We start from the raw sequence: 115,343 nt of genomic DNA, 5'->3' as shown, positions 1-115,343 counted from the left end.
CTTCCTTGGCTTACACCATCAATATGTAAACTCATTACGCCCTGGGTTTGCAAGTCGCTTTGTACCAGGAAAAAGGCGGCACAGCTCACTTTTGGGCCTTTCTCGGTAACGAAAAATTTATGCATCAGGAGGTTGAATAGCAAGGCTACAGCGACCAAGGTGAGAGCAACCAACCCGATGAACCTGCCTGAGCGATTATTTAGCGAAAGCATAGACGGCCTTACAGTCAGAGAAATGAGACAGGGTGTGATCACTATTGGTGCAACGGGTTATGAATGCTCTGCCAGACCGTTGGTAGGCATAGTGTTCACCTGAGTGAAAAATAAATATCTCATTGTTGACGCACGGAGCATGCACAGCAGCCAACTCTTCGGCCAGTTTTTCCTTGCGTGCAGCGACGTCAGGCGAGCTAGCGCTAAGCGCATAGACAGGGCAGGTCGCTATATTGCCAATTTTATACAGCGTAGACTTCGGGAAACGGTAATCCAGGTGGCCAGTAGCGGAGCGGAAAGGCTGCAGAACCAATAAGGTTGAGATAATCAAGCTGATGGCGAGCAATGCGGGTTTATACCCTCTGCGTAGCCTTGATTGCTCTATTGCAGGCTGAACTTTGGTGCTTGTGGTTTCGACGTTGTGCGGTGTCTCCGAGCTGGCAGACACCATTTCCCGGGCGATATAAAAGCCGACTCGAGGAATGGTTTTAATGATTTCTTCGTCACAGCCTAACTCACTCAATGACTTACGGATCAGCGAAATATACTGATTGACCGAGTTATTCGAAGGTTCCAGACCATATTTATTCCAGATATTATTGAGTAATTCTTCCCGGCTTACCATTTTATCGGCGTTTTCCAACAGGTAGGTGAACAACCGGGTAGGAATGGTAGTGAAGGAGAGCCTTCTGTCGGGCTGTGCAATGTTCCACATCGCCCCGTCTTCGCTTCTGAACGCAATCATGTTAAAAATCGTAAAAACCATGTCCACCTCTGTAGGTTAAGACCTGACTCTGCCTCATTAAACCAGCCTACTCTGCTGCCGGGCTACAGTACAGCGCCGCAATCTCACAATATTATATTATAGCCGATATTGTTCCCCGCTTGTGGCATGTCGGGATGCGGGGGAGGGGAGAACGCTCAACCCGCAACGGGAAGTTGCACAAATGTAAAATGTAGGGCGTCAATATACTTCATACTGATAATAGTGATAAAAAAATTCTGAAAATAGACATTTTTTTGCTTTTTTTACTAGCAATAAATGCTTATTTAAAACGCATTATTAAGATATTTCCTGGTATATACATATACTTGCTGAGTTGTTCGCTAAGTTGTCTTTTTTTATAAGACAGCAAGAGAAAACAAAGAGGAATGTCCTATATAAGTATTTTCCTGTGACGGTATTATAGCGCCAATCCTAAGCAACGGAAATATTGTTGGGTAGTGATAAAAGGCGTGGCAGTGTACTTCACAGTCCGCCTAACATTTTAGTTAATATATAAATCATAGGAACGGATTTCATGAAAGTTAAAGCAATTGCAATGATCATTGGCGCTTCCCTGGTGGCTAGCACGGCTTACGCAGCTAACCAAGGCGAAGGCAAGATCACCTTTACCGGGTCTATCACTGATGCACCTTGCTCTATCGCTGCCGGTTCGCTGGATCAGGTTATCCCATTGGGTGCCGTGTCCAACGTTGCTCTGGCAGCTAACGATAATACCGGTGTTTCTACGCCAGAAGCTTTCAGCATTGAGCTGAAAGACTGTGTCATTGCTACCAAAGGTACTAAAGACAAAGTCTCCGTGACTTTCACCGGTGCGGCTTCTTCATATGACGCTAGCAGCCTGGGCCTGATCGGTACTGCTGAAGGTGCTTACATTCTGATGTCTCAGGCTGACGGTGCCAAAGTGGCTCTGAACACCCCTACCGCAGCTCAGACTGTGACTAATGGTACCAACAACACCCTGAGCTTCACTGCTGCTCTGAAAGGTGGTGGCGAAGATGCTGTGATCAAACCAGGTAGCTTCCAGGTTCCAACCAACTTCGTACTGTCCTACCAGTAAGTTTGTTGCGTAGTGCTGAACAACCTGCGGCGGCTCTGCCGCAGGTTTTTTTGCGACCCATGGAGTTGGTTAATGAAATGGACTTATGGCGTTTCACCCTGTGAGGTGCCTTCCCTGCTGATGTGTTGTGCCCTGGCATTTTCCGGGAGTGCATTTTCCGCTGATGTGCTTGGGCAGGGGCGCGTCAGCATGGAAGGTGCCATTGTTGAGACGCCGTGTGCAATTGAAGTCGGGGACCGTGACCAGAGTCTGGTTATGGACACCCTCCCGGTCAGCCAACTGATCCGGGACGGTCGCGGGCCAGAAAAAGATTTTGCCATCCGCCTGGTGGATTGCGTGCTGGTCCGTGTTGACGCGACAGCCCCCGACTGGCAGCGCTTTCAGGTGACCTTTGACGGTGATGACGATCGCGGTCACTTCGGAGTGAGCGGAGAGGCACGCGGCGTGGCGTTGATGATACGTGATGCCAGAGGTGAGGTAGCAGCACCGGGGGATGCCTTGCGGGCCGGAGCCATGACCCCGGGAGAGATGCAACTGCATTACACCCTGAGCCTGGTGGGTAACCAACAGACGTTGCGAGCAGGGGATTACCGTTCGGCTATACGGTTCAGAATGGATTATTACTAAAGGGACTCTCTTCATGGCGCGTTATTTTTCCCGCTCCCTGCTTGCCATCTTGTGTCAAGCCGGCTTGGGCAGCAGCGTATTGCTCGGTGCGGTGAACGTGGCCCAGGCAAAAGATATCCAGTTCAACACGGATGTCCTGGATCTCAAAGATCGTGACAACATTGATTTAGGCCAGTTTTCGCACCAGGGTTTTATCCTGCCGGGCACTTATGACCTTGCTTTAAGCCTGAATAACCAGGTGCAACCGGCACGCCCGATAACGTTCTTGGCACCGGACGACGATCCGAAAGGTAGCCAGGTCTGTCTGAGCAAAGAGATGGTGGAGCAGTTGGGGCTGACCAAGGCCGCACTGGTCGGGTTGACCTGGTGGCATCAGGGCGAGTGTCTGGATCTGGCTAGCCTGGATGGGCTTCAGGCCCGTACCGATCTCGGTACCAACACGCTGTACCTCAGTATCCCGCAGGCTTATCTGGAATACAGCAGTGCGAACTGGGATCCGCCGTCGCGCTGGGAAGAGGGGATCCCTGGCATTCTGCTGGACTACAACCTTAATACCCAGGTTCAGCGGCAGAACCGGGATGGTACTCAAGGGTATAACTTCAGCGGCAACGGAGTGACCGGGGCCAATCTGGGAGCCTGGCGGCTGCGGGCCAGTTGGCAGGCCAGGATCGACCATCAGAGCGATTCGGCGAAAGAGAATACCCGCAGTTTTGACTGGACGCAGTACACCGCCTACCGGGCTATTACACCGCTTCGCGCCAAGCTGACGCTAGGGGAAGATTTCCTTAATTCCGACATCTTCGACAGCTTCCGTTTCACCGGGGGCAGCCTGGTCTCGGATGACAACATGTTGCCGCCGAATTTGCGTGGTTATGCGCCAGAAGTCACCGGTGTGGCACGCGGCAACGCCAAGGTAGTGATTAGCCAGCAGGGGCGGGTGATTAAGGAAGTCCTGGTCGCATCCGGGCCATTCCGTATTCAGGATCTGGATAGCGCGGTCTCTGGCGCACTGGATGTACGGGTTGAAGAAGCGGATGGCAGCGTGCAGCGTTTCCAGGTGGATACCGCCACCATTCCATACCTGACACGACCCGGGCAGGTGCGTTTCAAGCTGGCGGCAGGCCGTCCATCTGACTGGCAACATAAGATCAATGGGCCGATGTTTGCCACGGGTGAGTTCTCCTGGGGCGTGAGTAACGGCTGGTCGCTGTACGGCGGCGGGCTGGGCGGGGATGAATACTCGGCCCTGTCACTGGGAATTGGGCGTGATTTGATGGTTTTTGGGGCCTTGTCTGCGGACGTGACGCAGTCCCGGGCTCGGCTACCGGATCAAGGCACTCAGCAGGGGGGCTCCTACCGCCTGAGCTACTCGAAGCGCTTTGATGATACCGGCAGCCAGGTCACCTTTGCCGGCTACCGCTTCTCCGACAGTGGTTTTATGTCGATGGCGGACTACCTGAGTGCCAAGGATAACGTCAATGGGGTAAGCCCTGGGCGTAGCAAGGAGATGTACACCCTGTCCTTCAGCCAGCAGTTCGAGTCGTTGGCGATGAGTGGGTACCTTAACTACAACCACCAGACCTATTGGAACCAGGCCACCAGTGACCGCTATGACATGACGCTGGCGCGCTATTTTGATATTGGCCGCTTTCGTAACGTCAATCTGTCGCTGACGGCTTATCGCAACAATTTCAGCAACACCAAGGATGACGGCATGTATCTGTCGCTGTCCATGCCATGGGGAAGCAGCGGCATGCTGGGCTATAACGGGTCTTACGCTGCGGGAGACAATACCAACTCGGTCAACTATTCAGATCGGGTCGGTGATACCGACAACTATACGGTCCGGGCTGGGATGGCGAATAGCGATGCTGATATCAGCGGCTATTACTCACACCGTGGAACCCTGGCACAGGTGAATGGCATGGCCAGTTACCGCTCTGGGCAGTATAGCTCGGCAGGGATGTCGATGTCGGGCGGAGCTACCCTGACGGGCGAAGGTGGTGCTTTGCATCGTACATCGCTAATGGGCGGGACGCGGATGCTGATTGATACCGATGGCGTTGCAGGGGTGCCAGTGGGCGGTTATGGCAACACGGTCAACTCCAATATCTTTGGTAAAGCGGTGGTGGCGGATGTGAACAGTTATTACCGCAGCAGCGTACGTATCGACGTAGACAAACTGGCGGACAACGCCCAAGCCACCGGCTCAGTGCTGCAAGGCACGCTGACCGAAGGGGCTATTGGCTATCGTCACTTTGAAGTCGTAGCGGGTGAGAAGGCGATGGCGGTAATACGTCTGGCCGATGGTTCGGTACCGCCTTTCGGTGCCACAGTGCTCAACGCCAAGCAACAGGAAACCGGCATGGTGAACGATGCGGGCAACGTCTACCTCAGCGGTATCAAGCCGGGTGAGACCATGACGGTGCACTGGAACAGTGCCGAACAGTGCCGCATTACGCTGCCGAAGGAAATACCGGCGGGGATGACCGCCAACCTGCTGCTGCCTTGTGTAAACGGATAATGGCAGCTAATGAAACCCAATGAACAGTCAAGGGCGTCATCGTCCGCAGGCTTTTGAGCCTGTCGAGATGGCGTCCGTTAGGAAAAGTATAGGTAATGATGATGAAAAGATTTTTTGTGATGAGCCTGTTGGCAGGAGTCGCGTTAGCCACATTGGTTCCGTCTGCGCAGGCGGCCATTTCGCTGGATCGGACCCGCGTAGTGTTCCCGGGGAATGAGAAGTCAGTGAGCCTGACCGTACGCAACCAGAACCCGGAACTGCCATACCTGGCTCAGGGTTGGCTGGAGGACGCCCACGGTACCAAGCTTGAAGGGAACAGCGCGTTTACCGTGCTGCCACCGGTACAGCGTGTTGAACCAAAAGGGCAGACGCAGGTGAAAATCCAGGCAACGCCGGGAGCCAACATGTTGCCACAGGATCGTGAATCGTTGTTCTTCTTCAACCTGCGGGAAATCCCGCCAAAAAGCGACAAGTCGAACGTATTGCAGATAGCGCTGCAAACGCGCATCAAGATGTTCTATCGCCCGGCTGCACTAGCCGAAGCGGCGGCCATGCAGCAGGCGACGCCGTATCAGGAGCAACTGACGCTGAGCAAAAATGGTGACCAATACACCGTCAACAACCCAACGCCGTATTTTGTGACGTTGATTGGTGCCAGCGCCAAGAAAGAAGGTGAAGTGGTGAAAGGTTTTGAACCGGTGATGGTGCCACCAAAGGGCAGCGTCAAACTGGGCGGCAGTGCGGCGGCGTTAGGGGCGACCCCGGTGCTGGTGTATGTCAATGACTACGGCGGTCAACCGGCGCTGACCTTCCGCTGCGGGGGTAACAGCTGCCAAGTGGATGAAAGCAAGCGCGACAAATAATCACCCGGCGTCAGTGATGGTGATGGGGGGGGCCCGGCGGGCATGAACCGTGAAGGAAGAACAAGGAAAGCAATCATGGAAAAGAGAAGACTGCCCGGCCAGGTGGCAAAGTACTGCGTCCAGAGCGGAATGGTACTGGCTGCGCTGCTTTCTCCGGTGGCGCAGGCTGCTACGGGGTTGATCGACGGTGAGCACGGTGTGCTGCGCGTGTCGGGAGCGCTGACCGAAAGCGCCTGCCGCCTGGAGATGAGCAGTGCCGACCAGTCGGTCGAGTTGGGGGATGTGGGAACGGGTCGCCTGCAACACGTTGGCGATCGGGGAACGGCGGTGGCGGTACAACTGCGTTTGCAAGACTGCCTGCGTAGCGCGGCCAACAATCGTGACCAGCAGGGCAACCTGACCTGGAGCACCAATCAGCCCGCAGTGTCGTTGACCTTTACCGGCGTGCAGGATAGCCACGAGCCCAATCTGTTCCTGGCGCGCGGTGTGGGCGGTATGGGGCTGCGCCTGACGGACGCCTCCCGCCGTGACGTCGTGCCCGGGTTGGCTGGGCAACCGCAATTACTGACACCTGGCAGCAACGTGCTGACCTACTATATCGCGCCGGAGCGCACCGGGGCGCCGCTACAAGCGGGCGCGTATCTGGCCCATGTCAACTTCAGGCTGAGCTATGAATAGGTTGGTTTATCGGCTTAAGGGGCGCTCCGTTCTCAGGAGCCTAATGTGTACTGCCCTCGGTACGGCGGGGAGTCTGGCATTGTGCCTGGCTACGGCACAGGCCAGCAACCAGCTTGCGCTCACCATCAAGGGTATCGTGATGACGGGACCCGCTTGCATAGTGAATGGCAACACCACGATTGACGTGAACTTTGGCAGTGCCTTGCAGACCACCAGCATTGATGGCAACAACTATGCCACGCCAGTGCCGTTTTCCCTGAGCTGTACCGGCAGCACTTCCAGCTTGCGTCTGCGGTTCCAGGGTTCGGTCAGCGGCTTTGATTCCGACGTGTTGGCAACCAACTTTACGGATCTGGGGATCAAGCTGTTGAAACCGGACAACAGTGCGTTAGCGCTGGGTGAATGGTTTACCTTCAGCTATTCGGCCACGCCGCCTGCCATCAGTGCCGTGCCGGTGAAACGGCCGGGGGCCATTTTACCAGGCGGGGTATTCAACAGTACGGCAACGCTGCTGGTGGAGGTGTTATGAAACAGCTCACAGCGTTATGGCCTGTTTTGGCCCTGACGACCGCTTTGGGTAGCGCGTTACCGGCACAGGCCGTGGACGTCAAGTTCACCGGTACCTTGGTGGTGCCACCGCCCTGTGTGATTAACAGCAATAGCGATATTTCAGTGGATTTTGACACCGATATGCTGGCCGGGCGGATAAATGGGGTTAATTACGAAAAGCCCATCACTTATACGCTGGACTGTAGTGGCGCGACCTCCGTAACGCTGAAACTGCAATTTCAGGGCGGTGGGGCAGGTTTTGATGCCAGCGTGCTCGGTACCAGCAAAGCCAATCTGGGCCTGGAGTTGCGCAGTGACGGCACCAAGCTGCCGATGAATACCTGGCTCAATTTTACCAACCCGGCTCGCCCTGCACTGACGGCAGTCCCGGTTAAGGCTACGTCCAGCACCCTGAGTGGGGGAACCTTTACCGCGGTTACCACGCTGTTGGTGGACTATCAGTGAGGGATGAATAATGACGGGTAAAACAGTTTCTCTGGCTATGTTGCTGGGCATGCTGGTGCAGCCAGCACAGGCGGTGCAGGTGAACTTTCAGGGCGGCCTGGTGGAGGCACTGCCCTGCACTATCAATAACGGCGAAACGATCGAAGTGGATTTTGGCGATAATCTGGTGATCCGCAATCTCGACGGGGTTCGCTACAGCAAGCCGATTCCTTACCAGATTGATTGCAGTGCGGCAGGGGTGGTTAAGTTGAGTTTCAAGGGGACCCCGAGCAGTTTTGACGCCACTGCCATTCAAACCAATCTGACGGGGTTGGGTATCCGTATTCTGCTTGAGGGTGGCTTACCGTTCCCTTGGCAGAACTCGTATTTTAATAATGTTAACGTGCAATCACTCCCGGGGCTGAGCGCAGTGCCGGTAGCAGATCCGGCGCAGCCACCGGTCCCCGGGGCATTTACTGCCCGTGCCACATTGCTGGCGGAATATCAATAGGAGCCGCTTGATGAAGCAATGGCAAGAGTTACCACGGATCGGTCTGGCACTGCTGTTGACCTGCCCATTTTTATTCTGCGCACCGGCGCAGGCGGTCGAGAACGTGGAATTCAGAGGGGCGTTGGTAAATGCACCCTGCACCCTGCGCCCAGGTGACGAGGCGATAGAGCTGAATTTTGGCACGCTGGTTAACAAGTTCCTTTACACCAATACGCGCACCCCGAGCCAAGCGTTCTCGTTACATCTGGATGACTGTGATACGGCGGTGGCAACAGGTGTGAAGCTGACGTTTATGGGTACTGAGAGCACGGCATTGCCTGGGTTGTTGGCGCTGGATGCTGCCAGCGTGGCCCGCGGAGTGGCGGTGGGGATGGAAACGGGGGCTGGCCAGGCGTTGCCGCTCAATATCCAGAGCTCCACCACGCCGCTGACGCAGGGCAATATGGTGATTGCGCTTCAGGCGTATGTGCAGGCAGAACCCGCGGCCAAGGCCAACCAAGGGATAGTCGAAGGGGCATTTACGGCCACGGCGACTTTTGCTCTGGAGTACCAGTAGCAACTGTTCCTCCGCTTAGCTGCCTGCCTATTCTACAATCGAGACTAACTTTATGTACGACATCGTGAAACGAATGAAATCGCTAATTGCTTTACTCTGCCTGATGACCAGTACGTCCAGTTTTGCTGCGTTCGTCATCACCAGCGCGCAATTCGACCAAACAACACAAGAGATGTTTTTCACCTATACCGACGGTGTCGAACAATACGATACAACAAACATCCGCCCGGGCACGACCTCGTTCTTTGACGTGTGTGTGACCAAGAATAATGTTGGATGGAATGCTTATGCCACAGATACCTACTGTGCCTTTAGTTATTCTACTCAAGGCTACGCTAAGAATTACTATTACTGGTCGGATTTCCAAAAGGAATTAATGAAGAGAACGGGGCTAGGATCTGGCGGGAGCTGGAAGGGTAAGGCTAGCAGGATTAATGCGAACACAGGAAATACTCGCACCTGTGTTGTCTATGAAGGTCCTAACAGCACGAACGCGAGGCTGACAACTTCGTGCGTAAATACGAATAACAAACCCTTCACCACCGGGTGCGATATAACCGGGCCCACAGTTCTCGACCACGGGCTGGTGGACGGCACTGCCATAGCAGGGAATACCGCGAGTCTGACGGCGACGATAACTTGCCCGACGCCAGCTAAAGTTGTGATAACTGTCCCTGCGCTCTCGGATAACACCACCAGTTTCGGCAATGGAATACAATCGACTATCACCATCAATGGCTCGAAATTCCCACCGCCAATCACCATTAATGGCTCGGAAAATGTGCAGATTGCATCTACTCTCGCCCCCACGGGGGGGACTGTAAAGGCTGGCGCGTTTAGCGGGTCTGCGGTTGTTGTGGTGGATGTTCTATAAGCACGCCACGGCGATGTCATCACCGGAGGAAAGAGACTCTTTCCTCCGGTTTTTTGTTTTTGCCATTCGATCCCAGCGTTAAAGAGTCGTCTCCACAACGCGAAACTCGTTAACGTCAAACAGCCCTTTGCTGGTCACCTATCTCCGTATCGCAGCATTTCACTTACGTGCACAGTAAAATGACGGCACCTGCCCGGTAGAAAAAATGTACCCATCTTGGGTTGTAGGGTAAGCGGTGAAGTCGAACTTCAGCCCCGGTTCCAGGTAAAAAAGAGGGAGGTAACGGGCGAGAGCTTTGGTGTCGCTGTTGTCGGCCGGTGTGGTCACTGCCGAGATTGACTTAAGGTGATAAACTGTTTTTATCTGACTGAAATCAAAATAGTTTCTTCTGCTTACGCTAGTGGTCTTGTCGCCCTCCTTAAGGGTTCCCTTCAGACTGACGATGCCATTATTACCTTGGAAGATAAAGTTAACCATAAGGGCCAGCTCCGCATCATCTTTGTGAACCAGCAGCATGGCTTCGCAGTTAAAATGGGTTTGCTGATATTGGCTATAGAGGTGGTATGCCCCCAACGCGAGTAACAGGAACAACAAAGAGAGTAGTGTAAATACGCCGAACAGTTGGGGCTTATTCATTATGCTGCCACTCCAGATAATATTCAGAAATACAGAGATTCTTTGTCCCTGAAGCAAATGGCCATTCGCAGCGAATTACTGAGGCACGTGGAACCAATGGGTTGGCGGTAAAGTAGACAACTTCCTGTTTTTTGCAGGTGAAGTTGTTTTGCGCAATAAATTGCATGTAGGACTGCAACGATGTCTGGCCGTTATGGAGATAGACCGAACACTGCTCTATATTCCCTACGAAGTTAAAATTAGAGAAGAAATTCTTATTCTCTGAGCTATTCCATGCAGCTGACAGCACAATACCGATACCAAAAGAGAGACTAAGCAATATTGCCCACACGTGGCGAGGCCGAGAGGATGCTTTTTTATCCACTTTGCTTGAGGTTAGCGGTTGGTTTTCCTCCACAAGAGGTGTTTCTCCGGCAGAGGCTGTACTCATTTCCGGTATTATTCTTGCAACCGGAACCATTGAGGGAATGGTAAGGCCCTGGCGGGGCACTGTTTTTATCACTGCTTGCTCATAGCCGGCAAGCTTTAATCCTTTACGTAACATAAGGATGTTTTGGTAAAAGGTATTGTTAGACACCTCTAAGCCATTTTTTTGCCATCCGGCTTCAAACAGATCCCGCTGAGGAACCAGCTCACCTTGTTGGCTTAATAAAAGCTGAAGGCAGCGTGAGGCTGCGATAAATAGCGTGATTTTCTCACCATTGACACGAGAGTAAAGCAAGTTTTCCTCAGGCCAGAACTCAACGTTGTCACCGATGAGATAATAATAACCGCTACAGTTACTAGTCATTTCGTTTACTTCCTTGTTCAAAATCACAAGCGTTATTAAAACAAAAAACAACGGATAGCATACAATTTATTAAATGAGATTTTTCTTGTTGATTGTTAAAGCATCACCGTTGAGCTGCCAGGAACCAGGCTCTTCCTGGTCTTGCGTTATAAAACTTATCAAGATTTTTCTGATTAGTAAATTGATTAATGTCGATTAATGCTCAAATATACCGATCTAGGCATCTTCTTAAGGTTGGTTGATCTTAAGTGAAATTTTTTACAATCATATGATTTAATTGATTTTTTTATATTACTTAAATGAAATTTCACAGGTTGATATAAATTGATTATGGCATTTCTGAGTCGGTCGCTAACATGCATCCAACTTTTCAGCGATAGTGGCGGGAAGCAGATGTACGATAGCCGATATGGATTTGGCGATAAGTTTGGTAGCGTTATGGACGACGGGTACGGTGTGGGTGAATATGATTTCGACTATCATAGTGAAGATATAAGTGAGATTTCATTCCATATCTCCAGCAATAATAGCTACTTTTTACAAGGTATCAGATGTAGCTTGCTTAAGTTGCAGCAACAGCATAGTCATGTTGCCTTTGAACATTCGATATCGGATGGTTCGGCACGCAGTGCATTGCTGATTAGCGAAATGATACGTGAAAAGAAAAGCCGAACGTTGATGGTAGTGATTGCCAGTACTGCGTTATTGAATATATTGTCGCTAAGCATTGAGCAACGCTACAGAGACCGAGTTGTTTTTATTGCAACCAATGAGTGTTCTAATGCACTGCTGAAACAAATTGCCGATTCACCAAATACAACATGGGCAAAACGCGACAAGTTTATCCCTAAAGGGACCTTGGCTGCGTTAAGCAACAGAGAAAAACGGATTTGCTATTATCTTTTTCGCGGTTACACGCCAAAAATGATCGGTGCGATTTTAGGGATTAATATTAAAACGGTCAGCAGTCATCGCGTGTCCGTTATGAGAAAAATTGGTTGTACCAACAAGATAGGTTTATATAAGACCTTGCGGGTCTATTACGGTACCAGTGTGGAAGGCTGACCGTTATAACCTATTTTGAGTGCCGAAAGTATAAAGAATGAAGCGTATCCCTATTGGATAATGGGCGGTCGCCTCATGTTTTTTGCAGTCCCCAGACCATGTTTGACATGGATGGTTATTAGTCGTTTATATCAATTTATTTAATAAAGGAATAGAAATATGAAACTGAACAAATTCATGGTTGCCGCAATCGCTTTGGGTTTTGTTTCTGCTGCCAATGCTGCACAGGACGCGGGCCATGGCACAATCGAATTCTACGGTTCCATCATTGATGCACCTTGCTCTATCGCCCCAGGTGATGACAACCAGCGTATCCCAATGGGCCAGATCGCTAACGTGGCGTTGAAAGACGGTGGTAAATCTACCCCTGAAAACTTCTACATCCACCTGGAAAACTGTGATGCATCTACCCTTAAAACGGTAACCACCACCTTCACAGGTCCAACTTCTGCGGGTAACGCCGATCTGCTGGGCATCACCGGTACTGCTCGTGGCGCTAGCCTGGCTATCACCGACGGTAGCGGCACGCTGATCAAACTGGGTCAACCAACTGCTCCACAGGGCATCCAGGATCAAACCAACATCCTGAACTTCTCTGCTTACCTGCAGGGCGACATGGGTGTTGACGGTAAAACTGCTGCAGAAATCGTCCCAGGCGACTTCAGCACCACCACTACCTTTACCCTGGCTTATCAGTAAGGTTTTAACCGGTTAAACGGTCACACATGCGGGGAAACCCGCATGTTTATTCTTAAGGTCATGGTGTCGAAGGGAATTAACAGCGTGAACAAAATGGAATATATCGTGGCGAGTTGCCTGCTCTGCGCTCTGTTTAGCGTAACCGCAGCGGCGGATACGTTTTTGGGACGGGGCCGTGTCGTCATGGAAGGCAGCATTATTGAAACTGCCTGCGCCATTGAGATGAGCAGCCGTGAGCAAGTGATTGAGATGATCACCGTTCCTGCGTCACAGATTGCTCATGATGGGCAAGGTATCGCTAAACCTTTTGTCATTCGCTTAATTAACTGCACCTTGCCACGCTTCGATCCCACGATGCCCGATTGGCAGGCATTCCGCGTGACCTTTGATGGTTTGAAGGATGGCGCCTTACTGGGTATTGAAGGCGAGGCCCAAGGCGTTGGGCTACAGATCAAAGACCAATCAGGCAACATCGCATTACCCGGCGTAGCTATGCCACTGTCAGAGTTAAGCTCCGGAGATAAGCTGCTGCAATACACCATAAACCTGTTGCCGAATCACCAAATACTGCGAGCCGGTGAGTACCGTTCCACCGTGCGTTTCAAAATGGATTATTACTGATAAACGGAATTTTTATCGATGGCCAAACCTGTTGCGAATTCTACTTTCCGGCTGCGCGGATTGTGGGTCTGTATTGCTTTATCGCTGGGAAGCCCGGTTTATCTTACGCATGCCGCAGAGGATATTCAGTTCAATACCGATGTGTTGGATATTAAAGATCGGGAAAATCTCGATCTCAGTCATTTCTCCCGTGGCGGCTATATTATGCCAGGGACTTACACCATGGCGGTGTTTCTCAACCGGCAGCAAATAGCGGAGCGTTCAATCACCTTCGCGCCATCTAAAGCAGATCCTAAAAGCAGCGAACCTTGCCTGACGCCTGAATTGATAGAGCTGTTTGGCCTGAGAGACAGCGTGCTCAAGGACATTGTCTGGGAAGACGATGGGCAGTGTATCGATCTGCAAAGCATTCCAGGATTGACGGTTCAGGGTGACCTGGCGACTTCGTCCCTGCAGCTCAGCGTGCCACAAGCCTATCTTGAATACAGTTCGGAAAATTGGGATCCGCCTTCCCGTTGGGACAACGGCATTACCGGTGCGTTGTTTGACTATAACCTGAATTTCCTGACCACGCGCCAGCAGCACCAGGATCAGGCCTATAGCCTGAGTGGTAATGGGACCACCGGGGCCAACTTTGGTCCTTGGCGTCTGCGTGCGGATTGGCAGTTGCAGATGCGCAATCAGTCTGGCACCAACGGCGAAAATAGCCTGGATTGGAGCCGTTATTACGCTTATCGCGCCTTGCCCAAGCTGCTTGCCCGCCTGACGCTCGGAGAGAATTTTCTTAATTCAGATATTTTCGACAGCTTCCGTTTCACCGGCGTTACGCTCAATACCGATGACAACATGCTGCCACCTAACCTGCGCGGCTATGCCCCGGAAGTGAGTGGCGTTGCCAAAAGCAATGCCAAGGTGACTATTAGCCAACAGGGCCGGGTGTTGTATGAAACTCAGGTCGCGCCAGGCCCATACCGCATTCAGGATTTGAATGATGCGGTTTCCGGCCAACTGCAGGTTCGCGTTGAGGAACAGGATGGCAGCGTGCAGGAGTTCGCCGTGAACACCGCCAGCATCCCCTATCTGACTCGTCCAGGTTCGTTGCGCTATAAACTCGCGGCTGGCCGGCCGACCGATTGGAAACATAACGTCACCGGGCCACTGTTCTCCACCGGCGAATTCTCCTGGGGGGTTAGCAACGGCTGGTCACTGTACGGTGGCGGCGTGGGGAGCGACGACTATAACGCGTTGGCGTTGGGGGTTGGCCGCGATCTGATGATGCTGGGCGCACTGTCGTTCGATGTCACCCAATCCCGGGCTAATTTGCCGCAGGAGAGCTCGTTGTTTGGTAACTCTTACCGCCTCAGTTATTCCAAACGTTTTGACGATTATGACAGCCAGGTGACGTTCGCTGGCTATCGCTTCTCCGAACGCAACTTTATGAACATGAGCGAATTTTTGGACGCACGGACTACCGGTTACCGCACCCAGAGCAGCAAGGAGATGTACACCGTTACGTTCAATAAGCAGTTTGTCGAGCTGGGCCTGAGCACTTTTATCAATTACAGCCACCAGACCTATTGGAATGACAGTGCCAACGATCATTACAACCTGTCGCTGGCGAGATACTTCGATCTGGGCAAGTTCAAGGATCTTAACCTCTCGTTGACCGCCTATCGCAACAAATTTAACGGCACCAACGACGACGGCATGTATCTGGCGATCACCATTCCCTGGGGCCACTCTGGTTCCATCAGTTACAGCGGGTCATGGGATCGCAATGAAAATACTCACCAGGTGGGCTATTTCGGCCGCGTGAATGATGCCGACTCCTATCAGATCAGTGCAGGTAGTGCCCGCCAAGGCGCGGTTGCCAGCGGTTACTACACCCACTTGGGCAACGACGCGCAGGTGAGTGCCAACGCGGGTTATCAAGCTGGACGCTCCAGTTCCATGGGCCTGTTGTTGCAAGGTGGGGTGACGGCGACCGGGGAGGGCGTGGCCATGCATCGGATTGGCATGCCTGGCGGAACGCGCATTTTATTGGATACCGATGGAGTCGCAGGCGTTCCTGTGCGTGGCTATGGTGCCACCACCTTATCCAACCGCTTTGGTAAAGCCGTGGTGTCCGATCTCAACAGCTACTACCGCAACCAGGTCAGCATCGATCTGAACGCGCTGGATGACAAGACCGAAGCGCTCAGCTCGGTGCAGCAAGCGACATTGACCGAAGGGGCGATTGGTCTACGGCGTTTTGAAGTGGTGGCTGGTGAAAAAGCGATGGCGGTGGTTCGTCTGGCCGATGGGTCATCACCGCCTTTCGGTGCCACGGTACAAAATAGCAAGAAACGGGACGTCGGCATTATCAACGATGACGGTAGCGTTTATCTGAGTGGTATTCAGCCCGGGGCCAAGATGACCACCCATTGGAATGGCATCACCCAGTGCGAAATAACGCTGCCAACGCATATCCCACAACATGGGACACAGAATTTACTGCTGCCTTGTCGGCCAATCGCCGCAGGGGAAAATCCGGAAACGGAAAACAGAAGCTGAACGGAAAAAGACTGATGAAATTAACGACCACACATGTATTAACCGCTGGCGCACTGCTGCTGGCCATCTTTACCTCGCAGGCCAATGCGGCGATTGCCCTGGATCGTACCCGGGTGATTTATAACGCTTCCAACAAGTCTGTCAGCATGAACGTCAGCAATGAAAACAAACACCTGCCTTATCTGGCCCAGGGGTGGATTGAGGATGAGCAGGGCAATAAGATCACCAGCCCGCTGATCGTTCTGCCTCCGGTGCAGCGTATTGAGTCTGGTGCCAAAAGCCAGGTGAAAGTGCAGGGGCTGCCTGCTTTGCAGCAATTACCACAGGATCGTGAATCGCTGTTTTATTTCAACCTGCGTGAAATTCCACCGCGCAGCGACAAGCCGAACACGCTGCAAATTGCGTTGCAGACACGCATTAAACTGTTCTACCGCCCGCAGGCGATTGAACCGACCAAGGAACAGATGAGTACGCCGTGGCAGGAAAAAATGACGCTGACGCGCCAAGGCGATCGCTATGTGGTCAACAACCCGACGCCGTATTACATCACCATCGTTGAGGCTAGCACCACTAAAGGTGGCCAGAGCGCCAAAGGGTTTGTGCCGTTGATGGTCCCCCCTAAATCCAATGCACCGCTAAGTGCCAGCGTCAGTGCTTTAGGTAGCGCGCCGGTGCTGACCTACGTGAATGACTTCGGTGGCCGCCCAGAACTTATTTTCCGCTGTGCGGGTGATACCTGTCAGGCAGAACCTGGCAAACGTAACTCATAGCCTACGCGCAACAGAGGTGAACTATGCCGTGGAAAACGTCGACGGGATTTGCAGGTTTGATACTGGTTTTGGGCATGTCATCAGCGGTGGCTGCGACGTCCAACCTGACTATCTCGGGCAATATTTTACTGCCGCCGCCCTGCGTGATTAACGGGGATCAAACCATCACGGTGGATTTTACCAACGAGGTGATGACGACCCGGGTTGATGGTATCAACTACCGCCAGCCGGTGCCTTACACATTGGAATGCTCGGCAGGCAACACCAACGCGTTAAAAATGCAGATCCAGGGCATGGACGCCGGTTTTGCCGGTGCTCTGCAAACCTCGAAAGGCGATTTGGGGATTGCCTTATCGAGTGACAGCCAGGCAATGCCAGTGAATAGCTGGCTGAATTTCACGTTGCCGGATCAGCCAAAGCTGTTTGCCACTTTAGTGAAGCGCCCAGGGACCACCCTGACCGCTGGCTACTTTACGTCGGCAGCCACCATGGTGGTCGACTACCAGTGAAACGGGAGAAAGGAATGAGATCGGTTGCAGGGATGTCACTATTGCTATCGTTTGCTCTGCTGGCCATAAGCCCGTCGCAAGCGGCGGAAAACATGAGCTTTAGCGGTACGTTGATTGAGCCACCTCCTTGTCTGGTGAACAACGACAAAGACATTGATGTGCCTTTTGACCGGATCGGCGTCAAGAGCGTGGATGGGGTGAAGCACCGTCGACAGGTTGATTACGTGCTGGACTGTACGGCGGGACCAGCCTGGAGCATGGTGCTGACGCTGCTCGGCCCGGTCGCCGCCTTTGAGCCGGCTACGCTGCAGACCAATATTGCCAATCTGGGCATCAAAATTTACCAGAACGGCGAGCCGTTTGAGCTCGGTACGCCTATCGCTGTTGACCCGCTCAATCCACCGTTGTTAGAAGCTGTGCCGGTTAAAAAACCGGGCACCGAACTGACTGAAGGGACGTTTGAAGTCACGGCAACGCTGCTTGCGGATTACCAATAAGGAGCTGATATGCGGCAAATACTGAGATATCTCTGTGCCACCGTCGCTCTGCTTGCACTGAGCCAGGGCGTTCAGGCGGCAAACATGCGCTTACATGGCACGCTGGTGGCGGAACCTTGCATCATCCCGCCGGGTGAGGAAACCGTCCAACTGGATTTTGGTACGGTAATCGACAAACAGCTGTATCACAATCAAAGAACTACCAGTTGGGAGTTCAAACTGCACCTGAGCAACTGCGATCTGACGCTAGGCAAATCGGTGCAGGTCACGTTCACCGGAGTGGAAAATCCCGCCTTGCCGGGATTACTGGCGCTGGATGCCTCCAGCCAGGCATCGGGCATTGGTATTGGTATTGAGTCAGAAAATGGCGCTCCTTTGCCATTGAACCAGTTAGGCCCCTATCGCTACCCATTAGCGGCAGGGGACAACTATCTGCGCATGATGGCCTATGTGCAAGGTGAGCCAGACGCGATTACCAACCGAACCATTAATCGTGGTCCTTTCAGTGCCAGCATGACCTTTGCATTGACCTATGACTAAGGGCTGACGCCGCTAGGCCTCTGTGAAGAGGCTAATCAGCAATAGCGCAGAGCAATAAGGAACAGAGATGAAGTTAATAGGGACAGCACAGCTTAAAAAAACGGCCGTGATTATCGGCCTGATAATGCCCGTATATGGTCACGCTCTCGGGATCGATGTGAGCTGGACGGGGCCAAAGCAATTAACCATTAGTGCCCAACCTGATGGGATCGGTGGATCCACCACTACATGTAGAACCGGCACTACAGTTAACTTTTACGCTATATTGGGTACCAGTTCGGGGATGTACCAACGCTTTCTTGTGTCAGCTAGGGGAGTGGCAAGTGGCAACTGTAGTGAGGTTTTGGCGTCAATACTCCCTATCACGTATACATTGCAAGGCGATGAAAAGTATTTCTTCGGACTGGGTAAAGAAATAGGCAAACGTCCTGCTGATGGTCCGTCTATGAACGTTTCTCTCGAACATGGTAGTGGAACCGGTGACGCCTGGAAACCTCAGCCACCGCCAGGCCCCGCCTGTTCACTGGTAGGCACTTCGGTAGACATCAGCTATGGGGATATTCAGGCCGATAGTGTGCCAGGATTGAAAAAAACCTCGGACTTGTACGTTAAATGCACCGCCAGTGCTACGGTTAAAGTCACGCTGGTCGGCTACACCTCTAGCGGTATCAAACTGCGTACGGATGGTTCACTGGCGGCGGATGTGCTTGTGCGTGACCAGCCAGCCAATGTCGGCAGCCTTGAAAAGATCGAGGTCAACCAAACGATTGCCGTGCCTATCTCTTCGATATTGAAGGTTAACGGTAATCTGGCGGGGGGGGATTTCCGCGGCTCGGCAGTGATTAACGTGGATATTCTTTAACGTTCTCCCCTGAAGACGTCAGCCTGCGTTTTGCGGGGTGACGTCCCCTGCCGTTTCTGACTTGTTCCACGATTGTCTCGCGGGCGGTTTATTTATTACCGCTTGTTTGCCTTCCCTTTATCTGAACTTCCCAATCAATAAACCAGGTACGCATCTTTAGCGAATGTATTATCGCTAAGGCTATGTGACATTCTGGTTGGTTAAAAATAACATGGTGAACAATTGATTAGCAAAATAGCGTGACGGCATTTTCATCTTATTACAAAATTTAAAATTCTATTTAGCTAATTTTTGTCTAGCAGGGTGATTAGGAGAAAACCTAGTTTGGGCTTGAAGTGGCAGGCTGGCTCTGGCTTTGCTTAAAAAACACCCTTTTGATGAGATAAATCTTAGGCTTGTAAGGTGTGGAAAATAACCCGTTGAATTTTTATGGTCTTGTTGTTTTTTTAGTTTTAGCCTGCGGGTGAGTAAAGCTATTTTTATTTGGTAATCATTCATCACAATAGGCTATGCTTTAAACAATCTGTCAGCGACAGATTTTATTAATTCTTGAGCGAGTAATATCCAGTCTAATTGCAATAGGAGTTTTTTGTGGCACAACGTAAATTTCTCACTCTCACCGAAGTTAACAACCTGATGAGTGCAGCCCGGAATAAACAGACCGGGGTACGGGACAGTTGCCTTATCCTGCTTGCCTTCCGCCATGGGTTTCGTATCAGCGAGTTGTTGAACTTGCGTTATCATGACCTGGAAATGATTGAAGGACGGATAAATATACGCCGGCTTAAGAATGGATTCTCTACCGTTCATCCTCTGATGAGTGATGAATGCAAGGCGATTATGGAGTGGAACCAGGTCAGGGCGCAGTGGAAGCCTGCTGTGGATCCACAGATTGTTTTTATCTCCCAGCGTGGTACTCAGCTATCGCGCGGTCAGGCTTGGCGCATTATCCGTCAGGCTGGGGAAATGGCGGGTACCGCTACCCAAACGCATCCCCATATGCTGCGCCATGCCTGCGGCTATGAACTGGCGGAAAGGGGCACCGATACTCGTTTGATTCAGGATTATCTGGGGCATCGTAACATCAGGCATACCGTCCGCTATACCGCCAGCAACGCGGCGCGCTTTGTCGGGATGTGGGATCGTAACGGATTGGTTATAAAGGATTTATTGGTAAATAATCAGGCGCAAGATGGAACAATTGGGGCTAAACTGTTCCTAATTCTTAAACGAAAGATAAGAATTTGCAATGCCCTGTATTAGAATATTCCTTGATCGAGATCTATCTAACTGAAAAATAAAGTTATATTTTTACCTCCGCAAATCGCTATCCCCACCCCCTAAATCTTGGCCATTACACCAGCCCGCTGTTGCAAAACCCCAAAACACCTAAAATCACATTGCCCCGGCAATGGCAAAGCATTTAATTTCTTATTTTAAAAATTAAATAATAAAAAATAGTCGATTAATTCAATATTTATTTATTTACCGTTTTTTTATAGGGTGCGACAAAATAGCCCCAAATGTCTCATGTTGCTGGCGAAAACTGAACGGAATAGGGAGGTCCGGCCGTGAGTAGAAATGAAGTCTGTGCGGTTGCCCGCCAGGGGAATCGACCTCCACACTTTTTCATGGTTATGAAACATTATGTGTTCAAAGGAAAATAGTATGAAAATCAAATCACTGGTTGCTGGTATTGCCGCAGTTCTTTCTCTGGCTGGCGTCGCTAATGCGGCAACGGTTACTACCGTCAACGGTGGCCCTATCCATTTTAAAGGGGAAGTTGTTAATGCGGCTTGCGCCGTGGATGCCGGTTCTATTGGCCAGACAGTGCAATTGGGGCAGGTTAAAACGACTTCACTGGCTACCGCTGGTGATGTTAGCTCCGCTACCGGGTTCAACATCCAACTGAATGATTGTGATTCTACCGTTGCTACCCAGGCAGCTGTCGCTTTCAGCGGCACAGCGGTTAACGCCACCTATCCTACCGCGCTGGCCCTGCAAGGCTCTGCGGCGGGTAATGCAACTAACGTCGGCGTTCAGATCCTTGATCGCACCGGTACTGCGTTAGCGGTTGATGGCGCTACCTTCAGTGCGGCTACTACGCTCTCTGATGGCACCGTTATTGTTCCATTCCAGGCTCGTTATATCGCGACCGGCGTAGCCACTGCCGGTATTGCCAACGCTGATGCGACCTTCAAGGTGCAGTATCAGTAAGCTGAATTAGCTTATCAAGGATGATGATTACAGGCCAGGGAGGCCTGATTTTCAGCTACCGGAGGCAAGGAGTGTGTGATGTGGAGAATGGGAGCGGGACTCCTGCTAACCCTGCTGTTGGCGGGGAAGGTCGTTGCTGACGATCGTTGGGAGGAACAACCTCTCGGTGGCCTGATGCGCTTTCAGGGTGAAGTGATCGCTGAAACCTGCTCGGTGGAAGCCGGAGATCGCAACTTGACGGTATCGATGGGGAATATCACCACCGACCGGTTTCGTATGCCTGGCGATGAGGCCGATCCAGTCCCCTTTGATTTACATCTGCAGAACTGCACTACCGCGGTCAGCCGTAACGTGGGAGTCATGTTCCATGGCATGGCAGACAGCAATAATCCGCAGGTGCTTTCTGTTGGTGAAGGGCCTGGTGTCGCCTCTGGCGTAGCCGTGGCGTTGTTCGACGACAGAGGCCGATTTATTCCACTCAATACTGCGCCGCGGTACTGGGTGCCGTTGCAAGAGGGGCCGGTGATCCTGCATTTCGTAGCGAAATACCGCGCCACCGGACAGCCGGTGAACAATGGTTTGGCTAACGCTCAGGCCTGGTTCGCACTGACTTATCAGTAGGCCTTGGCCGCAAGATGAAAAGTAATAGCGCTGCGAATGCTTGGCCCTTGGCCGCGCAGTGTTATGGAAGTCAGATCCTGATGGACGAGGTAAATGTGAGAACAATTTCGAAGGTTGGAAAGGTGATGTCCGTGCTGCTGCTGTTGGCGGCGGGGCATGTTGGCATGGCAAACGCCGGAGTCGGCCTGGGCGCGACCCGGGTGATCTATCCTGCCGATCAGAAGCAGGTGACTTTGGGCGTCAGCAATAACGATGAGAAAAGTACCTATCTGATCCAATCCTGGGTAGAAAACGCTGATGGCCAAAAAGATGGTCGGCTGATTATTACGCCACCGTTATATTTGATGCAGGGAAAAAAAGAGAACACGCTGCGCATTATTGATGCGACTAATCAAAGCTTGCCGAAGGATCGGGAAAGCCTGTTCTGGGTTAACGTCAAAGCGATCCCCTCACTGGACAAATCACGCCAGGATGAGAACACCCTGCAATTGGCTATTACCAGCCGTATCAAACTGTTTTATCGCCCCAATGGGCTGAGTATTGCGCCAGACAAGGCACCGGAGCAGCTGCGCTTTAAACGTAGCGGCAAAGAGTTGACGATCGTCAATCCTACCCCTTATTTCATCACGCTGAGCGAGTTGAACGCTGGCACTCGGCAGTTGGCAAACACCATGGTATCGCCTATGGGATCGACCAATGTGGCGCTCCCCGCCGATGCAGGCAGCACGATTTCCTATCGGACGATCAACGATTACGGTGCCCAAACGCCGGCATTCAAGGGTGTGATGCAGTAAGGCCTGGAGCCGCTATCCACTTCATCAAGCTATAACCAGATAAATCAGGCAGCCGGGCGACCTGTATCGAACCGGAGGGATCATGCTATACCTGAAAAACGGCACGGAAAGTCGCAGAGTGATAAACGATAACCACCAGGGTGCCCCCATCTTAAAGCTGACTTTAACGCCTTTGGCCTTGATGCTGTGGGCGCTATGTGGCGATGCATCGGCTCGAGCGGAAAATTACTTCAACCCTCGTTTTCTGGCTGACGATCCGGCGAAGGTGGCCGATCTGTCTGGGTTCGAAAAGGGACTTGAGGCGCCTCCGGGTATCTACCGTGTCGACATTTATATGAATGACGGGTTTATGTCGACCCGGGATGTCTCTTTCCGGGCGGATGCCGATAACAAGGCCTTGGTGCCTTGCCTGACTCGCAGCCAACTGGCCACCATGGGTGTCAATACCCGGGCGGTCCCGGGAATGGCCATCTTGGCATCGGAAGCCTGCGTACCATTAACCTCGCTGATCAAGGAAGCCTCCACTGATTTTGACGTTGGGCGGCAGCGCCTGTCTATCAGTGTTCCTCAGGCTTACATGGGCAACTCTGCCCGTGGTTATATCCCGCCTGACCAGTGGCAAAACGGCATCACTGCCGGGCTGCTCAATTACAGCTTCACCGGCAGTAATGTCCGTAACAGCCAGTCGAGCAACAGCAATTACGCCTTCCTTAACTTACAAAGCGGCGTGAATCTGGGGGCCTGGCGGCTGCGGGATAATACTACCTGGAGCTACACCAGCGGCGGTGGATCGAGCTCTAATCAAAACCGCTGGCAGCACGTCAATACCTATTTGCAGCGGGACATTGCGCTGCTGCGCAGTCGCCTGACGTTGGGTGACGGCTATACCTCAGGGGACGTTTTCGACGGCGTGAACTTCCGCGGCGTACAGGTGGCGACGGATGACAATATGTTGCCAGACAGCCAGCGAGGGTATGCTCCCGTGATCCGCGGAATTGCCCGCGGCACCGCCAGGGTCACGGTCAAGCAGAATGGGTTTGAGGTGTATCAGACCACGGTGCCGCCAGGCCCGTTTACCATCGACGATCTGTCTGGATCGGGCAGCGGCGGTGATTTGCAGGTCAGCATTCAGGAAGCCGACGGCACGGCTCAGGTCTTTACCGTGCCCTATACGTCGGTTCCTGGGCTGCTGCGCCAAGGGCAGGTGAGATATACGGTGATGGTGGGGCAGTATCGCAGCGGCAACGATCAGCAAGAAAAGCCCACCTTTGGCCAGGGCACCCTGATGTGGGGGCTGGCTGACGGCTGGACGCTGTCTGGTGGCACCCAGCTTGCCGATCGCTATCGTGCGTTCAACCTTGGAGTGGCTAAAAACCTGGGCATTTTCGGCGCCGTGTCGTTGGACATCACCCAGGCTAGCGCGACTTTGCCGGATGACAGCACCCATCAGGGGCAGTCGCTGCGCTTCCTTTATAACAAGGCATTAAACGAGTGGGGCACCAACCTGCAACTGCTCGGTTACCGCTATTCCACCAGCGGCTATTACGCGCTGGGTGACACGACCTGGCGCCAGATGAGCGGCTACAAGGCGGCAACCGATGAAGGTATCGTCGAGCTCATTCCGAAACTCACCGATTACTACAATCTGGCCTACAACAAGCGTGGGCGGTTGCAGATGACGGTGACTCAGCAGGTTGGGGACAATGGCACCTTTTATCTGACCGGTAGCCACCAGACTTATTGGGGGGTCGGTAAGGCGGATGAACAACTGCAGGCCGGTTACAGCGGTACGTTGGAGGATATCACTTATACCCTCAGCTACAGCCTGACCAAAAATGCCTGGCAGGACGGACGCGACAATATGCTGGCCTTCAACATCAGCATCCCGTTCAGCCATTGGCTGCGTTCCGACAGCCAATCCGCTTTCAACCGCTCCAGCGTCAGCTACAGCATGTCTGACGATCTGAGCGGTAGGATGACCAATCAGGCTGGGGTGTATGGCACGTTACTGGAGGATAACAACCTGAGTTACAACGTGCAGGCCGGTTACGCCGGAGGCGGAACGGGCACTTCAGGCGGGACGGGTAACACATCGCTGAACTATCGAGGGGCTTCTGGCAACGCCAACGTGGGTTACAGCCGCAGCAGCGGTACCAGCCAACTGTATTACGGGGTGAGCGGCGGTGTGCTGGCCCATGAAAATGGCATCACCCTGAGTCAACCACTGAATGACACGCTGATCCTGGTCAAAGCGCCGGGGGCGGGTAACGTATCGGTGGAAAACCAGAGCGGGATACGTACCGACTGGCGGGGATATGCCGTACTGCCGTTTGCCATGGATTATCGTGAAAACCGCGTGGCGCTGAACCCCAATACGCTGGCAAACAACGTCGAGCTGGATGACGCGGTGGTCAGCGTGGTGCCGAATCACGGCGCGGTGGTGCTGGCTGATTTTAAAACTCATATCGGGCTGAAGGTACTGATGACGCTGACCTATAACGGACAACCGTTGCCATTCGGGTCGGTGGTGTCCTTCGATAATGGCCGCTCTGGCAGCATTGTTGCCGACGGCGGACAGGTGTATCTGACCGGGCTGCCACCAAGTGGAGAGGTGAAAGCCAAATGGGGCGAGGGTGCAGGCGAGCAATGCGTGACGAGTTACCAACTGCCGCCGGAAAGTCAGCAGCGTGCACTTAGCTATATAACGGCAGTATGCCGATGACGCCGGGCGGGAGAGGCGAGCAATGAGAATACAACTTTATAGCCTGTGTCTGCTGGCGCTGTTTAGCGCCAGGGTAACGCAGGCTGCGGACAGTACCATCGCCATTAACGGCTATGTTAAGGACAATGCCTGCTCCATAGCGCCGGGTTCGCAAAGTTTTGTGGTGGATCTGATGAGTAATGCGGCCAAGCAGCTACATCGGGTAGGGGCGACAACGCCGATGGTGCCGTTCAGCATCGTGCTCGATAAATGCGGCGGTTCAGCCATTGCGGTGAAAACGGGTTTCACCGGTGGGGCAGACAGCGACAATCTGACTTTGCTGAAAATCGACGGTGGGGCCGGTGCAGCAGCCGGCATGGGTATACAGATCCTCGATAACAACGGCAATGCCATTGCTCTCAATGAGATCTCGAGTGGGTTGAACTGGTCAAACATCACCGCTGGGCAATCCAATACGCTGTATTTTTATGCGCGCCTGATGGCGACCCGTGCCCCGGTGACTGCCGGGCAGGTTAGAGCGACGGCAAACTTCACCCTGGAATTTCAGTAACCGGAGAAAAGGGCTATGAACATGAGCAAGCTGGGTCCGATCGCGGGGTGGTTACTGATGATGGTACTCCCCCTGGCGCATGCGGCAGATGTCAACATCACCATCAATGGCAAGGTGGTGGCAAAACCCTGCACTGTATCCACCGTGTCCACTACGGTAGAGCTGGGTGATTTGTATACCTTCAACCTGCTGGCGGCAGGTGCGACTTCGCCATGGCATTCGGTGACATTGAACCTCACCAACTGCCCAGTAGGGACCTCAAAGGTGACCGCGACCTTTTCCGGCACGGCCGATAGCACCCGGAACTATTACGCCAATCAGGGCGCGGCCCGCAATATTGCGTTGCAGCTGGCCGATAGCGGCGGGGTAAATCTGCCCAACGGCAGTACCAAAGTTGTGGCGGTGAATGACGCATCGCTGGCCGCCAGCCTGGTTTTGCAGGTGAGGGCCATTACGCCCAGCGGCAATGTGACGCAGGGGTCGATTCAATCCCTGATCAACGTGACTTACACCTATTCCTGATGATGAAGAACATATGAAAGACTTAATCCGCGTATTTCTGAAATATCTGGGTGCAGCTGCGCTCTTGATTGGCTATTCATCCAGTGCCCATGCATTTGCTTGCCGAACGGCGGCCGGGGCAACCATCCCTATCGGTGGTGGCAGCGCTAACGTGTTTGTGGATTTGACTCCGCAGATCGGGGTCGGCCAAAACCTGATCGTTGATTTGTCCCGTCAGATATCCTGCCGAAATGATTATCCAGATACTCGAATAGACTACGTTTCTCTGCAAAGAGGCTCGGCCTATGGTGGCGTACTGGCAAGTTTCACCGGTAGCTTTGTGTATGACGGTACTTCTTACCCATTCCCGACAACCTCTGAAACCAAGTCCGTTGTCTATAGAACCACCACTATGACGCCATGGCCCGCCGTGCTTTATCTCACGCCTATTAGCACCGCAGGTGGAGTGGCGATAACCAGTGGGTCGTTGATTGCGGTGTTAAATATGCATCAAACCAATAACGTAGGAGAATCGCATTCGTATATTTGGAATATCTATGCCAGCAATAGCGTGGTGATCCCTACCGGTGGCTGTGATGTCTCTTCCCGCGACGTCACCGTGAATCTGCCAGAATATCCGGGAACGGTGTCGATACCGTTGACGGTACGCTGTGCCAAGAACCAAAACCTGGCCTATTACCTGACCGGGCCAACCACGGATGCCGCATCCACGATTTTTGCCAACACCGCCTCTGCGCCGGTTGCTCAGGGAATTGGCATTCAGGTTGCCAATCGCAATGGCGTTATTGCCACCAACAGGAACGTCGCACTGGGTGTCGTCGGCAGTTCTTCAGTCAGTTTAGGTTTGACCGCCAACTATGCACGCACTACCGGTCAGGTAGTGGCGGGTAACGTCAAGGCCGTGGTGGGTGTGACCTTTTTGTATCCTTGAATGTGCTTTTGAACGAGGCCTCAAGCCTGGGGAAATGGCACTAAACACGGTTATTTAGGAGGAAAAATGCAGCAGGCAAATCATCAGCAAGCTGAGCATGCGACAGCGGAAAGCCGCAAGCGAATTCTGGTTGTAGAGCCTTCCAGGATCAATTGGATCGGGCTGCAACGGTTACTGGGTGACGCGGGCAGCACGGAGTTAAGTTTTTGCCGGGTCAGTAAATTGACCGATGCCAAAAAGAAAGTTTATGAATTTAAACCTGATGTGATCTTGTTTAGCTCATTATCTCGTGGCACTGATTATCTGTCGTTATTATCCTTTTTGTCAGATATTGCCAGTTATCATCTTAAAACCAACTCGGTGATCTGGTTGCAGCATGATATGGCCTGGATGGTGCAACTTCTCCACGCTTTCGGCGTAGATACGGTATTGATCGATCCGGTTAACCTTTGTCAAATCACCCAATGTTTAGGTCGCGATCAGACAGACAAAACGCCCAAAAATGTGGCTTTATTAGGTAAGCAGGAAAGATTAATTGCGCTGGCCTTACTGCGCGGGCGTAGTGCCACGGCTATCGCCAATGTGACCGGCAAAGATGTACGAACCATCAGCACGCAGAAGAAATCGATCATTAGAAAGTTACAGATGACAACCAATGAGGAGCTCTACCTGCTGGCGGGTAGGCTGGTTTATTTAACCAGGATAAACGGACTGAGTGGTGAGACTCGATGAAAAAAATAATGATTATGCATCCCTGCATTGTTACCTGGCATGGTTTGCATCAGCTATTCAGGCGCAAATTGCCCGATGCTGAGATCGTACCGGCGCACTCTATCTATGATTTGGTATTTGATGATGATTTATCTGATGCCGATCTGATCGTCAGTGAGCTCTATGGCCTGAATGAAAATATCACTATGGGGGCGAAGTTACTGTCATTTGTTCAATCGGTCAGGCAAGACAAACCGCTACTGATTATGACCGATGTGCCAGGAAAACAGGTGTTGGATTGCCCGGGCTTCCTGCCTGGGGCATCTTATATTGCTTTATCTGAAGATATTCGTCAGTTAGTTAATCAGGTCGATCAGGTTCTGGCTGGCAAGATTGTTATCAGTCCGTCTCTGCGTTGTGAACAGGAGACTAGTCTATCCCACGTCGATGCCAGACCTTTTTCCCGCTCGGAAATAAAGGTTTATAGCTTATTGCAGGAGGGCTTTAGTATTTCGCAGATAGCGAAGAAGATTTCCCGCAGCGTCAAGACCGTGAGTGCACATAAACGCAACATGATGGGCAAGCTTGGCATTGAGAGTGAAGTAGAGCTCTATGCCTGTTTTAATCAATAGCTCCATATCGGTTACTGCCCCCGCCGGAGATCGCTGATGAAAGCAATCTCCGGCGGGGGTAAAGCATGGCTGTCTGTATAATACACAAAAAGTAAGGTTACTCCGGCGGGTTTAGCCGTTTTTTCGTTTACCCGCTTCCCATATTCCAGCGAAACGTGCCGCATTACTGGCGGTATAGCGTACGGTATGGCGAATATTTCGGTGCCCCAGATAATCCTGGATCAAGCGGGTATCGGCGCCTCTTTCCGCCAGTTCATAACCGCAGGCATGGCGAAGCATATGGGGATGCGTATTGATGACCGTGCCCGCCAGTTCGCCAGCCTGGCGGATAATGCGCCAGGCTTGACCCCGCGATAGCTGAGTTCCTCTCTGAGAAATAAAGATAATGTCCGGGTCTGCACCTGGTTTCCATTGGGCTCTGTGCTGCTTCCATTCCATAATTGCCTCGCATTCGTCATTCATCAGCGGATGAACGGTAGAGAATCCATTTTTAAGCCGGCGTATATTTATCCGTCCTTCGGCCATTTCAAGATCGCGAAAGCGCAGGCGCAGCAGTTCGCTGATACGTAATCCATGGCGGAAAGCCAGTAAGATCAGGCAGCTATCTCGTACTCCAGTCGGTGTGTTTCTGGCAGCACTCATCAGGTTTCGGACTTCTGTTAGAGTGAGAAATTTACGCTGTACCAAAGAAAACTCCTATTTTTTCGCTTAAAAAACGCCAGAGTTAGGATTAAATAGAATAAAATTTTTTCCACCCGTTTTTAAATCCAAAGAGTGCAATAAAAGTTTGCTAGAAATTCAGTTAGATGTAATTTCATAGGATAATTCCTATTTGGTTTTTATTGTGATGTTACAGGTGACTACCGACAATATCCAGCATTTACGGGGAAGGGGAACTGCACTGTTTAATTGGCATTGATAATACAGTCTATATTTTGACTATTTCCCGCTAACATAATGAATATTGGGTTTCTTAATAGAGTAAAATGTAATAAATTTGACATTTGTTAGAATAAAAAGTTGATGTTAGGGGTGGTGAACTGGTACTAGCCAAAAATTGTACATTGAGCCTATCATGATAAGGATAACCCCAAATCCATTGCTAGAGACTGCCAATGAATATTCAAATAAAAGTTGATAACAACCTGTTCGACAACCTGTCTGAGAAAGCCCGTGAGGCGATGCTGGACGAACTGCAAACTCGCGTCCATGAGGTTTACCCGGCTAGTCACCTCACGGTGATTGCTGGACTGAATGATAAGACTGAAATTGTGGCCAGTGATTTTTTTAACGACGTTGAGGCAAAACTGACCGTGCAGGAAATTGTCGACGATGTCATCCTGCATGGCCATTGGCGTAACGCATAACCCTCACCCCAACCCTCTCCCACAGGGAGAGGGAGCTGCCAGCCCCTGCTCGTTTGTAAGAAAAGCGATAATCTCAGCAAACTCGATCGGCCCCTTCCACAGGGGGAGGGAGCTGTTATCCCTACTCTTTGGAAGTAAAGAAGTCATCTCAGTAAACTTGAACACTCCTATCCAAGATACATCACCGCATTTTCAACCCACTCGATGGGTCCCTTTGGAGAGGGAGCTGTCAGCCCCTGCACTTTGCAAGTAAAGAAGTCATCTCAGTAAACTTGAGCGCCCCATCCAAGGTACATCACCGCATTTTCAGCCCACTCGATCGGTTCCCTCTCCCTGTGGGAGAGGGTTAGGGTGAGGGGCCCGTGCCTTACCCATACAGATACCCTCCCTTCCCGTATTTTTCCCGTCCAACATGGAAAAAATGAAAGTCCGACATATACTTATGGTGCTAAACATCAATCTGTTATTGAAAGCCGTTTTATCCTGGTTTTGCTAGACCATAAGGAGCGCTAATGACTTATCACCTACTCACCCTGTGGGATATTCTGGTTACCACCTTCTCGTTCTTCTTCTTTATTGCCTACCTGTTTATCCTGTTCCAGGTCGTCTCCGACCTGTTCCGCGATCACCAACTGAGCGGCTTTTATAAAGCAGTATGGATTGTGTTCCTGCTGTTCATCCCGCTGTTAACGTCCCTGGTCTATCTGATTGCCCGTGGTAAAGGTATGGCCGAGCGGCATCGTGCACAGGTGCAAAAATCTGTCTCAGCCACCAACGAGTATATCCGTGAGGTGGCAGGCAAATCGCCGGCCGAGCAAATTTCGGATGCCAAAAAGCTGTTGGATGATGGCGTGATCACCGAAAGTGAATACCAGCAGCTTAAGGCTAAAGCATTGGCCTGAGGTTGAAGTTGGCAGGAAACATGATTGGAGAGGAAAGGGGGCCTGGCCCCCTTATAAAAATCATTCGGTAGGGAACTGCGATCCTGCTTCTTCGTTATCATCCCCTTCGGCACGGCGCTTATTAGCCATATCGCGGGTGTTTTTCTGTACGGCAATGGCGCCGAACAGGCTCAAAAAGAAGGACACTCCGTAGAAGCCCTTTTCGCTCAGCAGTAGCTTGGCATTCCACAGGCCGATACACAGCAGGCCAACGGCGATGGCAAAGGCCACCCAGCAGGTGATGATATAGATATGGGTCACCGGCAGGTTATCTTGCTGATCGCGTACTGTTTTCTGGATGGTGATGGCACTGAACAGGCCGAGGATCAATACGGCAAAGTAGTAGCCTTTTTCATTCAGCTCCATTTCAGCATTCCATAGGCCCAGCAGGAACACCGCAAAACCGCCCAGCAGGGCAGCCCAGGAGGCGAGAATAAACGCAGGTGAGGTGGTATTTTGTGGTGCAGCACTCATGTGGTAAATCCCTTAATGACAAGAAAACTCCCTTCTCCCAAGTAGGTACACCACTCGTGAGGTCTCTTGCAATCTACCGGGCCTACATGACGAATGCAACTACGCCGCCGCCGTTCGTTGTTCCCTTACCTTTATGGTTAAACGGCTATTGGCTCCCCGTTGGTCGCAGGCCGGAAAGAGGATCGTGTTGATTATCGATTTGAAATCGTGAGGAACATCTCAAATCGCCTTGTGCAGTGGTATCGCAAAATAAGACCAGCGTGCTGTGGTTTGCTGGCGTTCTGGTGATGTAGACAAACTCATCCGGATTGCAGACCACATTGTTGACGGTCAAATATTCCTTGTAGCCAGCCACATTGGTTTCCAGATCGTCTCTATCTATATAGACAGAACATTGATTGATCGTGGCAACTCTATTGTGGCTGTCAAAAAAACGTGCGCTTTGCGACTGATTACTGACCAGCAGGATCAGCATAACTATGATGAACGTCGTAAATAGGCCATAGCGCAATAGCTTGGTCTGGTTTAAAGCCGTGCGTTTTGTCGGCGGTATTTCGGGCTGCAGATCCTCGACGGGCGGTGGCTCTGGTTTATTGCTTTGTTGCACAATGACGTTGGCACTCTCTTCTTGCTGTATTTCAACAGTACCGGAAAAGACCACCCCGACTTTGGGAACCGTTCTGATGATATTTTTGCTCAGCCCAGCTTCCCGCATCCCTTTTCTTACCAATGAAATGTTCTGATAGAGGGTATTGGCAGTGACATATTGACCGTTTTTTTGCCATACCTCGTTAAAAAAGTCGCTTTGACTGATTACCTCGCCGGGATGTTGCAACATTAATTGCAGGCAACGGCTGGCAGGAACGTTCAAAACGGTTTCTTTACCCCGAGCGCGCAGTGGGCACAGGCGGTGCTCTTCTGGCAGGTACAGTACGGTGTCGTTAATGATAACTTTATGTTTCATTTCAGTATATTATCTTTTTGTTGTCTGAGTGTCCGGCTTATTTAAAGTATAGTTTAACCGTTTATAGTGGCATGAAAAATCAGTAACAATTCACATTCATTTAAAAAACAATATGTTAATAATTAATCTTAAATGAGAGTGACTGTCATTTAAGAACGGTTGAGAATAGTCTGTTCTGATTTAATGTTATTATTTAATTTATTGAATTACATGGATTTTTTTGTTTTTTATCAAGAATAAAACTACTTCACTCAGAATAATCCCATCAATGGCCTAGTATTTATTCCATCAGCAAGGGGAGAGCGAAGTAAAGCGGCTTCATCTTACTGAGGTAAAGGATAGAGTCACCGGTAGCGTCTTTTATATATCGGTGTGACAGATAAATCCTAATCGTTGGTTTGTAGGTAACGGATTGAATGTTAATGAGTAAAATTTAATAGGTAGCTATAAATGTTGTAAGATAAAAATCTTTGACATTTATGACTACTCAAATGAAGTGAAGTAATGAGTTATGAAAAACACCAGAATGATTCGCGTCATCTAGCGGTAAGTTCTGATTGAAATGAATTGTTCAGCATTTAACGCTGTTATGAGACTTTTAGAGATAGCAATGTGATCATCTTGGCGCGGTTGCCATAGTGGAAATTGCTCCTATAATGTCTCACCTAAGGGAGGTTTGTTATTTTTGTTATTAAACCAAAATAATAATCCGAGATGCATATGGAAAATAGACTTTATGGATTCCTAATTGATGATGACATTCAATTCGATATTGCCAATCGAAGACTCCTTTATTACTCTGATGGAGCTTCTGAGCGCACCCTGTTTTTCAAGGTTATCTCTCTAAACGAGATCCAGACCCGATTACTGATTTATTTGCTGGCGAATTGCCGGGATGCCGTCATCTATAAAAATGACATAATGAAAAACGTTTGGGAGGAGATTAATTTATCTTCGTCCAGCCAGCGTTTATGGCATGCAATAAATGAATTGCGTAAAAAACTGGCGTCACTTGGACTCCCGGAAGATTTTATAGCGAACGTTCATGGTATTGGCTATTCCGTCGATAATCACCGAATCTCTTCGCTATTTATTAAGTAAGTTGTTGTTAATATAAATGCTAGAGTCATCTAGCTATATCCATCCCCATGGGTATTCACCAGGCCATTTTAATGGATATTAAAATGGTATTCATAATACAAGGTAAGTAGGAATATATATGAAAAAGTTAGCAATCGCTGCATCCCTGATCGCTGTTTTCGGTACTGTTGGCCTGGCTCAGGCAGCTTCTACCGGCACCATCACCTTTAACGGTGAACTGACTGCAAATACCTGTGACGTCGTGGTTGATGGCCAGCAAGCGGATGCGACCGTTATTCTGCCAACCGTAAGCACCAGCCAACTGCAAGCCGCCACTCGCACAGCCGGTGATACCGGTTTCGTGATGGCCCTGAGCAACTGTGCTGGCACACTGGAAACTGCTTCTGCCTTCTTCCAGGCGGGTGCTTCTGTTGATGCCGTTACTGGTCGCCTGCTTAACACTGCCGGTGGTGCTGGTGCTACCAACGTCAGCCTGCAATTGCTGGACGCTTCAAGCCCGACTCAGGCCGTGATCAAAGCCGGTAGCCAAGATCAGGTTACTGCGATGACTTATCAAGACGTTACCGGTGGTAGCGCTACACTGCCGTACATCGTTCGCTACTACGCAGAGGACGCAACCACTGCAGGTAAAGTTGTCAGCAGCGTTGTTTATTCTATTCAGTACCAGTAATGGACTGTGGGAGGGGGGATTGCCCCTCCCAATCTGTCAGTGTGTTCGGAGTTTATGATGAAGTGTCTTTCTATTAATGTACTGCAAGTTGGCACTTTTGCCGCCGCAGCTCTGTTCAGCGTCAGTAGCCTGGCCAGCGTGGTGATTAGTGGTACGCGGGTGATTTACCCCTCTGATGCCAAAGAAGTCAGCGTCAAAATCAGTAACGGTGGTCCATCACCGGTGTTGTTGCAAAGCTGGATCGATAACGGTGACGCCGATGCCAAACCGGCAGCGATCAAGGTGCCGTTTGTCCTGACGCCCCCGATGAACCGTGTGGAGCCAAGCAAAGGCCAGACGTTGCGTATCAGCTACGCCGGTGGTTCGCTGCCGATGGATAAAGAATCGGTGTTCTGGCTGAACGTGCTGGAAGTCCCAGCCAAAGCCCAGGCTAAAGTCACTGAGAACCGCTTGCAGATGGCGTTCCGTTCGCGCATCAAGCTGTTTTATCGCCCAGCGGGTCTGCAAGGTAACGCCAATGAAGCGGTTAAAGCGCTAACCTGGAACAGCCAGGGTAATCGGCTACAGGCCAGTAACCCAACGCCTTATTATGTCTCGTTGGTCAACCTGTCGGTAAATGGTAAAAAACTTGACCATGCGATGGTGGCTCCTCGTAGCACCATGACATTGGACTTGGCGGGCAGTGCAGGTAGTAAGGTTACAGGGAGTTTCGTAAATGATTACGGTGCGGTTAATACTTTTGATGCAGTGATAAAATAACGTCCCCGCTATATAAAACACTCTCGCATTAATTTGTTGATCGCTATTCAGGAATCAGTTCTTGAAGGGATATCTATGTCTAAATATTTTCAATATGGTCTGCGTGCACAGTTATCGCCACTGGCCATAGCTATTTTATCAACTTTTTTTGCGGCTAACGTTAATGCTGAGATCGCGGTTTCTACACCGCAAGGTATTGCCAAAAATCTTGAGTTCGATGCCTCTTTCCTGAATGTGGATGATGAAAAGTCGGTTGACCTCAGTCGCTTTGCCAATGGTTCCTCGGGCTTGCCTGGGGTCTATAAAACGGCTTTGTATGTTAATAATCAACCGATCAGCAATACCGACATTGAATTCAAAGCGCGGGCAGATAAAAGCGTTTATCCCTGCCTGACCCGCGAACTGATTAAAAACATTGCGTTTGATTTCGCTAAGCTGCCAGCTGATTTTTTAACCTCGCTGAGCAAAGGGGAAGTCTGTTTCGATCTCCAGAGCCAGTTGCCAGTGGCTCAGGTGAATTACGACAGTAATGAGCAACGCCTGGATATTATGGTTCCGCAGGTTTACATGCTCAACACTGCCCGCGGCACCGTTAGCCCGGAGCTGTGGGACAGCGGCGTACCGGCACTCTTGATGGGCTACAACGTCAACGGCTACACCAGCGAATCGCACGGCAAAACCTTCAATTCGCTGTTTGCCGGTGTGAACGCCGGGCTGAATGTCGGCGCCTGGTATCTACGTCACAACGGGTCTTATACCCGGATGGACAATGGGCCGAACCAGTACAACAACCTCAATACTTATTTGCAGCGCGATATTCCAGTACTCAAGGCTCGCGTGTTAATGGGCCAATCGAACACTACCGGGCAACTGTTCGATACGCTGCCGTTTACCGGTATTCAACTGGCCAGTGATGAGCGGATGTTGCCGGAGTCCCTGCGCGGTTATGCGCCGGATATCCGTGGCATTGCCCGCACCAATGCCCGCGTTACCGTACGTCAGGGCGGTCAGGTGTTGTATGAAACCACGGTCACGCCGGGCGAGTTCCTGATCAACGATCTGTACCCAACCGGCTACGGTGGGGATCTACAGGTCACGGTACGTGAGTCCGACGGTACCGAGCAAACTTTCAGCGTGCCTTATGCCTCGGTGGCCCAACTGCTGCGACCTGGGTCATCACGTTATTCGATCACCGCAGGTGAAGTACGCAGCGATAACCTGCGTGAGAAACCGGCACTGTATCAGGGCACCTATCAACTGGGGCTGACTAACGCCATCACCGGTTATGGTGGCCTGCAGGCTAGCCAGGATTACTACGCACTGCAGTTGGGTGCGGCGGTAGGCACGCCGATTGGTGCCTGGGCATTTGATGTTACGCAGGCGCGTACCCATCTGGGGAACGACACCGACGCCAATGGCCGACATGAGGCGGGTAATAGCCTGAGTGGGCAAAGTTACAGGGTGAGCTACAGCAAGCTGATCAGCGAAACCAACAGCAACCTGTCGCTGGCGGCGTACCGCTTCTCAACCGATGGCTTTATGGACTTTATGACCGCGATGCAGACTCGTGACGCGGTAGCAGAAGGGTTCTCGCCGGAGTCGATCTCGCGAGCCAAAAATCGCCTGACGGTGACCGCGGGACAAGGTCTGCCGGATAACTGGGGCCAGTTGTATATCAGCGGCTCCTTGCAGAATTACTGGAACAAAGACGGCAGCGAGAAGCAGTACCAGGTAGGTTACAACAATCGCTACAAGGACCTGTCCTACGGCCTGAGCATTAACCGCAGTTTTTCCAGCCTGGGCACGGCGCAGACCAACTATCTGTTGAGCTTCAGCCTGCCGTTGGGGCGTAGCGACCAAACCCACACGCCACAGTTGCGGATGGATTTGTCGCATGACAGCAGCGGCCGTTATGGCCAGCAGGCGACGGTATCCGGCACTGCCGGGATGGATAATCAGTTCAGCTACGGCGTGACGGCGATGAATGCCAATCAGGGCATGGGCTCCAGCGGCTCGCTGAGCGGTAACTATCGTACCCCGGCCACGGCGTTGAGCGGTACTTATAGCACCGGTAAAGGCTATCAAAGCGCCTCTGCCGGGATGAACGGCACGGTGATCGCCCACTCTGGTGGGGTGACCTTTACGCCGTACACGTCGGACACCTTCGCGCTGGTGGAAGCCAAGGGTGCAGAGGGAGCGAAAGTTTCCTCATATCCGGGCGTGAGCATCGATTCACGGGGGTACGCGATAGTGCCTTACCTGAATCCGTACCAGATGAACGAGATCAGTATCGATCCGAAAGGGACGGCGGCCGATGTGGAGTTGGATAACACCAGCCAGAAAGTCGCTCCATATTCCGGTGCGGTAGTGAAAATGAAATATACAACTAAGCAGGGGACGCCAATTCTGGTGAACGCGACCTATCAAGGGGAACCGGTACCGTTTGGGGCCGATATCTTTGATAGCAAAGGCAACAGCGTAGGCTCAGTGGGCCAGGGCGGGCAACTGTATGCGCGCGTGGCGCAAGACAAAGGTCAACTGCGCGTGAAATGGGGCGAAGGTGGCGAGATGCAATGCACTGTCAGCTATGTGCTGATGCCTGTAGCCAAGGGCCAGGCGCAGATACAGCAATTCAACTCTCCTTGTGCGGCGACGACATCAGCCGGTTCCCAGAGAGTGAAAATGGCGAACAATGATGCGATATCGGCTGTTAACCAAGGATAACCGTCCGGTATGGCCTTTATTTGGCTGATGAAGCTAAATCATTTACGTCGTCCAGAACATATAAAAATATAGCAAGTGTGGCGCATACGGTTGTGCCAGAGGTGAAAGAATGAAGAGAATAATGCAGCGTACAATTGGGCTACTTATGTTCATGGTAGCCAGTAACAGCGCCTGGGCGGTGGTAAACTGCACAGCGTTAGGTAGTGGTTCCCGCACCGATATCGTTCAACTAACCCCTCCCGCGATTTCTGCAGGGGCAGATATTCCTGTCGGAACGGTAATTTATCAAGGGCGCTGGATTAGTGGTTCAACCGGTATCAGTGTGATGGACTGTACATCCACGTTGGACCCTGCCTCAATGTGGCTTAACGTTGCCTGGAGTATTGAGCAGGCGCCTATGCCGCTTTCCAGTTGGTCAGGCAGCCCTTTCGGTGGCGCGGTATATGAGACCGGCATTCCAGGTATAGGCATTGCCATCTCCCGCAGCAATAATGGTGATGCGGCCAAGGTTGGCCAACCAAACTATCAGTTTCCCAACGATGTCGAGAGCCCGATAACTGGGGGGCATTATAAGCCTTATATGGCGAATAGGGTCATCTACGTGTCACTGATTAAAACCGGTGTTATTTCGCCTGGAAATCATACCTTGGATGCGTCGAAACTTCCGGTAGCTGGCCTGACTATTGTTAATCCGCTGTATCATGCATCGACAGCTGGATTGCCTATCACGGTTACCCGGGTTCAATTTCAGGGGCAATTAACGGTGTCGGCACAGACCTGCAGCACACCGCTGGTCGCTGTTGCAATGGGTGAATATGACATCGGAGAGTATTTTAACCGAATAGGTTCGACCACTCCTTGGCTTGATGCGTCAATTAGGCTGACCAATTGCCCAACCTTCTACGGTTTTTATAATGCTGATAACAGTACGCTGATGTTCGATTACAGTACCGGCACCGGGCTTGTAGCCAACTCAACCAGTAACAGTATTGGTGTGCGATTAACCCCGGCAACTTCGGTGATTGATGCTGCCAATGGCGTGATGGAAATCGACTCGACGGTTCCAGGTGCGGCATCGGGCGTAGGCATCCAGCTCGGTTGGGGGGAGAGCAGCCAGGCGCCGACATTGTTTAATTTTTCAACTGAACAGGCTATGACGCTGCCAAAAGATGGCAGCCCGACCATTCGTATCCCGCTGGCCGCCCGCTATATTCAAACGGCTTCGGCACCGACGCCGGGCAAGGCGAATGGCAAAGTGGTGTTTACCATTAATTACTATTGAGCAACGATGAGCATGCCTCTCGGATAAATAAAGAAGGTTGACCCTTGGTTAGCGTAGCCACAAATTCCAGCCTTATTCTATCTGTCATGGCCTACATAGATTGTGTGAAAGAGGATGTTACCCATGCAAAGACCGATAAATAAGGTATCAGGTTTACTGATGGGAATGCTGATAACGGTTATCTCTAATCCGAGTTGGGCAGCGCTCACCGTGACGGTAGGAAGCGCTCAGCAACTTACTGTCACCGTTCCCGTGAATCCACCGGTGATCTCGGCCGGTGTAGACGTTCCGGTGGGGACGGTACTTTATCAGGGAAACCTGAATATGCTAGATACCTATTATGAAACAAAATGGACAACCCAACTTGGCTGGGGGGAGAGCGCCCAAGCACTGACGCTGTTTAACTTCTCAGCGGAACAGAGCGTGAACTGACCGGAAGATGGTCGTTCGACAATTCGAATTCCCTTGGCTGCCCGTTATATTAAAACGTCGGCGGTTCCGACGCCGGGCAAGGCGAATGGTAAAGTGGTGTTTACCATTAACTATTATTAGTTGTGGCCCATGGATAGCGTAGCTCATGAATTTAAAAACGCTACATTTGGCCATGTTAGAGCCTCGGATTGCTGTTGTAGCGATGAGATGGAGATTTGTTTTTCATAAAGGAGTGCCATTGATATGGCTGGAAGAATTAATATAATTACCGATAATTATTATTTTTTTGTTGGGCTTAAGGCGTATTTGCATGCCGAGGGGAGAGTGATTAACTTAATGGCACTCAATGAACTGAAAAATACCAGCGCCAGTAGTTTTGGTAAAGAAGATGTGCTGGTTTTTCATATGTTGAATTCCATGAGTGAAATGTCGTTCTTGATTGCCGTTGCCAAATTCCCGGGCAAAGTGATTTTTTTGCCACGTGAAATGAAAATAAAATTCAACCTGGATTTTGGGCGACATATTGCCTTTGCAGAGGATGCTGATGTAGACGCGGTATTTAATGAGTTAGTCAAGATAGTCGGTGGGGAGCTTCCCGTTGCTACTTTTCTCCAGGATAGCTTAACCCGCAGAGAGAAGGCCGTACTGCTGTCTATGATCGATGGCATGAATATGCAAGCCATCGGCCACAGCTTACGTATCTCAACCAAAACCGTGTATACCCACCGGCGTAATGCCCTGCATAAACTGGGAGTGCGTAACCTGTTTCAGGCGTGCCCAATAAAAACCAGCGTGCTCAATTCGGCTATTTTTTCCGGTTGAAACCACGGCTTGTACCGAATGGGCACTGGCCGTGGTTAACCTATCTTATTTCGTTGGCGCAGGGCCAATATTGTCATCTATGCGTTTGAGCATATAAGGGAAGAACGGGTTGGAGGACAGACGCATCAGCGAATCCAGCCCGACCACTAGCACCGCCCGCTCGCCACGTGCTGCAAAGGTCCCCAGGCTGATACCGTACTGATTGCGCGGTTCCGGGTAGCGCCCGTACAGGGAATCACTCAGCGGGAACGGCAACGCCACGTGCGATAGCGAGAAGATATCCGGCAAATAGGTGATACCGAGCAGATCCGTGGTTTCTGCCGTTTGCCCTGCGACGATGGTACGCGCCTCGGTATCGGTAGTTTCCGGCGTCACGTTGGTGACGATGGTGGCCGTATAGTTACGCGGTGGCGGTGGCAGCAGCCGCGGCAGCGCGGTATAGGATGAGCTTCGGAGTAACGGCCCAAACGCTACCGCCTGGTTTAAATCAAATAACACCACCTCACTGCCGTTGGCGGGGAGATGGTTATACAGCGCTGTAATCACCGCACGGGTGCTGACGGTCGAGTCCATCACCGATTGGAACGTCAGGATCGGTGGCAATTCACCCATTTTCCCGTTGCGCGAATCGGCGGCAATCTGCTTTTGCAATGCCTGGGTTAGCTGGAAGGACTGGCGTGCCGCATTCACCGGGAACGAATTGTATTTGAACGGGTTAAACTCCGGCACAATCCCCAACCATGCCGCCTTGGCAAACGCCGGGAAGATGGCTGGCCAACCGGCAATACCGGCAAAACGGGCAAAGCTGGTGACGCCGATCATCGGTGAAATCAGCACCACACGCTGGGGTTTGGTCAGCCTAGGGTCATCCAACGCATCTAACGTGTATTTCATCGCCAACGCGCCGCCGTTTGAGAAGCCAACGATATGCAGCGGTACATTATCACCCGCCAGGCGTTTGGCTTCACGGATCGCCAAGCGGGTGGCGGCCATCCAATCCTGCCAATCCACATCGGTCAGTGCTCCCGGTACGGTGCCGTGCGCCGGTAAACGAATACCGACCGCCACATAACCATACTCACGGTAATTGTCCGCAATATGCCGCAGGCTGTAAGGGGTATCGGTCAAACCATGCAACAGCACCACAGCGCCTTTCGGTTTGCCTTCCGGCATCATGGTGTAGGAGCGGTTCCAGTCAGTGGGAAACTTTTCGGGATAGATTGGGCTTTCGGCATAGTAGCGGTTTAACGAGGTCTGCTGGCTGCTGTCCAACTTGTCGGTCACATTCTGGCGGACCTCTTTGAAAATGGCGTCCTCGGCAGTCAGATAATCCGCCCAACTGGCCTTATCGATCTCATCGGCGTGCATTTCATCAGGGACAAAGGTATGCCAAAGCTGTAACGATGGCCCACGCTGGGTGTCATAAACTCGCATGCCCAGCGCACCGACGATTAACACCACCAACAGCAGGGCAATGCGTTTAATCCATTTGATAAACATCAGGTTTAACTCCGTTTTTTATTGTAATGGTCGAGCCGGAAAACTCGCTATCATCCCACAAGGGGAGTTCGTCCCTGAATTCTGTATCCTATCAGCAAGGGGGCCATGTTGCGGCCTGACACCTAAACCGTGAAGCAACTTGTTCCCTTTAGCGTGGTGATACGGTGGTGGTGCTGCCATTGGTCACCAGTGCAACGCGCTGCCCTGTATGGAACTGGGTTGAGCCCTGTGCCTGAACGACCACGATATTCACACCATCATCCCGGCGCACTTCCAGTTCCACCCCGGCGCTGCGGTTCATGGCGCTTTGGATCCCTGAGCCAGCAGCTGCGCCTCCCACGGCACCCGCCGCCGTTGCCAGGCTGCGTCCTGAGCCGCCACCCACGGTATTACCCAGGAAGCCACCGACTACGGCCCCGCCAATAGCCCCAGCGGCGTTGGTGCCATCACCCCCCTGGATGGTGACCGGGCGCACGGAGACCAGCGTGCCATAAGTGACGAAGTTGGCCTGCCTGGCCTGCGCTGCAGTAAAGGTATCGCCGGAAGCGGTGCGATTAGCGTTACATCCGCTGAGAACGGCGGCAGCAAGAGCGACAACAATGATTGTTTTATTCATGAGATAACTCCGAGCAAGTTAAGTGCGCAAAGAGACAGTCTCTGTCTCATGCAAATAAGTATGGCAGGAACTTGATTTTATTCAGGTGATACGACAAAAAATTATATTCGGGCGTAAGAATAGAGATTAAGCGTTTTAGTATGCTGTTTTACGTCAATTTTCCAAGAATATTCTCATTAATAAGTCTTAAATCAGTCTTATTAATTGTTCTTAAGGGGGGAATCAATGGCGGGGGCTGCCTGAGCAATCCTGGAATTGCGAAGAATTGGCGGGAGAAACCAGAACAGGGCTGGTGTTCTCCCGATTTTATCTCAGGGTAATGTTAGGGGTTAACGGCAGCCGCGTCCGCCGTGCATCCCCGCTCCGCCCATCCCGTGGCCCATCATTGGCACGCTAGCCTTGGCCAGATCGGTATCCAGCGCTACGCGTTGTTGATATAGGTTGTCACGCAATGCGGTAACTTCTTTGCTCACGGCCAAGACCTTTTGTTCATCCAAAGGCTTGCTGGTCAGAAGCGCCTGATATTCGTATTGCTTGGACATCAGCTGTTGGCGCAGATCGGCGGTTTTCGACTGGAACTCATCAAAGGCTTTCTGGCTGACGGCTTGCTGTTCAGGCGTCAAGTTCGCGCGGTTACCGTGCTGATAACCCATCCCCTGATGAGTTCCCTGTGCATTGGTCATGTTTGCGTGGTAACCATTTTGCGCCAGCGCGGTAGTGCTAACACCGGTCAGCAGGGCAACGGAGATAACGGCGGCGAAGGTGGTTTTAGTTAGCGTCATGATTGATTTCCTTTTGTTTAGGGTTCATGGATTCCATTTCTTTCATTGCAACCGTCGTGCCAGCTTCAGGCTGGCATGGGAATTGTATAGTTCCAGGATCGCCGTTAGGGCTTGGCTATCTCAGCCAACGGGCGCCAGCCAAGGAACTCCAACATGCAGCGCGTTAAGTTTATGACAGTAATAAAAATAACTGATGGTGGAGGGTGGCCGTTTGCTGGCCGCAATCCAGAGATAAAGTGGGTTATTTTTACTCGCCATACTGATAGTGTGGGTAATAATTACCCGCACGCTGGCGTACCGGTTGCAGAGGAAGCCCATGGAATTTAAAACCAAATCGACGCTCTTATCTGCCTGGATTGCGATCGCAGCGGTTGCGTTACTGCTCGGCATTATCATCACGCTGGCCATTAAAGATCTGCAGCGTGGGCGTGAGGTGGAGATCCAAACGCTGCGAGAAAAAAGCGCGGTGTTGATGAGCTCGTTTGAATCCGGTGCTCGTACCGGTATGGGCATGCGCTGGCGTCACGAGCAGCGTCAAACTCTGTTGGAGGAGATGGCCTATCAGCCGAACGTGCTGTACATCGCCATTACCGATCGCTCTGGCCGCATCCTGGCGCACAGCGATCCACAACGCGTTGGCCAGCAGTTGTATAGCCCGCAACAGATGGCTGAGCTGAAGGTCTCCAGCGATGCACAGTGGCATATGACGAGCTTTGATGAGCCACAGGATCGGCAGCAGAATGCTTTCGAAGCCTACCGTTGGTTTAAGCCGCTCAAGCGTGGCAGCGGCCACTCTGGCCATATGATGAACCGATCGCGTATGCAGGAGGCTGCCGAGCCTCAGGATGATGAGCAAACCGTCATTTTTGCGGCGTTAGACACCGTCGCGCTGGATGCCGCCCAGGCAAAGGATATGCGCAACACCTCGATTTTGCTGTCCATCTTGCTGTTGCTGGCGTTAGCCAGTTTGTTGGCGCTGTTCTGGGGGCGCCGTTATCAACGCTCCAGCCAGCAGTTGCAGGACTCAAGGGCCTTCTCCAGCGAAATTATCAGTAACTTGCCGATGGGCTTGATCACCACCAATGATCAGCACCAGATCCGGGTAGTTAATCATGCGGCAGAAGTGATGTTGGGCTGCAGTGCCGCCGAGCTGTTTGGCCAGCCCAGCCATCAGGCGCTACCCACCGAATGGCAGCAACTGGCGCAGAAAAGTAGCCACGGCCAGCCGATCATCGAACAGGATATTGATCATCGTCTGGCTGGTGGGCAGAGCCTGCCGTTGAGCATCAGCGTGGCGAATATTGTTAATCACAGCGGCCATTTTCTGGGCAACGTGTTTATCTTTCGCGATATGCGGGAAATTCGTCAGCTGCAAGAGGAGATCCGCCGCAAAGAAAAGCTGGCGGCTATCGGCGATTTAGCGGCTGGCGTGGCCCACGAAATCCGCAACCCGCTTTCCTCCATCAAAGGCTTCGCCAAGTATTTTGCCGATCGCTCGCCTGCGGGTAGCGAACAGCATGAACTGGCCAAGGTGATGGCGAAAGAGGTCGATCGTCTCAACCGGGTGATCACCGAGTTACTGGCGCTGGTGCGCCCTGCCGATCTGCGTTTGCAGCGGGTGGCGATTAACGAGGTGATCGAACATTCGCTACACCTGATCCGTCAGGATGCTGAGAGTAACAACATCGCTCTCCGTTCCCGCTGTGATGAAGCTTTGCCGCTGGTGGAGATCGACCCCGATCGCCTCACTCAGGTGTTGTTGAATCTGTATCTCAATGCCATTCAGGCAATTGGCTCGGATGGCGTACTCGAGGTTGAAGTTGAAACAACCCGGGATGGGGCGATGCGCATTACCGTCAGCGACTCGGGTGCAGGTATCCCACCTGACGACCTTGGAAAAATCTTCAACCCTTACTTCACCACCAAGGCGGCGGGCACCGGCCTGGGGCTAACCATGGTGCAAAAAGTGATCGAGGAGCACCAGGGGACGATCGCCGTTACCAGCGGCCAACCAACGGGCACACGCTTTACAATGGTGATCCCACTTAGTCACCAAACACCGCAGGGAGAGGTTTATGCAGACGCCTAATGCACATATTTTGCTGGTTGAGGACGATCTCAGCCACTGCACCATCCTCCAGGCGCTGATAAACGGCTGGGGTTACCGAGTCAGCGTGGCGCATAACGGCCGACAAGCGTTGGAGCAGGTCAGGGCGCAACCGTTTGATCTGATCCTCAGCGACGTGCGGATGGCGGAAATGGACGGCATCGCAGCGCTGAAGGCCATCAAAAGCTATAACCCGGCGATCCCGATCCTGATCATGACCGCCTACTCCAACGTGGAGTCTGCCGTTGAAGCGATTAAGGCGGGGGCTTATGACTATCTGACCAAGCCTCTCGATTTCGATACGCTGCAGCTCACGCTGGCACGCGCGCTGGAGCATACCTCGTTAAAGAGCGAGAACCAGGATCTGAAGCAGCGTTTGCGGTTCGATCAGCAAAATTTTATTGGCCGCAGTGAACCGATGCGCAAGTTGCTGGAAATGATCGCCATGATCGCCCCTTCCGAAGCGACGGTGTTGATCAGCGGCGAGTCCGGCACCGGCAAGGAGCTGATAGCTCGGGCCGTACACGCCAATAGCCTGCGCAAGGAACGGCCATTGGTGAGCATCAACTGCGCCGCCTTGAGCGAATCTCTGCTGGAGTCGGAGCTGTTCGGGCATGAGAAAGGAGCATTTACCGGTGCCGATAAACGCCGGGAAGGGCGTTTTATGGAGGCTGATCAGGGCACGCTGTTCCTGGATGAGATTGGAGAAGTCTCGCCGTTGATGCAGGCGAAATTACTGCGGGCGATCCAGGAGCGGGAGATCCAGCGGGTGGGCAGTAATCAGACCCTGTCGGTGGATGTACGCCTGATCGCGGCGACTAACCGGGATCTGTTGGCGGATGTGGAAGCTGGCAGTTTCCGCCAGGATCTCTACTATCGGCTGAATGTGGTGACGGTGGAAAGCCCGCCGCTGAGGGCGCGCAGCGAAGATATTCCGCTGTTGGCAATGCACTTTCTGGCCAAATTTGCCGAGCGTAACCGTAAGACGGTTAAGGGATTTACCCCGTTGGCGATGGATATGCTGCTGAAATACCCCTGGCCGGGCAACGTGCGTGAGCTGGAGAACAGCGTTGAGCGCGGGGTGATCCTGCTGAGTGGGGATTTTATCAGTGAAAAAGAGCTGCCGTTGAGCATCAGCCAGTGCGTCGATGTGCAGCCGGATAGCCAATGTGGCCAAGCGATCCAGCCGTTGGAGCAGGTAGAGAAACAGGCGATTTTGGCGGCGCTGGAACAAACTGCCGGTAACAAGACCGAGGCGGCCAAACAGCTCGGCATTACCCGTAAGACGCTGTTGGCCAAGTTACAGAAGTAGCTTCTGGCTTCTGTTCACACCCCTCACCCTAACCCTCTCCCACAGGGAGAGGGGACCGATCGTGCCACCACTGAATTACAGTAATGTGTCTTTATATTAAGTAGTTACAGAATAACTTTGCCCCCTGCCACGCGTTCCGTTCAGCTCCCTCTCCTTTTTTGATAGAGGGTTGGGGTGAGGGGAGCAGCGATCTCCGGCTGGACATTGATTATCCAGACGGTGTCACAGATTGCTTCCCATACCTGATCACAACGCCGTATCAGCTCCCTCTCCCTGTGGGAGAGGGTTGCGGTGAGGGGGCGGTTTCCGCTCGCAGTTCCGCCACCCGTTGCTGCACATCAGGCCACGGTTTTTGCTTGGCAAAGTCCTGCCGTAGATAGTTCAGCAGCGCGGCGATTTGCGCGTCGTTGAGGTTATAACGGAACGCAGGCATATAGCCCAATTCGCCTTTGGCCGGATGCTGGATACCGGAAAGCACCACGCGGATGGCATTATCCGGGCTGCTGCTATACAGGTTGCTGTTCAGGGCCAGGGAAGGGCGTACGCCCTGCATCTGCGCGCCTTTCTCCTGAGAGTGACAAGCCATGCAGGCCCCGGAGAAAATCCGGGCCCCCTGTGAAGACAGCGGTTCTACGCTTTGCTCCGCTAACCGGCTGATCTCTGAGGCCTTACCGGGCAGGCTTTTCTCCTGAGGATGGAAGGAACTCAGATAGGTAGCAATGGCCTGTAAATCTTCTGGTGGCAACTGAGAAAGACCTTCCTCGATCACCGGTGCCATTGGCCCGGCGGCCACGCCGTGGTTAGCCGAGTAGCCGGTTTGCATAAAGGTCAGCAGATCCCGCTGGCTCCAGGCCAGCGGGATCTGAGCGTTGGCGGTCAGGGCCGGAGCGGTCCAACCTTCTGCAACACCGCCGCTCAAATGTTTGCTGCCCCCTTGCTCACCAAACAGGAAGTTTCGTGGCGAATGGCAGGCGCTACAATGGCCCAGCCCCTCTGTCAGATAGGCCCCCCGGTTCCATTCTTTACTCTGGCTGGCGTCTGGCTGCATGGCACCGGGCGTCAGATAGAGCCAGTTCCAGGTCACGATACCCTGACGGATATTGAAGGGGAAATGTAATGAGGTTTTCGGCGGCTGGTAGTGCACCGCTGGCTGCGTCATCAGGTAAGCGTACAGTGCCTTGAGATCTTCGTCGCTGGTGCGGGTAAATGCGGTATAGGGGAAAGCCGGGTAGAGGTAATTGCCCTGGCGGTCGACCCCGTGACGCATGGCGCGTTCAAAGGCGGGATAGGACCATCTGCCAATTCCTGTTTCCAGGTCGGGCGTAATATTGCTGGTATAGATGGTGCCGAACGGGATCTCCATTGCCAGCCCGCCGGTATTGCGTTCACCTCCGGGGCGGGTGTGGCACACCGCACAATCGCCAAGAGCGGCTAGGTGTTCACCTTTTTCAATCTGCGCCTGGCTGAAATTGTGGGTATTCAGCAGTTCGGTTTGCACCATTTCTGGCTGCCAGGTGGCAATCCCACCTACCGCGACGATGATGGCAACGGCCAGCGCGCCCAGCCCGGCGATTTTCTTTATCTTGTGCATAATGTGTTACCCGTTTGCATGGCTGGAAGAGGTGGCAGTAGCTAAAGCCTTCAGGATCCGTTCCGGGGTGAAGGGGACTTCACGCAGTCTGACGCCCAGCGCATCAAATAACGCATTGGCGATGGCGGCAGCGCTCGGTACGGAGGCGGATTCACCGGCCCCCATCGGCGGCTCATGCGGGTTATCCAGCAGTTGGATATCCACCTCTGGTAGTTCGTCAAACCGCAGCAGAGGGTAACCGCCCCAATCCAGTGAGGTCACACCGCTGCTGTCAAAGGTGACAAACTCTTTCAGGACCCGGCTGGCAGACTGGATGATGTTGCCATGTACCTGATGGCGCACCCCGGCCGGATTGACGATTTGCCCGCAGTCGTGGGCAACGTAGATCTTGTTCAGTTTGATCTGCCCATTGCGGCGATTAACGCTGAGATCGCAGACCCAGGCCGCCCAGGCGGCACCAAACCCGGGGAATTTGCTGTGGAAGTAACGGGCATAGGCGAAACCTCGGCCATTGACCACCTCTTGATCCTCGGCCACCGGATTACGATGGGCGGGGCCATCCTTCCAGTTGGCCTGTTTTTTCAGCGCGTGGATCAACGTAATGGCGCGCGGATCGGTTAAATATTGCAGCCGGTAGGCGATCGGATCCTGTTTGGCGAGGTAGGCCAACTCGTCGATCCAGCTTTCATGGGCAAACACGTTCGGCAGCGCCGACACGCCACGCATCCAGGAAGCCCGCACGATGGGGGCTGCATCTTCCGCAATCACCCGCATATGCGGATATTCATACTGCGGCACGGCGGTACGGTCACCCATTTGCTGTACATCTGGCCGATTGGCGACCTTGCCGGTTAATACCAGCGGCAGGGTGACGGCGTTGTTGGAGGGATAGCTGGTTCTCAGCTCATAGGCGGCGACCTGATGGTTGGCATCCAGCCCGCCACGTACGCGGATCAATTGCCCGGTACCTTTTGGCTCCCAACCCGCTTCCTGCTCGCGCATCAACTGCACCCGCACCGGCTTGCCGGTGGCATGTGACAGTAAGGCCGCATCTGCCGAAACGTCGTCGGCACAGTTACGGCCATAACAGCCGGAAGCTTCCATACGGTTGATATGTACCTGCTCCGGCTCACGGCCAAGCAATTTAGCAATGTCTTTGCGCAGGTCGTGGGGATTTTGCGTACCAGACCAGATTTCCACCTGATGCGCGTTCACCTCGGCCACGGCACAGGAAGGGCCGATAGAGGCATGTAAATGATAAGGCCAGACGTAGTCGACATTGACCTGAGTTGTGACCGCGGCAAGGGCGTCGGTGGTGCCCGGATCGTCGCGCAGAATTCGCTCGGCTTTCGGCATGGCTTCCAGAGTAGCGTGCAGCTTATCCAAAGACAGATCCGGTAACCCGGCCCAGGGCTGCCATTGCACCTTTAATTGGCGCATGGCTGCGATCGCCTGCTCCTCACGCTCGGTCACGATGCCGATAAAATCATTAATGACCACCAGTTTGACAATGCCGGGTAGGTGGGCGATGGATCCCCGATCGACGGAGATCATCGCTTTTCCCAATGGTGCGCTGCTGTCTGCTCCGGCATAAGGCGGGCGCACCACCCGGCCATGTAACATGCCTGGTAGGCGCATATCATGCACATAGGTCAGTTGGCCGCGAACCTTGGCCGGAATATCGACGCGCGCGACCGGTTTGCCCACATACTGGCCGCTTTGCGGGCTTTTCAGCCCCACATTGCTGTTCAGCGGCAGATGCAGATCCTGCCCACGCGCCAGTTCGGCGTAGCTCAGGCGGGTTGAGGGGGCATCTGGGGCAAAGACAAAGCCATTGGCGGTTGTCAGCTGTGCGGCCGGGCGCTTGAAGGCCATAGCTGCCAGTTCCACCAGCAATTGCCGTACCTGCGCTGCCGCCTGACGCAAGGGAACCGAGGTTACCTGAATGGTGGCGCTGGCGATGGTTGGGCCTTGATCGGGCGTACGATTGGTATCGCCCAGGATCAGCGTAACATCGTCGAAAGCCACGTCCAGTTCATCGGCGACAATCTGCGCCAGTGAGGTGCGTATGCCGGTGCCGAGATCGACGTGGCCGTTAAACGCGGTCACTTTGCCGTCGGCACTGAGGGCAATAAAGCTGCTGATACGGTCCAGAGGGATCGCTCGACCTGCGGCGGCAGGGCTGCCCGCCAGCGCGTTTAAGGGTAACAGGCTGCTGACCATCACTACGCCACCCGCCTGCAGCAGGCGGCGACGGGTTATCTGCATCTCCATCATTGGGCACCGCGCTCGGCCAGTAGCCGCTTGGCCTGTTGCGCCGCAGCCAGAATTTCCAGATGGGTACCGCAACGGCACAGGTTGAAGGCTAATTCGTTTTTTATCTGTTGCTCGCTGGCTTTGGGATCGCGTTCAAACAGCGCCACCAGCGTCATAATCATGCCGTTGGTGCAGTAGCCACACTGCGCGGCCTGTTCATCGATAAAGCCCTGTTGCACCGGATGTAAATGGCCTTCCTGGCTTAGCCCTTCCAGCGTGGTGATCGTTTTGCCTTGGGCTGCAGACAGCGGGGTGGAACAAGAGCGGGCCGCAACGCCGTCGATCAGTACGGTACAGGCACCGCATTCACCCAGGCCACAGCCATATTTGGGGCCGTTGAGTTGTAGATCGTTGCGTAGGACATACAGCAGGGGAGTCTCTGGTGGGATATTGCTCAGTGCGACCAAACGGCCATTAACCTTAATTTCCATGTAAAACCCTATCCTTGATGAGTTTAATTTTTTGTGAATTCTATGTTGATGGCTGGGGGCTTGTTTGATCAAAAGAGGGATTTTTAATGATTCGCAGAATAATTATTGAAACAGGATGTGATGTAATGCATTGATAATCAATAAGAGTTATAAGCAGCGGCGAGCCAATGCCCACCGCTGTTGTGAGAGGTTAGCCAGGGGTTAAGCGAGAAACTCAACCTTGCCGCCGTCCAGATGGTACATGCTGCCTACAATCTTGATTTTTCCTTCCTCTTCCAGTTTTTTCAGCACCGGGCTGTTTTTGCGGATATCGGCGATGGTCATCTCGACGTTGGTTTTGGCGACGGCATCGACAAACTCATAGTTGCTACCGCTGCGTTCGCCTTTAAATTCGGTCTTGTCGATGGCCGGTTTGATCTTGTTGAGCAGCCCGGTCAGGTTACCCAGCTCGACATTTTCGATGGCTCCTTTTACCGCACCGCAGGCGGTGTGTCCCATCACCAGCACCACTTTGGCTCCGGCAGCGGCGCAGGCAAACTCCATGCTGCCCAGAATGTCGTCATTCTGGATATTACCGGCAACGCGCGCGTTAAAGGTTTCACCAATGCCGACGTCAAACAGGAGTTCCGCCGGGGCGCGTGAGTCAATGCAGCTTAAAATGACCGCCGCCGGGAACTGCCCCTGAGCACTGGCCTGCTTCTGGGCGACATAGTCATGCTGCTGCATTTTGCCTTCCCGAAAGCGCATATTGCCTTGTTTAAAGCTGGCGATGATGTCGTCCGGCGTCATTTTATCGCGCTGTTCTTTGGTCATTGCGGCGGCAAAGGCCACTGAAGGTGCGGTGAAACCGGCAATGCCGGTCATGGCTAATACTGAAAGGGCTGCGGTACGTTTTAGCAGGGCACGGCGTGGCGGTTCTTGATCGGGGAGCTTACTCATATACGTTATTCCTCTTGTGCTGCTTTGGAGAGAAAACACATTGATTGCGCCAGTTCGCAGGGGCAACGAAGCAACCTAGCGTAGTGGCGTTGAACGGGTATCGCCTTGATAAAGGTAAGCACTAGTAAGTGTATATGTGCCCTTGCTTTTTAGCTGGGTATTTTGTGAACAAAATGAGGCCGCCGGGGACCAGATTCCTGTTTGTTCGCGCCAGACAATGGCTTAACATAGTGACAACTTTTTTTGCCTGGCCTATATGGATATCCAATGCGTCACCTGGTTACGCTTTTACCCCTGATCCCTTTGCTGGCTGCCTGTAGCAGCGAGCCTAAACCTACCGAGCAACTGGCCCCCCCAGATAGCCTGGTGCAGAGTGGCTTTGTGCTTGAACCGGAGCATGCCATTCATCCGCTGGGCGGCGACTTTGCCGATAATCCGGCGACGGCGCGCTTTATCGACAAGATGGTGCAGGAGCACGGCTTTGAGCGCCAGCAGTTGCATGACGTGCTAGCCCAGGCCAAACAGCTGGACTGGGTGGTGGCTCTGATGGATAAGCAGGCACCGGCAGGTAAGCCATCGACCACGCCAAACGGCGCTTGGATCCGCTATCGCAACAAGTTCCTGACGCCGGACAACGTGCAGAACGGGGTGGTATTCTGGAATAAATATGAGGCGGATCTCCAGCGCGCCTATCAGGTTTACGGTGTACCGCCAGAAATTATCGTGGGCATCATCGGGGTAGAAACTCGCTGGGGCCGGGTGATGGGCAAAACGCGCATTATCGATGCGTTGGCAACGCTGTCGTTTAACTACCCACGCCGTGCTGACTACTTTAGCGGTGAATTGGCCACCTTCTTGCTGATGGCGCGTGCCGAAGGTGACGATCCGCTTTCCCTGCGCGGCTCCTACGCCGGTGCGATGGGCTACGGCCAGTTTATGCCTTCGTCGTTCAAGAGCTATGCGGTTGACTTCAACGGCGACGGCCATATCAACCTGTGGGATCCGGTGGATGCCATCGGCAGCGTGGCCAACTACTTCAAAGCTCATGGCTGGACGCGTGGGGCAACGGTGGCGGTGCCGGCTAATGGCCAGGCTCCTGGTTTAGAGACTGGTTTTAAAACCAACTACTCGGTGGCTACGCTGGCCGCAGCGGGCTTGACGCCGCAAGGCTCGTTGGAAGGTAATCAGCAGGTCAGCCTGCTGCGTCTGGATATGGGTAACCGTTATCAATACTGGTACGGTCTGCCGAACTTCTACGCCATCACCCGCTATAACCACAGCGTACATTATTCGATGGCGGTGTGGCAGTTGGGTGAAGCGGTGGGCAGGGCTCGGCGCGGGCAGTGAGTTTTTCTGATTTTTGAGCGAGTTTCAGGCGTAAAAAAACCCGATGGTGAATCGGGTTTTTTTTTACTTTCCGGCCTGAGTTGGTGTCTCTGGCCAGGATGAGAACATCATCATCTAACAACCCAATATTATTACCTTAAAGGTAATTTCGCAAGTTGGGGATGGGGCGTCGGAACTAAAGGTGGGTATAATCGGCTGGTTAGCTCTGTTGATGGTATTGCTCTGGGATTGTGCATGACGCTTTCTAAGTCCTGGCTGAATTACGGGTGGTGCCGGTTTCGGTGCTCTGGCTGGAGTGAGAACATCATCATCTAACAATGAGATATCTGCCGCGACAGGCAATGGAAGGGTAAGCGGTAGTGCTCTCACTCCTTTTTAAGGAGTAACGGATGAAAACTTTCATTGATAAAGTTCTCATCGTTCTGAAAGCGCTGGTTGCGCTGTTGGAACTGATCCGCAGATTCATCGACTGATGAAGGTGGAAACGTAAATAAGGCCAGGGAGGCTAACCACTCTCTGGCCTTTAATAATTACCGTTCCCGCAGTGACTCTTTCACCTTGTTCAGCGGCTTGATAAGGTAATCCAGCACGCTTTTCTGCCCGGTCTTGATCTCCACGCTGGCCACCATTCCCGGCACAATCGGGAACTTCTTGCCCGCCTTATTCATCAGCTCCGCCTGCTTGGTACGTACGTAAACCCGGTAGTAATACTGGTCACGTTTGACCTCGTCTTGAATGGTATCCGGGGAAACGTTCTCCACCTCGCCATTCAGGTTGCCGTAGATCGAAGAGTCGTAGGCGGTCACCTTGACGGTGGCTGGCAGGCCAGGGCGGATATAGGCGATATCCCTTGGGTTGATGCGGGTTTCGATCAGCAACTGATCTTCCAACGGCACGATCTCCATCAGTTTGCCACCCGGCTGCAACACGCCGCCCACGGTGGTCACCTGAATATCCTTCACGATCCCACGCACAGGCGAGACCATGGTGGCACGATCCAACTGATCTTCCTTACCGTTCACCAGTTCTAACTGGGCGTCGAGATCGGCGTTGTTTTTTACCTGCTCCTCACGCGCCCGCACGGCATATTGGTTGATTGCCTCGTCAATCTTGCCTCTCAGCTCACTAACCTGCCGCCGTAGGCGGATTACTTCAACCTGGCCGGCAGCCCCTTTGGCGACCAGCGGTTCGGTCATGCGTAATTCCTGCTGGACCAACTGCATCGACTGTTGCAGATTGCTGACGGTTTCATCGCGGTTGCGCTTGCGGGACTCATACAGCTGGCGTTCACGGGCCACCAGACTTGGCTCCTTCAGGGTATCGGCGCTGAACTGCAGTGGCTCGCCGGTCAGCTCGGAACGCAGGCGTTCGGCGGAGGCGCGCAGGGTCCGCACGCGGGAAAAGGCCTCGCCATAGTTGGACTGAAAGCGTTTCACATCCAACTGCGCCAGTTTCTGGCCCTTGTTGACGATGTCCCCTTCGTGCACATACAGGTGATCGATAATCCCACCGTCCAGGCTCTCAATCAGCTGCGCCCGGCTTAAGGGCGTAACCTTGCCGGTGCCGACGGTGACCTCATCGAGTATGGCAAAATAGGCCCAGACCACAAACAGGATCATCCCCAGCAGCGTCAACCAAAGTACCGAGGAGTGCCGCCGCCCCTGGCGTGCCAGATCGTCTTGCATGGTGATATTGCTCATTGCTTGCTCCTCATGCTACGCCCTGTTCTTTATTTATCGGCTTATTGGCTGCCTGCAGGATCTGGTCCCGTGGCCCGTCGGCCACCACGCGGCCGTTATCCAGCACCACAATGCGATCCACCAGCTTCAGCAGCGCTGGCCGATGGGTGACCAGTACCAGCGTGCGGCCGCTCAGCCAGCCGTGCATCTGGCGGATCACGTACTCTTCCAACTGTTCATCCATGGAGGCGGTGGGTTCATCCAGCAGCACGATTTGTGGGTTGCGCAGGATCATACGGCTCAACAACACCATCTGGCGCTGGCCGCCGGACAAGCCGCGGCCTCCTTCATGAATAATGCGATCCAGGCTGGCGGCGTCCTGTTGCACCAGGCTCAGTGCCCCCGAGATCCGCAGTGCCTGGAGCATTTCCGATTCGGTAGCATGAGGGTGCCCGAGCATCAGGTTCTGGCGCAGGCTGCCGAAAAACAGCCGCGACTCCTGCGAGAGAAAGCCCAGTTGGCGGCGCACATCGCTGGGATCGATATGGCTGATGTCGACCCCGTCGATGATCACCTTGCCCCGGGTGGCGCTGGCCTGGCCGGAGAGCAGCTTCAGCAGCGTCGATTTCCCCGCGCCGACTTTGCCGAGGATCGCTACCCGTTCGCCGGGTTTGATCTCCAGATTATTGACGGTGATCGAGTTTTCCCCTTTCTCCACGTCGTAGCTATATTGCAGATTGCGCAGCTGGAAATGGCCGCTGAGCACCGGGCAATGAGCCATCTTGCCCTCTTCAGGCTTATCGAGCGGTTTCTTCAACAGATCGTCAAGGCCTGTCATGGCGGTTTTGGCGTGCTGCCAGCGTGAGAACACCATGGTCAACTGCATCAGCGGGGCGATGGTGCGTGAGGAAAGCAGGCTACAGGCCACCATGGTACCGGTAGTGATATCGCCAGCGAGCACCAGATAGCTGCCAAACACCAGCATCCCGGCATAGGTCAGTTGCTGTACCGTTGAGGCCCAACCGCTGAACCGCGCGCCCCACAGCCGCTGCTGCATACCGATGTTGGCGCTGACCGCGTGGGTCTGCTCCCATTGGCGCTGGAAGTAGGGCTCGGCTTGCAGTGCCTTGATGTCCTCAACCCCTTCGATCGACTCAACCAGCACCGCGTTGCGCAGAGCGCTTTCCCGCATACCTTCCTTCGCCAGCTTGGCCATCGGCCATTGCAGCATGATGCCAGGAATGACGATCAGCGGGATTGCCAGCATGGGGATAAACACCAGCGGGCCACCTACCAGCGCCATAATGGCGAGGAACAGCAGCACGAACGGCATATCCGCCGCCGCACCCACGGTGGTGGAGGTCAGCAATTCCCGTACCTGATCGATCTCCCGCAACTGCGAGATAAACGAGCCGGTCGATTTTGGCCGCGCTTCGTTTTTGATTGCCAGGGCGCGGGCAAACAGCATACCGGAGATCTTCAGGTCGATTTTCTTGCCCATCAGATCGGAGATCACGGTGCGCGACAGGCGGATGGCATACTCCAGCGCCGCCGCGATCAGCACCCCAAAGAACAGCACCCACAGGGTGGAGTAAGACTGAGCCGGAATAACCCGGTCATAGACCTGCATCGAAAACAGAATACCGGCGAGTGCCAGTACGTTGCTGATGATTGATGCCAGCGAGATCTCGCCGATTTGCCGTTTGGCCCCGCGAAAGTGTTGCCAGAACCAGTGTTTGCGGTAGGGCTGTACGAAGTCGTCGATGCGCGCATCCTGCCCGCGCTTCGCCGCTCCCAGCAGCACAATGGTGCCTTGCCCTTTCAGCAGCAGTTCCACCAGCTCGGCCTCTCGTTGCACGTCGCCGCTGTCGTTGAGCCAATACAGCGCCTTGCCTTCGCTGTCGAGGGATTCGATCACCATCAGGCCGCCGTCATCGATCTCGATCAGCGCGGGCAGGATCTCGTTACGCCAGCGGACTTTCTCCCGTGGCTGCAAGCTGACGCTAAGCCCCATCAGATGGCCCAGGCGTTCCAGGCGGCGCGGGGCCGGCAGTTGTTCATACCAGCGCATTTGCTGGCGGACGGATTTGATATCGACAGCCAGACCGTAGCCGTTGGCCGCCCGGGCCATGGCTGCGATCCAGGCTTCGAGTGATGCAGGTTGTGACATAAGCGCTCCTGGCAAAATCATTCAGACTATAGCGACGGTAAGTTGTCGCCACTGGCTCGTTGGCGCTCGATACCCAACATATCCAATAAGTTGTCGACCGCAGAGGCGTAGCGCACCGCTGCGTCCCAGCCGTCGTACAGGGCGGTGACGCGTGAGCTTTCTGCCTGCAGTACGTCTTGTTCCACGCTGAGCAGGTCGTTCAGGCTGCGCTTGCTGAGCTTGTACTCGTCCTGGTAGACGCTGCGGGTGTAGTCCGCGCTGCTCAACTGCTGTGCTCCGGCCAGCTCTCGCTGCTGCGCCCCAATCAGATCCGCATAGGCGGTGGAGGCTTTCTGGTTCATATCCAGCTTGGCGGCCTCGACCTGAGCCTGTGCCGCCTGACGATCGCCCTCGGCGGCATCGACCTTGGCATTGACCGCGCCGCCCTGGTAGATCGGGGCTTGCACCACTAGCTGCAACTGATCGTTCCAATAGGATTGGGCGTCTTTGCCATCGCTCTCATAGCGGGTGCGGCCAGCCTGGACCGAGATGGTAGGCCAGTGCTGGGCCTCGGCCTGGCGAATGCGCTGGGTAGCGGCCTCCTGCTTGGCCTGGGCGCTGAGCACCGCATTGCTTTTTTGATAGGGCAGCGACTTGAGGGTGATTTTCTGTTGCAACAGTTGCTGCGGCAGGTCCGGCAGTTTATCCGGCACGACGCCGGTCAATACGGTAAGCTGCGCCAGGGCCGAACGGTGCTGGGCGCGATACTGTTCCAGCGTGGCGTTCATCCCGGCGATGCGGGTTTGCGCCTGTAACACGTCGGATTGCGAACTGAGGCCAGCATTGGCCCGCAGCTCGGCAATTTCCTTGACCCGGTTCAGCGACACCAGGTTGCGCTCCGCCGCAGTGCCCAAGTCCTGATAGCGTTTGACCTGCAGGTAAGCCTGCAGCGTTTGCTGGCCCACCTCGGTCATGGTTTGGTACAGCGTGTAGCGATAGGCGTCGGAGAGGTTATTTTGCTCCTCAATGCTGCCGCTGGTTTTGCCGAAGTCATACAGCAACTGGTTCAGGGTTACGCCTGCTGAGGCGTTGTTGTTCAAGGTGCCGGAGGAGTCGGTCTGGCTGGATTTGCCAAAATTGCTGTTGAGGGCAATTTGCGGGAACCAGGCGCTTTGCGCCAGCGCCAGATCGGCTTTACCCACGTTAATCTGTGCCGAAGCCTGGGCGATCTGCGGGTTACGAGCAAAGGCTCGCAGGATCGCATCCTGTAACGTCAGCGTCATTACCGAACGTTCTGTCGGTGCGGCTTGCCAGTTAAATTCGACCTGCGGTGCGGCGAGAGTCTGACCTGTCAGCCCGCCTAATCCGCCTAATCCGCCTAATAACAGTCCGATTGTGGCCGCACGCCGTAGCGTGAGCCGAGCTCCATCCATGCCATAAAGGTGTCTTTTCATTATCGCTACCACGTCTTTGCCGATAACCGCGCTTGGTTGCCGTTTCGGCTTTGTTATTGTGACGATCGTTAATTTCGGCGGCCCGTCTCCCGAACGTAACCGCCGCACTACCTTGGCCTGAACTCTGTCATTCCCATGCCACTGGCTCGCTGCTTACGAGCCAGTGGCTGACGGATGGGCCGGGTACTACACCAGATTGACGTGCAGGCCTTGCTGCACCAGGACATCTCCCAGGGTGTTGCCGCTTTCAAGGGCGGAGTTGTGGTAAACGTCGAACACTTGGCCATCGACCGTCCGTTGGCCCACCGAGCTCCAGGTGCCGCCTTCGGCCTGGGTCAGATTGACCTGGTCACCGACGCTGCCCTTGATCAGCAGGTTGTCACTGGCAGCATCCTTGACGTTCAGCGCCTCGTGCAGATCCAGCGTGATGCTGTTGGTGCCGCTGGTGCCCAAATCGAAGATATCGATGTGTTGCACCTTCAGGCCCAAGGCCGTCAGATCCAGGTTGAGGTTTTTGCCATCCAGCTCCAAGGTATCGATACCCGCGCCGCCGTCGATCGACAGGAAGTCGAGGGCGTTGACGTGGATCACATCGTTACCGCTGCTGCCATGGATGGTGTCGCCGCTGGCAGTAGTGCCATCCGCCAGATTGATGGTGACGCCGCCGATGCTGAAGGTGGTGTCCTCAACCGTGGTAACACCAGCGGTATCAACCGGCAGCGTTGGGTTCACCACCAGCGTGCTGGTGACTGGTTCGTTGGTATCCGTGGTGGTCTGGGTACTGCTGACCTCGCTGGTTGGCGTGCTGGTTTCTGTCGTGGTGTGTTGCACGGCGGCGACCTGGGCATGCTGTACTGTAGTGAGATCGGTCGTGCTGTCGGTGCTGGTGTTTTCGGAACCCGACGTATCCAGTGACAGCGTTTCGACCGCCGCGTTGGCCGTCATCAGCAGTGGCAGTTCGATACCGGATGTCAGCCCCGCAGAGACGCTGACCCCGTTACCCGCCAGGTCGGTGACCGAAGCCGCCACTACGGTGCCCAACAGGGTTGGGATCAGGTTGAGCACGTTCAGACCCTTAAGGGCGTTGGTGGTGTCGAATTTCACCGTCCAATGTCCGGTAGCATCTACGGTGCCAAGCAAGGTGCTACCCAGCAAGGTCACGCTAACCTTCGCGCCTTGCTGCACGTTCAGGCTGGTACCGCTGACGGTCAGGCCGTTGGTCAGAATGCCCAGAGCACCAGTCAGGGTCCCCAGGGCATCGATGCCCAACAACGGCAGCGCATGGATTTTCACCGTGGCATTGGCGTTGGCCGAGCTGGTGTTACCGTAGCGGTCGGTGACGGTTACGCCGACCGACAATGGCCCATCAGCCAGATTGACCAGGTTCAGAGTAGGAACGCTGACGCTCCATTTCCCGTCGTTGCCTACGGCGGCGGTCAATACCAGCCCTCCCACATTGACGCTGACGCTGCCGCCGATGGCGTTGGTGGTGGTGCCGCCGATCAGTTGGTTCAGGTTGGCTTCGCTCAGGTTGAGGAAACCATCGCCAAACAGACTGCCCAGGCTGACGGTCGGCAGGTTGTGGATACCCACGCCCAGATCGGCGCTGATGCTACCGGTTTTCCCTGCGGAGTTGGTGACCGAAACCCCCAGTGACAGATTGCCGTCCAGCAGGCTGGACAGGTTGAGCGGCGTCAGGCTGAGTGACCAGCTACCATCTGCTTTCACCTGGGTGGTGTAGGTATTGCTGCCCAGATGAACCTGAATGGTAGAGCCTGGTGCGTTGGTAGCGTGACCGCTGATGATCTGGTTGCCGGTCGCTTCCAGCGCATTCAGCAGGCCATCGCCGCCGAACAGCGGATCCAGCGTCAGGGTTGGCAGGGCGTTGATCAGCACGTTGAGTGGGCTAACCTTGCTGACGGTGTTTCCTGCCGCATCGGTGAGGCTGGCGGTGACGTTGGTCAGGCCATCCAACAGCCCTTGCAGATCCAGAGCTGGGATCGGCAACTGCCATTTGCCGGTGGCATCAACGCTCGTGGTGTAGGTGTGGCTGCCCAGCGTCAGGGTGATGGTGGTCCCTGCCGACACGTTACCTGCGTTGCCGCTCAGGATCTGCGGTGACAGCAGGTCGCTCAGATCCAGCGTACCGTCGCCAAACAGCGGGTTCAGCGTCAGCGTTGGCAGAATGGTCGCCACGTTGAGGCCTACGCTGGCACCGCTGGTATTACCTGCCGGATCGGTGACCGTGGCGCTGACGATCAGATTGCCCGCCGCCAGATCCGCCAACTGCAGCGGGTTGATGTTGGCGCTCCAGCTACCGTCTGCACCGACCGTGGCGTTCAGTTGCAGCGTACCGACCTTGATCACCACCTGGGAACCCGCCGCCGCATTGGTGGTGGTACCGCTGATGGTCTGGGTCAGCAGCGCTTCGGCCGCATTGAGGAAGCCGTCGCCGCCAAACAGCGGGTTCAGCGCCAGCGTTGGCAGCTTGTTGACGATCACATCAATCGCCGTATTCAGTACCCCGATGTTACCGGAACCATCCAGCACCGAAACGCCAACGTTGACATTGCCGTCCAGCAGGGTATGCAGATCGGCAGGTTGCAGCACCAGGCTGAACTTGCCGTCGGTACCGACGGTGGTCAGGAAGTTTTTACCGCCAAGAGAAACCTGTACCTGCGCACCTGCGCTGGCGAAGGCCACGGTACCGCTGACGGTTTGCGCTACCAACGCTTCCGCCGCGTTGAGGAAGCCATCACCACCAAACAGCGGATCGAGCGTAATCACCGGCAGTTTCACATCCAACTGTAGCCCGGCAGTGGCGCTGGTGGTGTTACCCACCGCATCGGTCGCCGAGGCGGTGACGGTAAAGTTACCGTTGCCCAGCCCTTGCAGGATACCGAGGATATCCGGCGTGACGGTGGCGCTCCACTTGCCACCATCGCCTACGGTGGCCGTCAGCGTTTGCGAACCGGCAATATCCAGATTGATGGTGGCACCTTTCGCCAGATTGGTGACGGTGCCACCGATAGTCTGGTTCAGCAACAGGTCTGCCACGTTAAGGATACCGTCGCCAAAGATCGGATCCAGCACGATGTGCGGCAGATTGTGGATGATGGCGGTGATATCGATGTTTTTGCTCACCACGTTACCGGCAGAATCGGTCACCGAGACGCCCAGCGCCAGATTGCCGTCGCTCAGGGCGGCCAGATCCAGTGGTGGGATCGACAGGCTCCAGGCTCCACCCGCACCCACGCTAGCGGTATAGGTTTTGGTGCCCAGGCTGACGCTAACGCTGCCGCCGCCGATACCAAGACCGTTAATCACCCCGCTGATGGTCTGTGATACACCGGCTTCTACCGCATTCAGCAGGCCATCGCCAAAGGCGGTGACCGGGCCTATCACTGGCAGGTTCTGCGTAAGGACATCGATATCGATCAGGTCGTTGACCACGTTGCCGTGGGAATCAACGATTTGCACCTGTATCTGCGCCAGACCGTCACCCAACAGGCTCAGTTGGCTTGGCAGCAGCGAGACGCTCCACTGGCCGTTGCCGCCCACGTTGGCATCCAGCGTTATCCCGGCAACGGTGACATGCACCACCGCACCGTTGTAATCGCCGGTGGCGTTACCGCTGATCACCTGAGTCAGCAGCGATTCGGCCAGGTTCAGCACGCCATCACCGCCAAACAGGGCGTTAACCCCCGCACCGAGCGTTTTGTTCAGCGCCACGTTCAGCGTCACGTCGGTATGGCTGCTGTTGCCAGCGGTGTCGGTCAGGGTGACGCCGATGATCTGCGGCCCATCGGTCAGGTTTTGCAGATCGAGCGACGGCAGCGGAATGCTCCATTTGCCATCCGGGCCAACAACCACACTGGCGGTCAATGGCCCCAGCGTAACGGTGACGGTTTCGCCAATGCCGCCGGTCCCGGTCAATGTCTGGCCGAGCAGGGCTTCTACCAGCGTCAGGATATTGTCCCCGGTCAGCAGATCGACCGACAGCAGCGGTGCCGTGGTATCGGTAGTAATGACGTGGGTTGCAGGCGTGGTGTTGCCTGCTGCGTCGGACAGGGTGGCATTAATGGTGCTACTGCCCTGCGGCAGGTTAACCAGATCTGCCGGTGGCACGTTGACCGACCAGGTGCCGGCGCCGCTGACCTGCGCACTGTAGGTTTTGCCGTTCAGCGTGACGGTGACAATGCGGCCTGCTTCCGAGACCGAAGCGGTACCGGAGATCGCCTGGGCGACGGTGCTTTCACTGGCGTTCAACACGTCGTTACCCGCGAAGGTATTGATGGTGAGCGTCGGTGGAATGCGGTCGACCAACACGGTTTCGCTGGCGGTAAACACCGTTGGCAGTGGTGTCAGCAACGTGGTGCTGGCCGAAACCACGATATTGCCGTCAACCGGGAAGGTCACCACAGTGCTGAAGGTGCCATCCGCCAGGGTGGTAACCGGGATCCCCAGTGGCAAACCACCAACGATAATGGTCACTACCTGACCAAGCCCGATCCCACCAACCACTTTACCGGTCAGGTTGATGATCAACCCGACTTCGCTGGCGTTAACGATGTTATCGCCGGTGATCGGATCAACGGTAATAATCTGGCCCGGAGGCGTCAGGTTAACGGTGAAGTTGTGGTTGTCGACGGCAATGTTCCCGGCCTGATCGCTGACCTGAGCCGTGATGCTTGGTGTCCCGCTCAGGGCTTTCAGATCGGCTGGTGGCACCGATACACTCCAACTGCCATTCGCCAACACCACCCCGGTATAGGTTTTGCTGTTGAGCGTAACGGTCACCTGTTGCCCAACCGCGACGTTGGTGGAGGTACCGGTTATCAGCTGTACCGATTGGCTCTCGGCATAGTTGATGATGTTATCCGCCGTGAAGTTACTGATGGTGACGGACGGCAGTGTGTTGACCGAAATATGTACCGAAGAACCAGCCGTGCCTTGGTTGCCTGCGGCATCCGTGGCGGTCACGGTGATGGTGTTATCGCCCTCGGCCAATGCTGTTAACTGCGGTGTCGTCAGCGCCAGGCTCCAGTTGCCGCCGCTGACCTGTGCGGTAAAGGTTTGGCTACCGATCTTCACGCTAACGGTTGCTGCGTCACCGGCGCTGCCAGTGAGGATTTGCCCCAGGTTGGCCTCGGCCAGGTTGAGGAAACCGTCACCAAACGGTGTGTTGATGGTTGGCACCGGCGCGGTGAGATCGCTGGAGAAGTTCAGACTACTGCTGTTGGTGTTGCCCGCGGCATCGGTCGCCGTGACGGTCAGCACGTGTGGCCCATCCAGCAAGGTGCTCAGGGTGGCCGCAGGCAGCGGTAATGACCAGTTGCCGTCGATATCAACCTGCGCGTTGTAACTGACGCCATTGACATCGATCACCACTTTCACCGCCTGGCCTGCGCCATTCACCCCGGTGGTGCCGGTGATTGTCAGCGCACCGGCGGCTTCGCTGATGCTCAGCACACCGTCAACACCAAATGGCGGAACGATGGTAGGAGTCGGCAGCGTCAGCAGGGCGTTAACGTCCAGCGGTGCGGTGGTAGCCGTATTGCCAGCACGGTCCTCGACGGTGACCTCAACGGTATGCTGCCCGTTGGTGAACACGGCAAGCTGTGCTGCGGTGAGTTGCAGAGACCAGCCACCCAGCCCATCGGCTTGAGCGGTAAAGGTCTGCTGATTTGGCAGACCTTCGTCCACCGTCACCGTGACGATCTGGCCGCTGCCGATCAGACCGGTTTTGCCGGTCAGGGTTTGCGTCAGCGCGGCTTCGGCAATATTCAGCAGGCCATCGCCAAACGGTAAGTCCAGGGTTGGCAACGGCAGCTTGTTGACCAGGATCTCCAGCGAGCCGGTAGTGCTGTTGGTGTTACCCACTGCATCGGTAACCGTCACCGTGACCGGCCAGTTGCCGTCCGGCAGGCCGAGCAGGGTGGCACTGTCGAGTGGCAGCGTCCAACTACCGTCGGCATTTACCGTAGCGTTCAGGGTCAGGCCGTTAACGTTCACTTTCACGGTCTGGCCAAGATTGCTGGCGATGCCGGTGGTGCCGGTAAGGGCTCCGCCTAGCAAGGCTTCGGCGTGGTTGACAATGCCATCGATAAACGGCGTGTCGAACCCGGCCACCGGCAGCCCGGTGAGGATGCTGTCAAAGTCCAGCGTCACGCCGTGGCTGTTGCCGCCTTTATCGGTGGCAACCACGCTGATGGTGTGTGGGCCATCCAGCAGCCCCAGCAGATCGGTGGTTGGCAGGGTGACACTCCACTGGCCGTTATTGCCGACCGTGGCGTTGTAGTCTTTACCGTTGAGGCTGACCACCACCGTTTGACCGTTGCCGATAATGCCGGTGGTGCCGGTCAACAGCTGATTGACCCCGGCTTCCACCAGGTTCAGTGCGCCGTCGCCAAACGGCAGGTTAATGGTTGGATTCGGCAGGATATGCGACAGGATCTCCAGCGAACCACCGGCGCTGGCAGGGTTACCCGCCGCATCCACGGCGGAGACCACCACCTGCACGGTGCCGTCTGCCAGCAAGGCCAGGGCATTGGCTGGGATCAGCGCGCTCCAGGTACCATCGTTATTCACGATACCGTTCACCACGTAGGTGCCAATCTTGACCAACACCGGAGTGTTAACCAGCAGGTTGGCTGCTGCACCGCCGATTGGCGTAGCAATCCCCAGTTCGGCAATATTAAGAATATTGTCACCGAACAGCGGGTTCAGCGTCAGCGATGGTAGCGTATGGGTGTTGACCGCCACCGTGATGGAGTCTGACACGCCGTTACCTGCGGCGTCGGTGACGCTCACGCCGATGGTCACGCTACCATCCAACAGCCCTTGCAGGATATTGCTTGGGATATTGACGCTCCACGCACCGGTCGTTGGATCCGCCAGGGCGGTGTAAACGTTGGCTCCCAGCGTAACGGTAACGGTCAGGCCCGGATCGGTATGCCCGCTCAACACTTGCCCCAGCAGCGCTTCCGCCAGGTTGAGGATGCCGTCACCAGCGAAGATATCGATCTCCAGTAATGGTGGCACGGTGTCAACAGTGACGTTATGGGTGGCGCTGGCCGGGTTCTCGGCGATATCGGTCACCGAGGCTGTCACGGTCTGCGAGCCTTGTGGCAATGCCTGCACGTCGGCTGATGGAACCGTCGCGCTCCAGCTGCCGTCTGCTTGTACCACTGCGGTGTAGGTTTTGCCGTTAAGCAGCACGCTGACCACCTGGCCAGGCTGCACATGGCTGGATCCTCCGCTGATGATGATGGCAGCATTCGCCTCATTGGCGTTGATGATGTCATCACCGGCAATCACGTTGACCGACAGCTGCGGCAGATTGCCCGCATCGGTGATCACGGTGAGGTTGTGGTTGGCGGTAGCCTGGTTGCCAGAGGTATCGCTAACCGTGGCGGTGATGGTGTCTTTACCGTCTGGCAAGGCCCCCACATCCACAGCCGGAACCTGCAGACTCCAACTGCCGTCCGCGCCGACGATGGCGGTATAGGTTTTGCCATTGAGCGTTACGGTAACCTGTTGCCCTTGTTCGACGCGCTGGCTACCCCCGCTGATGGTCAGCGGCAGGTTGGATTCCGCCAGGCTGAGGTAGTCATCGCCGGACAGGGTGTTGATGGTCAATAGCGGTGCCTGGGCCGGGTCGGTATCCAGGGTGATGCCGTGGCTGACGCTGCCGGTGTTGCCAGCGGCGTCGGTCAAGGTGGCGGTGATGGAGGAGATACCGTTCGGCAGGTTAGCCAAATCGCCAGCCGGAATGGTGACGCTCCAACTGCCATCCGCCAGCACCAGCCCGTTATAGGTCAAGCCGTTGATGGTGACTTTCACTACCACTGGCTGGCCGCTGTCGTTGATCGGTGCAGTACCGGTGATTTGCAGCGCTTGCTGGCTTTCGGCGATGTTGATGATGTCATCACCGCTGACGGTGTTGATGGTCAGCACCGGCACGGTCAGATCGACCGTGGCGCTGGAGGTGATGCTGGAAGTGTTGCCAGCCACGTCGCCGACGGTGACCCCAATGCTGGTTGGGCCGTCAGGCAGGGCCGCCAGATCGGCACTTGGTACGCTCACACTCCAGTTGCCGTTGTTATCGACGATGCCGGTATAGGTTTTCCCTCCCAGTACCACGCTGACGGTTTGCCCGCTACCGCTGACGCCGGTGGTGCCGCTCAGCGTTTGATCGCTGGTGGATTCCGCCTTGTTCAGATAGCCATCACCAAACGGCGTGTTCAAGGTGGCAACCGGCAGGCTGTTGATCAGCACACCCAACTGCTGCGAACCGGTGACCAGATTGCCCGCTTCGTCGGTGGCACTGACGGTGACGGTCAGGTTGCCATCGCCCAGGATCGTCAGATCGGCTGAAGGAACGGTCGTCGTCCAACTGCCATCGGCCTGCACTATCGCCTCGTAGAACTTACCGTTCAGTGCAATGGTGACCGTCGCACCGGCGGCAACGTTGGTGGAACTCCCGCTGATGCTGATCCCTGCGGCGGCTTCGATGGCGTTCAACTGGTTATCGCCGGTGATTGGAGCAATCGCCAGGGCGCTCTGGGTGAGATCGACCGTAACGTCATGGGTGGCGCTGGCCGGGTTACCGGCTTTATCGGTTACGTCGGCGGTGATCGTTAAACTGCCGTTGGTCAGCAGAGCCAGATCGGCCGCCGGTACGTTGGTGCTCCAGGAACCGTCTGCCTGCACGGTGGCGGTATAGGTTTTGCCATTGAGGGTGATGGAAACGATCTGCCCGGCTTCAACATTCAGGCTGCTGCCGCTCAGGGTTTGCGTTGCCTGCACCTCGGCACCGTCAATAATATTATTGCCCGCAAAGGTGCCGATGGTCAGCACCGGTGCGTTCAACGCGCTGGCATCAACCCCGATGGCGTGGGTGACGCTGGTGCTGTTACCGGCGCTATCGGTCAGGGTGGCGACCAGGTTATAGCTGCCATCGGACAGTGCGGTGAGATCGGCGGTTGGCAGAGAAGTGCTCCACGAGCCGTCCGGCTGAACCACTGCGGTGTAGGTTTTACCGTTCAACGTCAGCGTCACGGTACGACCAGCATCCCCGATGGAGGCGGTGCCGGAGACGGTCTGATTGAGCAGCACCTCCGCGCTGTTAAGCACGTCATCACCGGCAATCACACCGACGGTGAGGGTTGGAGCGACCTTATCGACCACGACGGTGCCGCTCAGGGTATTGCTGTTGCCCGCAGCATCGGTGACCACGACGTTGAGCAATGGCGTCCCATCCGGCAATGCCTGCAAATCGCCAACCGGAACGGTGACGCTCCAGTTGCCGCTATCGTCCACGGTACCGGTGTAGGTTTTATCCCCAAGGGTCACGGTCACGGTTTGCCCCGGCGTGGTGATGCCGGTGGAGCCGGTGATGGTCTGCGGCTGGCCCGCTTCCGTACCGTTCAGGATGCCATCGCCAAACGGCGTATTGAGGGTGGCGTCCGGCAGGTTATGGATAAATACGCCCAAGGTATGGCTGCTGCTGACCGGGTTACCGGCCTGGTCGACAGCGGAAACGCTCAGGTTGATATTGCCGTCTGCCAACAACGCCAGATCGGCTGGTGGTACCAGCACGCTCCAGGAACCGTCCGCCAGCGTAATGCCGGTGTAGGTTTTACCGTTCAGCGTCACGGTCACGCTTGCGCCGGTAGCCAGGTTGAGGCTGCTGCCGTTGATGGCTAATGGCAGCAGGCTTTCGGCCAGATTCAGCTTATCGTCACCGGCAATCACGTCGATGGCGATGCCGCTCAGGGCCGTGTTGACCACCACGTTATGCGTTGCCGTTGCCGGGTTGCCGGAGGTATCGCTAACGGTGACGCTAATGGTGCTGTTGCCCTGAGCCAGTTGGCCCAGATCGGCGGCGGATACGCTGGTGCTCCAGGTACCGTCTGCCAGCACGGTGGCGGTGTAGGTTTTGCCATTCAGCGTGATGGTCACCAACTGGCCCGCTTCTACATGGGTGGTGGTGCCGCTCAGCGTCTGGCTGGTTTTCACCTCTGCGCCGTCGATAATATCGTTACCGGCAAACACATTGATGCTCAAGGTTGGCAGATCCAGCGGATTGGCATCGATCGTCACGGTATGGGTGACGGTGGTGGTGTTGCCCGCCGCATCGCTCAGGGTGGTGGTTAATGGATAACTGCCATCACCCATTGCTTGCAGATCGGCGCTTGGGATGGTGGCACTCCAGGTGCCGTCGTTGGCAACTACCCCGGTGTAGGACTTACCGTTGAGGGTCACCGTGACGGTACGCCCGGCATCACCGATGGAAGCGGTGCCGGAAACCACCTGGTCGCTGAGGCTTTCCAGGGCGTTAACCTTGTCATCCCCGGCAAACGGCTTGACCGCCAGAGTTGGTGGCACCAGATCGACCTGCGCCGTAGTGCTGCCAGGCACGCTGTTACCTGCGGAGTCCGTAGCGGATACGCTGATGGTGTTGCTGCCCGCTGGCAGGTTTTGCAGATCGGCCGATGGGATGGAAACGCTCCAGTTACCGCTGCCATCCACGGTTGCGGTATAAGTTTTGCCACCCAGAGTGACGATCACGCTTTGTCCCGCACCAGGGATGCCGGTGCTGCCGCTCAGCAGTTGTGCTGTGGCGGCCTCAGCCTGGTTGAGGAAACCATCGCCAAACGGCAGGTTGATGGTTGGCTCCGGCAGGGTATGGATATGCACATCCAGTGAATGACTGTCGCTGACCGGATCGACACCCGGGTTGGAGACGCTGGCGGTGACCGTCGTCAGGCCGTCTTGCAGTGCCAGCAGATCGGCGCTGTTCACCGATACGCTCCAACTGCCGTTGGCCAGAACAACGCCGGTGTAGGTCTTGCCGTTCAAGGTTACGGTAACGGTTTGGCCAGCGTTCACATTGACGGTGGTCCCGCTGATGGTCAGCGGCTGTGAGGCCTCGGTCAGGTTCAGCTTATCGTCACCGGCAATCAGGTTGATGGCGATGCTTTCCACCGCCGTATCAACGCTGATGGTATGGCTGCTGGTGGCCGGGTTGCCTGCCTGATCGCTGACGCTGGCGGTGATGGTAGCCTGGCCATTGGCCAGCAACGCCATATCTGCCGCCGGAACGTTAACGCTCCAGCCGCCGCCTACCTGCACGCTGGCGAAGTAGGTTTTGCCGTTCAGGGTTAGCGTCACGGTCTGGCCGACTTCGACATTGGTGGTGGTACCGGACAGGGCCTGAGTGACCAGCGCTTCGGCCCCGTTAACGATATCGTCCCCGGCGAATGCGCCGATGCTCAGCGTTGGCAGATTGGCCGGGTTGGCATCGATATTGAGGCTGTGGGTGACGCTGGTGCTGTTGCCCGCCGCGTCGGTGAGGGTAGCGACCAGGTTATGGCTGCCATCGCTGAGCGCTTGCAGATCGGCAGCGGGCACGCTGGTGCTCCACGATCCATCTGGCTGCACCACGGCGGTGTAGGTTTTGCCGTTCAAGGTCAGGGTGACGGAGCGGCCTGCATCCGCGACCGAGGCAGTGCCGGACACGGTTTGTGCCACCAGTACTTCGGCGGCGTTCAGCACATCATCCCCGGCAACCAAGCCCACGGTGAGGGTAGGCGCAGTGGCATCAACGGTGACGGTGGTGTTCAGCGTATTGCTGTTACCGGCGGCATCGGAGACCACTACAGACAAGGCTGGCGTGCCGTCTGGCAGCGCTTGCAGATCGGCCGCAGGGACGGTGACGCTCCAGTTGCCACTGCCGTCTACGGTGCCGGTGTAGGTTTTACCGCCCAAGGTCACGGTAACGGTTTGCCCCGGCGTGGTGATGCCGGTGGACCCCGTGAGTGTCTGAGGCTGGCCCGCTTCCGTGCCGTTCAGAATGCCGTCGCCAAACGGTGTATTTAGGGTGGCTTCTGGCAGGCTATGGGTAAATACGCCCAGGTTGTGGCTGTCGCTGACCGGGTTACCGGCCTGATCGGTGGCGGTGACGGTCACGGTGGTGGTGCCATCGGCCAGCAACGCCAAGTCGGCGGCAGGCACGGAGACGCTCCAGGAGCCGTCTGCCAGCGTGGTGCCGGTGTAGGTTTTACCGTTCAGGGTGACGGTAACCGTAGCCCCCACGGCCAGGTTGGTGCTGCTACCGCTGATGGCCAACGGCAGCAGGCTTTCCGCCAGGTTGAGTTTGTCATCACCGGCAATCACGGCAATCGACAGCCCGCTGAGGTCGGTATCGACGGTCACCTGATGACTGCCGCTGGCTGGGTTACCTGCACTGTCGTTGACGGTGGCGGTAATGGTGGTCTGGCCGTTGGCCAGTAGCGCCAGATCGGCAGCCGGTACGCTGGTGCTCCAGGAGCCATCCGCCAAGACGGTCGCCGTATAGGTTTTACCGTTCAGCGTAATGGTCACGATCTGGCCCGTTTCCACATGGGTGGAGGTACCAGACAGGGTCTGAGCGGTTTTGACTTCCGCACCGTCGACAATGTCGTTACCGGCAAATACGCCGATGCTGACGGTCGGCAGGTTGGCCGGGTTGGCATCGACGTTGATGCTGTGGGTGACGCTGGTGCTGTTGCCTGCGGCATCGGTGAGGATCGCCACCAGGTTGTGGCTACCGTCGCTGAGCGCTTGCAGATCGGCAGCGGGCACGCTGGCGCTCCACGAACCATCTGGCTGCACCACGGCGGTGTAGGTTTTGCCGTTCAAGGTCAGGCTGACGGTGCGACCCGCATCCGCGATTGAGGCGCTGCCGGAGACGCTCTGTGCCACCAGCACTTCGGCGGCGTTCAGCACATCATCGCCAGCAATCAGGCCCACGGTGAGGGTAGGCGCGGTTGTATCGACGGTGACGGTGGTATTCAGCGTATTGCTGTTACCGGCAGTATCGGTAACCGTGACGGTCAAGGCCGGCGTGCCGTCTGGCAGCGCTTGCAGATCGGCAGCAGGAACGCTGACGCTCCAGTTGCCACTGCCGTCTACGGTGCCGGTGTAGGTTTTACCGCCCAAGGTCACGGTAACGGTCTGGCCTGGCGTGGTGATGCCGGTGGACCCCGTGAGGGTCTGAGGCTGGCCCGCTTCCGTGCCGTTCAGAATGCCATCGCCAAACGGCGTGTTCAGGGTGGCGTCTGGCAGGCTATGGATAAACACGCCCAGAACGTGGCTGCCGCTGACCGGGTTACCGGCCTGATCGACGGCGGTCACGCTGAGGGTGGTGGTGCCATCGGCCAGCAAGGCCAAGTCGGCCGCAGGCACGGTGACGCTCCAGGAGCCGTCTGCCAGCGTGGTACCGGTGTAGGTTTTACCGTTGAGCGTAACGGTCACGGTTGCACCCGTGGCCAGGTTGGCACTGCCGCCGTTGATGACCAACGGCAGCTGGCTTTCCGCCAGGCTGAGTTTGTCGTCACCGGCAATCACGGCGATAGACAGCCCGCTGAGGTCGGTATCGATGGTCACGTCATGGCTGGCACTGGCCGGGTTCCCGGCGCTGTCGCTGACGGTGGCGGTAATGGTGGTCTGGCCGTTGGCCAGCAGTGCCAGATCGGCTGCCGGTACGCTGGTGCTCCAGGAACCGTCTGCCAGCACGGTGGCGGTGTAGGTTTTGCCGTTCAGGGTGAGGGTGACGGTCTGGCCTGCTTCCACATGGGCAGTGGTACCGGACAGGGTCTGTGCGGTTTTCACTTCGGCGCCGTCGACAATGTCGTTACCAGCAAACACGCCGATGCTGACGGTCGGCAGGTTGGCCGGGTTGGCATCGACGCTGATGCTGTGGGTCACGCTGGTGCTGTTGCCCGCCGCATCGGTGAGGATCGCCACCAGGTTGTGGCTACCGTCGCTGAGCGCTTGCAGATCGGCGGCTGGCAGTGAGGCGCTCCAGGTGCCGTCCGGTTGTACTACGGCGGTGTAGGTTTTGCCGTTCAAGGTCAGTGTGACGGTGCGGCCTGCATCACCAATCGAGGCGGTGCCGGACACGGTCTGTGCCACCAACACTTCGGCGGCGTTCAGCACATCATCGCCAGCAATCAGGCCCACGGTCAGGGTTGGTGCGGTTGCATCGACGGTGACGGTGGTGTTCAACGTGTTGCTGTTGCCAGCGGCATCGGTGACCACTACAGACAAGGCCGGTGTGCCGTCTGGCAGCGCTTGCAGATCGGCAGCAGGAACGCTGACGCTCCAGTTGCCACTGCCATCCACGGTGCCGGTATAGGTTTTGCCGCCCAGGGTAACCGTGACGGTTTGCCCCGGCGTGGTGATGCCGGTGGACCCCGTGAGGGTCTGCGGCTGGCCCGCTTCCGTGCCGTTCAGGATGCCATCGCCAAACGGCGTGTTCAGCGTGGCGTCCGGCAGCGTGTGGATAAACACGCCCAGGTTGTGGCTGTTGCTGACCAGGTTGCCGCCCTGATCGACGGCGCTGACGCTGACGGTGGCGGTGCCATCGGCCAGCAGTGCCAGATCGGCGGCCGGGACCTGAACGCTCCATGAACCGTCTGGCAGGGTCAAGCCGATGTAAATCTTGCCATTCAGCGTCACGGTAACGATGGCACCGAGCGGCAGATTGGCGCTGTCGCCGGAGATCGTCAGCGGTTGCAGACTTTCGGCCAGATTCAGTTTGTCATCCCCTGCGATCACGGAGATGGACAGCCCACTGAGGTTGGTATCGACGGTCACGTCATGGCTGGCGTTGGCCGGGTTACCGGCGCTGTCGCTGACGGTGGCGGTAATGGTGGTCTGGCCGTTGGCCAACAGTGCCAGGTCGGCTGCGGGCACGTTGGTGCTCCAGGAGCCGTCTGCCAGCACGGTGGCGGTGTAGGTTTTGCCGTTCAGGGTGAGGGTGACGGTCTGGCTCGCTTCCACGTGGGTGGTGGTACCGGACAGGGTCTGAGCGGTTTTTACTTCCGCACCGTCGACAATGTCGTTACCGGCGAACACGCCGATGCTGACGGTTGGCAGGTTGGCCGGGTTGGCATCCACACCGAGGACATGGGTAGTGCTGGTGCTGTTCCCCGCGGCATCGGTGAGGGTAGCGACCAGGTTATGGCTGCCATCGCTGAGTGCTTGCAGATCGGCAGCGGGCAGGCTGGTGCTCCACGATCCATCCGGTTGCACCACCGCGGTGTAAGTCTTGCCGTTCAAGGTCAGGGTCACGGTGCGGCCCGCATCCGCGACCGAGGCGGTACCGGACACGGTCTGCGCCACCAGCACTTCGGCGGCGTTCAGCACATCATCCCCGGCAATCAGGCCCACGGTGAGTGTTGGCGCAGTCTCATCGACGGTGACGGTGGTATTCAACGTGTTGCTGTTGCCCGCCGCATCGGTGACCGTGACGGTCAAGGCCGGTGTGCCGTCTGGCAACGCTTGCAGGTCGGCGCTTGGCAGCGTGACGCTCCAGTTGCCGCTGCCATCCACGGTGCCGGTATAGGTTTTGCCGCCCAGGGTAACCGTGACGGTCTGCCCAGGCGTGGTGATGCCGGTGGACCCTGTGAGGGTCTGCGGCTGGCCCGCTTCTGCACCGTTCAGGATGCCATCGCCAAATGGCGTGTTCAGGGTCACGTCCGGCAGGCCATGGATAAATACGCCCAGATTATGGCTATCGCTGACCGGGTTACCGGCCTGATCGACGGCGCTCACGGTCACGGAGGCGTTACCATCGGCCAGCAACGCCAGGTCGGCGGCAGGCACGGTGACGCTCCAGGAGCCGTCTGCCAGCGTGGTGCCGGTGTAGGTTTTACCGTTCAAGGTCACGGTAACCGTAGTCCCGACGGCCAGGTTGGCGCTGCTGCCGTTGATGGCCAGCGGCAGCTGGCTTTCCGCCAGGCTGAGTTTGTCGTCACCGGCAATCACGGCGATAGACAGCCCGCTGAGGTCGGTATCGATGGTCACGTCATGGCTGGCACTGGCCGGGTTCCCGGCGCTGTCGCTGACGGTGGCGGTAATGGTGGTCTGGCCGTTGGCCAGCAGTGCCAGATCGGCTGCCGGTACGCTGGTGCTCCAGGAGCCATCCGCCAAGACGGTCGCCGTATAGGTTTTACCGTTCAGCGTGAGGGTGACGGTCTGCCCGGCTTCCACGTGGGTGGTGGTACCGGACAGGGTCTGGGCGGTTTTCACTTCGGCGCCATCGACAATGTCGTTACCGGCAAACACGCCGATGCTGACGGTTGGCAGGTTGGCCGGGTTGGCATCCACACCGAGGACATGGGTAGTGCTGGTGCTGTTCCCCGCGGCATCGGTGAGGGTAGCGACCAGGTTATGGCTGCCATCGCTGAGTGCTTGTAGATCGGCGGCGGGCAATGACGCACTCCACGAACCATCCGGTTGCACTACGGCGGTGTAAGTCTTGCCGTTCAAGGTCAGGGTCACGGTGCGGCCCGCATCCGCTACCGAGGCGGTGCCGGACACGGTTTGCGCCACCAGCACTTCGGCGGCATTCAGCACATCATCCCCGGCCACCACGTTAACGGTGAGGGTTGGCGCGGTCTCATCGACGGTGACGGTGGTGTTCAGCGTGTTGCTGTTGCCCGCCGCATCGGTGACCGTCACGGTCAAGGCTGGCGTGCCGTCCGGCAGCGCTTGCAGATCGGCGCTTGGCAGCGTGACGCTCCAGTTGCCGTTGGCATCCACGGTGCCGGTGTAGGTTTTACCACCCAGGGTGACGGTAACGCTCTGCCCAGGCGTGGTGATGCCGGTGGACCCCGTGAGGGTCTGCGGCTGGCCCGCTTCTGCACCGTTCAGGATGCCATCGCCAAACGGCGTGTTCAGGGTCACGTCCGGCAGACCATGGATAAATACGCCCAGGTTGTGGCTGTCGCTGACCGGGTTACCGGCCTGATCGACGGCGGTGACGGTCACGGTGGTGGTGCCATCGGCCAGCAACGCCAGGTCGGCGGCAGGCACGGAGACGCTCCAGGAGCCGTCTGCCAGCGTGGTGCCGGTGTAGGTTTTACCGTTCAGGGTGACGGTAACCGTAGTCCCGACGGCCAGGTTGGCGCTGCTGCCGTTAATGGCCAGCGGCAGCTGGCTTTCGGCCAGGCTGAGTTTGTCGTCACCGGCAATCACGGCGATAGACAGCCCGCTGAGGTCGGTATCGATGGTCACGTCATGGCTGCCACTGGCCGGGTTCCCGGCACTGTCGCTGACGGTGGCGGTAATGGTGGTCTGGCCGTTGGCCAGCAGTGCCAGATCCGCAGCCGGTACGCTGGTGCTCCAGGAACCGTCTGCCAGCACGGTAGCGGTGTAGGTTTTGCCGTTCAGCGTGAGGGTGACGGTCTGGCCTGCTTCCACATGGGCAGTGGTGCCAGACAGGGTCTGGGCGGTTTTCACTTCGGCGCCATCGATAATGTCGTTACCGGCAAACACGCCGATGCTGATGGTCGGCAGATTGGCCGGGTTGGCATCGACGTTGATGCTGTGAGTCACGCTGGTGCTGTTACCCGCAGTATCGGTGAGGGTGGCGACCAGGTTATGGCTGCCATCGCTGAGCGCTTGCAGATCGGCGGCGGGCAGGCTGGTGCTCCACGATCCATCCGGTTGTACTACGGCGGTGTAGGTTTTGCCGTTCAAGGTCAGGGTCACGGTGCGGCCCGCATCGGCGACCGAGGCGGTGCCGGACACGGTTTGCGCCACCAGCACTTCGGCGGCGTTCAGCACATCATCGCCAGCAATCAGGCCCACGGTGAGCGTTGGCGCGGTCTCATCGACGGTGACGGTGGTGTTCAGCGTATTGCTGTTGCCCGCCGCATCGGTGACCGTGACGGTCAAGGCCGGTGTGCCGTCTGGCAACGCTTGCAGGTCGGCGCTTAGCAGCGTGACGCTCCAGTTGCCGTTGGCATCCACGGTGCCGGTATAGGTTTTGCCGCCCAGAGTCACGGTGACCGTTTGCCCCGGGCTGGTGATGCCGGTGGTGCCGGTAAGCGTCTGTGACTGACCCGCCTCTGCGCCATTCAGGATGCCATCGCCAAACGGCGTGTTCAGGGTCACGTCCGGCAGGCCATGGATAAACACGCCCAGGTTGTGGCTGTCGCTAACCGGGTTACCGGCCTGATCGACGGCGCTCACGGTCACGGTGGTGGAGCCATCGGCCAGCAAGGCCAGGTCGGCGGCAGGCACGGTGACGCTCCACGAGCCGTCTGCCAGCGTGGTGCCGGTGTAGGTTTTACCGTTCAAGGTCACGGTAACCGTAGTCCCGACGGCCAGGTTGGCGCTGCTGCCGTTGATGGCCAGCGGCAGCTGGCTTTCCGCCAGGCTGAGTTTGTCGTCACCGGCAATGACGGCGATAGACAGCCCGCTCAGGCTGGTGTCGACGGTCACGTCATGGCTGGCGTTGGCCGGGTTACCGGCGCTGTCGCTGACGGTGGCGGTAATGGTGGTCTGGCCGTTGGCCAGCAGCGCCAGATCGGCTGCGGGTACGCTGGTACTCCAGGAGCCGTCTGCCAGCACGGTAGCGGTGTAGGTTTTACCGTTCAGGGTGAGGGTGACGGTCTGGCCTGCTTCCACATGGGCAGTGGTGCCAGACAGGGTCTGGGCGGTTTTCACTTCGGCGCCATCGATAATGTCGTTACCGGCAAACACGCCGATGCTGATGGTCGGCAGATTGGCCGGGTTGGCATCGACGTTGATGCTGTGAGTCACGCTGGTGCTGTTACCCGCAGTATCGGTGAGGGTGGCGACCAGATTGTGGCTGCCATCGCTGAGCGCTTGCAGATCGGCGGCGGGCAATGACGCACTCCACGAACCATCCGGTTGTACTACGGCGGTGTAGGTTTTGCCGTTCAAGGTCAGGGTCACGGTGCGGCCCGCATCCGCTACCGAGGCGGTGCCGGACACGGTTTGCGCCACCAGCACTTCGGCGGCGTTCAGCACATCATCCCCGGCAATCAGGCCCACGGTGAGCGTTGGCGCAGTCTCATCGACGGTGACGGTGGTATTCAACGTGTTGCTGTTGCCCGCCGCATCGGTGACCGTGACGGTCAAGGCCGGTGTGCCGTCTGGCAACGCTTGCAGGTCGGCGCTTGGCAGCGTGACGCTCCAGTTGCCGTTGGCATCCACGGTGCCGGTATAGGTTTTGCCGCCCAGAGTCACGGTGACCGTTTGCCCCGGGCTGGTGATGCCGGTGGTGCCGGTAAGCGTCTGTGGCTGACCCGCCTCAGCGCCATTCAGGATGCCATCACCAAACGGCGTGTTCAGGGTCACGTCCGGCAGGCCATGGATAAACACGCCCAGATTATGGCTATCGCTGACCGGATTACCGGCCTGATCGACGGCGCTCACGGTCACGGAGGCGTTACCATCGGCCAGCAAGGCCAGGTCGGCGGCAGGCACGGTGACGCTCCACGAGCCGTCTGCCAGCGTGGTGCCGGTGTAGGTTTTACCGTTCAAGGTCACGGTAACCGTAGTCCCGACGGCCAGGTTGGCGCTGCTGCCGTTGATGGCCAGCGGCAGCTGGCTTTCGGCCAGGCTGAGTTTGTCGTCACCGGCAATGACGGCGATAGACAGGCCGCTCAGGCTGGTGTCGACGGTCACGTCATGGCTGGCGTTGGCCGGGTTCCCGGCGCTGTCGCTGACGGTGGCGGTAATGGTGGTCTGGCCGTTGGCCAGTAGCGCCAGATCGGCTGCCGGTACGCTGGTACTCCAGGAGCCGTCTGCCAGCACGGTAGCGGTGTAGGTTTTGCCGTTCAGCGTGAGGGTGACGGTCTGCCCGGCTTCCACGTGGGTGGTGGTACCGGACAGGGTCTGTGCGGTTTTCACTTCGGCGCCATCGATAATGTCGTTACCGGCAAACACGCCGATGCTGACGGTTGGCAGGTTGGCCGGGTCGGCATCGACGCTGACGCCGTGGGTGACGCTGGTGCTGTTGCCTGCGGCATCGGTGAGGGTGGCGACCAGGTTGTGGCTGCCATCGCTGAGCGCTTGCAGATCGGCGGCGGGCAGGCTGGTGCTCCACGATCCATCCGGTTGCACTACGGCGGTGTAAGTCTTGCCGTTCAAGGTCAGGGTGACGGTGCGGCCCGCATCGGCAACGGACGCGGTGCCGGACACGGTCTGCGCCACCTGCACCTCGGCAGCGTTGAGGATATCGTCGCCCGCGATGGTATTGATGGTGAGGGTTGGCGCGGTCTCATCGACGGTGACGGTGGTGTTCAGCGTATTGCTGTTGCCCGCCGCATCGGTGACCGTGACGGTCAAGGCTGGCGTGCCATCTGGCAGCGCTTGCAGATCGGCGGCAGGAAGGGTGACGCTCCAATGGCCGCTGCCATCCACGGTGCCGGTGTAGGTTTTACCGCCCAGAGTCACGGTGACCGTTTGCCCCGGGCTGGTGATGCCGGTGGTGCCGGTAAGCGTCTGTGGCTGACCCGCCTCTGCGCCATTCAGGATGCCATCACCAAACGGCGTGTCCAGTGTCACCGCAGGCAAATCATGAGTGTAAACGTCCAGATTGTGCGTGGTGGTTACGGTAGAACCATCGTTGCCTGTCACGCTGGCAGAAATGGTGTTGTTGCCTTCGGCCAGCAGTTGCAGATCGGCGCTAGGCACCTGCAATGTCCAACTGCCGTCGGCCAGTACCAGCGCGGTATAGGTTTTGCCATTGAGCGTGACGGTAACGGTAGCCCCGGTGGCGACGTTGGCCGTGGTGCCGCTGATGGCAAGAGGAAGCCCGGCTTCGACGGCGTTGAGCTTATCGTCGGAAGAGACAATGCCGATATTGATGGCCGAGAGTTGGTTATCTACGGTGATAAGCTGCGGCGCGGTGGTTGTCGTATTGCCAGCCTGATCGCTAAGCGTGGCGACCATCTCATAGCTGCCGTTGGTCAGGGCGGCCATATCTGCGGCAGGCACGCTGATGCTCCATTTGCCATCTGCGCCTACGATCCCGGTATAGGTTTTGCCATTGAATGACACGCTGACCACTAGCCCGGCTTCGCTGACGGAGGCGGTGCCAGTAATATTTTGCGCGGATTTTTGCTCGTCGGCGGTGACGACATCATCGCCGGTAAATTTATCCAGCGTCAGCACCGGTGGCACGGTATCTACCTGCAAGTGCTCCGTCACGGTGGTGCTGTTACCTGCGCTGTCGGTGGCCGTCACGGTGAGGGGATTATCCCCTTGGGCCAACGCCTGCAGATCTGCGGCAGGCAGTACCAGGCTCCACTTGCCATCCGCGCCAGTAACTGCGGTGTAGGTTTTACCATTCAGGGTAACGACAATGCTCTGGCCTGGATTGCTGGTGCCGCTCAGGGTCTGTGATGTTTGCGCCTCGGCGGCGTTGAGTACATCGTCTCCGGCCAGTTTGTTGACGGTCAGAACGGGGGCGGTCAAATCGACGGTGATGTTCTCATGCGCATTGGCGCTTTGGCCTGCTTTGTCGGTGACGGTGGCATTGAGCGTGATCGAACCATTGGCCAGCGCGGCCAGATCGGCGGCAGGCAGTGAAAGCGACCAACTGCCATCGCCTTGAACCACGGCGCTATAGGTTTTGCCGTTCAAGGTGATGGTAACGGTTTGCCCCGCTTCGACATTTTGCGTATGGCCGCTCAGCGTTTGGGTGCTTTTCGCTTCGTTGGCGTTGATCACGTTATCGCCGGTCAGGGCGCTAATCGTGATCTGAGGGGTAGGATTAACTACGGTGGTATCAACCGAGATCTGATGATCGACCGTGGTTTGGTTGCCCGCTTTATCGACGGAGGTCACGATTAACTCGTAGTTACCGTTTTTCAGCAAAGCCAGATCTGCCGCAGGCAGTTGCAGGCTCCACTTGCCATTGCTACCCACTGTCGTGGTGTAGGTTTTTCCGTTCAGGGTAATGGTTATTGTCAGCCCGGCTTCGCCGGTACCGCTCTGCGCCTGTGCCGCTTTTAACTCGGCACCGGTCAGATGGTCATCGCCGGTTAGTTTGTTGACGGTTAAGACAGGCGGGGTGGTATCGACCAGTACGCTGATCGTTTTTTCGACGCTGATCCCATCCTGGTTAGTCACTTTAACCGTCAGTTGATAATTGCCGTCTTTCAGGCCAGCAAGCGCTGTAGAGCTGAAATCAAAGCTCCACTTGCCATCGGCCCCGACGGTAGTAGTGTAACTTTTACCGTTGAGCGTCAGCGTGATGGTCGCGCCCGCAGCAACGCCGGTGGTCAGGCCACTCAGCAACTGGGCAATTTTAACTTCACTGGCGTTCAGAACGTTGTCCTGACCCAGTTTTCCGACGGTCAGGGTAGGTTGTTCTGGCGGTACGGACGGTTCGTCATTGCGGTGGTCGTTCTTCCCCGTCCCGGTAGCGATGGCGACGCCAGCCCCAAGCGCCAGGCCAGCCAGAATGGCGGCAATGGCACCGTTGGACAATTCATGATTGTTAATCAGCAGAGGCGAAACGTCAGACAGTGATTCAAACTGCGGTGTGATCAGCATGGGTTCGGCGGTAGCGGCGGTTGCCGGGAATATCGCGTGCTGAATGGCACCATTGCCATCATCAAACACCAATTCGCTGTGTTTGCCGTCGGCGTCCAGTTCAAAGAAGCTCTGATAACGCACCGTTGTGCCATCTTTCATGTGCACGATCAGATCGTTACCTTGGCGTTCATAGCTGCTCACCAAAGCCTGAGTGCCATGGATCCGCACAATGCTGCTTTGCGTCAGGCTTACGGAACGGGTACCGGTTGTGACGTCTGCGATTTTTGCACCGCCGTGACGAGCAATAATATCAACAGCCCCAAGGGTAAAATTGGATTGTGCCATGTGGTTAGCCTCTGAACGCCAAAGTTAATTTGCATAGCGCGCCAAAGCCGCGGGTGTGGCTTTTGTAGGCGCGCTGGAATGCCCAAGGGGGGGCCCTAGAGCTAAATTTAACCTGGTGTTTTGATGACTAATTAATACAAAGTTAACTATAAACTCATCCCTGAAAGGGTTTTAAGATTAATCTTCCTAACTTATCTGTGAGGTAAGGTATAAGCGAGCTTTGATAAAAATGCCATAGGTGGCAATGATTATTGTGCCTGCTTGTTATTGATAAAAATTCTTATCTGCCAGGATGGATTAGTATCCATATGGAATTAATGGTTTCTAAAACTACCCGGGTACTTTATTTTTTTCAAGATAAACTGCATTTTACTTACCTGTTATCCTATCGATGAATAAAAATAAATTTATAAAAAATCAACTGGTTAACTTTTTTATTTCGAGGGTTGTACTTATTTTAAAGTTGGTGCTACCGAGAGGGATAAATAAGACCATTACATGACAAAACTAACGGTTATTGAGGGTTTTATTGGCACTTATCTGCGGAATAATAAAGGGGTATTTTTTGAAACTGTGAAGTAAAGATTATTTATTTATAAGTTATGCTACTGATTTTATGGGGCCGCATAAGAAAACCTTCATGTTATAGGGTGGGGCGTGGCGGACCACGCCTGGCTGACCTATAGCATGGTGTAGGCTTTTTTCAGACCGGTGTCTTCTTCAGGGTCTGCACCTTGAGGATGGGCAGGCTCTTCTTCCGGCAGTTGTTCCGCCAACGGAGCTTCTGCTAGCGGATCGGGAGCGGCCTCCGGCGCGGGCATTGTATCTTGAATGGTCTGCTCATCGAACGTCGGATTTAATGCCGGGGAAAGTGGGGAACTGGAGAGGCTGTCTGGCATGGCGATATGGGGCACTGGCGCATCCTGTACAAACTGCGACTCATCCTGTTTCACCGTTCTGCTGCAGGCCATAATCAACAGACCACACAGTGCGAAAAACACGTACAGGATATTCCCACCCAAAGGCTGGATCAGCGCACCGACGGCCAGCGGCCCGATGCTGGCTCCCACGCCAAACGCCATGAGCAGACAGGCGGCCAGGGAGACGCGGCGTTCTGGCTCAATCATGTCGTTGGCCAGCGCTACCGCCAGTGGATACAGGGTGAACTGCAACATGCTGACCATGAAGCCGACGATCAGTAATACCGGGAAATCGATATGAGGCAATAGGGCCAGCGGTAAGGCGGCAATCACCAGCAGTAGTGCGTTAACGCGCATCAGCAGCGTGCGGTTGTAACGGTCTGACAACCAGCTCAGCGGAAACTGTGCCACCAGCCCGGCAAAGATAGCAATGGCCATAAACAGGCCGGTTTGCTGAGTGGTTAATGCCTGCTGGCTGGCATATACCGGTGCCAGCCCATAGAAGGAGCCTACCACCATGCCGATCACCAGCGTGGTGGCCAACACTTTAGGGATAGCGTGCACAAAATAGCGCAGTTCCATGGGAGCGGGCGACATATGCCGGGCATTAGTGCGGGTTGTCAGGGCGATCGGCACCAGGCAGAGGGAAAAACACAGCGCGATGAGCAGCAATGTGCTGATGCCAAGGTTGGCTTGCAGCATCAATACGATCTGCCCCAGCGACATGCCAAGGTAGGAGGCCGCCATATAAAAGCCGAATACCATGCCGCGCTGATTGGATTCGGACTGATCGTTCAGCCAGCTCTCCAGCACCATGTACTGGCACATCATACACAGGCCGATAATCAGCCGCAGCACCACCCAAACCGGGATGTATTCCGTCAGGCCGTGGCCCAGCACCGCAGCGGTAATGATCCCGGCGCAGGAGACATAGGCGCGGATATGCCCTACGCGGGCAATCAGAAAGTGGCCGACCTTGCCGCCGATCACCAGGCCGATGTAGTTGGCGGCGATAATGGCCCCGATCAGGGCGCCACTGACGTTGATGGAGGTTAACCGCAGGGAAATGTAGGTGGTCAGTAACCCGGAACCCAGCAGCATCAGCAGGGTGGTGGTATACAGCGGAAAGAATACACCTAACGTTTTTTTCACTCGGCCTTCCTGTTTTAGTCGAAGATTGAGGCAAACGGGTTTGCCGCAACAAGCTGGACGTATCCCCGATACTAGCAGTTAGTACAACGGCTTAAAACCGCAGCACTGCGAAGCGCTTGGCATTTCGGCCGGTAAAATGCCGTAGAGGCTTGATAAATGCTACCATCAGGCGCATATACCTTGATTGATTAAAAGGAGAGGCCATGAGTGAGAAGCGGTTGCGTGAGCTCAGTATTGCCGTCGGGCAAAGGCTAAAGGCCGATGGGCGTTGGATCAGCTGCGCAGAGTCCTGTACGGGCGGCGGTATTGCCAAGGCAATCACCGATATCGCCGGCAGCTCGGCCTATTTCGATCGCGGCTTTGTCACGTACAGCAACGCGGCAAAGCATGAACTGCTAGGGGTGGCGGAAGCGACCTTGCAGGCTCATGGCGCTGTCAGTGAGGAAGTGGTGCGCGAGATGGCGCAGGGCGCGATGCACGCAGCCAAGGCCGATCTGGCGCTTTCGGTCAGCGGCATTGCTGGCCCAGACGGTGGCAGTGTGGAAAAACCGGTAGGTACCGTCTGGTTTGGTTTTGCCGAACGTTCCGGCCGGGTGCTGGCCCGCAAAATGCAATTTACCGGCGATCGCGATGCGGTGCGCCTGCAGGCAACCCTTTATGCGCTGCAAACGGCGCTTGATGAATTTTTGTAAAATTAGGCTTGATACTGTATGACCATACAGTATAATTAGCGACAATTTCCTGCACAACATACATTCAGCGGCAATGTGAGTCACTCTGACATTGCGCAACGAAGGAGCAAAAATGGCTATTGATGAGAACAAGCAAAAGGCGTTAGCTGCAGCACTGGGCCAGATTGAGAAACAGTTCGGCAAAGGCTCCATCATGCGTCTGGGTGAAGACCGCTCCATGGACGTAGAAACGATCTCCACCGGCTCGCTGTCACTCGATATCGCACTGGGCGCAGGCGGCCTGCCAATGGGCCGTATCGTCGAGATTTATGGCCCGGAATCCTCCGGTAAAACCACCCTGACTCTGCAAGTTATTGCCGCTGCGCAGCGCGAAGGTAAAACCTGTGCGTTTATCGATGCCGAACATGCGCTGGATCCTATCTACGCCAAGAAACTGGGCGTGGATATCGACAATCTGCTGTGTTCTCAGCCGGATACCGGTGAGCAGGCGCTGGAAATTTGTGATGCGCTGACCCGTTCCGGCGCGGTTGACGTCATCATCGTCGACTCCGTAGCGGCGCTGACGCCGAAGGCGGAAATCGAAGGCGAAATCGGTGACTCACATATGGGGCTGGCGGCACGAATGATGAGCCAGGCCATGCGTAAATTGGCCGGTAACCTGAAGAACGCCAACACCTTGCTGATCTTCATCAACCAGATCCGTATGAAAATTGGCGTGATGTTCGGTAACCCGGAAACCACCACCGGGGGTAACGCCCTGAAGTTCTACGCTTCTGTCCGTCTGGATATCCGCCGTATCGGTGCGATCAAAGAAGGTGATGAAGTTATCGGCAGCGAAACCCGCGTGAAAGTGGTGAAGAACAAAATCGCTGCGCCGTTCAAACAGGCAGAGTTCCAGATCCTGTATGGCGAAGGGATCAACAGCCGTGGCGAATTGGTCGATCTGGGTGTGAAACACAAGATGATCGAGAAGGCCGGTGCCTGGTACAGCTACAACGGTGATAAGATTGGTCAGGGTAAGTCCAATGCCTGTAACTTCCTGAAAGAAAACCCGGCCATTGCTGCGGAACTGGATAAAAAACTGCGTGACCTGTTGCTGCACAGCAATGGTGAACCGGCTGCTGCCAGTGCCGAGAAGGCCGATGACAACGAAGCAGAAACCAGCGAAGAGTTTTAATCTTTGCCGGTGGGTATACGCCCCTTAGGGCGTATACCGATCACCAAGGCTTGCAGATATGAATGATGTAGGTTCCCAATCTGTTGGTAATCAGCAAAATACGTTGATTAGCCGTGCGATGCGGCTATTGTCACAACGCGATCATAGTGAAGCCGAACTGCGCCGCAAACTTGCGGCGCCGCCATTTATGGCGAACGCCAGATTCGGTAGCAAATCCCCTACAACTCCCCCCGAAGAACCCGTCGATCCCGCAATCATTGAACAGGTTATTAGCTATTGCTACCAGCATAACTGGCTGGACGATCGGCGTTTCGCCAATAGCTTTATCGCCAGCCGCAGCCGCAAGGGATATGGCGCGCAACGCATTCGCTCAGAACTGATGCAAAAGGGCGTGGATAAAGAGATGGTGCAGGATGCCTTGGCAGAATGCGAAATCGACTGGTGTGAGCAAGCCAGGGAGATCGCGCTGCGCAAATTTGGCGATCCGTTACCGGTAGAATGGAAAGAGAAAGCCAAGGTGTTGCGCTATCTGCTCTATCGCGGCTTCTTCCAGGAAGAAATTCAGTCGATTTACCGTGATTTTGAGCAATGAATGCACACGGCGTTTTACTTCCCCCCGAAGAAAATTTATCTTATCCCCACATTTAGTTCGTGAGCCAGAGGATATCGTCAGGATGTCGAGCCTCTTTCACGCATCGTTATTCTAGTCTTTCCGGGAAAATTATGAGCAAGAGCACCGCTGAGATCCGTCAAGCGTTTCTCGATTTCTTTCATAGTAAAGGCCACCAGGTTGTAGCAAGCAGCTCCCTGGTACCTAACAATGATCCGACATTGCTGTTTACCAATGCCGGCATGAACCAATTTAAAGACGTTTTCCTGGGGCTGGACAAGCGCGCCTACTCGCGTGCCACCACTTCACAACGTTGCGTGCGTGCCGGTGGCAAGCACAACGACCTGGAGAACGTCGGCTATACCGCCCGTCACCATACTTTCTTTGAAATGTTGGGCAACTTTAGCTTCGGTGACTATTTCAAGCACGATGCCATCAGCTACGCGTGGGAACTACTGACCGGTGAAAACTGGTTTAACCTACCGAAAGAAAAGCTGTGGGTCACCGTCTATGAAACCGATGACGAAGCTTTCGACATCTGGCAGAAGCAGATTGGCGTGCCTGCGGAACGTATCATCCGCATCGGCGATAACAAAGGCGCGGCCTTTGCTTCCGATAACTTCTGGCAGATGGGCGACACCGGCCCATGCGGCCCGTGCACCGAGATCTTCTTCGATCACGGTGACCATATCTGGGGTGGCCCTCCGGGTAGCCCGGAAGAAGATGGCGATCGCTATATCGAGATCTGGAACATCGTGTTCATGCAGTTCAACCGCCAGTCTGATGGCACCATGCTGCCGTTGCCGAAGCCTTCGGTGGATACCGGTATGGGCCTCGAGCGTATCGCTGCGGTGCTGCAACATGTCAATTCCAACTACGAAATCGATCTGTTCACCACTCTGATTGCCGCCGTCGCTAAACTGACCGGCGCAACCGATATGGGTAACAAGTCGCTGCGCGTGATTGCGGACCATATCCGTTCTTGTGCTTTCCTGATCGCCGATGGTGTGATCCCGTCGAATGAAAACCGTGGCTACGTGCTGCGCCGTATCATTCGCCGCGCGATCCGTCATGGCAACATGTTGGGCGCGAAGGATACCTTCTTCTACAAGCTGGTTGCTCCGTTGATCGAAGTGATGGGCCCGGCTGCCGAAGAACTGAAACGTCAGCAGGCACAGGTTGAGCAGGTACTGAAATCCGAAGAAGAACAGTTTGCTCGTACGCTGGAGCGCGGTTTGGCGCTGCTGGATGACGAACTGGCCAAGCTGCAGGGCGATACCCTGGATGGCGAAACGGCATTCCGTTTGTATGATACCTACGGTTTCCCGGTGGATCTGACCGCCGACGTCTGCCGTGAGCGTGGCCTTAAGGTTGATGAGCAAGGCTTTGAGCTGGCGATGGAGGCTCAACGCCGCCGTGCGCGTGAGTCCAGCGGTTTTGGCGCGGACTACAACAGCCTGATCCGTGTTGACGGCGCAAGCCAGTTCAATGGTTACGATCGCGAAGAGCAACAGGCGAAAGTGACCGCTCTGTTCCGTGATGGTCAGCCGGTGGATGAGATCCATGCGGGTGAAGAGGCCGTGGTGGTGTTGGACGAAACGCCATTCTATGGCGAATCGGGTGGCCAGGTTGGCGATAAAGGCGTGCTGAAAGCGGCCGGTAGTGAATTCGTAGTGAGCGATGCGCAGAAATATGGCCAGGCTATCGGTCACCTGGGCAAGCTGGCTAGCGGTTCGCTGAAGCTGAATGACCGCGTTGATGCGGTGATCGACAGCGAACGCCGTAACCGTATCCGCCTGAACCACTCCGCTACTCACCTGCTGCATGCGGCATTGCGCCAGATCCTGGGGGAGCACGTAGCGCAAAAAGGCTCGTTGGTTAACGACAAGTACCTGCGTTTTGACTTCTCGCACTCCGAAGCGATGAAACCAGAACAAATCCGCGCGGTAGAAGATTTGGTTAACCAGCAGATCCGTCGTAACCTGTCGGTGCAGACCGAAGTGATGGCGTTGGATGATGCCAAAGAGAAGGGCGCGATGGCACTGTTTGGCGAGAAGTACGATGACCACGTGCGTGTTTTGACTATGGGCGATTTCTCTACCGAACTGTGTGGCGGTACGCATGCCAACCGTACCGGTGACATCGGCCTGTTCCGCATCCAAAGTGAGTCTGGTACCGCAGCCGGTATCCGTCGTATTGAAGCTGTGACGGGTGAAGGGGCGATAGCGACCTTGCATCAACAGAGTGACTTGTTACAGGATGTTGCTCACCTGGTGAAGGGTGACAGCAATAACCTGAGTGATAAGGTGCGTGCGGTGCTCGATCGCACTCGTGCGCTGGAAAAAGAACTGCAACAGCTGAAAGACCAGCAAGCTGCGCAGGAAAGTGCTTCACTGTCGAGTCAAGCCAAACTGGTCAATGGCGTGAAGCTGTTGGTCAGTCAGTTGGATAACGTAGAGCCGAAGATCATGCGTACCATGGTTGACGATCTTAAAAATCAGCTGGGTTCTGCGATCATCGTGTTGGCCACGGTGGAAGAAGGCAAAGTCAGCCTGATTGCGGGTGTTACCAAAGATCTGACCGACCGGGTTAAGGCCGGCGAGCTGATCGGCAACATCGCACAGCAGGTTGGCGGCAAGGGCGGTGGACGCCCTGATATGGCAATGGCTGGGGGCAGTGATGCCAGCGCCTTGCCTGCGGCATTAAACAGCGTAGAGGCCTGGGTGGCCGCGAAACTGTGAATATAAATAAATAGGCGCGTTACTGACGCCGTAAGCCACTGTGGCTTATGGCGTTTTTAGACTGTGCTAACACAATGTAGTGACAATTGCGGGAACAAAGTTTTCCAGGTCGGCTAAACTTATTCTTAATCTGGAGTGACACCAAGTCTGCTTACATTTATTGTGGGTTCTTGACTTACGTTTTCACTGCATATAATGGATAATGGCGGGGAAACTGAGAGACCCGACTCTTTTAATCTTTCAAGGAGCAAAGAATGTTAATTCTGACTCGTCGAGTTGGTGAAACCCTCATGATTGGCGATGAGGTTACGGTCACAGTGCTAGGGGTTAAAGGCAACCAAGTTCGTATTGGTGTGAATGCCCCCAAAGAGGTGTCTGTTCACCGCGAAGAAATCTACCAGCGCATCCAGGCCGAGAAGTCTCAACAGACGACTTACTGATTTCTAAGTAGCGTCTCGTTTTATAACGAGACGCTTCTTGCTTTTCTTGACCCGCTTTCCTCCTTCTTTTCACACTTGTTGTCATCTCCCCCACTTTTTTGCCAATAATCTTTCTCCTGCGATCAAACTCTTATCCGCGGTAGCACGGCATTTTCTTGTTGATAAAGCACTCTTTTTGCCGCGAAATCACCCATGTTGCCTGTGATTTGTGCAAACGCGCAAGAGTTGGGAAAAATTGTTTGACTTATAAACCCACGAAAGTAATATGTGCGCCACGCAGTGCCGATGAGCTTCTCTAAAGCAAGTTAGGCACGATTCGCAAGAAGCGTACTGGTGAGGTGGCCGAGAGGCTGAAGGCGCTCCCCTGCTAAGGGAGTATGCGGTCAAAAGCTGCATCCGGGGTTCGAATCCCCGCCTCACCGCCATTTGCATCCATAGCTCAGCTGGATAGAGTACTCGGCTACGAACCGAGCGGTCGGAGGTTCGAATCCTCCTGGATGCACCATATTTTGCAGTATGGTGGGGTAGTAACGACATACCATACGGTATCAAAAAAGAATTCCTGTGCATCCATAGCTCAGCTGGATAGAGTACTCGGCTACGAACCGAGCGGTCGGAGGTTCGAATCCTCCTGGATGCACCATTCTTCAAGTGAAGTTTCACGGAACGAAACCCATCGCTAAAAAATAAAACTGCATCCATAGCTCAGCTGGATAGAGTACTCGGCTACGAACCGAGCGGTCGGAGGTTCGAATCCTCCTGGATGCACCATATTATAATGTACTTATCGCAAACGCTAATTTGTAGATAGAGACAATATGGAAGGTAGCAGTAGGAAGGAAAACGTTGCACTGCAACGGGCGAAGCGCAGGATTGCGCTGAATAGTCCTCCTGGATGCACCATTTTATAGAGAAACCCGCTTCGGCGGGTTTTTCGTTTTCTGCTTTCCAACTTCCGTCTTTGCTTCTTATAAGCTCTCTTCTACACCGCATTTTCCGTCATGCTCTGGCAGCGACAACCTTCCGGCTTTACGCTAAAGTAGCTTTCTTTGCTCAATGGTCATGGAGTCACGATGTACGATCGCTATCAGGGTCTGATCTTCGACATGGACGGTACCATTCTGGACACCGAGCCGACGCATCTCAAGGCGTGGCACGAGGTGTTGGCACGTTACGGAATGAAGTTTGATGCGGCCGCCATGACAGGGCTGAACGGCTCACCTACCTGGCGCATTGCTCAGGCGGTGATTGCCGCACATCAGGCCGATCTCGATCCTCATCAGCTGGCCGCCGAGAAAACCCGCGCGGTAGAAAGCATGCTATTAGACACGGTGCGTCCGTTACCGCTGATTGAGGTGGTGAAGTCTTATCATGGCCGCCGTCCCATGGCGGTAGGGACGGGCAGTGAGCACCGGATGGCGGAGATGTTGCTGCGTCATTTAGGGCTGCTCGACTGCTTTGATGCCATCGTCGGGGCTGATGATGTTCAACGCCACAAGCCGGAGCCGGATACCTTCCTGCGCTGTGCGGAGTTGATCGGCGTACCTCCTGAACACTGCGTGGTGTTTGAAGATGCCGATTTCGGCATTCAGGCCGCCAGAAGCGCCAATATGGCTGTGGTAGACGTTCGCACGCTGTGAGTAGTACGCTGGCGGTCATGTCGCTGTTTGGCAGCAGCTTCCTTAGTGCGACGCTGTTGCCTGGCAATTCAGAGATCGTGTTGGTTGCGTTGTTGACCAACAGCAGCGCTTCACCAGGTTTACTGGTGCTGGCTGCAACGTTGGGAAATACCCTGGGTGGGTTGACCAACGTCATTATCGGGCGCCTGTTACCGGCGTTGAAACCACAACGCGGGCTGGAAACGGCTCTTGGTTGGTTACAACGCTTTGGCCCGGCTGCGCTGTTGCTCAGTTGGGTGCCGGTTGTGGGCGATTTATTGTGCGTGTTGGCAGGCTGGCTGCGCATGCCATGGGGCGCCGTTACGCTGTTTCTGTGTATCGGAAAAGCGTTGCGTTACATCATCTTGACGATGATTACGCTGCAGGGTATCGCCTGGTGGCATTAACCAAGTGAATATAACTCAATATTCTCTAGGGAGCGGATTCAGTATGCTTACAGCTATCGTTTTTAGAAGCGGGAGGTCAATTTGATCCCGGACGTATCACAGGCGCTTTCTTGGTTGGAAGCCCACCCTCATGCATTAAAAGGGATCCGGCGCGGTATTGAGCGTGAAACACTGCGGGTAACCGCGGATGGCACGCTTGCCAGTACGGGTCATCCAGAACAACTGGGGGCGGCATTAACGCACCATTGGATCACCACGGACTTTGCCGAGGCGCTGCTAGAATTTATTACACCGGTTGATGATGACCTCGATCACTTGCTGACGTTCCTGCGCGATATCCATCGTCACGTGGCGCGCAATCTGGGTGATGAGCGCATGTGGCCGTTGAGCATGCCGTGCTTTATCAACGCCGAGCAGGATATCGAACTGGCGCAATTTGGCACCTCCAACATTGGCCGGATGAAAACGCTGTACCGTGAAGGGTTGAAGAACCGCTACGGCGCGTTGATGCAAACCATTTCCGGGGTGCACTACAACTTCTCTCTGCCGCTGGAGTTTTGGCAGGCGTGGGCTGGCGTTGAGGATGAAGAGAGTGGCAAAGAGCAGATCTCTGCGGGATATTTCCGCCTGATCCGCAACTACTACCGCTTTGGTTGGGTGATCCCATATCTGTTCGGGGCATCGCCAGCCATCTGTTCCTCGTTCCTCAAAGGCCGGGAAACCGATTTGCCGTTTGAGCGCAATGAACGGGGCATGTGCTATTTGCCTTATGCCACCTCGCTGCGCCTGAGCGATCTGGGCTATACCAATAAGTCGCAGAGCAATCTGGGCATTACCTTTAACGATCTGCAAACCTATGTGCAAGGTCTGAAACGCGCTATTGCGACGCCTTCAGAAGACTATGCCAAGCTGGGAGTGAAAGAGGGCGATCGTTATCTGCAACTTAACAGCAACGTGTTGCAGATCGAAAACGAACTCTATGCCCCGATCCGGCCAAAACGCGTCACCCACAGCGGTGAGACACCGTCAGATGCGCTGTTACGCGGCGGTATCGAATATATCGAGGTGCGCTCGCTGGACATCAACCCATTCTCGCCAATCGGTGTGGATGCGGTGCAGGCGCGTTTCCTGGATCTGTTCCTGGTGTGGTGCGTATTGGCGGATGCGCCAGAAATGAGCAGCGATGAGTTGCTATGCACTCGTAAAAACTGGAACCGGGTGATCCTGGAAGGGCGTAAACCAGGCCAAACCATTGGCATCGGCTGTAACGATACTCGTGAACCGTTGGATAAAGTCGGCAAAGCGCTGTTTGGCGATCTGAAGCGCGTGGCCGAAGTGTTGGATAGCGAAGCGGGCGATCGACAATATCAGCAGGTGTGTGAACAACTGGTGGCGGCGTTTGACGATCCGGAGCTGACGTTCTCGGCCCGTATCCTCAAGGAAATGAAAGCGCAAGGCACCGGTAACGTTGGCCTGGAACTGGCGGAAAAATATCGCAAAATGCTGATTGCGGAGCCGTTGGAGCTGCTGACCGAAGAGCAACTCGCTCAGGAGCAGCAAGCCTCGTGGCAGCGCCAGCGCGACATAGAAGCCAGTGATACGCTAAGCTTTGAACAGTTCCTGAAGGAAAACGGCGGGGGCTGAAAAAGAAAAAGGCCACATCACTGTGGCCAAATACACATCTCTGAAAACAGTGATGATGATAACAAATGCGCGTCTTTCATAGATTAAGACCCGCAGGGTTGGAAAAGGTTTCATCGGTACGAAAAAAGTTTCGAAATAAATTCATTTTACCAAGAGGTGATGACATGCCACTGCTGGATAGCTTTACCGTAGATCATACTCGCATGGCGGCGCCGGCTGTCCGCGTTGCTAAAACCATGCAAACCCCTCATGGGGATACCATCACCGTATTCGATCTGCGTTTCTGTCGCCCAAATCTGGAAGTGATGCCAGAGCGTGGGATCCATACCTTGGAACATCTGTTCGCTGGCTTCATGCGCGACCATCTGAACGGCAACGGCGTGGAGATCATCGATATCTCGCCAATGGGCTGCCGTACTGGTTTTTATATGAGCCTGATTGGCGTACCGGAAGAGCAGCGCGTGGCCGATGCCTGGCAAGCCGCGATGGCTGACGTCTTGAAGGTGACTGACCAGCGCAAGATCCCTGAACTCAATGAGTTCCAATGCGGTACCTACCATATGCACTCGCTGGAAGAGGCGCAGGAAATTGCCAAGCATATTCTTGAGCACGGCGTGGTAGTGAACCATAACGAAGAGCTGGCGCTGCCGAAAGATAAGCTGCAAGAGTTGCACATCTAGATTCGGTGCAAAAACGCAGTGAAAAAAAGACGCGAAAGCGTCTTTTTCTTTGGCTTGTATCTAGTGGTTCTGCACGCTGGCCTGTAAGGATTTTATCGGCGTGACGCGCACCTGCTTGATCATATTGTCCTGCACGTCGAGGATATCAATATCATAGTGGCTGATGCGCACCCTGGTCCCGATGCTGGGGATCTCTTCCAGCTCTTCAAGCAGCATGCCGTTGATGGTTCTGGCCTCGGTGGCTGGCAGCGTCCAGTTGAAGGCCTTGTTCAGCTCACGCACGTTGGCACTGCCGTCGATCAGTACCGAGCCATCGCTCTGTGGATTGACTTCCTCCGCCAGCGTAGGTGACATTGAGGTGGTGAAGTCGCCGACGATTTCTTCGAGGATATCCTCAACCGTCACCAGCCCCTGGATATCACCATACTCATCGACCACGATGCCGACCTTCTCTTTGTTACGCTGGAATTTCACCAGTTGAACGTTGAGTGGCGTGCCCTCTGGCACGTAGTAGATCTCATCGGCCGCCCGCAGCAGGTTCTCTTTGTTGAACTCTTTTTTCTCGGTCATCAGCCGGTAGGCTTCGCGTACGCGCAGCATGCTGATGGAGTCGTCCAGTGAATCGCGGTACAACACGATGCGGCCATGTGGGGAGTGTGTCAGCTGGCGCATGATCGATTTCCAGTCGTCGTTGATATCAATCCCGACGATCTCATTGCGCGGCACCATGATGTCTTCCACCGTCACCTTCTCCAGATCCAGCACAGAAATCAGCATGTCCTGATTACGGCGCGAAATCTTCGACTGGGACTCGTTTACAATGGTGCGCAGCTCCTCTTTGCTCAACGCGCCGCTGATACGTACGTTGGTGCGAATGCCGAAAATCCGCAGCACCAGGGTGGTAATGCCATTGAGCAGCCACACCAGTGGGAACATGACTTTTTGCAGCGGGGCCAGCAGGAAGCTGCTAGGGAAGGCAATTCGTTCAGGATAGAGAGCGGCAAAGGTTTTGGGTAACACTTCGGCGAACAGCAGCACGACAAAGGTCAGCACCCCGGTGGCGATTGCCACACCAATATCGCCATACAGGCGCATCCCGACGATGGTCCCCAGCGCAGAGGCCAGGATATTGACCAGGTTGTTGCCAATCAGCACCAGGCCAATCAGGCGGTCAGGCTTTTGCAGCAGCTTTTCTACCCGGCGTGCGGCGCGGTTGCCTTGTTTGGACAGGTGGCGCAGACGATAGCGGTTGAGCGTCATCATGCCGGTTTCGGATGCTGAAAAATAAGCGGAGACCACGACCATAATCACCAAAATGAAAATGAGGGTCTCTGTCGAAACGTGCTCCAACGCGGTATTCCTTATGTTGGGGGAGAAGAGTGCCTCGGCGGGGCGATGGAGCGCCAGGCCAGACTTAGCGCACCATCATCAGTTCCTGGAGCAGGCGGCTCCCGAAGTAGGCCATGGTAAGCAGAAAAGAGCCGGCAAAGCTGAACCAGACCACGCGGCGGCCACGCCAGCCCTCGTGATAATGGCCCCACAGCAGCACGATATAAACAAACCACGCCATGATGGACAGCACGGCCTTATGCACGTTCTCTTTGCTAAACAGGTTGTCCATATACAGCAGGCCGGTACACAGCGTCAGCGTCAGCAGCACCACACCGATCTGGGTGATATGAAACATCTTACGCTCAATACTCATCAGCGGCGGCATATCGGCACTGAAACTGAGTTTTTTATGTTTCAGCAGGTAATCAAGCCAGGCGAGTTGCAGGGCGTACAGCGTGGCAATAATCAGAGTGGAGTAAGAGAACAGCGCCAGGCCGATATGCACCATCAGTTCCGGGCTGGCTTCCAGATGGGTGATAAACTCCCCAGGCAGAAAGCTGGCAAACGCCAGGTTAATCATTGCAAAGCTGTAGACGATCGGCAGCAGAAACCAGCCGCGATCGCGGGAGGCGACGTAGGTCATCACCGAACAGATAATCAGGCCAACGATGGAGCCGATGTTTAGCAGGCTGAGATTTTGCCCGGCGCTGACGTCAAAAATGCGCTGCTGAAGGGCAATGGCATGGCAGACCAGCGCCACCACGGCCGAGACCAGCGCCAGCCGACGGTATGCGCTATTCTTCCGCAACAAACTGGGAATGATCAGTCCAAGGCTGAGCAGGTAGGCCATCAAAGCCACAAGAGAGAATACTGGCATAGCGTTATTTAGCATCGGCATGGTTAATTGGAATGCCAGTATAACGTTGAGCGGCCCCTACTCCAACCAATCTCCAACGCTGAGGCAGAGATCGTTGTAGCAACGTGTTATAATCGCCGCAATTGTGTCGCCACTGCGGCCTGACTCTTACGTTGAGCATGAGACGATGTTTGAAAATTTAACCGATCGATTGTCGCGCACCCTGCGCAATATCAGCGGCCGCGGGCGGCTGACCGAAGAGAACATTAAAGAAACCCTGCGTGAAGTGCGTATGGCATTGCTGGAAGCGGACGTTGCGCTGCCGGTCGTGCGTGACTTCATCAACCGTGTGAAAGAGAGCGCGGTTGGGCATGAAGTTAACAAAAGCCTGACGCCGGGCCAGGAATTCGTCAAAATCGTCAAGAGCGAGCTGATTGCCGCGATGGGCGAAGTGAACACCGAGCTGAACCTGGCGGCGCAGCCACCGGCGGTGGTGCTGATGGCGGGCCTGCAAGGTGCGGGTAAAACCACCAGCGTGGCCAAGCTCGGCAAGTTCCTGAAAGAAAAGCAGAAGAAAAAAGTCTTGGTGGTTTCTGCCGACGTGTATCGCCCTGCGGCGATCCGGCAGTTGGAAACCCTGGCGGAAGGCGTCGGCATCGACTTCTTCCCGTCGGACGTTAAAGAAAAACCGATCGACATCGTTAACCGTGCGCTGCAACAGGCCAAGCTGAAGTTCTACGACGTGCTGATCGTCGATACCGCGGGCCGCTTGCACGTAGATGAAGCGATGATGGACGAAATCAAACAGGTACATGCGGCGATCAAGCCGGTGGAAACCCTGTTTGTGGTCGACGCCATGACCGGCCAGGATGCGGCCAACACCGCCAAGGCCTTTAACGAAGCGCTGCCGTTGACCGGCGTAGTGTTGACCAAGGTCGATGGTGATGCGCGCGGCGGTGCGGCGTTGTCTATTCGCCACATTACTGGCAAACCGATCAAATTCCTCGGTGTGGGTGAGAAAACCGACGCGCTGGAGCCATTCCATCCGGATCGCGTGGCCTCACGTATTCTCGGCATGGGCGACGTGCTGTCGCTGATCGAAGATATCGAGAGCAAGGTTGACCGCGCCCAGGCGGAAAAACTGGCTAGCAAGCTGAAAAAGGGCGACGGTTTCGATCTGACCGACTTCCTCGACCAGCTTAAGCAGATGCGTAATATGGGCGGTATGGCCAGCATGCTGAGCAAACTGCCGGGCGCTGGCCAACTGCCAGACAACGTCAAATCGCAGATGGATGACAAAGTGCTGGTACGAATGGAGGCGATCATTAACTCAATGACGCTGAAAGAGCGTGCCAAGCCGGAAATTATCAAGGGTTCACGCAAACGTCGTATTGCAATGGGCTCCGGCATGCAGGTGCAGGATGTTAATCGGTTGTTAAAACAATTCGACGATATGCAGCGCATGATGAAAAAGATGAAAAAAGGCGGAATGGCGAAGATGATGCGCGGCATGAAAGGTATGATGCCGCCGGGCTTCCCAGGCCGTTAAAACCACGCCGCAGCAAGGCTGTGGCGGGTTTGCCGATTTACCGATCACGGTAAAACCTGTCCGAGAGTGTGATGGTGCAAAAACGAATTACCGGCAATCTACGCTTTAGATTGCTTTTTGCGCCAAAATGAGTAAAATTTTCGGGCTTTTTATATTGCAACCGGGCCCCGTCCCTCAATGGGGCCCGGCTGTTTTATTAACTAAAGAGGATGTTATGGTAACAATTCGTTTGGCACGTGGCGGCGCTAAAAAGCGTCCGTTCTATCAAGTAGTAGTGACCGACAGCCGCAATGCTCGTGATGGTCGTTTCATCGAGCGTGTAGGTTTCTTCAACCCAATCGCATCTGGTCAGGCTGAAGCACTGCGTCTGGACCTGGATCGCATTGAGCACTGGGTTGGTCTGGGTGCTACCGTTTCTGATCGCGTTCACGCGCTGATCAAAGACGCTAAGAAAGCAGCTTAATCTGTCGCGGTGGTGGCAATGAGCAAGCAACTCAAACCGGTAGCACCTAAGCAGCCGATTGTACTCGGTAAGATGGGGTCTACTTACGGCATCCGTGGTTGGCTCAGAGTGTTTTCATCCACCGAGAACGCCGAAAGCATATTTGACTATCAGCCCTGGTTAATCCAGCGCTCTGGTCAGTGGCAGTTTGTCGAGTTGGAAGACTGGAAACGCCACAGTCAGGATCTGATCATCAAGGTCAAAGGCATTGACGATCGGGATGCTGCGAATTTACTGACCAATTGCGAGATTGTCGTAGATTCCGAGCAGTTGCCTCCGCTGGAAGGCGATGATTACTACTGGAAAGACCTTATGGGCTGCCAGGTAGTCACCACTTCCGGATACGAACTGGGTAAAGTCATCGATATGATGGAAACCGGTTCTAACGACGTAATGGTCGTGCGGGCAAACCTGAAAGATGCATTCGGTATGAAGGAGCGGTTGGTCCCGTTTCTTCATGGGCAGGTTATCAAGAAAGTCGATCTCGCCGCCAAGATTATCGAGGCTGAGTGGGATCCTGGTTTTTGACCTCCGGATTTAATGGTCGAAGCAAGTGGAATAACAAAATGGGGATTGGCTGGTGTTCATTGGTATCGTAAGCCTGTTTCCTGAGATGTTTCGCGCAATCACCGATTACGGGGTAACTAGCCGGGCAGTAAAAAATGGCCTGCTGAGCGTGCAGTGTTGGAGTCCGCGTGACTTCACCTACGACCGGCATCGTACCGTGGACGATCGCCCTTATGGCGGCGGCCCGGGAATGCTGATGATGGTGCAACCCTTGCGGGAAGCTATTCATGCAGCAAAAGCAGCGGCAGGCGAGGGAGCAAAGGTGATTTATCTGTCACCTCAGGGGCGCAAGCTGGATCAAACCGGTGTGCGCGAACTGGCGGCTAACCAGAAGATGATCCTGGTGTGTGGCCGTTACGAAGGGATAGACGAGCGCGTGATCCAAACCGAAATTGACGAAGAATGGTCAATCGGCGATTACGTTCTCAGCGGCGGTGAACTACCGGCAATGACCCTGATCGATTCGGTCGCCCGCTTTATACCGGGTGTTCTGGGCCATCAGGCTTCGGCAGAAGAAGATTCTTTCGCTGAGGGATTGCTGGACTGCCCGCACTATACCCGCCCGGAGGTGTTAGAAGGGATGGAGGTTCCGCCAGTTTTACTGTCGGGCAACCATGCCGAGATACGTCGCTGGCGCTTAAAGCAGTCGCTGGGCCGTACCTGGCTTAGAAGACCTGAACTTCTAGAAAGCCTAGCTCTGACTGACGAGCAAGAGGTGTTGCTGGCCGAGTTCCAACGGGAACATCGGGCTAAGTAACAGGACTATGAAGGGAACGTCTGAGCGTTGTCTCGACGAGACCGATATATCAGTTTACCTAGGGTAAGAGACATATTATGAGCAACATTATTAAGCAAATTGAACAAGAGCAGATGAAGCAAGACGTACCTGCATTCCGTCCGGGTGATTCCGTGGAAGTGAAGGTATGGGTCGTTGAAGGTACCAAAAAACGTCTGCAGGCATTCGAGGGCGTGGTTATCGCTATTCGTAACCGCGGTCTGCACTCTGCATTCACTGTTCGTAAGATTTCCAACGGCGAAGGTGTTGAGCGTGTATTCCAGACTCACTCCCCAGTAATCGACAGCATTACTGTTAAACGTCGTGGTGCCGTTCGTCAAGCCAAACTGTACTACCTGCGTGAACGTACTGGTAAGTCTGCTCGTATCAAAGAGCGTCTGAACCGCGTTAACTAACGCTGCATCCAAAAGTTAATAGTTATAAGGGGGTTACCGTCATGGTAATCCCCTTTTTTTATGGTGCGGGGGAATGGCGTTGCGGTTTGACGATGATGGCTACACTCGTTAACTCGTCTGTCGTTTTTATCCAATACGCGGGAAGGCGGATTTGTGAAACTACCGCCACTGACCACTGAATGGAGCGCCTGCAATGCAATTTGCCTATACGATTTTATATGTTGATAACGTGCAGAAAACGATGGATTTCTATCATCGAGCCTTTGGCTTTGAGATCCATTGTTTGCATGAAAGCGGGGACTGGGGAGAATTGGCTACCGGTGCCACGCGGCTGTCATTTTGCTCAAGAGAGTTGCTGGCTGGGCAGGGCAAAAAGAGCGCTAAAAGTGATTATCATCATCCGGTGTTTGAAATTGCCTTCACTACCGACGATGTGCCGAAAGCGCTGAAAACAGCGTTGGCTGCCGGTGCGGTACTGGTGGAAGATATTCAGCACATGCCCTGGGGGCAAACGATATGCTACGTGGCAGATCCAGAGCATAACCTCGTCGAGATTTGTTCTGCAATGGCTTAATCGTAGCCTTCACCAAACGCCTGTTGCCAATGGGGACTGATACGGAATGCAGCAGGCGTGATCCCTAGCCAGTGTTGGAACTCCCTGTTCATGTGCGATTGATCACAATAGCCACCGTTCAGTGCGATTTCTGTCAGGGAGACACGATCGCAGGCAGTTAGCACTGATGCAGTTCTTCTCATCCGTAATAGACGAAGCCAGAATAACGGGCTCTTGCCGGTTTTGTTCTTCACCAGTCGTTCCAGAGTACGAACGCTGATCCCCAACTCCTGGCTTGCCTGAGTCAGAGAGTTGGCAAGCCGTAACGACTGCAATGTTTCGGCAAGCTGCGTATCCACACGCACGGTATCGTGAATGATGGACCGTAATGTTGGATGGTCCGGTGTTAATCGGCAAGCGTTGAGGTAATGGAATAACTTGCCCTCATCGATAACACAATCTGGCTGAAACCGGAAACCCTCATAATGGTCCCCTGCAGCGCTTTCCACGCCATAGGCACAGGTGTCGATCTCAGTGATCTTCATCTGCTGTTGCCCATTCCTGTCCGTCAGAAAAATTAAATCCCGACAGCCATCAGGAACAACAATTTGCCGTGTCATTTTTGGCGAATGAAAACTCCAGTGTTCCAAGACCAGTTGTTGCATTTGATCTCCCTATCATCTCAAAGACCCGGTTTTCCAAAGCTTACCATCTATTTCCTCTGGTTGGATTATCGTTATTCTGGTGAAACCAAGGGATTACCAGATGGTAACCCCCTTTTTTCATTACATCGCGGCGGCGCGCTGTTTGCCTTCTTGTGGGTGAGGCTGCGCCGGAATGATGTCGCCGGGTGAAACGATGACCCGGGCCACGGATTCATGGGTGGCAAAGGTACAGCTGCAATTAATGTTACGGCATTGGTGATAGCGTTCTTTGGTCGATTCACTCAGATAACGGCTGGAGCGAGTGTGTGCCACGCTACCGCACAGTGGACAATGCATCATAGAGACCCCCTCTTGATAAAACGGTGAAAAACTATTCGTCAGCAATGCTCGAAAAAGTTACTGAGCGAGCTGTTCTTTCCCTGGGAAACTTGTGGTGTTCGGCGTGCTGAGACCTTTGAGACACAGATCACGTTCGGCGGCCCGGCGGCGTTCCAGCCCCCGGTTTTTGACGCCATTGACATAAATCCAGCGCGGTAACTGATCGCAAGCCTGCTGCCATTGGCCATGGTTAAGGAAATAAACCAGGGTCGAGCGACAGGCGGCCCCCGTACCGACGTTAAAGGCAAACGCCATGACGGCATCATAAGTGGCCTGGGGCATCTGCTGTGGCAGGCATGCCGCTATGCGGCTCTCTACCCGGCGGATATCTTCCATCAGGTTTTCCGCCGCTTGCACTGGCGTGATGGACTTACCTGGAATAACGCCAGCCGTATGGCCGACACCTTGCGTCCAAACCCCTGCTGCGCATTGATACGGGGTTAACTGGCACCCCTCAAAATCGGCAATCAGATACAGCCCTTGTTCGGAAGTTTTAATTTGATTGGCCTGCGGCAACAGCATGGCGATCGCCAGAATGGCCAGGGCGCTGCAACGCTTAACGATTGAGTTCATCAAAAAGTCTCCGTGCTGCCGCATCGCGTTCGATGCTTTTGAGGATCTCCAGACTCTTGCGTCTGTAGTACCAATTAACCAGGAAGGTGCCGATCCCTACGGCCGCGCCGATCAGAAAGGCCACATCCTGCGGTGAGAGCTTGCCAAGCCAGGCGAGAAACAGCGCTGCGGAGTAGGTAATGAATGAGGTTAATCTCTCCATCCTATTAACCCCACATCTGCTGTCGCAGCGGATTGTTTTGTAGGATAACGCGACGGTCGGCCACGATAAGCGGGTCGATACTGGCCTCATTTGCCGGGTTTATCATGGTTTTTACCTTAGCAATAATTACTGTATATGCATACAGTATTAATCAAAATGCTAAAGTCGTCAAGCAAGGATAGGACTATTTTTAGCAAAATGGTCAATGCGGGAATGGGCATAAAAAAAGCCCATTAATTATGGGCTTAGAGAAGGACTGCGCGGAGCTGTAAGACGAGATTACAAACCGTACACCAGCGTGACTGAAGTCGTGGTATCGGTATTTTTCGGCGCCGAGGCAGGTGGTTTGGTGTTGTAGACCACCGTGTAGGCCAGCCGTAGGGCGAAGTCGTTATTGATGGCGACGTTTAACGCGGTTTCGGAGTTAACGGTGGTTTCGTCGTTCGCCAAAGCGGACAGGCCTTCGGATAGGCGGGCCGTGTCTGTCAGCCTGTAGGAATAGTTGGCTGCGCCATAGGCCAGGGCGCGAGTGGTGCGGCCACCGCCGTGGTATTCATCATGGCGAACGCCTGGGCCGAATTCGACACGCAGGTCCTGGCGTGGGTCGCTAAAGATCTGGCGCCCGTAACCTCCGGTCAGCGTAGAGCGTGAATCGTAACCGTTGTAACGATCGTTCAACCAGCCAACCTGGCCAAACATATAATTACGAGCCGTCAGATTATAACGGGTACGGCCACCGGCCTGGTATTTCTCCGAGGAGCGTACGTTGGAAGAGGTGGTGTTGTTCGCCGAGCCCCACAGGCTGTAAGCCGTATCGCTGTTAAACCAGGTCATGGTGGTGTTGGCCAACAGGGTTGAGTTCTGTGTGTTGCCGGACTGGGCGTTATAGCCAGCTTGAACATTACCATCAAACGGCTTCTTGGCGGTGGCCGGATCGTCCATCGCGGTGAAGAGGGTATTATCGGCTAATACGGAAACACTGGTGAAGGCGGTCAAGCAGCTAAAGAACAGCGGAATGGCGCGATGAGCGCGTAAAGAGAGCATTTTGGATCCAGTAGTTAAGTGTGATTATAAGTGATAGCGGTCACATTATATCGATTCGCCGAGGGGACAAAAATAGGCCTGGTTAGCTTATGTTTTTAGTTTAAACAGGGGACTTATGCACTTTTCGTCTAGTGATACCGGTGGCTTTTTGCGGGGGTGTTAACAGTGGCAACGGGGATCGCCCGTTGCCGGCAGAAATGCGATTAAAGGAAGGTCATCACCAGCAGATAACCGGTGATGCAGGAGCACAGCACGCCGATCAGGCCAGGGATGATGAAGCTGTGGTTAATGATGAATTTACCGATGCGAGTGGTGCCAGAGCGGTCAAAACCGATGCAGGCCAGATCGCTTGGGTAAGTGGGCAACACGAAGTAACCATAGGCCGCCGGGAAGAAGGCCAGCAACATTTTAGGTTCGACACCTAACTGCAAGGCCATTGGTGCAACGGCGGCCAGGGCAGCGGCCTGGCTGTTAACCAGTTTGGAAACCAGGAACAAGACGATGGCGTAAGTCCAGGGCTGGCTTTTCACCACGTCTTCCAGCACCACCTTCAACTCTCCCATATGTGCCTGGAAGAAGGTATCACTCATCCATGCCACACCGAATACCGAGAAGATGGCGACCATTCCCGCTTTGAACACGGCACCGTTGGCGATATCGCTAGGTTTGACTTTACAACCCATCAGGATCACGGCACCGGCGATCAGCATCATCATCTGGATCACCAGATTCATCGACAGCGGTTTCAATACGCCCTTGGCATCGGCAAAGGAAGGACGCAGATCGGCAAAGGCACCGAGCATGACCACGATAGCGATAGCGCCGAAGAAGATCAGCGTTGACCAGTAAGCCTGCTTGGGAAATGTTTGATTGAGCAGGGTTTCAGTACCGCCATAGATATAGGCGCGCTGCTCCGGATCTTGGATCCTGGCCTGAAAATCCGCATCCTTATCCAGATCTTTGCCGCGGCGCAGGCTCCACAATGCCGCCATCAATACGCCGACCAACGAAGCCGGGATCGAAACGGCCAGGATCTCCAGCAGCGAGTAGGCCTTGCCGATCCCATGACCGGCCGCAATGATCGAAACCAGTGATACCACAGCCACGGAAACCGGGGATGCGGTGATGGCCATCTGCGAGGCGACAGAGGCGACGGCCATAGGGCGCTCTGGGCGGATCCCTTTTTTGATGGCGATGTCAGAAATGATCGGGAACATGGTGTAGACCACGTGACCGGTACCGCACAGGAAGGTCAGCGTCCAGGTGGTAAAGGGGGCGAGTAAGGTGATGTGTTGTGGGTGGCGGCGCAGTAGCCGCTCGGCATATTGCATCATGACATTCAGACCGCCAGCGGTTTGTAACACCGAGGCACAGCCGATCACCGCTAAAATGGTGAGCATGACATCTACAGGAGGTTTGCCTGGTTCCAAACCGAATATAAAGCACAGCAGAAATAAGCCAATACCACTTATTAAGCCTAACCCCATACCACCAAATCGGGTGCCGACTAATAGGCAGATAATAATAATTGCGAATTGCAATGTGATCATGAGAGTCCCTTGTCAGAAAGAAAAAACTGCTAACGCTCATCGCTCCTCAATGCAGGCAGTACGGGCTCTGTCTTCGCAGAGTAACCCTAAAGAGGTGTGAGCGATTTATGCCATAGTTATTTATTTGGCGAGGGATAACTGTGAGATCCCGCAATATTTATTCAATAGAGTGACTATTATTTCTGATATAGATTCAAATGAATAAAGAATGAAAATCAATTGCCAGTTAAATGTATGACAATTGTTTTATAGTTGTTTAATTTGGCGATGGATGGGACGGGCTTGCCAAGGAACTTGTTACCTGCGCGGCGTGGCATGCAGCGCTCCTACACGCAGAGGAAGTTGTTTTTTGAACTCATGAGGGGGCAATGAATAACCTACTTTAGTGTTCAATTTTATTTACATTGCGTGGTTTTTAGGGGGGCTTCCGTTGGTGGCTCTTCGTTATGCTTTATTGAGCGATCAATTTTTTTATAAAATAAAACAATGGCTTAATCTGATTTTTGTTTCCTGTGGCCGGTGATTGTCTTTCCTGTTTATGATGGTAATTTTTTATTTACAGCAAATGGATTGAAAACTTTACAAGGAGTGGTTAAGGTAGCACCTGTAACGCTCGATGTTTTAATTACGCACACGCATAACGGCAAACGACAGGAATAGCATCATGCAAAAAGACGCGCTCAACAACGTACATATCAGTGCAGAACAGGTTCTGATCACCCCGGAAGAGCTGAAGAACCAGTTCCCACTCAGTGCCAACGATGAAACGGAAATCGCTACGGCCCGCCAGACCATTGCCAATATCCTTAAAGGGCAAGATCACCGTCTGCTGGTGGTCTGTGGGCCATGTTCGATCCACGATCCTGATGCCGCGCTGGATTACGCGCGCCGTCTGAAAACCCTGTCGGCTGAATTGAGCGATCAGCTGTATATCGTTATGCGCGTCTATTTTGAAAAACCAAGAACCACCGTCGGCTGGAAAGGCCTGATCAACGATCCGTATATGGATGGATCCTTTGATGTAGAAGCGGGTTTGCACATTGCGCGTCGCCTGCTGTTGGATCTGGTCGGTATGGGCCTGCCGTTGGCGACCGAAGCGTTGGATCCGAACAGCCCGCAATACCTGGGCGATCTGTTCAGCTGGTCGGCGATCGGTGCGCGTACTACAGAGTCCCAGACGCACCGTGAAATGGCTTCCGGCCTTTCAATGCCAGTGGGCTTCAAAAACGGTACGGACGGTAGCCTGGGCACGGCCATCAACGCGATGCGCGCTGCATCCATGGCGCACCGGTTTGTCGGTATCAATCAGGCTGGCCAGGTTTGCCTGCTGCAAACCCAGGGTAACCCAGACGGCCATGTGATCCTGCGCGGCGGTAAAACGCCTAACTACAGCGCTGAGCACGTTGCCGCCTGCGAAAAACAGATGCAGGACGCGGGACTCCATCCGTCCTTGATGATAGATTGCAGCCATGGCAACTCAAATAAAGACTATCGCCGTCAGCCAGCGGTTGCCGAATCCGTAGTTGAGCAGATCAGAGCGGGTAACCGTTCGATTACCGGCATCATGCTGGAAAGCAATCTGCACGAGGGCAGCCAGTCTTCTGAACAGCCGCGTGTGGATATGCGCTACGGCGTATCGGTGACCGATGCCTGCATCAACTGGGAAAGCACGGAGACGCTGCTGCGCCAAATGCATCAGGATCTCGGCGCTGCGCTGATGGCACGCACTGGAGAGTAGTGAGTTATGGTGGCTGAACTGACCGCATTGCGCGATCAAATTGACGAAGTGGATAAAGCGCTGCTTGCCCTGTTGGCGAAACGCCTGGAGCTGGTAGCGGAAGTAGGGGAAGTCAAAAGCCACTACGGTTTACCGGTTTACGTACCTGAGCGCGAGGCGGCAATGCTGGCCTCTCGCCGCCAGGAAGCGGAAAGCCTCGGCGTTCCACCAGATTTGATCGAAGACGTGCTGCGCCGCGTGATGCGCGAATCCTACACCAGTGAGAACGATAAAGGCTTCAAAACGCTGTGCCCACAGCTGCGCCCTATCGTCATTATTGGCGGTAATGGCCAGATGGGCCGCCTGTTTAACCGGTTGCTGACGCTGTCGGGTTATCAGGTCAAAGTGTTGGAACAAGAGGATTGGCCGCAGGCGGATAGCCTGCTGGCGGATGCCGGGATGGTGATTGTCAGCGTGCCGATCCATATCACCGAGCAGGTAATCGCCCAACTGCCGCCGCTGCCGCAGGACTGTATTCTGGTCGATCTGGCTTCAGTGAAGAACCGGCCGTTACAGGCGATGCTGGCCGTACACAGCGGCCCGGTATTGGGGTTACACCCGATGTTTGGCCCGGATGTTGGCAGCGTGGCCAAACAGGTAGTGGTGTACTGCGATGGCCGTCAGCCGGAGGCCTACCAGTGGCTGCTGGAGCAGTTGCAGGTTTGGGGCGCACGTTTGCATCGTATCAGCGCCGTCGAACACGATCAGAACATGGCCTTTATCCAGGCGCTGCGCCACTTTGCTACTTTTGCTTACGGCCTGCATCTGGCTGAAGAGAACGTACAGCTGGAGCAGTTGCTGGCGCTCTCTTCGCCGATCTATCGGCTGGAGCTGGCGATGGTGGGGCGGCTATTTGCTCAGGATCCGCAGCTGTACGCCGATATCATCATGTCTTCGGAAGACAACATTCATCTGATCAAACGCTACTATCAGCGCTTTGGTGAGGCGATCAAGCTACTGGAACAGGGCGACAAGCAGGCCTTTATTCAAAGCTTCCAGAAGGTGGAGCACTGGTTTGGTGATTATGCCCAGCGCTTCCTGGTTGAGAGCCGTTCTTTGCTGCGTCAGGCGAACGATAGCCGTCAATAGATGAAAAAGGGTTCGGCATAGCCGAACCCTTTTTGCTACTTAAGACGGATTGACCGGCACCACGTTTTCGCTTGGATAGCAGCCCAGTACTTTCAGCGAGCGGGTAATCGGTGTCAGCCCTTTCAACGCCTTCTCCATCGCGACAGAACGCAGGTTAGCCTGCACATCAATGTAAAACATCTCTTCCCACGGGTTACCGTTGATTGGGCGTGATTCCAGCTTGGTCATGATGATGCCATTGTCACGTAGCACCAACAGGGCTTCCACCAGAGCACCGGATTGTTGACCGGTGGCCATGATCAGCGTGGTTTTGGCCGGAACCTGCTCAGAAACCTCAATCGCCTTACGCGCCAGAATAATGAAGCGAGTGATGTTCTGCTGCTGATTTGCCAGGTTATGTTCCAGCACTTGCAGGTTGTACAGCGCACCACCGGCCTCGCTGCCCAACGCCGCAGCTTTTGGCGAGTTCAGCTTGGCGACCTTCTCCATCGCGGCGGCGGTGCTTTCGCAATACTCAATCTTCCAGTGGGGATAGCGGTTCAAATACTGGCTGCACTGCTGGAAAGGTTGCGGGTGGCTATAAACGGTTTCGATCTGCTGCAGATCGGTGTCGCTGGCTACCAGCACGCAGTGATCGATTGGCAAGGTTAGTTCACCCACGATCGACAGGCTGGTATGTTGCAGCAGGTCGTACACATCGTTGATCGATCCGGAGCTGGTGTTCTCGATCGGCAAAATGGCGTAATCCGCCTGGCCGGTTTCCACCTGGGTAAAGATGTCCTGGAATTTCTGACAGCCGCATTCGATGAGCTGATCAAAATGGCGAGCGGCGTACTGGCGGGCGGCCAGATGTGAGTAAGAACCTTTTGGCCCCAGGAAGGCAATGCGCGCGGAATGTTGGCTAGTCTGGTTAAGCTGGTGCTGCAACAGGGCCTGCTGGGTCAGCACGGAGTCTTCGATAATCAGCTGGAACAGGCGGGTGACGTAAAAGCCATCGAGGTCATAAGGTTTGGCCGCGCTGATCAAGGCGTCCAACAGATCGCGCTCACGCTCTTTATCGCGGATCGGGCGGTGCGAATGCAGTTTGGTTTTGCCCACCTCTACCGCCAGTTCACGGCGCTCTGCCAGCAGGGCCAGCAATTTCATATCCAGTGCGCTGATGCGTTCGCGCAGCACGAGTAACGGGTTATCAGTCATAATCAGCTTTGCCTTGTATTCTTCTAATCCCGTCGTCTTGCAAGCCGCAGCTTGAAGCCCAGCGGGGCGGGTTGTCAAATAGCCATAAAAAAAGCCCCCTGTTTGAGGAGGCTTGGTTGTTCGTCTTCGCATTCTTTCTCACACGACGAAACGCCTCCCAATCAGGGGAAGGTAAAAAAGAATGCGAAGAAAAACGGTTTACGGCTCATGGTGTTCCAAAATGTGTGTAAATCAGGGTTTAAAGTAACCGCTGGCTTTTCACTGTGTCAATAGAAACCGGCAGACAAAAAACGCGCCCTCGGGCGCGTTTGATGTGAAACAATCACTTGCAGAGTTATTCCTCTTCTTCCTGCGTGATTACCGGAGCCAGGTCTTTCACGCTGGCATAAGCGCGGCGTGCTTCGCTCTTGTGTTGTACCTTGTTCAGCTGACGCTCAAGTTTGGCAATCAGGTCATTCACGGCGGTATACATGTCTTCATGTTTGGCGCTGGCAACCAGCGGACCGTTAGGCGTGGTAATGGTAGCGTCGACGGCAAACCCTTTAGGTTCTTTAGATAAGACAATGTGTGGGTTGATCAGCTGCGCCTGCCACTTTTCCAGTTTACTGAGACGGTCTTCGACATGATTACGGATTGCGGGGGTGATATCCATTTGTTTGCTGGTAATGTTGAGTGTCATATAACTTACCTCTCTGTCTTTCCGTCTTGGATAGATTCAGCATACCGCTCTTTTTGCCGAAATGCGTGATGTAAAACACAAATTTTTGTCACTTTTTGCAAAGTTAGTTCAATCTGTGATTTAGCGTCTGAAACCGCCATCTAACACTTGAGTCTTGGCAGCAGAACGCGCATTATCGATAAGTTAACCGGTGGTAAAGCCTTGCTAACACCGTGTTTTTGCTTGTGTATTCATCCTGAAAAAGGCCGAATTTGCAGCAAATGAAAACGGCAGCCGAAGCTGCCGTTTTGTTTTTCTGCCCATCTCAAAGACTCAAGACGCGTTAGCGGCGATGATTTTCGCTACCTTGTCGGCCTGAGCATTCAATTGCAATTGGCGATAGGCGTTTTCCATCAGCGGCAGCGCATCGCGGGTCGCTTTGGTATCTGGGAATTCACGCATCATCTGCTCAACGCGATTAACTACCGCGACGTAAGCGCCACGTTTAGTGTAGTATTCCGCCACTGAGAGCTCGTACTTGGATAGACGGTCCTTCAGGAATACCAGACGCTTGTAGGCATCGGTCGCGTATTGGCTGTTCGGATACTGCTGGATCAGCTGGCTGAAGTCGCGGAATGCGGCGCGGGCATGCTGTGGATCGCGGTCAGAACGGTCAACCCCGAAGAAGCCTTGCAGTGCACTGTCATCCAACGCCATATCTGTCAGACCGCGCATGTACATGACGTAGTCAATGTTCGGATGCGTTGGGTTCAGGCGCATAAAGCGATCGATAGAGGCCTGTGCCAAAGGTAAATCGGCAGATTTATAGTAGGCATAAATCAGATCCAATTGGACCTGCTGAGAGTACGGCCCGAATGGATAGCGGTTATCTAACGCTTCGAGTTGCGTAATCGCGCCCTTAAAGTTACCGTCCTGCAGTTTTTGCTGGGCAGTAGCATAGATTTCCGAAGGCGGGCTGTCGGGAACCGTATCCTTGGATGTGGAGCAACCTGCCAGCGCCAGGCTCAACGTGGCTGCCGCCACCAGATATTTCATACGCGTCATGACGTTTAGATTATCCTCAGGGTGTTATTTTGGGAGACTGTCCGTTAAGCTCCCGACAAAAGACCAGTTACAATAGCACATTATATTAAACGGCATCGCCGTGAAAACCCAACGTTAACGAAGAAGCTGCATATGGCACAACAAGTACAACTCACCGCAACGGTGGCCGAAACTCAACTCGGACAACGTTTAGATCAGGCTTTGGCCGAATTGTTCCCTGATTATTCAAGATCTCGCATAAAAGAATGGATCCTGGAAGACAGGGTACAGGTCAATGGCAAAACGATAAACAAGCCGAAAGAGAAGGTACTGGGGGGAGAGACGGTCGCCATTGATGCACAGATTGAAGAAGAGGCCCGTTGGGAACCGCAAGACATCCCGCTGGATATCGTCTATGAAGACGCCGATATTCTGGTGATCAACAAGCCTCGCGGTCTGGTGGTGCACCCAGGTGCGGGTAATCCGGATGGGACGGTGCTTAATGCATTGTTACATTATTTCCCGGAGATTGCCGACGTACCGCGTGCCGGTATCGTTCACCGTTTGGACAAAGATACCACCGGCCTGATGGTGGTTGCCAAAACCGTTCCAGCGCAAACCCGTCTGGTAGAGGCATTGCAGGAGCGTGAGATCACCCGTGAATATGAAGCGGTGGCGATCGGCACCATGACCGCGGGTGGCACGGTGGAGCAACCTATTGCCCGCCACTCCACCAAACGTACTCACATGGCCGTGCACCCAATGGGCAAACCTGCGGTGACTCATTACCGCATTATGGAACATTTCCGCGCCCATACCCGTTTGCGTTTGCGCCTGGAAACCGGCCGTACGCACCAGATCCGTGTGCATATGGCGTATATCGACCATCCGCTGGTGGGCGATCAACTCTACGGTGGCCGTCCACGTCCGCCAAAAGGGGCATCAGAGGCCTTCATCAACACGTTGCGCGGCTTTGACCGTCAGGCACTGCACGCAACCATGTTGCGCCTGTATCATCCGATCAGCGGTATCCAGATGGAATGGCATGCGCCAATCCCACAGGATATGGTCGATCTGATCAACGCGCTGAAGCTCGATACCGAAGAATTCAAAGATCAGATGGATTGGTAATGAGTTCGCTGATTGTACCCGATTGGCCGTTGCCTGCAGGGGTAACAGCCTGCAGCTCCACTCGTCATGGCGGTGTCAGCCTTCCTCCCTATGACTCACTGAACCTCGGTGAGCATGTTGGTGATGATGCACAGGCCGTGGCGCGTAACCGCCAATGCCTGGTAACGGCGGCTGGCTTGCCGCAGATGCCACTGTGGCTGGAGCAGGTACATGGCACTCGTGTACTGACGCTCGATGGCCAAACGCCTGAAGATTTGCGCGCCGATGCGGTTTACAGCAATGTGGCCGGGTTGGTCTGCGCGGTGATGACAGCGGATTGCCTGCCGGTGCTGTTTGCTTCACAAGCAGGTGATGAAGTTGCCGCCGCGCATGCCGGTTGGCGTGGCTTATGTCATGGCGTGCTGGAAAATACCGTGGCGCGCTTTGCTGCGGCACCAGAAAACATCACAGCCTGGCTAGGCCCGGCGATCGGCCCAAACCGGTTCGAAGTTGGGGCTGAAGTGCGTGCGGCATTTATGGATATTGATAGCGCCGCCGCTGCCGCTTTTACTTCCCATGGTGAAAAATTCCTCGCAGACCTCTATCTTTTGGCTCGCCAGCGCCTTCAACGTGCTGGTATTTTCGCCATTTATGGCGGTAATCGTTGCACAATGAACGAAATGAGTCATTTTTTCTCCTATCGGCGCGACGGAACAACCGGACGTATGGCAAGTTTGATCTGGGTGAGATAACCTACTGCCCTAGGACGATCCACTGATGCATGACGTTGTACTCATAATATAGTGTCGAGATAACCTTGAAAATTTGAGGGATGACCTCATTTAATCTCCAGTAGCAATTTTGACCTACATTGGAGGTGTTATGCGTCTGGATCGTCTTACTAACAAATTCCAGCTTGCCCTCGCCGATGCCCAATCTTTGGCCCTTGGGCGCGACAATCAATTTATTGAACCGTTACATCTGATGAGCGCCCTGCTCAATCAGGATGGGGGCACGGTTCGCCCATTACTGACTTCTGCCGGGATTGATGCTGCGCGAGTGCGTACCGACATCGATCAGGCATTGTCTCGTCTGCCACAGGTTGAAGGTACCGGTGGGGATGTTCAACCCTCACATGAACTGGTACGCGTCCTCAACCTTTGCGACAAGCTGGCGCAAAAGCGGGCAGACAAGTTTATTTCATCCGAGCTGTTTGTGCTGGCGGTGCTTGAAGATCGCGGTAATTTGACCGATCTGCTGAAAGCTGCCGGTGCCACAGCGGACAAAATAGCCAAAGCCATTGAGCAAATGCGGGGAGGAGACAGCGTGGATGACCAAGGTGCTGAAGATCAGCGTCAGGCTCTGAAAAAATACACTATCGATCTCACTGAGCGTGCGGAACAGGGCAAGCTTGACCCGGTGATTGGCCGTGATGAAGAGATCCGCCGCACCATTCAGGTGCTGCAACGCCGTACCAAAAACAACCCGGTACTGATTGGTGAGCCTGGTGTCGGTAAAACCGCCATCGTTGAAGGCTTGGCTCAGCGCATTATCAACGGTGAAGTTCCCGAAGGGCTGAAGCATAAACGTGTGCTTTCCCTGGATATGGGCGCGTTGATTGCCGGGGCGAAATACCGGGGCGAATTTGAAGAACGCCTGAAGGCGGTGCTGAGCGATCTTTCCAAACAGGAAGGCAGCGTCATCCTGTTCATCGATGAGCTGCATACCATGGTGGGTGCCGGTAAAGCCGATGGCGCGATGGATGCTGGCAACATGCTCAAACCCGCGCTTGCCCGTGGGGAACTGCACTGCGTAGGGGCGACCACGCTAAACGAGTATCGCCAATATATAGAGAAGGATGCTGCGCTGGAGCGCCGCTTCCAGAAAGTCTATGTCGCGGAACCGAGCGTGGAAGACACCATCGCCATCCTGCGTGGCCTGAAAGAACGCTATGAGCTGCATCACCACGTGCAGATCACGGACCCGGCGATCGTAGCGGCGGCAACGCTATCGCACCGCTATGTTTCCGACCGTCAGTTGCCGGATAAGGCCATCGACCTGATCGATGAGGCCGCCTCCAGCATTCGTATGCAGATGGACTCTAAACCGGAATCGCTCGATCGCCTGGAGCGCCGCATCATCCAGTTGAAACTGGAAGAGCAGGCACTGAACAAGGAATCGGATGACGCCAGCAAGAAACGCCTGGAAATGCTGAGTAGCGAGCTGGAGCAGAAAGAGCGCGAATACTCAGAACTGGAAGAAGAGTGGAAAGCGGAAAAGGCTTCGCTGTCTGGTACCCAGAATATCAAGGCGGAACTGGAACAGGCCAAGATCACGCTGGAGCAGGCGCGCCGTGTAGGTGACCTTGGGCGCATGTCTGAACTGCAGTATGGCAAAATCCCTGAGCTGGAAAAACAGCTTGAGGCGGCCACGCAGGCAGAAGGCAAGACCATGAAGCTGCTGCGTAACCGCGTTACCGACGCCGAAATCGCTGAAGTATTGGCGAAAGCGACCGGTATCCCGGTAGCCAGAATGCTGGAAGGTGAGCGCGACAAACTGCTGCGTCTTGAGCAGGAGCTGCACTCACGGGTGATTGGCCAGGATGAAGCGGTGAACGCGGTGTCCAATGCTATTCGCCGTAGCCGTGCCGGTCTTTCCGATCCTAACCGGCCGATCGGTTCATTCCTGTTCCTGGGGCCTACCGGGGTGGGTAAAACCGAACTGTGTAAGGCGTTGGCTGGGTTCCTGTTCGACAGTGATGACGCGATGGTGCGTATCGACATGTCCGAGTTTATGGAGAAACACTCCGTATCGCGGCTGGTGGGTGCGCCTCCAGGTTATGTTGGTTATGAAGAGGGCGGTTATCTGACAGAAGCGGTGCGCCGTCGTCCGTATTCAGTGATCCTGCTGGATGAAGTGGAAAAAGCGCACCCAGACGTGTTCAACATCCTGTTGCAGGTGTTGGATGACGGACGTCTGACAGACGGACAAGGTCGTACCGTTGATTTCCGTAATACCGTGGTGATCATGACCTCTAACCTGGGTTCCGATCTGATCCAGGAGCATTTCGGTCAGATGAGCTATCCGCAGATGAAGGAATCGGTCATGGAGATGGTGAGCCAACATTTCCGTCCGGAATTCATCAACCGTATCGACGAAGTGGTGGTGTTCCATCCGCTCGGCCAGAAACATATCGCGCAGATTGCCAAGATCCAGTTGGCACGTCTGTACCAGCGTCTGGAAGAGCGCGGCTACGAAGTCAGCATCACGGAACCGGCCTTGGAGCTGTTGGGCAAAACGGGTTACGACCCTGTGTATGGTGCGCGGCCGTTGAAACGCGCTATCCAGCAGGAAATCGAAAACCCGCTGGCACAGCAAATCTTGTCTGGCAAGTTGATCCCAGGCAAACCGGTGACGCTGGACGTGGAAAACGACCATATCGTTGCCAAGCAATAAAAGTATCTGTTGGTAGCTATATAGAAGGGGGCGGTTTTTACCGCCCCCTTTTCTTTGGCTTTAGCCTGGTTGACGGGTTTTCTTCGAGCAAAACTCTTAAAACCGTCCTTTTTTGCTCAATAAATACCCATGAATGACGTTTTGGCTGGTTTTTTGAACGCTTGAAAAGTTTTTTGAATTTAGGGGTTGCGCCCTTCTGAGAACTCCCTATAATGCGCCTCCACTGACCGGGAACAACGACTCCTCTAACGAGAACCAGTCGCCCAGCCAGGAAGAAGCAACCCGGTGAAAACACCGCGTCTCGTAAGAGAAAAAGGTTGACTCTTCAGCGGGAAAGCGTAATATGCACCTCCCGCGTTACCGAGAAATATCACGGTAACGAACGCTCTTTAACAATTTATCAGACAATCTGTGTGGGCACTCACAAGACGATATCCAGCTACTTCGGTAGCAAAAAAATATCAAGTCTTGAAGAGTGACCAAGCAGTAATTCATGCGAATGAATTATTACGAAAGTTAATTTTCGAGCATCGCTGCACGAGTTGCAG

At 54.7% G+C, this 115,343-nt stretch carries 95 protein-coding genes, 4 tRNA genes and 1 other annotated feature (1 of these 100 running past the window's edge); of the genes, 67 read left to right on the top strand and 32 right to left on the bottom strand.

Translation table 11 applies throughout. The features are described 5' to 3' along the window. Together IMQ33_RS14735 and IMQ33_RS14730 are read right to left on the bottom strand one after the other, a co-directional pair. A protein-coding gene (locus IMQ33_RS14735) for a hypothetical protein (RefSeq protein WP_196062245.1) crosses the window boundary here: on the bottom strand, window positions 1-212 show its 5' end (the start). It extends 283 nt beyond the left edge of the window; 212 of the gene's 495 nt are visible here — the first part of the coding sequence; it begins with the start codon at window positions 210-212; its stop codon lies beyond the left edge, outside the window. Next, window positions 196-978 carry a helix-turn-helix domain-containing protein gene (locus tag IMQ33_RS14730; RefSeq protein ID WP_196067759.1) on the bottom strand — a complete coding sequence of 261 codons (783 nt, stop codon included), beginning with the start codon at window positions 976-978 and terminating at the stop codon, window positions 196-198. The genes IMQ33_RS14735 and IMQ33_RS14730 overlap by 17 nt, the downstream gene beginning before the upstream one ends. Window positions 979-1,513: 535 nt before the next feature. Here IMQ33_RS14730 and IMQ33_RS14725 point away from each other — a divergent pair. From IMQ33_RS14725 to IMQ33_RS14680, 10 genes are all read left to right on the top strand, one after another. Beyond that, window positions 1,514-2,056: a fimbrial protein gene (locus IMQ33_RS14725; RefSeq protein WP_196062247.1), complete on the top strand. Its 543-nt coding sequence runs from the start codon at window positions 1,514-1,516 to the stop codon at window positions 2,054-2,056. A 72-nt stretch (window positions 2,057-2,128) separates the two neighbouring features. Next, on the top strand, window positions 2,129-2,683 hold the full coding sequence (locus IMQ33_RS14720) for a fimbrial protein (RefSeq protein ID WP_230326743.1): 555 nt from the start codon (window positions 2,129-2,131) through the stop codon (window positions 2,681-2,683). A gap of 13 nt (window positions 2,684-2,696) precedes the next feature. Continuing rightward, on the top strand, window positions 2,697-5,207 hold the full coding sequence (locus tag IMQ33_RS14715) for an outer membrane usher protein (protein ID WP_196062248.1): 2,511 nt from the start codon (window positions 2,697-2,699) through the stop codon (window positions 5,205-5,207). Window positions 5,208-5,308: 101 nt separating this feature from the next. After that, entirely contained in the window at window positions 5,309-6,070 is a 762-nt protein-coding gene (locus IMQ33_RS14710) for a fimbria/pilus periplasmic chaperone (protein WP_161713703.1), read from the top strand. A 75-nt stretch (window positions 6,071-6,145) separates the two neighbouring features. Beyond that, a complete protein-coding gene (locus IMQ33_RS14705; RefSeq protein WP_230326744.1) occupies window positions 6,146-6,748 on the top strand; it encodes a fimbrial protein in 603 nt (200 codons plus the stop codon). Window positions 6,749-6,791: 43 nt separating this feature from the next. Continuing rightward, complete coding sequence (locus IMQ33_RS14700) at window positions 6,792-7,277, top strand: fimbrial protein (RefSeq protein ID WP_065687008.1); 486 nt, start codon at window positions 6,792-6,794, stop codon at window positions 7,275-7,277. Further along, entirely contained in the window at window positions 7,274-7,762 is a 489-nt protein-coding gene (locus IMQ33_RS14695) for a fimbrial protein (RefSeq protein ID WP_196062249.1), read from the top strand. The genes IMQ33_RS14700 and IMQ33_RS14695 overlap by 4 nt, the downstream gene beginning before the upstream one ends. 10 nt (window positions 7,763-7,772) lie before the next feature. Further along, window positions 7,773-8,252 (top strand): fimbrial protein, encoded by a 480-nt coding sequence (locus IMQ33_RS14690; RefSeq protein WP_065687006.1) that lies wholly within the window; start codon window positions 7,773-7,775, stop codon window positions 8,250-8,252. A 10-nt stretch (window positions 8,253-8,262) separates the two neighbouring features. Beyond that, window positions 8,263-8,808, top strand: coding sequence for a fimbrial protein (locus IMQ33_RS14685; RefSeq protein WP_186529392.1), 546 nt, complete (start codon window positions 8,263-8,265; stop codon window positions 8,806-8,808). A 52-nt stretch (window positions 8,809-8,860) separates the two neighbouring features. After that, on the top strand, window positions 8,861-9,682 hold the full coding sequence (locus IMQ33_RS14680) for a PapG chaperone-binding domain-containing protein (RefSeq protein ID WP_196062250.1): 822 nt from the start codon (window positions 8,861-8,863) through the stop codon (window positions 9,680-9,682). 159 nt (window positions 9,683-9,841) lie between these two features. Here the strand turns inward: IMQ33_RS14680 and IMQ33_RS14675 are convergent, their stop codons facing one another. Together IMQ33_RS14675 and IMQ33_RS14670 are read right to left on the bottom strand one after the other, a co-directional pair. Continuing rightward, entirely contained in the window at window positions 9,842-10,318 is a 477-nt protein-coding gene (locus IMQ33_RS14675) for a hypothetical protein (protein WP_196062251.1), read from the bottom strand. Further along, window positions 10,311-11,108: a winged helix-turn-helix domain-containing protein gene (locus tag IMQ33_RS14670; protein WP_098928676.1), complete on the bottom strand. Its 798-nt coding sequence runs from the start codon at window positions 11,106-11,108 to the stop codon at window positions 10,311-10,313. The genes IMQ33_RS14675 and IMQ33_RS14670 overlap by 8 nt, the downstream gene beginning before the upstream one ends. A gap of 393 nt (window positions 11,109-11,501) precedes the next feature. On the opposite strand from IMQ33_RS14670, the gene IMQ33_RS14665 reads away from it, so the two are divergent. From IMQ33_RS14665 to IMQ33_RS14625, 9 genes are all read left to right on the top strand, one after another. Further along, window positions 11,502-12,173, top strand: coding sequence for a helix-turn-helix transcriptional regulator (locus IMQ33_RS14665; protein ID WP_173409811.1), 672 nt, complete (start codon window positions 11,502-11,504; stop codon window positions 12,171-12,173). A gap of 159 nt (window positions 12,174-12,332) precedes the next feature. Further along, window positions 12,333-12,872: a fimbrial protein gene (locus IMQ33_RS14660; RefSeq protein WP_098928672.1), complete on the top strand. Its 540-nt coding sequence runs from the start codon at window positions 12,333-12,335 to the stop codon at window positions 12,870-12,872. 42 nt (window positions 12,873-12,914) lie between these two features. Beyond that, the gene (locus tag IMQ33_RS14655) at window positions 12,915-13,493 is read left to right on the top strand and encodes a fimbrial protein (protein WP_226906621.1); all 579 of its coding nucleotides are present in this window, start codon (window positions 12,915-12,917) and stop codon (window positions 13,491-13,493) included. Between the two features lie 18 nt (window positions 13,494-13,511). Further along, window positions 13,512-16,046 (top strand): outer membrane usher protein, encoded by a 2,535-nt coding sequence (locus IMQ33_RS14650; protein ID WP_065686991.1) that lies wholly within the window; start codon window positions 13,512-13,514, stop codon window positions 16,044-16,046. 14 nt (window positions 16,047-16,060) lie between these two features. Then, window positions 16,061-16,816 (top strand): fimbria/pilus periplasmic chaperone, encoded by a 756-nt coding sequence (locus IMQ33_RS14645; protein WP_196062860.1) that lies wholly within the window; start codon window positions 16,061-16,063, stop codon window positions 16,814-16,816. Between the two features lie 74 nt (window positions 16,817-16,890). Then, window positions 16,891-17,325 carry a fimbrial protein gene (locus IMQ33_RS14640; RefSeq protein WP_098931726.1) on the top strand — a complete coding sequence of 145 codons (435 nt, stop codon included), beginning with the start codon at window positions 16,891-16,893 and terminating at the stop codon, window positions 17,323-17,325. Between the two features lie 14 nt (window positions 17,326-17,339). Then, window positions 17,340-17,822, top strand: coding sequence for a fimbrial protein (locus tag IMQ33_RS14635; protein ID WP_226906619.1), 483 nt, complete (start codon window positions 17,340-17,342; stop codon window positions 17,820-17,822). Between the two features lie 9 nt (window positions 17,823-17,831). Beyond that, a complete protein-coding gene (locus IMQ33_RS14630; RefSeq protein WP_196062859.1) occupies window positions 17,832-18,362 on the top strand; it encodes a fimbrial protein in 531 nt (176 codons plus the stop codon). 445 nt (window positions 18,363-18,807) lie between these two features. Then, window positions 18,808-19,224 carry a hypothetical protein gene (locus tag IMQ33_RS14625; RefSeq protein ID WP_196062858.1) on the top strand — a complete coding sequence of 139 codons (417 nt, stop codon included), beginning with the start codon at window positions 18,808-18,810 and terminating at the stop codon, window positions 19,222-19,224. Window positions 19,225-19,500: 276 nt separating this feature from the next. Here IMQ33_RS14625 and IMQ33_RS14620 read toward each other — a convergent pair whose 3' ends face one another. After that, window positions 19,501-19,722 carry a hypothetical protein gene (locus IMQ33_RS14620; RefSeq protein ID WP_196062857.1) on the bottom strand — a complete coding sequence of 74 codons (222 nt, stop codon included), beginning with the start codon at window positions 19,720-19,722 and terminating at the stop codon, window positions 19,501-19,503. 93 nt (window positions 19,723-19,815) lie between these two features. On the opposite strand from IMQ33_RS14620, the gene IMQ33_RS14615 reads away from it, so the two are divergent. From IMQ33_RS14615 to IMQ33_RS14570, 10 genes are all read left to right on the top strand, one after another. After that, a complete protein-coding gene (locus IMQ33_RS14615; RefSeq protein WP_196062856.1) occupies window positions 19,816-20,487 on the top strand; it encodes a tyrosine-type DNA invertase in 672 nt (223 codons plus the stop codon). Window positions 20,488-20,892: 405 nt separating this feature from the next. Further along, entirely contained in the window at window positions 20,893-21,441 is a 549-nt protein-coding gene (gene fimA, locus IMQ33_RS14610; RefSeq protein ID WP_024530428.1) for a type 1 fimbrial major subunit FimA, read from the top strand. Window positions 21,442-21,519: 78 nt separating this feature from the next. After that, a complete protein-coding gene (locus IMQ33_RS14605; RefSeq protein ID WP_065686984.1) occupies window positions 21,520-22,062 on the top strand; it encodes a fimbrial protein in 543 nt (180 codons plus the stop codon). A 125-nt stretch (window positions 22,063-22,187) separates the two neighbouring features. Then, window positions 22,188-22,856, top strand: coding sequence for a fimbria/pilus periplasmic chaperone (locus tag IMQ33_RS14600; RefSeq protein WP_065686983.1), 669 nt, complete (start codon window positions 22,188-22,190; stop codon window positions 22,854-22,856). Window positions 22,857-22,938: 82 nt separating this feature from the next. Next, window positions 22,939-25,578 (top strand): fimbrial biogenesis usher protein, encoded by a 2,640-nt coding sequence (locus IMQ33_RS14595; protein WP_196062280.1) that lies wholly within the window; start codon window positions 22,939-22,941, stop codon window positions 25,576-25,578. 22 nt (window positions 25,579-25,600) lie between these two features. After that, the gene (locus IMQ33_RS14590) at window positions 25,601-26,128 is read left to right on the top strand and encodes a fimbrial protein (protein WP_065686982.1); all 528 of its coding nucleotides are present in this window, start codon (window positions 25,601-25,603) and stop codon (window positions 26,126-26,128) included. 15 nt (window positions 26,129-26,143) lie between these two features. After that, on the top strand, window positions 26,144-26,650 hold the full coding sequence (locus IMQ33_RS14585) for a fimbrial protein (protein WP_370572442.1): 507 nt from the start codon (window positions 26,144-26,146) through the stop codon (window positions 26,648-26,650). A 13-nt stretch (window positions 26,651-26,663) separates the two neighbouring features. Continuing rightward, on the top strand, window positions 26,664-27,581 hold the full coding sequence (locus tag IMQ33_RS14580) for a fimbrial protein (RefSeq protein WP_196062279.1): 918 nt from the start codon (window positions 26,664-26,666) through the stop codon (window positions 27,579-27,581). A 66-nt stretch (window positions 27,582-27,647) separates the two neighbouring features. Further along, entirely contained in the window at window positions 27,648-28,313 is a 666-nt protein-coding gene (locus tag IMQ33_RS14575; protein WP_065686980.1) for a response regulator transcription factor, read from the top strand. Continuing rightward, entirely contained in the window at window positions 28,310-28,924 is a 615-nt protein-coding gene (locus IMQ33_RS14570; protein ID WP_098928656.1) for a helix-turn-helix transcriptional regulator, read from the top strand. Before IMQ33_RS14575 ends, IMQ33_RS14570 begins: the two co-directional genes overlap by 4 nt. Before the next feature lie 111 nt (window positions 28,925-29,035). On the opposite strand, the gene IMQ33_RS14565 is transcribed toward IMQ33_RS14570, so the two are convergent. Continuing rightward, window positions 29,036-29,611 (bottom strand): tyrosine-type DNA invertase, encoded by a 576-nt coding sequence (locus IMQ33_RS14565; protein WP_065686978.1) that lies wholly within the window; start codon window positions 29,609-29,611, stop codon window positions 29,036-29,038. A gap of 428 nt (window positions 29,612-30,039) precedes the next feature. On the opposite strand from IMQ33_RS14565, the gene IMQ33_RS14560 reads away from it, so the two are divergent. Next, entirely contained in the window at window positions 30,040-30,291 is a 252-nt protein-coding gene (locus tag IMQ33_RS14560) for a DinI-like family protein (RefSeq protein ID WP_065686977.1), read from the top strand. 512 nt (window positions 30,292-30,803) lie between these two features. Beyond that, window positions 30,804-31,193 carry an SHOCT domain-containing protein gene (locus IMQ33_RS14555; protein ID WP_024484143.1) on the top strand — a complete coding sequence of 130 codons (390 nt, stop codon included), beginning with the start codon at window positions 30,804-30,806 and terminating at the stop codon, window positions 31,191-31,193. Between the two features lie 60 nt (window positions 31,194-31,253). Here IMQ33_RS14555 and yiaA read toward each other — a convergent pair whose 3' ends face one another. Beyond that, entirely contained in the window at window positions 31,254-31,706 is a 453-nt protein-coding gene (gene yiaA / locus IMQ33_RS14550; protein WP_065686976.1) for an inner membrane protein YiaA, read from the bottom strand. Window positions 31,707-31,851: 145 nt separating this feature from the next. After that, window positions 31,852-32,670 (bottom strand): winged helix-turn-helix domain-containing protein, encoded by an 819-nt coding sequence (locus IMQ33_RS14545; protein WP_065686975.1) that lies wholly within the window; start codon window positions 32,668-32,670, stop codon window positions 31,852-31,854. 720 nt (window positions 32,671-33,390) lie between these two features. Here IMQ33_RS14545 and IMQ33_RS14540 point away from each other — a divergent pair. The 7 genes from IMQ33_RS14540 to IMQ33_RS14510 all read left to right on the top strand — a co-directional run bounded on the left by IMQ33_RS14540 (window position 33,391) and on the right by IMQ33_RS14510 (window position 40,460). Further along, window positions 33,391-33,771, top strand: coding sequence for a helix-turn-helix domain-containing protein (locus IMQ33_RS14540; RefSeq protein WP_161713850.1), 381 nt, complete (start codon window positions 33,391-33,393; stop codon window positions 33,769-33,771). Between the two features lie 118 nt (window positions 33,772-33,889). Further along, a complete protein-coding gene (locus IMQ33_RS14535) occupies window positions 33,890-34,441 on the top strand; it encodes a fimbrial protein (RefSeq protein WP_196062278.1) in 552 nt (183 codons plus the stop codon). A 57-nt stretch (window positions 34,442-34,498) separates the two neighbouring features. After that, the gene (locus tag IMQ33_RS14530) at window positions 34,499-35,200 is read left to right on the top strand and encodes a fimbria/pilus periplasmic chaperone (protein ID WP_196062282.1); all 702 of its coding nucleotides are present in this window, start codon (window positions 34,499-34,501) and stop codon (window positions 35,198-35,200) included. 75 nt (window positions 35,201-35,275) lie between these two features. Then, window positions 35,276-37,924, top strand: coding sequence for a fimbria/pilus outer membrane usher protein (locus IMQ33_RS14525; protein ID WP_196062277.1), 2,649 nt, complete (start codon window positions 35,276-35,278; stop codon window positions 37,922-37,924). A gap of 121 nt (window positions 37,925-38,045) precedes the next feature. After that, window positions 38,046-39,206 carry a fimbrial protein gene (locus IMQ33_RS14520; RefSeq protein ID WP_230326757.1) on the top strand — a complete coding sequence of 387 codons (1,161 nt, stop codon included), beginning with the start codon at window positions 38,046-38,048 and terminating at the stop codon, window positions 39,204-39,206. Between the two features lie 123 nt (window positions 39,207-39,329). Beyond that, window positions 39,330-39,638, top strand: a complete 309-nt coding sequence (locus tag IMQ33_RS14515) for a hypothetical protein (RefSeq protein WP_196062275.1) — start codon at window positions 39,330-39,332, stop codon at window positions 39,636-39,638. A gap of 243 nt (window positions 39,639-39,881) precedes the next feature. Next, window positions 39,882-40,460, top strand: coding sequence for a helix-turn-helix transcriptional regulator (locus tag IMQ33_RS14510; RefSeq protein ID WP_173409798.1), 579 nt, complete (start codon window positions 39,882-39,884; stop codon window positions 40,458-40,460). A 45-nt stretch (window positions 40,461-40,505) separates the two neighbouring features. Here IMQ33_RS14510 and IMQ33_RS14505 read toward each other — a convergent pair whose 3' ends face one another. The 3 genes from IMQ33_RS14505 to IMQ33_RS14495 form a co-directional block, all read right to left on the bottom strand. Next, window positions 40,506-41,960 (bottom strand): carboxylesterase, encoded by a 1,455-nt coding sequence (locus IMQ33_RS14505; RefSeq protein WP_098928636.1) that lies wholly within the window; start codon window positions 41,958-41,960, stop codon window positions 40,506-40,508. A gap of 148 nt (window positions 41,961-42,108) precedes the next feature. Further along, complete coding sequence (locus IMQ33_RS14500) at window positions 42,109-42,576, bottom strand: glycine zipper 2TM domain-containing protein (RefSeq protein ID WP_065686966.1); 468 nt, start codon at window positions 42,574-42,576, stop codon at window positions 42,109-42,111. A 329-nt stretch (window positions 42,577-42,905) separates the two neighbouring features. After that, window positions 42,906-43,358, bottom strand: a complete 453-nt coding sequence (locus IMQ33_RS14495) for a periplasmic heavy metal sensor (protein ID WP_196062274.1) — start codon at window positions 43,356-43,358, stop codon at window positions 42,906-42,908. A 153-nt stretch (window positions 43,359-43,511) separates the two neighbouring features. Between IMQ33_RS14495 and IMQ33_RS14490 the strand changes: the two genes are divergently transcribed. The 3 genes from IMQ33_RS14490 to IMQ33_RS14480 are packed head-to-tail and all read left to right on the top strand — an operon-like array spanning window position 43,512 to window position 46,777. Further along, window positions 43,512-43,685 carry a hypothetical protein gene (locus IMQ33_RS14490; protein ID WP_161713845.1) on the top strand — a complete coding sequence of 58 codons (174 nt, stop codon included), beginning with the start codon at window positions 43,512-43,514 and terminating at the stop codon, window positions 43,683-43,685. Beyond that, complete coding sequence (locus tag IMQ33_RS14485) at window positions 43,675-45,447, top strand: ATP-binding protein (protein WP_196062273.1); 1,773 nt, start codon at window positions 43,675-43,677, stop codon at window positions 45,445-45,447. Before IMQ33_RS14490 ends, IMQ33_RS14485 begins: the two co-directional genes overlap by 11 nt. Next, complete coding sequence (locus IMQ33_RS14480) at window positions 45,434-46,777, top strand: sigma 54-interacting transcriptional regulator (RefSeq protein WP_196062272.1); 1,344 nt, start codon at window positions 45,434-45,436, stop codon at window positions 46,775-46,777. Before IMQ33_RS14485 ends, IMQ33_RS14480 begins: the two co-directional genes overlap by 14 nt. A gap of 259 nt (window positions 46,778-47,036) precedes the next feature. Here IMQ33_RS14480 and IMQ33_RS14475 read toward each other — a convergent pair whose 3' ends face one another. From IMQ33_RS14475 to IMQ33_RS14460, 4 genes are all read right to left on the bottom strand, one after another. After that, the gene (locus IMQ33_RS14475; RefSeq protein WP_196062271.1) at window positions 47,037-48,368 is read right to left on the bottom strand and encodes a cytochrome c; all 1,332 of its coding nucleotides are present in this window, start codon (window positions 48,366-48,368) and stop codon (window positions 47,037-47,039) included. Between the two features lie 6 nt (window positions 48,369-48,374). Beyond that, the gene (locus IMQ33_RS14470; RefSeq protein ID WP_196062270.1) at window positions 48,375-50,645 is read right to left on the bottom strand and encodes a molybdopterin cofactor-binding domain-containing protein; all 2,271 of its coding nucleotides are present in this window, start codon (window positions 50,643-50,645) and stop codon (window positions 48,375-48,377) included. Then, window positions 50,642-51,115 carry a (2Fe-2S)-binding protein gene (locus IMQ33_RS14465; RefSeq protein ID WP_196062269.1) on the bottom strand — a complete coding sequence of 158 codons (474 nt, stop codon included), beginning with the start codon at window positions 51,113-51,115 and terminating at the stop codon, window positions 50,642-50,644. Before IMQ33_RS14465 ends, IMQ33_RS14470 begins: the two co-directional genes overlap by 4 nt. A 201-nt stretch (window positions 51,116-51,316) precedes the next feature. Beyond that, entirely contained in the window at window positions 51,317-52,054 is a 738-nt protein-coding gene (locus IMQ33_RS14460) for a carbonic anhydrase (RefSeq protein WP_065686958.1), read from the bottom strand. Window positions 52,055-52,321: 267 nt separating this feature from the next. On the opposite strand from IMQ33_RS14460, the gene mltB reads away from it, so the two are divergent. Further along, window positions 52,322-53,401, top strand: a complete 1,080-nt coding sequence (gene mltB / locus IMQ33_RS14455; RefSeq protein ID WP_196062268.1) for a lytic murein transglycosylase B — start codon at window positions 52,322-52,324, stop codon at window positions 53,399-53,401. Window positions 53,402-53,790: 389 nt separating this feature from the next. Then, window positions 53,791-53,874, top strand: coding sequence for a damage-inducible type I toxin DinQ (gene dinQ / locus IMQ33_RS26400; RefSeq protein WP_363135933.1), 84 nt, complete (start codon window positions 53,791-53,793; stop codon window positions 53,872-53,874). A 57-nt stretch (window positions 53,875-53,931) separates the two neighbouring features. Here the strand turns inward: dinQ and IMQ33_RS14450 are convergent, their stop codons facing one another. The 5 genes from IMQ33_RS14450 to IMQ33_RS14430 all read right to left on the bottom strand — a co-directional run bounded on the left by IMQ33_RS14450 (window position 53,932) and on the right by IMQ33_RS14430 (window position 83,453). Beyond that, entirely contained in the window at window positions 53,932-55,101 is a 1,170-nt protein-coding gene (locus IMQ33_RS14450; RefSeq protein WP_046808076.1) for an HlyD family type I secretion periplasmic adaptor subunit, read from the bottom strand. A gap of 10 nt (window positions 55,102-55,111) precedes the next feature. Further along, window positions 55,112-57,250: a type I secretion system permease/ATPase gene (locus IMQ33_RS14445; RefSeq protein WP_196062267.1), complete on the bottom strand. Its 2,139-nt coding sequence runs from the start codon at window positions 57,248-57,250 to the stop codon at window positions 55,112-55,114. A gap of 26 nt (window positions 57,251-57,276) precedes the next feature. Continuing rightward, the gene (locus tag IMQ33_RS14440; RefSeq protein WP_230326755.1) at window positions 57,277-58,683 is read right to left on the bottom strand and encodes a TolC family outer membrane protein; all 1,407 of its coding nucleotides are present in this window, start codon (window positions 58,681-58,683) and stop codon (window positions 57,277-57,279) included. Window positions 58,684-58,869: 186 nt separating this feature from the next. Then, window positions 58,870-81,381: an Ig-like domain-containing protein gene (locus IMQ33_RS14435; protein ID WP_196062266.1), complete on the bottom strand. Its 22,512-nt coding sequence runs from the start codon at window positions 81,379-81,381 to the stop codon at window positions 58,870-58,872. A gap of 680 nt (window positions 81,382-82,061) precedes the next feature. Further along, the gene (locus tag IMQ33_RS14430; protein WP_186580160.1) at window positions 82,062-83,453 is read right to left on the bottom strand and encodes an MFS transporter; all 1,392 of its coding nucleotides are present in this window, start codon (window positions 83,451-83,453) and stop codon (window positions 82,062-82,064) included. A 203-nt stretch (window positions 83,454-83,656) separates the two neighbouring features. Between IMQ33_RS14430 and pncC the strand changes: the two genes are divergently transcribed. From pncC to luxS, 13 genes are all read left to right on the top strand, one after another. After that, entirely contained in the window at window positions 83,657-84,145 is a 489-nt protein-coding gene (pncC, locus tag IMQ33_RS14425; protein WP_065686952.1) for a nicotinamide-nucleotide amidase, read from the top strand. Window positions 84,146-84,257: 112 nt separating this feature from the next. Then, complete coding sequence (gene recA / locus IMQ33_RS14420) at window positions 84,258-85,322, top strand: recombinase RecA (protein ID WP_196062265.1); 1,065 nt, start codon at window positions 84,258-84,260, stop codon at window positions 85,320-85,322. A gap of 58 nt (window positions 85,323-85,380) precedes the next feature. Beyond that, a complete protein-coding gene (recX, locus tag IMQ33_RS14415; protein ID WP_065686950.1) occupies window positions 85,381-85,914 on the top strand; it encodes a recombination regulator RecX in 534 nt (177 codons plus the stop codon). Window positions 85,915-86,045: 131 nt separating this feature from the next. Beyond that, window positions 86,046-88,673: an alanine--tRNA ligase gene (alaS, locus tag IMQ33_RS14410; protein WP_065686949.1), complete on the top strand. Its 2,628-nt coding sequence runs from the start codon at window positions 86,046-86,048 to the stop codon at window positions 88,671-88,673. 254 nt (window positions 88,674-88,927) lie between these two features. Beyond that, window positions 88,928-89,113, top strand: coding sequence for a carbon storage regulator CsrA (gene csrA, locus IMQ33_RS14405; protein ID WP_004091602.1), 186 nt, complete (start codon window positions 88,928-88,930; stop codon window positions 89,111-89,113). Between the two features lie 332 nt (window positions 89,114-89,445). Then, window positions 89,446-89,538: transfer RNA gene (locus IMQ33_RS14400), tRNA-Ser, on the top strand. A gap of 3 nt (window positions 89,539-89,541) precedes the next feature. Beyond that, window positions 89,542-89,618: transfer RNA gene (locus tag IMQ33_RS14395), tRNA-Arg, on the top strand. A gap of 61 nt (window positions 89,619-89,679) precedes the next feature. Then, window positions 89,680-89,756: transfer RNA gene (locus IMQ33_RS14390), tRNA-Arg, on the top strand. Between the two features lie 51 nt (window positions 89,757-89,807). After that, window positions 89,808-89,884 (top strand) — tRNA-Arg (locus IMQ33_RS14385). A gap of 302 nt (window positions 89,885-90,186) precedes the next feature. Beyond that, entirely contained in the window at window positions 90,187-90,753 is a 567-nt protein-coding gene (gene yqaB, locus IMQ33_RS14380) for a fructose-1-phosphate/6-phosphogluconate phosphatase (RefSeq protein WP_065686948.1), read from the top strand. Beyond that, the gene (locus IMQ33_RS14375; protein ID WP_024530730.1) at window positions 90,750-91,178 is read left to right on the top strand and encodes a YqaA family protein; all 429 of its coding nucleotides are present in this window, start codon (window positions 90,750-90,752) and stop codon (window positions 91,176-91,178) included. Before yqaB ends, IMQ33_RS14375 begins: the two co-directional genes overlap by 4 nt. 81 nt (window positions 91,179-91,259) lie before the next feature. After that, a complete protein-coding gene (gene gshA / locus IMQ33_RS14370) occupies window positions 91,260-92,822 on the top strand; it encodes a glutamate--cysteine ligase (protein ID WP_065686947.1) in 1,563 nt (520 codons plus the stop codon). A gap of 164 nt (window positions 92,823-92,986) precedes the next feature. Then, complete coding sequence (gene luxS, locus IMQ33_RS14365) at window positions 92,987-93,502, top strand: S-ribosylhomocysteine lyase (protein ID WP_021182180.1); 516 nt, start codon at window positions 92,987-92,989, stop codon at window positions 93,500-93,502. A gap of 60 nt (window positions 93,503-93,562) precedes the next feature. Here the strand turns inward: luxS and IMQ33_RS14360 are convergent, their stop codons facing one another. Together IMQ33_RS14360 and IMQ33_RS14355 are read right to left on the bottom strand one after the other, a co-directional pair. Then, window positions 93,563-94,852, bottom strand: coding sequence for an HlyC/CorC family transporter (locus IMQ33_RS14360; RefSeq protein ID WP_065686946.1), 1,290 nt, complete (start codon window positions 94,850-94,852; stop codon window positions 93,563-93,565). Window positions 94,853-94,916: 64 nt separating this feature from the next. Beyond that, window positions 94,917-95,711: an inner membrane protein YpjD gene (locus IMQ33_RS14355; protein WP_024530732.1), complete on the bottom strand. Its 795-nt coding sequence runs from the start codon at window positions 95,709-95,711 to the stop codon at window positions 94,917-94,919. A 166-nt stretch (window positions 95,712-95,877) separates the two neighbouring features. On the opposite strand from IMQ33_RS14355, the gene ffh reads away from it, so the two are divergent. From ffh to IMQ33_RS14325, 6 genes are all read left to right on the top strand, one after another. Beyond that, window positions 95,878-97,239, top strand: coding sequence for a signal recognition particle protein (ffh, locus tag IMQ33_RS14350; RefSeq protein WP_021182183.1), 1,362 nt, complete (start codon window positions 95,878-95,880; stop codon window positions 97,237-97,239). Between the two features lie 214 nt (window positions 97,240-97,453). Then, window positions 97,454-97,702 carry a 30S ribosomal protein S16 gene (gene rpsP, locus IMQ33_RS14345; RefSeq protein ID WP_004932501.1) on the top strand — a complete coding sequence of 83 codons (249 nt, stop codon included), beginning with the start codon at window positions 97,454-97,456 and terminating at the stop codon, window positions 97,700-97,702. An 18-nt stretch (window positions 97,703-97,720) separates the two neighbouring features. After that, window positions 97,721-98,269, top strand: coding sequence for a ribosome maturation factor RimM (gene rimM, locus IMQ33_RS14340; protein ID WP_021182184.1), 549 nt, complete (start codon window positions 97,721-97,723; stop codon window positions 98,267-98,269). A 52-nt stretch (window positions 98,270-98,321) separates the two neighbouring features. After that, a complete protein-coding gene (gene trmD / locus IMQ33_RS14335) occupies window positions 98,322-99,065 on the top strand; it encodes a tRNA (guanosine(37)-N1)-methyltransferase TrmD (RefSeq protein ID WP_021182185.1) in 744 nt (247 codons plus the stop codon). A 77-nt stretch (window positions 99,066-99,142) separates the two neighbouring features. Next, the gene (gene rplS, locus IMQ33_RS14330) at window positions 99,143-99,499 is read left to right on the top strand and encodes a 50S ribosomal protein L19 (protein WP_024485183.1); all 357 of its coding nucleotides are present in this window, start codon (window positions 99,143-99,145) and stop codon (window positions 99,497-99,499) included. A 193-nt stretch (window positions 99,500-99,692) separates the two neighbouring features. After that, window positions 99,693-100,073 (top strand): VOC family protein, encoded by a 381-nt coding sequence (locus tag IMQ33_RS14325; protein WP_065686945.1) that lies wholly within the window; start codon window positions 99,693-99,695, stop codon window positions 100,071-100,073. Here IMQ33_RS14325 and IMQ33_RS14320 read toward each other — a convergent pair. The 6 genes from IMQ33_RS14320 to IMQ33_RS14295 all read right to left on the bottom strand — a co-directional run bounded on the left by IMQ33_RS14320 (window position 100,070) and on the right by IMQ33_RS14295 (window position 104,464). After that, a complete protein-coding gene (locus tag IMQ33_RS14320; protein ID WP_186530927.1) occupies window positions 100,070-100,717 on the bottom strand; it encodes a helix-turn-helix domain-containing protein in 648 nt (215 codons plus the stop codon). The two genes, IMQ33_RS14325 and IMQ33_RS14320, sit on opposite strands and share 4 nt — an antisense overlap. Before the next feature lie 120 nt (window positions 100,718-100,837). Then, window positions 100,838-101,056, bottom strand: a complete 219-nt coding sequence (locus IMQ33_RS14315; protein WP_025120391.1) for an ogr/Delta-like zinc finger family protein — start codon at window positions 101,054-101,056, stop codon at window positions 100,838-100,840. A 57-nt stretch (window positions 101,057-101,113) separates the two neighbouring features. Further along, complete coding sequence (locus tag IMQ33_RS14310) at window positions 101,114-101,668, bottom strand: lysozyme (protein ID WP_196062264.1); 555 nt, start codon at window positions 101,666-101,668, stop codon at window positions 101,114-101,116. After that, window positions 101,652-101,870, bottom strand: coding sequence for a holin (locus IMQ33_RS14305; RefSeq protein ID WP_021808134.1), 219 nt, complete (start codon window positions 101,868-101,870; stop codon window positions 101,652-101,654). Before IMQ33_RS14305 ends, IMQ33_RS14310 begins: the two co-directional genes overlap by 17 nt. Before the next feature lie 279 nt (window positions 101,871-102,149). Next, window positions 102,150-102,914: a YdiY family protein gene (locus tag IMQ33_RS14300; RefSeq protein WP_065686942.1), complete on the bottom strand. Its 765-nt coding sequence runs from the start codon at window positions 102,912-102,914 to the stop codon at window positions 102,150-102,152. A 203-nt stretch (window positions 102,915-103,117) separates the two neighbouring features. After that, a complete protein-coding gene (locus tag IMQ33_RS14295) occupies window positions 103,118-104,464 on the bottom strand; it encodes an anaerobic C4-dicarboxylate transporter (protein WP_021182193.1) in 1,347 nt (448 codons plus the stop codon). A 664-nt stretch (window positions 104,465-105,128) separates the two neighbouring features. On the opposite strand from IMQ33_RS14295, the gene IMQ33_RS14290 reads away from it, so the two are divergent. Both IMQ33_RS14290 and tyrA read left to right on the top strand, forming a co-directional pair. Further along, window positions 105,129-106,202 (top strand): 3-deoxy-7-phosphoheptulonate synthase, encoded by a 1,074-nt coding sequence (locus IMQ33_RS14290; protein WP_065686941.1) that lies wholly within the window; start codon window positions 105,129-105,131, stop codon window positions 106,200-106,202. Window positions 106,203-106,208: 6 nt separating this feature from the next. Continuing rightward, on the top strand, window positions 106,209-107,330 hold the full coding sequence (gene tyrA / locus IMQ33_RS14285) for a bifunctional chorismate mutase/prephenate dehydrogenase (RefSeq protein WP_196062263.1): 1,122 nt from the start codon (window positions 106,209-106,211) through the stop codon (window positions 107,328-107,330). A gap of 39 nt (window positions 107,331-107,369) precedes the next feature. Here the strand turns inward: tyrA and pheA are convergent, their stop codons facing one another. The 4 genes from pheA to bamD all read right to left on the bottom strand — a co-directional run bounded on the left by pheA (window position 107,370) and on the right by bamD (window position 110,250). After that, on the bottom strand, window positions 107,370-108,527 hold the full coding sequence (gene pheA / locus IMQ33_RS14280) for a bifunctional chorismate mutase/prephenate dehydratase (protein WP_021182196.1): 1,158 nt from the start codon (window positions 108,525-108,527) through the stop codon (window positions 107,370-107,372). Window positions 108,528-108,611: 84 nt separating this feature from the next. Continuing rightward, window positions 108,612-108,737: a sequence feature (Phe leader region), on the bottom strand. Next, on the bottom strand, window positions 108,689-108,736 hold the full coding sequence (gene pheL, locus IMQ33_RS14275; protein WP_192958309.1) for a pheA operon leader peptide PheL: 48 nt from the start codon (window positions 108,734-108,736) through the stop codon (window positions 108,689-108,691). Its footprint overlaps the feature before it by 48 nt. A 124-nt stretch (window positions 108,738-108,861) precedes the next feature. Next, entirely contained in the window at window positions 108,862-109,206 is a 345-nt protein-coding gene (raiA, locus tag IMQ33_RS14270; RefSeq protein ID WP_021182197.1) for a ribosome-associated translation inhibitor RaiA, read from the bottom strand. Window positions 109,207-109,518: 312 nt separating this feature from the next. Further along, window positions 109,519-110,250 (bottom strand): outer membrane protein assembly factor BamD, encoded by a 732-nt coding sequence (gene bamD / locus IMQ33_RS14265; protein WP_021808131.1) that lies wholly within the window; start codon window positions 110,248-110,250, stop codon window positions 109,519-109,521. 132 nt (window positions 110,251-110,382) lie between these two features. On the opposite strand from bamD, the gene rluD reads away from it, so the two are divergent. From rluD to clpB, 3 genes are all read left to right on the top strand, one after another. Then, a complete protein-coding gene (gene rluD, locus IMQ33_RS14260) occupies window positions 110,383-111,360 on the top strand; it encodes a 23S rRNA pseudouridine(1911/1915/1917) synthase RluD (protein ID WP_065686938.1) in 978 nt (325 codons plus the stop codon). Further along, window positions 111,360-112,091, top strand: coding sequence for a purine nucleoside phosphorylase YfiH (gene yfiH / locus IMQ33_RS14255; protein WP_196062262.1), 732 nt, complete (start codon window positions 111,360-111,362; stop codon window positions 112,089-112,091). The genes rluD and yfiH overlap by 1 nt, the downstream gene beginning before the upstream one ends. A 130-nt stretch (window positions 112,092-112,221) precedes the next feature. Beyond that, window positions 112,222-114,795 (top strand): ATP-dependent chaperone ClpB, encoded by a 2,574-nt coding sequence (clpB, locus tag IMQ33_RS14250; RefSeq protein ID WP_021808129.1) that lies wholly within the window; start codon window positions 112,222-112,224, stop codon window positions 114,793-114,795. The last annotated feature ends 548 nt before the right edge of the window (window positions 114,796-115,343 follow it).

The sequence above is a fragment of the Serratia sp. Res13-Sevr-LER1-36-b genome (genome assembly GCF_015673035.1).
GTDB classification, from domain to species: Bacteria; Pseudomonadota; Gammaproteobacteria; order Enterobacterales; family Enterobacteriaceae; genus Chania; species Chania fonticola_C.
Note: the sequence above shows the minus strand (reverse complement) of the source record. Positions and strands in the feature narration are given on the sequence as shown.

Bases quoted from the DNA above. Each gene is read 5' to 3' on its own strand.
- IMQ33_RS14695 (WP_196062249.1), top strand. From the start codon at position 7,274: ATGAAACAGCTCACAGCGTTATGGCCTGTTTTGGCCCTGACGACCGCT.
- IMQ33_RS14485 (WP_196062273.1), top strand. From the start codon at position 43,675: ATGGAATTTAAAACCAAATCGACGCTCTTATCTGCCTGGATTGCGATC.
- IMQ33_RS14435 (WP_196062266.1), bottom strand. From the start codon at position 81,381: ATGGCACAATCCAATTTTACCCTTGGGGCTGTTGATATTATTGCTCGT.
- IMQ33_RS14490 (WP_161713845.1), top strand. From the start codon at position 43,512: ATGCAGCGCGTTAAGTTTATGACAGTAATAAAAATAACTGATGGTGGA.
- IMQ33_RS14665 (WP_173409811.1), top strand. From the start codon at position 11,502: ATGTACGATAGCCGATATGGATTTGGCGATAAGTTTGGTAGCGTTATG.
- IMQ33_RS14560 (WP_065686977.1), top strand. From the start codon at position 30,040: ATGAATATTCAAATAAAAGTTGATAACAACCTGTTCGACAACCTGTCT.
- rimM (WP_021182184.1), top strand. From the start codon at position 97,721: ATGAGCAAGCAACTCAAACCGGTAGCACCTAAGCAGCCGATTGTACTC.
- IMQ33_RS14580 (WP_196062279.1), top strand. From the start codon at position 26,664: ATGAAAGACTTAATCCGCGTATTTCTGAAATATCTGGGTGCAGCTGCG.
- rpsP (WP_004932501.1), top strand. From the start codon at position 97,454: ATGGTAACAATTCGTTTGGCACGTGGCGGCGCTAAAAAGCGTCCGTTC.
- IMQ33_RS14710 (WP_161713703.1), top strand. From the start codon at position 5,309: ATGAAAAGATTTTTTGTGATGAGCCTGTTGGCAGGAGTCGCGTTAGCC.
- fimA (WP_024530428.1), top strand. From the start codon at position 20,893: ATGAAAATCAAATCACTGGTTGCTGGTATTGCCGCAGTTCTTTCTCTG.
- IMQ33_RS14625 (WP_196062858.1), top strand. From the start codon at position 18,808: ATGAACGTTTCTCTCGAACATGGTAGTGGAACCGGTGACGCCTGGAAA.
- pncC (WP_065686952.1), top strand. From the start codon at position 83,657: ATGAGTGAGAAGCGGTTGCGTGAGCTCAGTATTGCCGTCGGGCAAAGG.
- bamD (WP_021808131.1), bottom strand. From the start codon at position 110,250: ATGACGCGTATGAAATATCTGGTGGCGGCAGCCACGTTGAGCCTGGCG.
- IMQ33_RS14655 (WP_226906621.1), top strand. From the start codon at position 12,915: ATGTTTATTCTTAAGGTCATGGTGTCGAAGGGAATTAACAGCGTGAAC.
- IMQ33_RS14470 (WP_196062270.1), bottom strand. From the start codon at position 50,645: ATGATGGAGATGCAGATAACCCGTCGCCGCCTGCTGCAGGCGGGTGGC.
- IMQ33_RS14730 (WP_196067759.1), bottom strand. From the start codon at position 978: ATGGTTTTTACGATTTTTAACATGATTGCGTTCAGAAGCGAAGACGGG.
- recA (WP_196062265.1), top strand. From the start codon at position 84,258: ATGGCTATTGATGAGAACAAGCAAAAGGCGTTAGCTGCAGCACTGGGC.
- IMQ33_RS14480 (WP_196062272.1), top strand. From the start codon at position 45,434: ATGCAGACGCCTAATGCACATATTTTGCTGGTTGAGGACGATCTCAGC.
- IMQ33_RS14325 (WP_065686945.1), top strand. From the start codon at position 99,693: ATGCAATTTGCCTATACGATTTTATATGTTGATAACGTGCAGAAAACG.
- IMQ33_RS14645 (WP_196062860.1), top strand. From the start codon at position 16,061: ATGAAATTAACGACCACACATGTATTAACCGCTGGCGCACTGCTGCTG.
- IMQ33_RS14475 (WP_196062271.1), bottom strand. From the start codon at position 48,368: ATGCACAAGATAAAGAAAATCGCCGGGCTGGGCGCGCTGGCCGTTGCC.
- IMQ33_RS14725 (WP_196062247.1), top strand. From the start codon at position 1,514: ATGAAAGTTAAAGCAATTGCAATGATCATTGGCGCTTCCCTGGTGGCT.
- IMQ33_RS14620 (WP_196062857.1), bottom strand. From the start codon at position 19,722: ATGAATGATTACCAAATAAAAATAGCTTTACTCACCCGCAGGCTAAAA.
- pheA (WP_021182196.1), bottom strand. From the start codon at position 108,527: ATGACTGATAACCCGTTACTCGTGCTGCGCGAACGCATCAGCGCACTG.
- IMQ33_RS14700 (WP_065687008.1), top strand. From the start codon at position 6,792: ATGTGTACTGCCCTCGGTACGGCGGGGAGTCTGGCATTGTGCCTGGCT.
- IMQ33_RS14450 (WP_046808076.1), bottom strand. From the start codon at position 55,101: ATGAGCAATATCACCATGCAAGACGATCTGGCACGCCAGGGGCGGCGG.
- IMQ33_RS14355 (WP_024530732.1), bottom strand. From the start codon at position 95,711: ATGCCAGTATTCTCTCTTGTGGCTTTGATGGCCTACCTGCTCAGCCTT.
- IMQ33_RS14440 (WP_230326755.1), bottom strand. From the start codon at position 58,683: ATGAAAAGACACCTTTATGGCATGGATGGAGCTCGGCTCACGCTACGG.
- IMQ33_RS14535 (WP_196062278.1), top strand. From the start codon at position 33,890: ATGAAAAAGTTAGCAATCGCTGCATCCCTGATCGCTGTTTTCGGTACT.
- IMQ33_RS14595 (WP_196062280.1), top strand. From the start codon at position 22,939: ATGCTATACCTGAAAAACGGCACGGAAAGTCGCAGAGTGATAAACGAT.
- IMQ33_RS14510 (WP_173409798.1), top strand. From the start codon at position 39,882: ATGGCTGGAAGAATTAATATAATTACCGATAATTATTATTTTTTTGTT.
- IMQ33_RS14690 (WP_065687006.1), top strand. From the start codon at position 7,773: ATGACGGGTAAAACAGTTTCTCTGGCTATGTTGCTGGGCATGCTGGTG.
- IMQ33_RS14685 (WP_186529392.1), top strand. From the start codon at position 8,263: ATGAAGCAATGGCAAGAGTTACCACGGATCGGTCTGGCACTGCTGTTG.
- IMQ33_RS14670 (WP_098928676.1), bottom strand. From the start codon at position 11,108: ATGACTAGTAACTGTAGCGGTTATTATTATCTCATCGGTGACAACGTT.
- IMQ33_RS14310 (WP_196062264.1), bottom strand. From the start codon at position 101,668: ATGAACTCAATCGTTAAGCGTTGCAGCGCCCTGGCCATTCTGGCGATC.
- IMQ33_RS14635 (WP_226906619.1), top strand. From the start codon at position 17,340: ATGAGATCGGTTGCAGGGATGTCACTATTGCTATCGTTTGCTCTGCTG.
- yiaA (WP_065686976.1), bottom strand. From the start codon at position 31,706: ATGAGTGCTGCACCACAAAATACCACCTCACCTGCGTTTATTCTCGCC.
- IMQ33_RS14705 (WP_230326744.1), top strand. From the start codon at position 6,146: ATGGAAAAGAGAAGACTGCCCGGCCAGGTGGCAAAGTACTGCGTCCAG.
- ffh (WP_021182183.1), top strand. From the start codon at position 95,878: ATGTTTGAAAATTTAACCGATCGATTGTCGCGCACCCTGCGCAATATC.
- IMQ33_RS14630 (WP_196062859.1), top strand. From the start codon at position 17,832: ATGCGGCAAATACTGAGATATCTCTGTGCCACCGTCGCTCTGCTTGCA.
- IMQ33_RS14320 (WP_186530927.1), bottom strand. From the start codon at position 100,717: ATGCAACAACTGGTCTTGGAACACTGGAGTTTTCATTCGCCAAAAATG.
- clpB (WP_021808129.1), top strand. From the start codon at position 112,222: ATGCGTCTGGATCGTCTTACTAACAAATTCCAGCTTGCCCTCGCCGAT.
- IMQ33_RS14315 (WP_025120391.1), bottom strand. From the start codon at position 101,056: ATGATGCATTGTCCACTGTGCGGTAGCGTGGCACACACTCGCTCCAGC.
- IMQ33_RS14500 (WP_065686966.1), bottom strand. From the start codon at position 42,576: ATGAATAAAACAATCATTGTTGTCGCTCTTGCTGCCGCCGTTCTCAGC.
- luxS (WP_021182180.1), top strand. From the start codon at position 92,987: ATGCCACTGCTGGATAGCTTTACCGTAGATCATACTCGCATGGCGGCG.
- rplS (WP_024485183.1), top strand. From the start codon at position 99,143: ATGAGCAACATTATTAAGCAAATTGAACAAGAGCAGATGAAGCAAGAC.
- IMQ33_RS14640 (WP_098931726.1), top strand. From the start codon at position 16,891: ATGTCATCAGCGGTGGCTGCGACGTCCAACCTGACTATCTCGGGCAAT.
- dinQ (WP_363135933.1), top strand. From the start codon at position 53,791: ATGAAAACTTTCATTGATAAAGTTCTCATCGTTCTGAAAGCGCTGGTT.
- tyrA (WP_196062263.1), top strand. From the start codon at position 106,209: ATGGTGGCTGAACTGACCGCATTGCGCGATCAAATTGACGAAGTGGAT.
- yqaB (WP_065686948.1), top strand. From the start codon at position 90,187: ATGTACGATCGCTATCAGGGTCTGATCTTCGACATGGACGGTACCATT.
- IMQ33_RS14540 (WP_161713850.1), top strand. From the start codon at position 33,391: ATGGAAAATAGACTTTATGGATTCCTAATTGATGATGACATTCAATTC.
- IMQ33_RS14660 (WP_098928672.1), top strand. From the start codon at position 12,333: ATGAAACTGAACAAATTCATGGTTGCCGCAATCGCTTTGGGTTTTGTT.
- IMQ33_RS14530 (WP_196062282.1), top strand. From the start codon at position 34,499: ATGAAGTGTCTTTCTATTAATGTACTGCAAGTTGGCACTTTTGCCGCC.
- IMQ33_RS14605 (WP_065686984.1), top strand. From the start codon at position 21,520: ATGTGGAGAATGGGAGCGGGACTCCTGCTAACCCTGCTGTTGGCGGGG.
- IMQ33_RS14650 (WP_065686991.1), top strand. From the start codon at position 13,512: ATGGCCAAACCTGTTGCGAATTCTACTTTCCGGCTGCGCGGATTGTGG.
- IMQ33_RS14675 (WP_196062251.1), bottom strand. From the start codon at position 10,318: ATGAATAAGCCCCAACTGTTCGGCGTATTTACACTACTCTCTTTGTTG.
- IMQ33_RS14545 (WP_065686975.1), bottom strand. From the start codon at position 32,670: ATGAAACATAAAGTTATCATTAACGACACCGTACTGTACCTGCCAGAA.
- IMQ33_RS14515 (WP_196062275.1), top strand. From the start codon at position 39,330: ATGCAAAGACCGATAAATAAGGTATCAGGTTTACTGATGGGAATGCTG.
- recX (WP_065686950.1), top strand. From the start codon at position 85,381: ATGAATGATGTAGGTTCCCAATCTGTTGGTAATCAGCAAAATACGTTG.
- IMQ33_RS14570 (WP_098928656.1), top strand. From the start codon at position 28,310: ATGAAAAAAATAATGATTATGCATCCCTGCATTGTTACCTGGCATGGT.
- IMQ33_RS14520 (WP_230326757.1), top strand. From the start codon at position 38,046: ATGCAGCGTACAATTGGGCTACTTATGTTCATGGTAGCCAGTAACAGC.
- IMQ33_RS14290 (WP_065686941.1), top strand. From the start codon at position 105,129: ATGCAAAAAGACGCGCTCAACAACGTACATATCAGTGCAGAACAGGTT.
- alaS (WP_065686949.1), top strand. From the start codon at position 86,046: ATGAGCAAGAGCACCGCTGAGATCCGTCAAGCGTTTCTCGATTTCTTT.
- IMQ33_RS14300 (WP_065686942.1), bottom strand. From the start codon at position 102,914: ATGCTCTCTTTACGCGCTCATCGCGCCATTCCGCTGTTCTTTAGCTGC.
- IMQ33_RS14590 (WP_065686982.1), top strand. From the start codon at position 25,601: ATGAGAATACAACTTTATAGCCTGTGTCTGCTGGCGCTGTTTAGCGCC.
- IMQ33_RS14600 (WP_065686983.1), top strand. From the start codon at position 22,188: ATGTCCGTGCTGCTGCTGTTGGCGGCGGGGCATGTTGGCATGGCAAAC.
- IMQ33_RS14575 (WP_065686980.1), top strand. From the start codon at position 27,648: ATGCAGCAGGCAAATCATCAGCAAGCTGAGCATGCGACAGCGGAAAGC.
- mltB (WP_196062268.1), top strand. From the start codon at position 52,322: ATGCGTCACCTGGTTACGCTTTTACCCCTGATCCCTTTGCTGGCTGCC.
- IMQ33_RS14460 (WP_065686958.1), bottom strand. From the start codon at position 52,054: ATGAGTAAGCTCCCCGATCAAGAACCGCCACGCCGTGCCCTGCTAAAA.
- IMQ33_RS14555 (WP_024484143.1), top strand. From the start codon at position 30,804: ATGACTTATCACCTACTCACCCTGTGGGATATTCTGGTTACCACCTTC.
- IMQ33_RS14445 (WP_196062267.1), bottom strand. From the start codon at position 57,250: ATGTCACAACCTGCATCACTCGAAGCCTGGATCGCAGCCATGGCCCGG.
- IMQ33_RS14305 (WP_021808134.1), bottom strand. From the start codon at position 101,870: ATGGAGAGATTAACCTCATTCATTACCTACTCCGCAGCGCTGTTTCTC.
- IMQ33_RS14505 (WP_098928636.1), bottom strand. From the start codon at position 41,960: ATGTTTATCAAATGGATTAAACGCATTGCCCTGCTGTTGGTGGTGTTA.
- IMQ33_RS14720 (WP_230326743.1), top strand. From the start codon at position 2,129: ATGAAATGGACTTATGGCGTTTCACCCTGTGAGGTGCCTTCCCTGCTG.
- IMQ33_RS14465 (WP_196062269.1), bottom strand. From the start codon at position 51,115: ATGGAAATTAAGGTTAATGGCCGTTTGGTCGCACTGAGCAATATCCCA.
- IMQ33_RS14680 (WP_196062250.1), top strand. From the start codon at position 8,861: ATGTACGACATCGTGAAACGAATGAAATCGCTAATTGCTTTACTCTGC.
- csrA (WP_004091602.1), top strand. From the start codon at position 88,928: ATGTTAATTCTGACTCGTCGAGTTGGTGAAACCCTCATGATTGGCGAT.
- IMQ33_RS14495 (WP_196062274.1), bottom strand. From the start codon at position 43,358: ATGACGCTAACTAAAACCACCTTCGCCGCCGTTATCTCCGTTGCCCTG.
- IMQ33_RS14585 (WP_370572442.1), top strand. From the start codon at position 26,144: ATGAACATGAGCAAGCTGGGTCCGATCGCGGGGTGGTTACTGATGATG.
- raiA (WP_021182197.1), bottom strand. From the start codon at position 109,206: ATGACACTCAACATTACCAGCAAACAAATGGATATCACCCCCGCAATC.
- IMQ33_RS14295 (WP_021182193.1), bottom strand. From the start codon at position 104,464: ATGATCACATTGCAATTCGCAATTATTATTATCTGCCTATTAGTCGGC.
- rluD (WP_065686938.1), top strand. From the start codon at position 110,383: ATGGCACAACAAGTACAACTCACCGCAACGGTGGCCGAAACTCAACTC.
- IMQ33_RS14715 (WP_196062248.1), top strand. From the start codon at position 2,697: ATGGCGCGTTATTTTTCCCGCTCCCTGCTTGCCATCTTGTGTCAAGCC.
- yfiH (WP_196062262.1), top strand. From the start codon at position 111,360: ATGAGTTCGCTGATTGTACCCGATTGGCCGTTGCCTGCAGGGGTAACA.
- IMQ33_RS14525 (WP_196062277.1), top strand. From the start codon at position 35,276: ATGTCTAAATATTTTCAATATGGTCTGCGTGCACAGTTATCGCCACTG.